Source organism: Bacteroides sp. (assembly GCF_030151085.1).
Lineage (GTDB): Bacteria > Bacteroidota > Bacteroidia > Bacteroidales > Bacteroidaceae > Bacteroides.
This window is the reverse complement of the sequence record NZ_JASLER010000056.1, coordinates 1-115,343: the sequence shown is the minus strand read 5'-3', so window position 1 is coordinate 115,343 and position 115,343 is coordinate 1. Positions and strand designations below refer to the sequence as shown.

The window sequence follows — 115,343 nt, the reverse complement described above, 5'->3', positions numbered from 1 at the left end:
CGCATTGCAGGCGGAACCAAGCGAGACCACCTGCTTTACCGATGTTGCCCTCCATCAGAATCTTGGGTTTCTTTACTTGAATGCGGCGCACGTAGTCTGCCACGTATGTGTTTCCGGTCAGGCGTGCCACTGCATCGGCATAACCTACTCTTACTCCGTGCGGAGATAGTTTCTCTTGGTGTGCGCTGCCGTTGCCTGCCGATTTGGAGAAAGGCGGTTGCTGGTAAATGACGTACATGGCATTGCCTTGATACCACGGATCGGAGAAGAAATCGAAACCACTGATACGGCTATAGAAGTAGGGCACTTCAATCAATGTACGGAAGTTGACTTGGAAGTAGGAGTCTCCGTTGTGCCACGCACCGTCCTTGTTCAGTCCGGGGAAGCGTGCCAGCCATACATTGTAGCAGTAATCCACCCAAGTATCCGCTTCGGGCACGTCGCCGTATGCGGTGAACGCTGCCATGGTGAGAATGCGTAAGGTCATCTGCCATACGTGATTGTCGGCAATATGGTTCTCCAGATGATTGTTGTAGCTTTGGTACATCTTGCCGGCGAACTTTTGAATATTTGCCAGCAGTTGTTTGCGGGTTGCGTCGTCCAGCAGGTCGTATAGGCAGTCGTAGCCGAGGGAACTGAGTGAAAGCAGCGTGGCGTCATTGAAGTCACCCACTACATTCTTGTTGTCTCCCCAGGTTGCCATTTCCTTGATACGCTTGATGGCTTCGTCGGCATAACGGCGGTCTTTGGTGAGCAGGTAGGCATGAATCAAAGCGTCTGCATTGGCTTCTTCGGCATCAATGATGCGGCGGCTCTCACGGGTGAGCATGGCGTTGCGCTTCATTTCGCTGTCCAGTTTGTCGGCCAGTTTGGTATTGATGTCGTTGACGGACTTCATCGGGGTTCTCAGCGTTTTGTTGGCGCGCTCGATGTAAGTCTTGCGGTCGGGGCTTGAGACGTTGCGGGTGATGAAACTGTCCCAGTCACTCTTATCAAAGAAAACGCGTGGATGGCTCTTCGGTAATTTGCCGAGTACCTCTTTTAAAGATGGCGGGCAGAATTTATTCGGGTTGGCTTCTACGGTGAACTGCTGGATGTTTTTCCATTCTGTCTTACCATTGATGACATAGGCGTACTGCCAGTGCCAAGTGCCGGGAGCCAGATCCTTTTCGGGATTGTAGAAGGGCCAGCGGGTTTCCACCTGCACGGTGCCTTTCTTGAAAGTAGGGTCCTGCGAGTAACGTAGTTGGTAACGCAGTTTGTCTTTATCTATCTTCTTGGCTGCTTTGCTTTCCATGCCGTCGAATCCGGTTTCTACAAGGTTGAGTTCGGTCGGGAGGGACCATTGGAAAGAAACAGCACGGTCACTGACCACGGCCTTGTCCAGTGGAGAAGGAGTGGCACGCATCTCGTGCATCAGTGTTACATCGGTCAACTTAATGGTGGCCGGATTCTGTGCCGACATTTGTGTGCCGATGGCAGACAAAAAAGTCAGTGCTGTAAAAAATAAGATTCGCTTCATAATATTTGTTTCAAAGTTCTCTGTTGGCAAAACTATGGGATTTGCCGCAGAGAGGGGTTCTTTATTGTTTTTCCTTTCTTCAATGTTGATGAATTGGCTTTAACTTATGTCCTAAACGGTTTAGAAAATGTTCAGAATCCAACCTTTTGCTTGGGAATGAACCGTGTAGGGGAGTTCTTTCCGGGAGTGGGATGCTTTTTCATCCATTCCAAAAGTAGGGCGCGATGCCGGTTCACGATTTCTTGGTATCGGTGTTCGATGGCAAGGTTACGCATTTCTCCACGGTCGTTTTGCATATCATAAAGCATTTCACGGTTCTTGCCTGTTTCGTACAACACATATTTATAATGGGGCGTGCGGACGAGCCATCCATGTGTGCCGCCTGTCTGGGCGAAAAGGGTTTCGGTGACTACGTAGGGCTGGTGCTCTTTTTGTGTGTCGCTGCTTTCTGCTATCGGGCGGAAGCTGATACCCTGACAATCGGCGGGGACATTGGCACCTGCCCAGTCGCAGATACTTGGCAGAAGGTCTACGCCATTGTTGATGAGTTGGGGCAATACTTTACCCGCATGCTTGCTCCGGGGCAGGCAAACGATGAAAGGAATATGGGCTACCTCTTCGTAGAGCACCGTCTTTTGGTTCCATTGGTGGGCACCGGAGCCGTCGCCGTGGTCGGAGGTGAAGATAATAACGGTGTTTTTCCAGAGATTCTGGCGGTCGAGTTCATCTACAATCTTGCCGATTTCGCGGTCAACGGTTTCCACAAGGCGGTAGTAGGCGTTGCGGTAGCGGCGCCAGTCATCGGGGGTATAGTTTTGTGTGGGGTAGATGCGGTAGCTCAGGCTTCTTTCGTAAGCCAATACATCGGCATCGTAAGGGGCTACAGAGAAGTTGTCGGGCAGGTTGGGACATTCTTCCAGCGCCGGCTCTTCAATAGTGGCGTATGGCAATTCCTGCCGACGGGCATATTCGCAGATGTTATGCGGATTGTCGAAGGAGGCGACTAAGAAGAAAGGCTTGTCGTGCTTGCGGCGCAGGAACCGGACGGCAGCATCGGCAAGTCCGAAGTCGTTGTGCGGGTGCAGGTTCTCGAAACCGAAAGCTTGTTTGCCGGGCAGAGAGTTGGTATGCACGTGCCATTTTCCGGCGTAAGCGGTGGTATAGCCCGCTTGCTCTACAAGTGTACCCAGTGTACGTGTACGCAAGGAGTCGGGCATAGGGGTACCGTTCTTCAACAGACCTACTTCGCCGGGCGTGTGTCCGGTGAACATGGCTGCACGGGAAGGTCCGCTCAGGGGCATGGCGCAGTAAGCGTTCTCGAACCGGACACCGTGGGCTGCCAGACGATCTATGTTCGGGGTATGTACATCGGCATTTCCGGCGCAGCTCATGGCGGTGGCGCTTTGTTGGTCGGTCATGATATAGATAATGTTCGGACGTTCTTGGGCGAACATGGCAGCCGGAAGGACGGCGCCAAAGAGTAAGGTTGATTTTACATGTTTCATATTCGGCATATTGTTTTATTCAATAGTAAAGAAGAAATGAAGTTATCAGTCATCCGGAAAGTTATCAGTAACCCGGATTGTTCTTGTTCTCCAGCTTGTAGTTGATTTGTAATTCATCCTCCGGTATGGGCAGCAATTCGTGCTTCCCTTTTTGGAAGTTATATCCCGCGGCATAGTATATCCCTGACGGGCCGTTTATGGCACTGTTGACCTTTGTACAGAAAAGCGTGAGCGCCTCTTTAAGTATTCCCCAACGGATAAGGTCGTACTTGCGCTGTCCCTCGAAAGCTAACTCGAAGCCACGTTCCCAGTAGAGGGCGGTGCGGAATCTTCCGGCTTCGTCCGCATCCTCTATAAAGTTGAGGTTATATACTTTCGGTGCTTTCAGCAAGGAGGTATAGTTGTTGGCGGTGATTTCCGTTGCTCCGGCACGCTTGCGCACGCTGTTGAGGAGGCTCCATGCTTCAGGAGTGTTGCCGGTTTCGTTATAAGCTTCCGCCGCCATCAGCACTACGTCGGCATAGCGCAACATGCAGAAGTTGACATCAGTCTGGTTGGGGTCTTCGTAACCGACGGGCATCCAGTCGCGGCGCCACTTGCCGGGGTACCAGTTGCGGACATTCTTTTGTTCCACCTTTTTATGATTGTAGAGTTTTGAGTCCCAGTCATATTTATAGGTACATATCATGATGTCCCTACGCACATCCGTTTCTTCAAAGAAGCCTTTCCATTCGGGAACCGCACGGAACGTTCCGTTGGCACGTCCCATAAATTTGTCGGCTTCGGCGGGAGAAATGTCCGGTGCTGTTACATTCGGACCGATATAAGTACCCCAATATCCTTTGTTGATGGAAGCGAGGAAAGCAACCTCGAACAAACTCTCCTCACTGTTGAGCGTGCCTGCCGAGAAACCTTTGAACAGTCCGTCGTAGCCGCCTGTATAGAATTGATGGTAACCATTCTTCTGAAACGCTTCCCATTCGTCGATTACCGCTTCAAAGTAACTCTTCCGAACTGATTCGCCAGGGCGGGTTATCTTTCCGTCCATCTGCAACGCATAACCTGCCCGTGTCAGCAATACGCGCATCAGCAATGCCCGTGCCGCCCCTTGCGTGGCGCGTTCGGGAGAGGAGGAAGCGTCTGCCCAGGGAAGATACTCTTTGGCGAAGTTCAGGTCTTGGATTACCTGATCGTAGATGACTTCCCGGTCAGTACGCGGCAGATAAGCGTCCTCGTAGCTATCGGAGTAAGTCGTTTTGAAAGGCACGTCTCCCCAGTAGCGTGCCAGGTCGAAAGCAGCTTGTGCACGCAGGAACCGGGCTTCGGCGGCAATCTTCTTTAACTCGTCGCTGTTTGGATAATCTTCCATTCCCTCGATGCCGCTGATGGTATAGTTGGCTCGGTTCAGACCTTCGTACTTTCCCTTCCATACTGTTTCTATCCAAGTGTTGGATGGTTTCAAGTCGTAACGCGTAACTCCTCGGCGGGTATTGTCAGTCTCCAGTCCTGAAACGAAATAAGTGTCGTCCGAGCAGGGTATCGCCATGCCGTCTTTGTCGCCATAGATGGTAGGCAGTACGTTGTATATGCCCGTTACGGCGAGTTGGGCATTGGATGTGTTCACAAAAAAGTCTTTCCGTTGGTAGTAGGAGTCGGGGTTTTCCGTCAGTGTATCTTCGCAGGAAGTGAGCAGTGCTGCTATCGTCAGGAAATATAGTATTCTCAGTTTCATGATTATGTGTTTTTTAGAAGGTGATATTTAATCCGAAAACAAAGGAACGGTTGCGGGGATAAGCACCGAAGTCCACACCAGGGGTCAAACTGCTGCCTTTGGTTGATACTTCCGGGTCGAAGCCGGAATAAGGAGTCCAGACAAAAAGATTGCTGCCTGTGGCGTAGAGGCGCAAATTCTGTATGCCTGTATTGCGCAGTTTCAATTTAGGGAAAGAGTAACCGATGCTGATGTTGCTCAACCGCAGGAAAGAGGCATCTTCTATCGCCCAAGAGTGAATATAGGTATCGCCGCTTTCCATATCCCAGATGCTTGCTACCGTTCTTCCGGCATTGAGCGCAGAGAGTTGTTCGGGGTCGGTTATGGCTTGTCCCGTTTCATCAATCGTCATCCAGCGTTTGGAGCTGTTGACTAAATCCAGTACATTGTAGTTGGCTTTTCCGGCTTTGGTGTTGGTCAGTTTGGTGGCGTTCATCACTTCACCGCCGTAACTGAAGCTGAAGAATACGCTCATGTCCCATTGCTTGTATTTGAAGGTATTGTTCAGACCGCCATAGAAATCGGGCATGGCATTGCCGATAATGGTCTTGTCGTTCTCGTCAATCACATCGTTGCCGTCGGTATTGGCAAACTTCCACGAACCCGGTTGCACGTTGGTATGGTTGGTGGGGACGGGTAAGCCTTCTTTTAATGTATAGGTCTTGGTGGCAGCATTGTAGTCGAAATCTTCTACTTGATAAAGACCGATGGTGCGGTAACCGTAGAACTGACCGATGGACTTGCCCACTTCAATCTTGTGGGTCTTTTCGTTATAACCGAAGCTGGCTTCTTCCAGGAAATACTGTTCTCCTGATAGGGCTTCGACCTTGTTCCGGTTGTGCGAGAGGTTGAAGTTGGTAGTCCAGCTGAAATCTTTCTTTTGCAGGTTGATGGAAGTGATTGAGAGATCAACGCCTACGTTCCTTGTCTTTCCGATGTTGCGCAGCATGTTGGTGAAGCCCGATGAACTGGGTACACGTGAATTCAGCAGCAGGTTCGAACTTTTGTTGATGTAGAACTCCGGTGAGATAATCAGCCGTTGTTCCAGAAAGCCCATGTCCAGACCGATGTTGAGGGTAGTGTTCGATTCCCATTTCAAGTTTCTGCTGGCAATGGCCGAAGGAGCGTAACCCGGTGCCGAAGTATCTCCGCTTGGATAGGTGGCGGAACCCAGCATGTCCAATGATTGATAGCTTGCCACGCGGTTGTTTCCCGCCATACCGTAACCAATGCGCAACTTCAGGTCGGAGAATAGTTCCAGCTTCTTGATGAACTTTTCTTCTCCCATTCGCCAGGCTGCCGACACGGAGGGGAAGAAACCCCATTTGTTGTTGTCGCTGAACTTGGAGGAGCCGTCGGCACGTATTGTAGCCGTCAGCAGGTATTTTTCTCCAAGATTATAGTTGGCACGTCCGAAGAAAGAGATGAGTTTGTCGTCATCATTCACACCTGATTGTATGCTGCTGGGTGTTCCCAAGCCCATATCGTCCAGACCGATGTCATTGTTCGGGAAGTTCTTGGCAGCGGAACGTACATATTGCGACCAGTTGGCTACCCATTCCTGACCGAGCATTACATTCAGTTTCTGCTTCTTATTCTTATAGTCATACGTCAATACGTTGGAAGTCTGGAAACTTCCGCCTTCATTATATTGTATGATGCCGTTGATGCTCGAACGACTTCCACTGATGGAGTTTTCACCATAGAAGGTATCTTGCCGCTGGCTTTGGTAACGCATACCTGTTGTGTTACGGAAATTCAACCGGTCGGTGAACTTGTAAGTGAAACCGCCGCTTACCTGTAAGACGCGTAGAACTCTGTCTTTGGTCTCCTCAGCAGCGGAGACAAGTGGACTTTGCATGGGGTTGGTCGTGTCTTCTTCCAATAGCGGGTCTTTTCCGGTCAGCAGAGTTTCGTCGTCACCATATATTCCTATTGTAGGGCGATATTGGATGATGTGCTCCATCTTGTTGAAGCGGGTACTTCCTTCGGAGGTTCCCATACCGTAAATATTCATTTGCGTATAGCTGAAACGTGCATTTGCCTGAAAGCGTTTGGAGGCGTTGTGACTGACGTTCAGTGATACATTGTGTTTGTCGGTTCCGCTGTAGAGCATGGCTCCCAGGTCTTTGAAGTAGCTATAAGAGAGACCGTATTTTAGTTCTTTTCCGCCGCCAGTCAGGTTGACGCGGTAGTTTTGCGAGGTGGTTACGCGTCCTAGAGCTTCCTCTTGCCAGTCGATGCCTTCGCGGTTGCCGTAATTGTCTTCAATGTCAAGGAACGAGCCATAATTTGACTGGAAGGATTTCACACCGCTCTCACCTTTCAATATCAGGCTGCGTTCATAGTCCAGTAATACAAACTCTTGGGTGGAGAGTACCGGCAACTTCTTTGCGATCTTCTTTATACCTATATAACTGTCGAAACTGACTTGCGTCTTGCTTCCGTCTTTACTGCCCTTTTTGGTAGTGATTACCACTACACCGTTGGCACCACGTGCACCATAGATGGCGGTGGAAGAGGCGTCTTTCAAGATGTCGATGGATTCAATCTCCGCAGGGTCGAGGCTGTTCATGCCGTCTTCACTGGGAAAGCCGTCGATGACATACAACGGTTCGTTGCTCTGGGTAATAGAGATACCGCCACGCACACGTATGGAGATGGAAGCTCCCGGTTCGCCTTCGCTCTGCATGATTTGCACACCGGCTACGCGCCCTGCAAGAGCCTGGGCTACATTGGAGGTGGGTGTCTGCATCAGGTCATCACTTTTTACGGAGACTACGGAACCGGTCAGGTCACCTCGTCGGGTACTGCCGTAACCTGTCACTACTACTTCATCCAATACAAGGTTGTCCGGTTGCAGGGTGATGTTAATCTGCTTTTGTCCTTTCACGGTTACTTCCTGTGTCCTGTAACCTATATAAGAGAAGACAAGTACATCTTTGGCGGGGTTATTCACTTTCAGAGTGTATTGTCCGTCGATGTTGGTAATGGTACCTACGCCCGCACTTCCTTTGATGGTCACGTTGGCTCCGATAACTTCCAAGCCTTCATTGTCCACCACTTTCCCGGTGACGGTAAAGTTTTGTGCATGGATGCCGAGCGTTGTAAGTAGGCAAACGGTCAGCAGAAGATTCTTTCGCATGTTTTTCATATTGAGTTTAATAGTATAATTACAGACTGATTTTCCTGCTGCTAAATTAGCCCTTTTCTTTATTCCCGACTTTCTCTTATGTTTCTGAGTGTTTGAGGAAAGTTGATTTGACTTTAGGTTTTGTGCAAGGAGCTTTTGTTTCTGTATAAACGAGGTGACTTGAAAAGAAAATGACGGCTGAAGGTGTCCTTGAACAGGAAAATTCACCTTCAGCCGTCGTTGCTGATAAATAGAACCTAAAAAACTAACCCTTGTATCTTATTTATTTATGTGCCGTTTGATACTGTTGCTTCAATACTTTCCCGGGCACATCGTGCAGCTTCGGACGTGTCGGTTTAATCTGATACGTATTCATCCACTTTTCCAGAATATCGCGGTGCATCTGCAATACCTTATTATAAGCATTCTCCATGACCAAGTTTCTCATTTCGCCCCGGTCGTTCTTCATGTCAAACAGTTGCTCGCGGTTTCTGCCTTTATCATACAATACATATTTATAGCCCTCGCTGCGCACCACCCAACCTCTGGTCTTGCTTCCATCGAAACGAGTCTCGGTGATGACATACTCCTGATGCGGACTTTGCGGGTTACCTTCTTCCACAATTTTTCGGAATGACTTTCCGGCAGTGCTCTGCGGCTTTTTAGCACCTGTCCAGTCGCATACGGAGGCAAAGAAATCTACCCCGTTGCTGATGAGTTGCGGCAGGTGTTTGCCTGCGTTCTTCTTTCCGGGCAGGGTCACGATGAAGGGGATGTTGACCACCTCTTCATATAAAGCCGATTTCTGATTCCAGTGGTGGGCGCCTATACCGTCGCCGTGGTCGCTGGAGAAAATAACTATTGTATTCTTCCACAGGTTGTTTTTGTCGATGGCATCCACAATCTTACCGATTTCGCTATCTACTTTTTCTACCAGACGATAGTAGGTGTAGCGATACATGCGCCAGTTTTCGGGGGTAAAGGTGGCACTTGGGTAGACGTTGAAGTTGGCAGCCCGTTCGTTTTCAATGACGTCGGCATCGTAAGGATTCTTGGCGAAGTTGGCAGGCAAGCCCGGACAGTTGCGCAGTTCGGGAATCTCCAGATTTCCGTATGGCAAGTTCTGGCTTCGTGCATATTCGCAGATGTTGTGCGGGTTATCATAGGAAGCTACCAGGAAGAAAGGCTTTTTATGTTCGCGCGAAAGATATTTTACGCAAGCCTCGGCCAGTCCGTCGTCGCTGTGGTGGTATATTTTGTCGAAGCCGAATTCTTTGTCGGGCAGATCATTGGTGGGCAGATGCCACTTGCCGCCGTAAGCACAGTCATAGCCTGCATTCTTTACCAATGTACCCAGTGTCTGCATCTGTAGCGAATCGGGCATTGGGGCACCATTGACCGATAGACCTACCGCATCGGGATAATGCCCGGTGAACATAGCTCCGCGTGAAGGACCACTGAGGGGAGCGGTGCAGTAAGCGTTGTTAAACAAGATGCCCGCAGCAGCCAGTCTGTCAATGTTGGGTGTGTGTACATCAGGATTTCCGGCACAACTCATGGCGCTGGCTGTATGTTGGTCGGTGAAGATGTAGATTATGTTAGGACGTTCGGCAGCAGAAGCCACAGAAGAACATAATAGGGAGAAGCATGCCAGATGCTTCATGGGGATTTGTTTTATCATATTATTATTGTTAAGTTGAAAGATGCTTTTTATTCGGTTGCTAAATTACTCCTTTTAGAGTTTAGGGGCTGATGTTAATGTTCTTTTTATAGGCTATATTGTTCATTTCGCTATCAATTTTGTGCAATCGGCTCTTTTATTTGTACACATAATCGATTATCCTGTTGGCTCTTCGCTACTTTACCGCCTTATGTCCCTGTCACATTGCTACATTTTTTGTACCTTTGCCCGACTAAAAATATATAAGAAACGAATGATAGTTTGTATTGCCGAAAAGCCCTCCGTGGCGCGTGACATAGCTGATATCTTAGGAGCGAGAGATAAACGTGACGGATACATCGAAGGAAACGGATACCAGGTGACTTGGACATTCGGTCACCTTTGTACCCTAAAAGAACCACACGAATATACTCCCAACTGGAAATCATGGAGTTTGGGAAGCCTCCCCATGATACCGCCTCGTTTTGGAATCAAACTGATTAGTAATCCCACCTACGAACGCCAGTTCGGTGTGATTGAGAAACTTATGCAGCAAGCCGACATGATCATTAATTGCGGTGATGCCGGACAAGAGGGAGAATTGATTCAGCGCTGGGTGATGCAGAAAGCTGGTGCTACTTGCCCCGTGAAACGTCTGTGGATATCTTCGCTGACCGAAGAGGCTATCCGCGAAGGCTTTTCTAAACTGAAAGATCAATCGGACTTCCAACCGTTGTATGAAGCAGGTATGAGTCGTGCCATCGGCGACTGGCTGCTGGGCATGAACGCCACCCGCCTCTACACCATCAAGTACGGGCAAAACCGTCAGGTGCTTTCAATAGGCCGTGTACAAACTCCCACGCTCGCATTGATTGTAAACCGCCAGCTCGAAATACAGAACTTCGTCCCCAAACAATCGTGGGAACTGAAAACCGTATATCGCGACACCACCTTCTCCGCTATCTTGAAGAAGAGCGAAGAAGAACTTGTACTCGAAGCCGAGAAGCAAAAAGATACAGCTTCCACCGAGAAAAAGGAAGAAGAAAACCGCGGCATAGAACCCATCACCGACTATGAGCGTGGACTTTCTCTGTTGGAACAAATCAAAAATTCACCTTTCACTATCACTGATGTCACCAAGAAGAATGGTAAAGAAGCCCCGCTTCGCCTCTTCGACTTGACCTCCTTGCAGGTAGAGTGTAACAAGAAGTTCGGTTATTCTGCCGACGAAACCTTGAAGCTCATCCAATCACTCTATGAGAAGAAAGTAGCTACCTATCCGCGTGTAGACACTACTTTCCTGAGTGATGACATCTACCCCAAATGTCCCGCCATACTGAAAGGATTGCGCGATTACGCTGCCTTTACCGCACCGCTTGAAGGCATTACTTTACTCAAATCCAAGAAGGTATTCGATAACTCGAAGGTAACCGATCACCATGCTATCATCCCCACCGGTCAACATCCGCAAGGGCTGACCAATATGGAGAGCAGCGTTTTCGACCTGATAGCCCGCCGCTTCATCGCCGTGTTCTATCCCGATTGCAAGTTTGCAACTACTACGGTATTCGGCGAAGTGGAAAGCATTGAATTCAAGACTACCGGCAAGCAGATCCTCGATCCGGGATGGCGTGTCATCTTCGCCTCTCCCTCTGCACAGGCGCAGGATGAGAAGGAGGATAAGGAAGAAGAAAGTACCCTTCCTGCATTCGTAAAAGGAGAAAGTGGTCCGCACCTGCCCAGCTTGAACGAGAAGTGGACACAACCCCCTCGTCCTTTTACCGAAGCTACCTTGCTGCGTGCCATGGAAACCGCCGGCAAACTGGTAGACAACGATGAACTTCGCGATGCATTGAAGGAGAATGGTATCGGTCGTCCTTCTACCCGTGCCGCCATCATTGAAACCCTCTTCAAGCGGAACTATATCCGTAAGGAAAAGAAGAACCTGATAGCCACGCCTACCGGGGTGGAACTGATACAGATTATTCATGAAGAACTCTTGAAGTCCGCCGAACTGACAGGTCTGTGGGAAAAGAAGCTGCGTGAGATAGAGAAGCGCACCTATAATGCCTCGCAATTCCTGGAAGAGCTGAAACAGATGGTATCGGAGGTAGTGATGAGTGTACTTTCGGACAACACCAACCGGCACATTACTATCCAAGAAACTGTACAGGAGAAAGCCGGAAAGTCTACTTCTTCCAAAGAAGCAGATGCTGATAAACCGAAGAAAGAACCCAAGAAGCGGGCACCAAGAAAAACTGCTGCCGAAAAGGCTGCGGAACAAGTCGTATTTGTTGGTCAGCCTTGCCCGCTCTGCGGAAAAGGTACGATTATAAAAGGAAAAACGGCTTACGGTTGTTCCGAATGGAAAAGCGGCTGTACGTTCCGCAAGCCGTTCGAGTAATTCTTTATAATCCGTTTTCGGCGATATATTTCCAAAGAGGGGCTGCCATGAGTGCTTGGCGGATGCTCCCTTGTAGCAAGAGGTCTTTGACTTCTTGTAAGGAAAGTAAGTGTACGGTCAGGTCTTCTGTATCTTCTAGATGTTGCTCAGACACTTTTTCTACATCCGTAGCCAGAAAGCAGTACGTAATGTTGGTATGCGTACTTGGGTTAGGGGAGAGTTGCATATATTCTTTCCACGTTCCGTTACCGTAACCGGTTTCTTCCAGAAGCTCCCGTTGGGCAGATATTAAAGGGGAAGCATCTTCTTCTTCGCATACACCTGCACAAAGTTCGTATGATGTTTCCTGTATTCCATGTCGATATTGACGGATAAAAACAAATTGTCCTTCATGGGTAATAGCAATCGTATTTACCCAATTGGGATATTCCAATATATAATAAGAAGGGATATGGTTACCATTGGGAAGCACCACATGATCTTTACGTACTGTAAGCCACGAGTCTTTGTACAGATATTCGCTGGATAGTATATCCCAGGCTTCTTTTGATTTCTTCATAACTGTAGAAATGATTGATTAGAACTGTTTTACCATTCAACGATTTATCTTAAACAACATGCCTCCTATATTATCAATCGGTGCTCCCGTTACAGAGGCGAGGCAACTGGGCATATCGGCCATATAGAGTGCTCCAAGAAAGGCAAAGATAAGTGCTTCTTTATATTCAATAATTTGTCGGTCGGGAATGATAATCTCGCATGGACAAAGCGCATCAATTCGTTCTATGAGAAATGTATTGAAAGCACCACCTCCCGTTATCAGTAGCTTACCGCTGCCATTAATGTGGGGATGGGCTTTAATAACACGTGATATCTGATAAGCGGCATGCTCGTAGAAAGTACGTAGTCTGTCTTCCATATTTAATCCATAGCGTTCCAGCATGGGATATACTAAGGTCTCCACCCACTCACGCCCCAATGACTTCGGTCCGGACTGGTGATAAAAGTCCATGTTGTTCAGTTCGTTGAAGAGTTCCTCACAGATAGTACCCCGTCGTGCTATTTCTCCATCTCGATCGAATTCCAAACCGATCTGGCGGCAATAATGATTGATTACATAATTAACAGGACTGATATCGAAAGCAATACGCTGCCCTTCTTGGGTTAAAGATATATTAGAGAAACCGCCGATATTCAAGCAATAATCATAATCGGCAAACAAGTATTTATCACCGATAGGAACGAGCGGAGCACCTTGACCGCCCAACATAATATCTAATCTTCTGAAGTCAGATACCGTAGGAATGCGTGTTTCAGCGGCAATGGCAGCGCCATCTCCTATCTGATACATGATCTTTTTTTGCGGTTCATGGAAGATGGTGTGTCCGTGAGAAGCAATAATATCCGGATGAACTCCAAACTCCTGCATAAATTCGTTTATCCGTTCACCCAGGAACTTGCCGTAAGCGCTATGGAAAGTAATGAATTCTAATGCATTCATCTTTTGCGCCCCCATGCCGAGTATCTGTTTCATGTCTTCGGGATAGGTATAGCCTTTGGCACAATCAATGCCGAAAGTCCATTTGCCCGATTGTTGACGAAAGGTACAGCAACAAATGTCCAAGCCGTCAAGAGAGGTACCGGACATCAGTCCGATTGCTTGAATCTGAAAGTCTTCCATTCTATTAGATATTTAGGTATTAAGTATGTCTTCACAATTACTTCTGATATAGAGTAATTCTGAAGACATAGCTCATTTGAAGTTTATTTGTAGTTCTGATAGAACTCCACTACCGCTTCAATCCCTTTGCGGAAAATGTCTAACGGTATGTTTTCATTGGGTGAGTGGATTGCATTAGATTCTAACCCAAATCCCATCAATACTGTTTTGATTCCCAATACTTGCTCGAAAGTAGAGATAATAGGAATACTTCCACCTCGTCGTACAGCCAATGGTTTCTTTCCGAATGCTTTCTCGAATCCTTTTTCCGCAGCCTGATAGGCGGGGAGCGTAATAGGGCATACATACCCTTGCCCACCATGCATAGGCGTCACTTTCACTTTCACCGTATCGGGTGCAATGCTTAGGATGTAATCGGCAAACAGTTGTGAAATCTTATGATGATCTTGGTGGGGTACTAATCGGCACGACACCTTTGCGGTAGCTTTCGATGGAAGTACCGTTTTTGAACCTTCACCCGTATACCCGCCCCAAATGCCACATACGTCAAAAGACGGACGGCAACTGTTGCGTTCCAACGTACTGTAATCTTTCTCCCCAAAGAGTGCTTTGACATCAATAGCTTTCTTGTATTTCTCCTCGTCGAATGGTATATGTGCTATCATGTCCCGTTCGGCTTGTGGCACATCTTCTACATCGTCGTAAAAGCCGGGTACAGTAATACGGCCGTCAGCATCCACCACTTGGCTAATCATCTGACAAAGCACATTGATAGGATTGGCTACAGCACCACCGAAGTGTCCGGAATGCAGGTCACGGTTGGGACCCGTTACTTCTATTTCCCAGTAAGCCAGTCCGCGTAGTCCGGTAGTCAGTGAAGGAAGATCGGCACCGAGCATACTTGTATCCGACACCAATATCACATCTGCTTTCAGCAATTCTTTGTGTTCTTGGCAGAAACCTTCGAGACTTGGAGAACCGATTTCTTCTTCACCTTCGAAGATGAATTTTACATTCGTATTCAATAGGTTATTCTTTACCAAGTATTCAAAAGCTTTCACTTGAATGAAAGATTGGCCTTTGTCATCGTCAGCTCCACGTGCCCAGATATGCCCGTCACGTACTTCCGGTTCGAACGGTTGGCTTTTCCATAACTCCAACGGTTCGGCAGGCATTACATCATAATGAGCATATACCAATACTGTTTTTGCCTTCGGATCAACTATCTTTTGTCCGAATACAATCGGGTTACCTGCCGACGGCATCACGAGTGCTTCATCTGCACCGGCTTCCAATAACAATTGCGCCCAACGCTGGGCACAGGCCAGCATGTCGTCGTGATGTTCGGGCTTTGCACTGATGCTAGGGATACGGATGAGGCTGAACAAGTCTTCCAATATCTTGGGCTCGTTCTCTGCGATATAATCTTTTATCATATAATATTAGATAAGTATATCATTATTAATTCTTTTCGTCTTTATATTCTATTCCTTCATTAGCGATAACGCCATTAACCAACTTTCTTAGTTCCTCTTTGTTGGGCAAATAGAGTTCGTATTTTGAAACAAATAGCTTGGAATCCATTCCATAGGTAGCATATTCAACCAATAATTCATCTTTAGTGTGGCTGAGAATGATACCAATAGGAGGGTTGTCATCAATAGTATTTTCCTCTTTTGCAAAATATCCCATATACATATTCATCTGCCCGATGTCCTTATGCTTAACTGCGTTTTTCTTCAAATCAATCAATACAAAGCATTTGAGAATTCGGTGGTAGAAAACTAAATCGATATGATAATGGCGATTGTTGATAGTCAACGGATATTGGCGACCAATAAAAGCAAATCCTTTTCCTAATTCCAATAAGAATACTTGCAGATTATCTATCAGCTTTTGTTCTAAATCGTGTTCACTATATCGTTTCTTTTCGGGTAAACCGAGAAACTCAAGAGTGTAAGTATCCTTAATAACATCTTCAGGTTGTTGGACTATGATACCTTTCTGTGATAATTGAAGTATACCTTCTTTATCTTTACTAGCTGCCAATCGCAAATATAGAGCACTATCCATTTGGCGGCGTAATGAACGTACATTCCATTTCGCTGCTATACACTCTCTTTCATAGAAACTGCGTTCCAGCTCATCATCTATTGTGATTAGTTCACAAATATGCGACCAACTTAATTTGTCAGACATTGTCTGACAAATTGGATAGAGTAGATAGAACTTTCTCATATTGTTTAAATTAGGGCGGCTGTAGCCTTTCCCTAATTTAATACGTAATAGTTTTGCTAAGGAAGAAAGCAGTGCTGTACCATATTTAGCCTTAATATTTCCTTGTTGTTCAAACTCTACAATGTATTTGCCTATATTCCAATAGGTAGAAACCAAAGTCGTATTAACAATTTGGACTAATTGATTCTTAGTGTCACTTACCAAATTGGTAATATTGTCTGCCAACTGATTTAATTCTTGTTCTGCCAATATTGGTGAGCCTACTATATTTTTGTTTTTATCCATAGCAGTAAAGCCTTTCTTTTATTGATAGGCATCAAAGCTGTGTTGTTCTATCTATCAGATAATAATCCAACAGAGTCAAAGCTGTCATCGCTTCTACAATGGGTACTGCACGTGGCAAAACACAAGGATCATGACGCCCGCGAGCTTTCAGCGTAGTGTCTATACCATCTACATTCACAGTATGCTGCTCCATCAGTACGGTGGCTACGGGTTTAAAGGCAACACGGAAATAAATATCCTGTCCGTTGCTGATGCCGCCTTGAATACCTCCGGAATGGTTGGTGCGGGTTTCGATACGTCCGTTGTTATTATAAAAGACGTCGTTCTGCTCTGATCCTTTCTGCTTCAGTCCTTTGAAACCGTCTCCGTATTCAAAGGCTTTGGCAGCATTGATACTGAGCATAGCTCCTCCGAGAGCGGAATGTAGTTTTCCATATACGGGTTGTCCCAATCCGATGGGGCATCCTTTTATAACGCAGGTAACAACACCTCCGATAGTATCTCCTTCACCTTTTATTTTGAAGATCAGGTCTTCCATCTCCTTCGCCTTCTCAAGATCGGGGCAACGTACGGGGTTGGTTTCAATAAGATCGAGATCGTATGCTGTATAATTCTCTTCCAAACGGATAGGACCTACTTGCGAAGTATATGCGGTAATTTTTATACCTAATTGATTCAATGCTATTTTTGCCAATGCTCCTGCCACAACGCGCGAAATTGTTTCGCGGGCAGAAGAGCGTCCTCCCCCCCGATGGTCGCGGATACCATATTTTACTTTATAGGTATAATCGGCATGCGAAGGGCGATAAATTTCTTTCAGGTTATTGTAATCGTCCGAATGCTGATTCTCGTTCCATACAATAAAACCGATAGGGCAGCCGGTGGACTTGCCCTCAAAAATACCTGAAAGGAATTCTACTTTATCCCCTTCTTTTCGTGAAGTGGTGATTCGTGATTGTCCGGGACGGCGGCGGTCCAGCTCTTTTTGCACAAAATCCATATCGATGGTTATTCCTGCCGGAAATCCATCTATCACGCCTCCTATGCCTTTACCATGTGATTCTCCAAAACTGGTAAGGCGAAGAATATTTCCAAATGAGTTGAACATATCAATTGCTTTAAAGGTTTAAATATGAAGCCAATGCGCTATTAATTTCTCGAAAATAGAAGCTTTTGGCACTATAAAGATAACAATTTCTTTTTAAAAACGTTTAATCCTTTATAATAAATATGCTTTTATCCCCACTTTAAATACTCTCTTTAGACGCTTCCACCAAGATGTTTTAGGTTGCATTGCTTTTAGAGCGTTTCCGAATATACAGCAAGTACATACTAAATTTCCTTTTGAAGCTTCATGCATATTATCTAATACGATGTCTATAGGGTAATGCTCGTCTAGAAAAGCGTATAGGTCGGTAGCTTTCTCCAATTCACGTAATAGGGGACAGGAACTATTAGAACAGTGGGAACAAGACTTCATGGTCTTAAATTTAAAGTTTATATTGGGTTCCTATCTGTCTATAAAAAAGACGTGGGAACTATTGTCGATATTATGCTGCAATAGGGAACCGGTAAGAACCTTCAAGGGCATAATAAGCAATAGCCCCACGCCAAGATGTATATAACAAAATTATATGCAACTTGAACGTGGAGACTTCCACTTATTATTTGCCCTTTATAAAAATTACCGGTTCTTATTACAGCAAATAATAAAATGATTTTCTCCAAATCAAAGTACGTGTCTTCCTCTACTTCAAGAAAAAGATGTTACAAAGATAGGCATTTTTCTGAATACCGCTGTCATAGTAGAGCTCTTTTTCTATTCACTGAATTTAGTTTTGCATGCATATTTGCTCTCATGCTCTCATAGATTCTCTATATGTCTCTGTTCATCGGTGTTTGAGGCATGAGAACAACTATGATAGTAGGTATGAGAGCAAGTGTTTGCTCTCATATAGATTGTTCTTGGTTGTAATTTAATTGTTTGATAACAAACTGTTAGCGTGTATGATGCAAAGAATGTATTTTGTGTCAACATGATACAAATATCGTGTCAACACGGAGTTTATATCGGGCAAACACGTTATTAACTTCCTGCAAGCTCTGCGTTGAGCGTGCGAAACGACTGTTATTGATACGACTTTCACCTATACTTGTTTTGTAAAAGCCATGTACTTTGTCCCGTTTATCTCTATTGTTTATTATCTATTCACATTTGTTAGCCTTTTTGTTTACATTTGTCAGCTTATAAGCCTACAATTGTCAGCAGATAAGCTGACTAATGTTAGCCCTTAATAAATAGCTATATTTAATCGCTCAAACATAGGTGCATAAGCAAAGAAACACCTATCTATTTACGAACAAACAACCGTCTGTACCCTATGAAATGCATGTGTTATTTAACGTGAAATATATATGCAATCAACTAAAATCAGGACGAGAAAACGGGTGGAGGCAAATTTTGCATACACCTTTTTAATTTGCTTACACTGCTCTTGTAATGCCGATGAATAGGGGAATGTATAAGTCGGGTGTAGGCGTGTAGGCAAAAATGCATAAACTTTGGGTTCTTCGTCACTTTTGGTGGTAAATTCCGTTAAAGTAGTCAGTGAAACCACTGATATTTAATCGCTAATCGGATAAATTGTAAGCACAAAAGATAAGCATGTGTATATCATTGATTATCAGCATAATTAATGATTATTACCACCAAATGTGACGAAGAACCAAACTTCGTTTTGTTTTATTTCATTTCAGTAGGCTTTATTTCTATTTTGAAGAACATAAAATAGATGTTAGATGTTGTAAAACCTAGCTTTGTTTGATTAGAAAACTACCTGTTTTGATGATAATACATGAAAAAAGGAACATTCTTTTTTTAGAAAAGACCTTGCATAGGATTCTTAAAAGGTGTTATTTTGCACTTTCAATATAAAAAGGGAATTTAATAGCTCTTTATGGAACTTTTTATTAACTAAACAATTACTTTTAACGTATGAAGAAGAATTTATTTTATTTATTCGCATTGATCTGTTCAATGAGTTTGTTTACCGCTTGTAGCGATGATGACGATAATACGAATTGGAAGAAGTTACCTAGCCAAGCAATTACAGCTGAAAATCTTTCACTGGAGACTAACATTCCAGCAAGTTCTGGTGCTAGTGTGAAATTGGCAATGGCTAATGCGCAGAATGGTGTTTTGACCTTAAATAAAGTAGTTAAAGGTACAGATGCGGTTGAAGTAGATGTTACTGTTACTGAACAGCCTGATGGTACTTTCAAATTCCAGGGTGAAAAAAGTATATCATCAACTACTAAAGCCGCTTGGCAATTGCTTAGTTCTACAAATGTACGGGTTTCTGGTACTATTACTTTGGAAGGTAAGGCTACTGTAACGGTTTCTACTGAAGCTTCAGGCGATATAGTAAAGAAATATTTGTTGTGCGATGCTATTCGTTATGAAGATTCAGAAGATAGAACCAATGTATATGCTCCGGGCAGATTAAGTTGGGTATCTCCTTATGGTGAAGGAGATAATGCCGGACTTGCAGCAGATAATATTGCAACAGTAGGTACTAATATTTTGTCTGCATTGATGATGCAACTTCTGAAAGATGTAGAGTTTAAGGCAGATGGCTCTATTGTTGCTAATTATGCAGAGGAAATAAATATCAGTATGGATCAAATGATTATGGCTGGTATGGGCACGCTTCCTTCAACAGATGGCATCTCATGGAAAACTTCTCCTGCTAATTTGGCCTATTGGTATGTTAAAGGTGAGCAAATTTATGTAGTACTGAATATTCCTGCTATTGTAACTGAGGCCATGAAAGACGCGGAAGGATCTAATTTGACTCCGGAGTCCATAATGGGGATAGTTGAAATGGTGAAAGGAATGAGCGGTGCCGACATAAAGAAATTGCTAGGTCAGGTATTGGCTGAATTTGGAAAGGACAATATGCTAAGCAAATTGGATTTGTCTAAGATTCCAGATAGTGATATTGAAAAATTGATTGGTTATTTGACTGAAGGTTTTCCCTTGAGTTATAAGACTTCACAGTTGGAGATAAAGAAGGGAGAGGAAGTAGTAAGGACAGTTAATAACCTCTCTATTTATCTTGATAAGAATTTGTTTGATATCTTTATGCCAGCTATTTATCCGATCTTGCCTGATCTTGATACATTGTTGAAGGGAATGGAGATTGAAATGTATGGCCAGAAAATGCCTCTTTGGAATATGATTCAGATGTTGACCGGTTTGAATTCAATAACTGAAGTTGAAGGGATCTGGAAGGCTACAACTAAATTTAATTTAGGTATTAATCTCGGTAATGGTTCTTATAAAGATGCAGAGTAATTTTGAACTTTAAAGAAATAAAAGAGGATTCCAGTAGTGGAATCCTCTTTTTTGTTAAGGCATCTCCTATTGATGTCTTTTACTTCCAGCGATCTCAAGCAATCTTTTCTTTTTTATTCTTTTTCTTCGTTCTGGGTTGAAGAAAATATACTACCTTTGTTACATAACAAATATATATTGGAAAACAAAATGACAGAAACAGAAAGACAAAAGATTATAGCCTTGGTAAAATGTGAGGTAATTCCTGCCATTGGTTGTACAGAGCCTATTGCTGTAGCGTTGTGTGTTGCAAAGGCTGCTGAAATATTAGGTAAGCGTCCGGAAAAAATAACGGTTCTTTTGAGTGCCAATATACTGAAAAATGCAATGGGAGTAGGAATTCCGGGTACAGGCATGATTGGATTGCCTATTGCCGTAGCACTGGGTGCTTTAATCGGTAAGTCGGAATATCAATTGGAAGTATTGAAAGACAGTACTCCCGTGGCTGTGGAAGAAGGCAAACGCTTCATCGATGAAAAGCGTATTCAAATATCGTTGAAAGATAATATTGAGGAGAAACTTTATATCGAAGTGTGTTGTGAGTCAGGCGAAGATAAGGCGACAGCTATTATTTCGGGCGGACATACTACCTTTATATATATAGCTTGCAATAACGAGATATTACTGAATAAGCAAGTTGCAACAAAAAATGAAGAGAAAGAAGAAACCTTGGAACTGACTTTGCGGAAAGTTTATGATTTTGCCCTGACTGCTCCATTGGATGAAATCAGCTTTATACTGGAAACAGCCCGCTTAAATAAAGCTGCGGCGGAACGCTCCTTTGAAGGTAATTATGGACATGGTCTAGGTAAGATTTTGCGCGGTGCATACGAACATAAAATATTGGGAGATAGTATATTCTCTCATATTCTTTCTTATACTTCCGGTGCTTGCGATGCCCGTATGGCAGGTGCAATGATTCCCGTAATGAGTAACTCGGGTAGTGGTAACCAAGGTATTTCCGCCACTTTGCCTGTACTGGTATACGCTGAAGAAAATAACAAGTCGGAAGAAGAGCTTATCCGTGCTTTGATGCTAAGTCATCTTACCGTTATTTATATCAAGCAAAGTTTGGGGAGGTTATCTGCTTTGTGCGGTTGCGTTGTAGCTGCTACAGGTTCCAGTTGTGGTATCACTTGGTTGATGGGAGGTACTTACGACCAAGTATCTTATGCCGTTCAAAATATGATTGCCAATCTTACCGGTATGATTTGTGACGGTGCCAAACCAAGTTGTGCATTGAAAGTGACTACCGGAGTATCTACCGCTGTTCTTTCAGCTATCATGGCTATGGAAAACCGTTGTGTCACTTCTGTAGAAGGTATTATTGACGAAGACGTAGATCAAAGTATCCGCAACTTAACTAAGATCGGTTCGAAAGGTATGAACGAAACAGATAAACTTGTTCTGGAAATAATGACTTCTAAATGAAGAATGAGAAATGAAGAATGAAGAATTTAGCTGCGCTATGTATGCTGCAAAGAAATTCTTCATTCTTCATTCTTCATTTCTTAGTGGCATCCGCCGCATCCACATCCATGATCATTGTCGTCGCATCCATCTCCACACCCATCACCGCAGCTATCGCAGCCACAACCACAGCCACCGCCGCTCATCATGCGTGCAACTTCTGCTAATTCTTCATTGGTTGCCGGACGGCTTTCTACAATTTCACCTACAAAGTTCAGGTCACAACCTGCCATTGGGTGATTCATGTCCATTACGACAACATCGTCTTTAATTTCTACTACACTACCGTTGACACGTTGACCTTCAGAAGTCATCAAAGGAATGATGGCTCCTTCTACAATATGCTCATTGTCAAATTTTCCTTCAACAATGAAAATTTCTTTAGGAAGATCAATGATGTTCTCATCGTCATATTCACCATGTGCATCTTCTGCTTTGATAGTAAAATCAAACTGGTCACCTTTCTTCAAATCTTTAATTTGCGCTTCGAATGCTTCTAAAGTCATTCCCAAGCCAGAAATGAATTGATACGGATTTTCTGCAGGAGCTTCTTCTATGAAATCTTTTTCTCCGTCTTCGATTGAGTACAACTTATATGCTAAGGTAATGTACTTGTTTTCTATTGTTTCCATTAAATCATTAATAAATTAGTAAATTCTTTTTTCATGCTGAAATTCAGCCTATCTTCGTATGGTGGGCAAAGATACGAATAATTTCGGGGTAACTGCTATAGCCTCTCCTAAGTTTAGTATCTTTCAATATACTTAAAAACTTATATCATACACTTTGGTAGCTCCGGCATATATACCGCTATCCTTGAAACTGCAACAGATAGTTTTTGCCTCTTTAGATTGGTCGGGTAACTGGATGCTGACTTGTATGTCCGATTCCGTCTGTCCGGGATCTGCAATGTGGAGGCGGGTTGTACGGGGACCTTCCTCTTTAATCATAAGCGCGCAGGCTTTGTCTACTGTTACGTGGATGTCCCGGTGATTAAACACTCCTGCATTATAGAAAACCATTTCCCATATCCCCAGTTTCTTGTTTCTAACAACTTGTAGATCTGCAGTATTTATTAAAATTTCTATCTCGTCTTGTTTTTTGTATTTCTCTATCTTTTCGGCTGTGTCTTTTCCGGGAACTACGATGTAGGCATAAGTTGCATCTGATGGCCGTTGCCCATGATCGAAGCCGAGACTGAAGATTTCCATCTGTTGTTGCTCCTTAGAAGCAGTATTATTAATATCATACCAGTTACCGCTTTGATTCTGTCTGGTTACGAATACATTTCCACCGTTTGGAAATAGATAGGCGATGTCATTATGCAATATCCATTTGGGTGAATTATAAACGAAGTTCCCATGCATTATTTCAGAGTACTTCTTGTTAGCGCTGACAAATATCTTTTTATCCGGAACAGATAGGCATTGGTTGATCGTGGTATTTATTTCATCCGTTGAAGTAGAGTGAATGCCCGCACCGAGGCAGACAATCTCGTTATCGAAGAAGAACCAAGCTTTTCGAGCACCGGTATTAACGTTTGCAAAAGTATCCATATAGGCATAGGCCGAAACACCATAGAGACTGTCCGACACGCCACCGGCAAAGGTAGATGTGCCCGGAGTCTTCCAGTCACTGGCGGCTTGAGGAATTTCTTGCACTTGGGGAGCAGTCACGCCTGGGATACGGGTCCAGTTCCATACGGGGAAGATATTGGCATATTCATTGCCTGTGGTTACAATGTTTGTGCAACCATCCGACATGAAATAGGTTTTCAGATTTTCCCCATTTCCGTATTCACAACGTAACGTACGGGATGAAACCATGCGTACATCAAATGTGTAACCGGGGCGTACATGCAGCGTGTAGTCTCCTCGGAAGTAGTGGGTGTGACCGGATTTCAGTGCGTATCCGGCAGGCTCTTTGCCTTCCAAGCGGGCGATGATAGCTTTGAATTCGGCGGCATGCTCTTTGTCCAGTTCAACCATACGCTTGGCAAATAGTGCTGTATGGGATTTGTCGGTGACATTGGGACGGCTTACACCTCTTCCCAAGACATCAAACAACATATATTGTCCGCGTATAGTAGCATAATAGGTTTCGCGCATGAATTTACTTACTAAATCCAGTTTCTCTTGGGGAATAGCGAAGCGGGTTCCTCTGGTGTATATGGCAACTTGTGTGATGCCTTTCAATATTTCGTCTCCATATCCGCCGATGTACAATTGCTGTCCGTGTTGGAAATAACTATTATCGTATTGGAAACCTTCTTCGGTGGTATAGACTATAGGGCTATACACGTTTTCGAGAGCAGTTTCCAAGTCTGATTCATTTTCAGATAGACAAGCGCGATATATCCAATGGAGGGCAATATCTGTGCGATTGGCTCCGGTCCATTTAGCCGGCTCGCCGCCATCCTTCTTTATGCGTTCCAAAAGTCTGCTTTCCAAGCTTGCCTGAAGTCGTTTCTTGCCTATGCGCATTTGTATAAGCAGGATACCCAGTCTTTGCGGTTCGGCTATCTGATTGTACCACCAGTTATGACACCATGGATTTCGCTCATGCCAGTATTCGAGCCCTTTTTCTATTTTGTTGAACAGGCTTTCGTCTTCATAGTATTTATTTTGAGGATTGGTATAGGCAAAGGCAAAATCGGAAAGGCGATCCACATGTGTGAGCGGAGGCCAGTTAGTGCGTTGTATGCTGGCATAGTCCACATCAGTGAATGAACCATCGGCATCGTTGTAGGTTTTCAGTTCTTCTTCTATTTTTTCTGATGTGGGGTTGTTGGCGAAGTCTTGCCTGATTTTCTCCATGAGTTGCTCAAATTCATTGCTTTTTGCTTGGTGCATGAAAGTAATGGATAAGTCTGCTTGGATAAAGTTGCACGTTGCAATCATAAAAATGATGAAGGTTAGAATACGGTTTTTCATTGGGTTGTTTTTATGGGTGTTTTATAATTTAAAATAAGAATATCTTTTTGTTGGGCGGGTATGAGAAGCATTGATTTCTGCAAAGGTATACTTTTTAATTTAATCTTTTGTAAAATAAAAAAGGGAATTTAGTGCTGAAAGGGTAAGCTTATCAGTATGTTTTATTTTTTAATTCGCTTATATATAGGTGTTTAAATGTATGCGTTGAATTAGAGTAAAAGAAAAGACTAAAATAGTAAAACGTAATATCTTTAATAGTCTAGTTTTGCAGCGTTAATTTTAATTTAAACATTATGAAAGATGCAAAAATGGTAATAATAAATAAGAGAGGACTTTTCTCAGTTCTATTTCTTACTTTGTTTATAGGGTTTGAGACTCTTCAAGCACAGCCATTGGTTCGTTCGGACATAAGACAATCTATGCGTAGGGTGGCCGACTGGCAGATAGCCCATATTAAAGAGGTACCTTATAGTGATGTAAACTGGGTTAACGCCACCTTCTATTTAGGATTGTATCGTTGGGCAGAGATTGCTGAAAAGGATAATCAGGATTCTTCCTATTTCAATTGGCTGATGCGTCTTGGTAGTCGTAACTATTGGCAAGTGGATAAGCGGATGTACCACGCAGATGATATTTGCGTGGCGCAAACGTATTTATTAATGTACGATAAGTATAAACGACCGGAAATGCTGATTCCTACAAAGGCGCGCACAGAGTGGGTGATGGCTAATCCTCCTCGCGGTTCATTTGAGTTAAGTTATGCCGATGCCTCTACGTTGGAACATTGGACTTGGTGTGATGCTTTGTTTATGGCACCGCCGGTTTATCTGCACATGTACGATATTACGGGTGATAAAAAATACATCCGTTTCATGGATAAAGAGTATAAGGCTACTTACAACTATTTGTTTGATAAAGAAGATAGTCTCTTTTATCGTGATTGGCGTTATTTTACCGAAAAAGAAATGAATGGTTCCAAGGTATTCTGGGGGCGTGGTAATGGCTGGGTACTTGGTGGCTTGGTAGAACTACTTCGTAGATTGCCGGAAGAAAGTAAATACCGTCCTTTCTATCAGAATTTGTTTGTCCGCATGGCAGAACGAATATTGCGCTGTCAAGGTAAAGATGGTTTTTGGCATGCTAGTCTATTGGATTTGGATTCTTACCCTTCACCCGAAACGAGTGCTTCCGGTTTCTTTGTATATGCCTTGGCTTATGGTATTAATGAAGGCTTGTTACCTTCCGATCGTTTCCTGCCAGTGGTGAAAAAAGGTTGGAATGCTCTGCTTTCTGCACTAGAAGAAAATGGAAGATTGGGCTATGTTCAGCCTATTGGAGCTGACCCAAAGAAGGTGACACGCCAAATGACCGAAGTATATGGACCTGGTGCCTTTCTGTTGGCTGGTACGGAAATGTATCGTTTAGCGCAGGAATCACCTGTGCAGACGGCCGGCTTATCGGTGGATCGAGTGCGCGAGATTGCCTCTTTTCTGCCTGTAGTTCCTCAAGGCATCGGCATCTCTTGTAAAGACCGCGATTTTTGGGATAAAATGAAGCAGGATGCTAATGCACAGCAATTGCTGAATGAAGCTCCTGCCTTGTTAAAGCAAGGAATGCCTCCTTTCGTCGATTCACTTTATCTGCATCTTAATAAGACGAATGTTCGTTTGCCGGGTGAACAAATGATGGATGCACGTTTTCAGTATCTTATCAAATTGACGTTGGCAGAGTGTTTGGAAAATAATCGACGTTATATACCGGCTATAGAAAAAGCACTGGTTTCTTTGTGCGAACAGAACCCATGGTCTATTCCGGCTCATGATCGTAATTTACAGAACTATAATGGTACTGATTACTATGTGGATCTTGTGGTGGCAACTTCAGGAAACAGCATTGCTCAGTGCGTTTCTTTGTTAGGTGATCGCCTTTCTCTGGAGGTAAGGGCACGTGTGCAATGTGCTTTCAGTGAAAAAGTTTTCCGCCCTATCCGTCGTTGTTTAGAGAAAAACAAACCTTTCTGGTGGTTTACTATGGCCAATAATTGGAATTCAGTATGTCTAGCTGGTGTTACTGGTGCCGCTCTTGCCCTGTTGCCCGATCGTGAAGAACGTGCGTTTTTTGTAGCTGTAGCCGAAAAGTATCATGTATATGGCATGAAAGGATATGCAGACGACGGGTATTGTAGTGAAGGTGTGGGATATTATAATTATGGCTTTCGCGCCTATATCTTGCTTCGTGAAGAGGTTTGTCGTGCCACACAAGGCAGGATCGACTTTTTCCGTACACCGAAGTTTGTGCGGATTGCCCGGTATGGAAAGAGAATACAGATGTTGAATGGCATTTGCCCGGCTTATTCTGATTGCCGGAGCGGTCTTTCTGTAGATGGGTTTATTAATAATTATTGTGATAATGTGTTGGGTACTGTTCCCTACTTTGAGAAGCTTGTATTTCCTTTTACCGGCCATAACAATAACTTCTCTCTTTACAGTATAGGACTCTTTCCTCAGCAGGCATGGAAAATGGATATGAACGAAGAGATGAAACAAGCCTTGCAGGAAGAATTCGATCCTCTTCATTCCTATTATGAGAAAGCAGGTATTTTGGTTGCTCGCCCAGGAGAAGAGAGTAGTTGTCGTCTTGCTATTTCAGCGAAAGGTGGACATAATGCCGAAAACCACAATCATAATGACATTGGTTCGTTTGCCGTATCGTTGGGAAAAGAGACAATGGCAGGCGATCAAGGAGGACCATTCTCATATCCCGGTGACTATTTCAGTGCAGATGCTCCTGAGAAGTACTTCATTAAAGGGTCTTACGGTCATCCAGTCCCTTTGGTAGATGGCGTACAGCAATCGACCGGTGCCGGGGCACGTGCCATTGTTTTAGAAAAAGAACTGACTGATATAGAAGCCCGGTTTTCCATTGACCTGACTCCGGCCTATCATACTCCGAAATTAGAGAAACTGATGCGCACCTTTACATACAATCGGAGCGGTAATGGAAGTTTCTGTGTGGAAGATAAGTTTGTAGCCAATGCACCTATTCGTTTTGCAACTGCTTTGACAACGGCAGCTGCATGGAAACAGATTGATTCCAATCATCTCTTATTGACCGTAAATGATGAAAAAATGATAGTGTCTGTAGAGGCTTCCGGAGCGGTGGAGTTTAAAGCCGAAACAATTGAACTGAATTGTCCTGCTTATATCCGTATTGGGATTACATTGAAGAAACCTTCAACGGACGGACATATTGCTTTGTCAATGACTCCCCAATATCAATAATTGGGGGAGGTTTTACTAAGGAGTGAGTTTAAGAATGTACGTTATCTTAATCTAATTAATAATTAATCTAATTAAAAATGAAAAAAAAAGCGTCTCTTGATTTCTCAAAAAGGATGCTCTTCTGTGCACTTTGTACATTGTCGAGTGCTGGCGTTGTAGCAAGTCCTATGAGTGGTGGAAACCTTTCCGATGCTGATGTTGTGCAAGTGGTGGCACAGAACGGTAAGACTGTAAAAGGTGTTGTAACGGACAATTATGGTCCGGTTCCGGGTGCTAATGTCCTTGTAAAGGGAACTACTAATGGTGTGATTACTGATATTGACGGTAAGTTTACACTTGCCAATGTGCCGGAGGGTGCAGTTCTACAAGTATCTTTTATCGGATACATTACGCAAGATATTAAAGTAGCGGGTCAAACTGACTTTACCATTCGGATGAGTGAAGATGCCAAAGCTTTGGAAGAAGTGGTGGTAGTGGGATACGGTTCTCAGAAGAAAGTGAATTTGACGGGTTCTATCGGACAAGTGGATTCTAAAGTGCTGGAATCCCGCCCTATTACTTCTCCTGCGAGTGCATTGCAGGGAACGATTCCTAACTTGCAGATTACGAACACAAGTGGTGAACCGGGACAAACTGCATCACTGAATATTCGCGGTACTACCTCTATCAATGGTGGTAGTCCATTGGTTCTGGTGGATGGTGTGGAGATGAGCCTCGATTTGGTGAATCCGAATGATATTGCTAACGTAACTGTATTGAAAGATGCTGCCGCATCTGCCATTTATGGTGTACGTGCAGCCTACGGCGTCGTATTGGTGACTACCAAAAGTGCAGGTAAAGATATGAAGACCATGATTTCTTATTCAGGTAACGTGTCTTTCTCCAAACCGACAGTCTTGCCTGAAATGTTGGATAAGTCTTCTGAATATGCCGAATTTATTAATACTGCCAATCTAGGTGGTAATAGAGCAGTTCGTTTTACAGAAGATTGGATTAATGGAATGAAAGCTTACGAGGCTGATCCCGTGAATAATCCTGCGTATGCAATCGTCAACGGATCCATGCGCTATTATGGAAATACTGACTGGGTTGACTTGATGCTGAAGAAACTAACACCTTCTCATCGCCATAACGTGAATATCTCAGGCGGTAATGAGAAAACTAAGTTTTACAGTTCGGTAGGTTACTACAAGCAAGATGGAATGTATAAATATGGAACGGATAGTTTCAAGCAGCTGAATACTCGTTTGAACGTAGAAAATCAGACTACATCATGGATGAAACTCGGTGCGAAGTTCTTGTATAATTACTCTGCTAAGGATGCGCCACATAAGTACAAAGACGATACTTGGCATGCTATGTGTTTCTCTGCACCTACACGTATGCCGTTCCAATGGCAAGGCGATCCTGATTATCCGCAATACGATCAATTTATCGGAAAGTATTTTCAAGATCAAAATCCTATTTCTTTGTTGGATCAAGGCGGTCGTAAAGAAACCAAAGTGCATGATATATGGGCTACCGCAAGTGCTGATTTTACCTTTACTGAACATTGGAAAGCACGCGTTGATTTTACTTATAACCTGAATTATAAGCGTGTCTCTGATCAGAGAAAGAGCATAGATATGATTAAGGATAATTTCACAGCAACTCAAGGTGATACGGCAGATGATTCTTATAGCTGGGATAATTATAATAAAGACTATTATTCTTTTAATGCTTTTACTGAATACGAACGTACTTTTGCTGAGAAACATTATCTGAAGGGTATGCTTGGATTCAATCAGGAATTGACTAAATACCACAATTTCTGGGGAAGCCGCAAGGGCATGTTGTTGCAGAATCTTCCTTCTTTGAGTTTGGGTACCGGTGCTCAAGAAGTTGGTGAAGATGGTTATGAATGGGCATTGAGAGGTGGCTTCTTCCGCTTGAATTACATTTATAATGACCGTTACTTACTTGAGGTGAACGGACGTTATGATGGAACTTCTCGTTTCCCTTCTGACAATCGTTTTGTGTTCCTTCCTTCTTTCTCTGCCGCATGGCGTATTAGTGAAGAACCTTTTATGAAGACTACACGTAGCTGGTTAGATAACCTGAAATTCCGTGCTTCTTATGGCGTATTGGGTAATCAGTTGTTGACAGCAGATACTTGGACGGGCAATACGAAGTACTATCCATACATTCCTTTTATGTCTTCGGATGTAGCTATTAACTGGCTGTTCAATGATAATACCCAATCTACGGTAATTAATCCGGCTGGTTTAGTCTCGGATGCTTTGACTTGGGAAAAAGCTTCTACTGTGAATGTAGGTGTGGATGTTACATTGTTTAATCAACGTTTTGATGCCTCTTTTGACTATTATCAGCGTACTACTTCTGACATGTTGGTGAAAGTATCATATCCGGAAGTGCTGGGTGCCACCGCACCTCCTGCTAATGATGCGGAACTTCGTACAAGAGGATGGGAGCTTTCTTTGGGTTGGAAAGATAAAATTGGTAAAAATATCAATTATAGTATCGGTCTTATTTTGTCCGACTCTCAGGCGGAGATTACTAAATATAGAAATGACAATAATTCATTATCAACCTATTATGTAGGTCAGAAGATAGGTGAAATCTGGGGATATGAAACCGAAGGAATTTTCCAGACGGAAGAAGACTTGAAGAATCATCCTAGCCAGTCGAAGATTAATTCGGGTAAATGGGAGATAGGTGATATTATGTACAAGAATCTGAATGATGACAACGAAATCAGTAATGGTAAGAATACGTTGGATGACCATGGTGATTTGAAGATTATCGGTAACACTACTCCACGCTATCAATATGGTATTAACGGTAGCTTCAGTTATAAGGATGTTTATTTGAGTTTCTTCTTCCAGGGTGTTGGCAAACGTGATTTCTGGCCTAGTGCACAAAACTTCTGGCCGGCAGCCACTACTTATTTCAATGTACAAAAATGGCATGTTGATGAATCTTGGTCTGAAGACAACCGTGATGCATACTTTGCTCGTCCTAGAGCTTATGTAACGAAGAATCAGCAGAAACAAACCCGTTATTTGCAAGATGCTTCCTACTGCCGTATGAAGAATCTGACGCTTGGATGGAATCTTCCGACATCATGGATTAGAAACGTCTTTCTGTCTAAAGCTACAGTCTATATAAGCGGTGAGAATTTATTTGAATTTACTAATATTAAAGGTCCGTATGATCCTGAAGCTGCTCGTGGAAACGGTTCAATGCTTTATCCTTTCCAACGTACGTACTCATTTGGTGTAAATCTAACATTCTAAAATCGAACAATAATGAAAAAACATATATATTATATTGCATCGTTGGCTATTGTTTCTGTATTGGGAACTTCGTGCAATGACTCTTTCCTTGACCGAACTCCGACTCATGACCTGAATGATAAGAGTTTCTGGAATACAGCCAACGATTTGGAAGTATATTGTAATGGAATTTACAATGAAGCTTCTAATGGGGACTATGACATCATGGTGGGCTTTGGTTCAAGAGGTACTTCTTCTACGACTTCTGCTGCATGGGGTAGCAGCTACAAGGCTATGCTTTGGAGAGACGTTCAAAGTGACAACTTAGCTTCGAAAGTAACCTCTCAAGCCAGTATGGCTGAGGTGGCTGCCGGATTGGAAGTAGTGCCTAACTCCGGTGGCGGTTGGGTATGGAGCTTGCTTCGCCGTATAAATGTATTTTTGGCTAATTATGATGCCGTAAAGGAACCTCAGTCTGTAAAAGATAAATATGCAGGTGAAGCCTATTTCTTCCGTGCATGGTTTTATTTAGACAAAGTGCAACGCTTCGGTGATGTGCCTTGGATAGATAAACCGTTGACAACTGAGTCTGAAGAGGTGTATGGACCTCGTGATCCACGTGCTACTGTAATGAGTCATGTGTTAGAAGATATAGACAAAGCTTGTAGTTATTTGCCGGAATCTTGGAATGGAACTCAGATGTGCCGGGCAACAAAAGGTGCTGCTTATGCCTTGAAATCACGCATCTGTCTATATGAAGGTACCTATCGTAAATATCATGGCTTGGGTAATGATTATAATGAATGGTTTACAGAGGCTGTAAATGCGGCTGAAGCATGTATGAAGCTGGGTTACAGCATTTATAATACAAATCATCCGGAAAGTGATTATGCTTCTCTGTTCAATAGCGAAGATTTAGAAGGTAATTCGGAAATTATACTCTACCAGAAATATGTTTCGGGTATACAACACCACCGTTTAAGCGGTTATATTGTTTCTAATGAGCAGTGGGGTGCTACTAAAGATTTTGTAGATGATTTCCTTTGCCTCGAAGATAATGGTAACGGTGGTAAGAGAGCTTTACCGAGAGAAGTTGCGATGGAACGTGGTACTTATAGTGAAGATACTTATGAAGATATACTAACAAATCGTGACCCACGTCTGACCCAGGTAATATTGGATCCCAAACAGGCTCACAGCATTCTTTACAACAAAGATAAATATGAGTTTCCTCGTATTGCCGGTATGACTAACATGGAATCTTGCTCAGGCTATCATGTAATTAAATATTATAATAAGGAAAATGATGCTAAAGGTAGCGGTAGTGGCAACGAAACGACAGATGCTCCTATAATACGTTATGCTGAGGTATTGCTGAATTTGGCTGAGGCTAAAGCTGAACTGGGTACTTTGACTCAGGATGATGTCGATAAAACCATTAACTTATTGCGTAAACGTGCAGGTATGCCGGATTTGGTTTTGAGCCAGATTGTAGTGGATCCTAAATATGCCAGTCTTGATCCTAAATTAGCTGAAATTCGTCGTGAGCGTCGTGTTGAACTCTGTTTTGAAAATACACGTTATCAGGATTTGATGCGTTGGAAAGAAGGAACAAAATTGTCCCAAAGAGTTTTAGGTATGCGTTTTGAACCCTCTTACTTCGACGCTCCTCACTTTAATCCAGCAGAAGGACATGTTGATCGCGAGTTAGTTCATCTCTATGTAGATACTAAAACAGGATACAGTTATCTGGATGTATATAAAGGAACCGATTACGAAACTCGTACTTTTGATGAGAAAAAGCATTATCTGCGTCCGATACCGAAAAATGTAAGAGGTCTGAATCCTGCAATTGAGCAAAACCCGTATTGGGAAGATTGATATTTTGGTAAACAACATGAATCGATTATAATATCTAACCAATTTGAATCTCTTTAAAGGGCTGTCTCAAAATTAAGATAAACCTATCATATTGTTATGTTGAGTGTACAACAGCAAGAAATGATAGCAAAATCTATTTTGAGACAGTTTTTTTATCGAAAGTCTGTTGAACTTCGAAGTTTCATTTGGTTACATAATAATCAAAACTGATTGATAATTGAATGTGAAAACATATATTTGCATCAATATACTATGACTTTGAAAGAGAAATAAACTTATGAATAAACATTTTTATTGGAGTACTTCATTGCTTACAGTTGCCGGAACAATAGCGGCAAATCAGCAATTACAGGCTCAACGACCGCATATCGTTCTCATTATTTCAGACCAACATCGGGGGGATGCAATGAACTGCATGGGAAATACTTCTGTAGTAACACCCAATATGGACGCTTTGGCTGCGGATGGTACCTTGTTTATGAATGGATATTCCTCAACACCGAGTAGTACCCCTGCTCGTTCGGGATTACTCACGGGACTTTCTCCGTGGCATCATGGTATGCTTGGATATGGAAGAGTCGGAAAACACTATCGCTATGAAATGCCGCAAATGTTACGTGACTTGAATTACTATACATTCGGTATAGGGAAAATGCATTGGTTTCCACAGAAGTCACTGCATGGCTTCCATGGTACATTAGTGGATGAAAGCGGCAGGGTAGAGAGCGAAGATTTTATAAGCGATTATCGCTTATGGTTCCAAATGCATGCGCCGGGGCTAAATCCGGATTCTACCGGTATCGGCTGGAATGCACACGGCGGCGGATTTTATAAACTGCCCGAAGATTTGCATCCTACGGCTTGGACTGGAAAAATGGCATGCGAAATGATTCGTAACTACGATCGAGGAAGTGGACAACCTTTGTTTCTGAAAGTATCTTTTGCTCGTCCGCATAGCCCTTATGATCCACCACAACGGTTGATGGAATACTACGAGGGCAAAGATGTACCTGCTCCTTGTATCGGAGAATGGTGTAAAGAGAAAGAGTATGCCGTTCCTTGTGAGGTGGAAATGGCAAAAAAAGATGCTGCATTTGGTAACTTTGGTGAGGAATATGCAAAAAAATCTCGTCGTTACTATTATGCTAATGTGACTTTTGTTGACGAGGAAATAGGTAAAGTGATACAGGCCTTGAAAGAGCAAGGTATGTATGATAACGCATTGATTTGTTATATTTCCGATCATGGCGATATGTTGGGTGATCATCACCATTGGCGTAAGACCTATCCTTACGAAGGATCGGTACACGTTCCTTATATAGTGAAATGGCCTTCGAAGTGTCATTTTGATAAAGGGACTAAAAATGAAGCTCCTGTGGAGTTGCGTGATTTACTACCTACTTTTATTGACCTTGCTGGAGGTGCTATTCCTCCGGATATGGATGGACAATCTCTGACGACTCTTATGAAAGGAAGTACAGGAAACTGGCGTAAATATATTGATTTGGAACATTCTACTTGCTATAGCCCTGATAATTATTGGTGTGCGTTGACTGATGGAAAGATCAAGTATGTATGGCGTTTTCACACAGGAGAGGAAGAGTTGTTTGATTTGTCGGGGGACCCCAATGAACTGAAAAATGTGGTGAAAGAAAAAAAGTATCATTCTCAACTTTTGAAATTACGTGAAGCAATGGTTCGCCATTTGTCTGAGAGAGGGGAAGAATTTGTAAAAGACGGCAAACTTCAAGTGTTGAAGCGTACTGTACTTTACAGTCCTCTTTTTCCTGATGAAAACCCTGTGGATACGGGTATCTGATGTGATGAAGTTTAATAATTAACTTATAGAAGTCTTATGAAAACCAGATATTTGCTGCTATTTTTGACTCTTTTTTATATCCTATCGGTATGCGCTGCCGCAGAAAACTATAAATTCAGGACTCTTTCGCCCGACGGGGGATTCTATTATGATGGGGTGAAAGCGATCGAACAGGATAAAGACGGCTTTATCTGGGCAATGATGGATTATGAACTCTATCGGTTTGACGGTTATCATTATAAGAAGTATTATCCTTACTTTGCATCGATGACACCGACAAAAAGGTGGATATTCAATAATATGGCATCCGATACTTCCGGTTATTTATATGTGAATACGAATAACGGACTATACCGTTATGATCGTATTTCGGACCGGTTCGAGAGAATCTTTGATGTTGTGACGCATGTCAAAGTGGATAAAGCGGATAATCTTTGGGTGAGATACCAAAACAGATGGAGCTTGCTGGATGCGAATACCGGTCAGCTCCATACTCCGGTTTACGATGGGGAAGTACCTGAATACAGCAATGTGACTTTTTGCTTACATAACAATGACTTATATACATTTATACATCGAAAGATTTATCGCTTTAATTATGCGGAAAAAAAGTTCGCACTTTGTTTGACGCTGCCTAATTGGGATGATAAGGGAATTCGCTTTGCGCAGACGTATATGGGAAAACTGTGGGTATTCATAGATAATGATAGGCTCTATAAGATTGATTTATCTTCTTACAAAATAGAAGAACATTATGCGCCTTTCTCGGAATATGACGGGAATACATTACGGGAATTCTATATAGACAAGAAAGGAATGCTATGGTTAGGAACGATAGGTGGATTGTACCTATTCAACCCTTCAACTAAAAAAATGACCCAATATAAGCATTCAGATACAGATCCCTTCAGTTTGCCCAACAATTCTGTGTGGAAAATCTATGGAGACAGGCAGGGGAATGTCTGGATTGGAACATATTCGGGTAAGTTATGTTACGTAAATATAGACGAGAATAATACTTTCAAGACTTACCACCCCCAAAACAGTGGATTGAATTATGCTCCGGTAAGTGCATTTGCCGAAGAGCAGGATTATCTCTGGATAGGTACGGAAGGGGGAGGCATAAACCGGATGAATAAAGCTACCGGAGAATTTACCTCCTTTACTGGTAAAAACAGTGTTACTTCCAATAATATAAAATCGCTGGTAATGGATGCCAATCATAATTTGTGGATTTCTACATTTAGGGGAGGCGTGGATGTTTACAATACTGAACACCATAAAGTAACCAATTACAGGCAAGTGAAAGGAGATTCAACTTCTTTGCTGGTGAATGATGTCCGGAAAACCATTCTCGAAGGGGATTCCGGCATGTGGGTGGCTTACCAATACCCTATGCCGAAGATTTCTTATTTCTCTTATCGTAGTAAATCGTTCACTCATTATAGTTTGGATAACACACAAGATTATGCTTACTTGTTTGATGTCTTGCGGCAAGGAGAAAAAACATTGTGGGCTATCAGTAATGAAGCACTCTATCGTATGGATATTCATACGCGTACCGTAGAAAAAATAGTTCCCAATGATTCAATCTATTTGGGTTTATTTACTTTCTGCTTGGATGACTCAGGTAATATTTGGATTGGTACCATCGGCAACGGGCTTATTAAATTTGATACTAATACTTCAAGTTTTATTTCTTTGAAAGACAAATTGCAGCGTGATATTTATTCTATTTATAGTATTTGTTATGATGATGGAAATGTTTGGATGGGGACTGATGATGGACTTTATTGTTATAATATAGCTGATAACCATCTGATGAAATTCGATAAAAAGGAGAATACACAGGGGCAGGTTTATTATCCATTGGCATCTATGAAGGGGATGGATGGATTATTGTATTTCGGAGGAACAAACGGCTTTACGGTTATTCACCCGAAAAAAATATCGTATAACAATTACAAGCCTAAAGCTATCATTTCTGATTTCTTCATTGACCATAAGTCAGTGCATCCTAACTATGTACCTGATGATTCGCTCAATATTATTAGTTTGGATTATGACCAAGTGAATTTTGGCTTCCAATTTTCTTCTGACAATTACCATATCCCTGAGAAGAATAGGTTCAAGTATCGACTAAAGGGATATAATGATTCTTGGATTACCACGAATGCACAGCAACGTATGGTGATGTACTCTAAAGTGCCTGCGGGTATATATTACTTTGAGGTTTATGCTGCCAACAATGACGGCGTTTGGAGTGATAAACCCACTATAATAAAAATAATAAGAAAGACTGCTCCTTGGTTCAGCTGGCCTGCTTACCTCTTTTATGCATTGATCATGATAGGAATTATTTATCTGATTTATCGTCACTTTGCTGAAAAGAAGAGGTTGAAGATGTTGCTTTATCAGGAAAATATAGAGAAAGATAAGAAAGAACAAATTCATCAGGCTCAGTTACGTTTCTTTACCAATATATCTCATGACTTCAGGACTCCGCTTTCTCTCATTCTTGCTGCTTTGGATAAGTTGAGGCGTGAGGGTTTGAAAGAGTATTATTACCGGATACTGAATGGCAATGTACAGCGTCTGCTGAATTTGGTGAACGAATTGATGGATTTCAGGACGATAGAGAATGGCAAGATGCGCTTGGAATTACAGCCACTGTGCATCAGTAGTTTAGCGGCAGAGATAGCCAATGACTTTATGGACTATGCGGGGCAACGAAAGATTGATTTCCAGATAAAATGTGATGAGACATTGCCGGCGGAAATATATGCCGACAAGAATATTGTTGAAAAAATAGTGATGAATCTGCTGAATAATGCCTTTAAATATACGCGGGATGGCGGAAAGATTCTTTTGGAAATTAGATGTGGAAAGGAATTTGTATCTCAGTATAAGAACGGTTATACGGTAGGCGAATGTATCAATGAGGTGTTCTCTATTATTGTTAGTGATACGGGTGTGGGTATATCCGGTGAGACGATAAACAGTGTTTTTGAGCGTTTTTATAAAGTGAACACAGTCAATGCTGATTCCCATTTGGGTACAGGCATAGGATTGGCACTTGTAAAGAGTTTGGTTTTGCTCCATAAAGGCGTTATTTCTATCTATAGCGAAAGAGAAAGAGGAACGGATATGATTGTGTGCCTGCCTCTTGACCGTAATGTCTTTGATGAGGCGGATTTCATGAAACAGAAAGAAATCATGCCGGAAATATCTGTGCAGCCTGCGGATGAAGAATCTGTATTTACTGGTGTAAAAGGTATGGAGGATGAGTTTATGCCATCCACTAAAAAGAAGATATTGATAACCGAAGATAATGATGATTTGAGAATCTTGATAGCAGAATCTCTTTCAGATGAATTTCAGATGATGCAGGCTGGAGACGGTATTGAAGCTTTAAAGTTGATAGAAGAGGTGGATTTTGACTTGATTATAAGTGACATCATGATGCCCAATAAAGATGGTGTTTCATTGTGCAATGATATTAAGAAAAACGTGAATACATCGCATATTCCCGTCATACTGCTCACTGCTAAGACTAGCCTTGAAAGCAAGATAGAAGGAGTTGACTCCGGAGCTGATCTTTATTTCGAGAAACCTATAGATTTGACTTATCTGAAATTGTCTATACAGAACATATTCAGAAACCAGCAGCAGCTAAAGGAACACTATGCCAAGAATTATTATGCGGACAGTAGCGAATTGTCTTCAAATGAGCAGGATAGCAAATTCTTGAAACAGCTTATCGCTTTTATAGAAACAAATATGGACCAGTCGGAAATGGATGTAAACTTGATAGCCGAAGAACTGTCGATGAGCAGAAGCAAACTTTATACGAAGGTCAAGAGTTTGACGGGAAAATCAGTCGTGGAATTTGTTTTGAACTGCCGTTTGCGTAAAGCTGCCAAATTAATTATCGAAGAAAATATGACGATGAGGGAAGTGATGATGCAGATCGGTATAGAGAGTCAAGCGTATTTTACCAATTCTTTTAAGAAGGTATTTGGCGAAACACCTACCGCCTTTGCTGCAAAGCATAAAAAGTTGGTCTAAGGACGATTTGGATAAAACAAAAAACGAATTGAGCAAGACGCTGAGTGTGGAATTGGCTTTCTTTGCCGAAACATTTAAATTTAATAGCATGAAACGAACCTTGCAGATAACAGTTTTACTTTCTTTATTGACTGTGGGCGCCTTTGCTCAAAAAGAACCTCAAGTTTTGCCTGCCGACCAGGAAGTTTCCTTAAAGTATGGTGCCGACCGTTTAGGAAAACGTACAGATGGTGCCATGCAGCAATTTCGCGACAATAGATTGGGAGCTTTCATACATTGGGGACTTTATGCCATTCCGGCAGGAGAATGGAATGGAAAAGTGTATAATGGAGCAGCTGAATGGCTGAAAGCATGGGCCAAAGTACCTGCTGACGAATGGCTGAAACTGATGGACCAGTGGAATCCTGAAAAATTTAATGCCAAAGCGTGGGCGAAGATGGCTAAGAAGATGGGAGTGAAGTATGTGAAAATTACGACTAAACATCATGAGGGTTTTTGCTTGTGGCCGAGTAGATACAGCAAATATACAGTAGCACAAACACCTTATAAGAAAGATATATTGGGCGAATTGGTAAAAGCCTATAACGAGGAAGGCATTGATGTTCATTTCTACTTCTCGGTGATGGATTGGAGCCATCCGGATTACAGGTATGACATCAAGTCGGAAGAAGATGAAACCGCTTTTACCCGCTTCCTTGAATTTACGGACAATCAGTTGAAAGAACTTGCCACCCGTTATCCTACCGTAAAAGACTTTTGGTTTGACGGTACTTGGGATGCCAGTATCAAGAAGAACGGTTGGTGGACAGCTCATGTGGAACGGATGTTGAAGGATATGTTGCCGGGTGTGACGATTAACAGCCGCTTGCGTGCCGATGATAATGGCAAGCGGCATTTCGACAGCAACGGTCACTTGATGGGCGACTATGAATCAGGCTACGAACGCCGCCTGCCCGATCCGGTAAAAGACTTGAAGGTGACCCGTTGGGATTGGGAAGCATGTATGACTGTTCCCGAAAATCAATGGGGGTATCACAAAGATTGGTCTATAAGTTATGTGAAGACTCCTCTGGAAGTGTTGGAACGCATTGTACATGCCGTTTCTATGGGAGGAAACATGGTTGTTAACTTCGGACCGCAAGCCGACGGTGACTTTCGTTCGGAAGAGAAGGAACTGGCTGATGTTATCGGTAAGTGGATGCAGGAAAATGGTAAGTGTATTTATGGCTGTGACTATGCTGGGTGGGACAAACAGTTCTGGGGGTATTACACCCGTAAAGGTAAAGAGGTATATATGGTTGTCTTCAATCCCCCTTACTCCAAACATTTGGTTGTAAAAACGCCGAAGGGTACCAAAATCACAAAGGCAATTGTATTGAACGGGAAAGAAGTGGCATTGAAAGAAATTGCCCGTAACGAATATAATGTGGATATGCCTGCAAAAGATCCGGGTGCTCCTTTCGTTATTACGTTACAGATAGAAGAAGATGCAAGTGTTTCAGATAAATACCGTGATGCACTGACTTGATTTTTAATTGATGTCGTTTTTGTCTCTAATCTTTAAATTGAAAATTCTAACCTTTTTAATTATATGTAATTGTTATGAAGAAGTTTTTCCTTTTTACTTCTTTCTTCTTACTAGCTGTAATGCAAATTGCTGCACAGCCACACTTTGATAAAGCTGCAATAAAATCAATTATGAAACGCGTGGCAGACTGGCAGATTGCCAATCCTAACAAGGGAGCCGAACACGACGATTTAGACTGGACACATGCCGCCTTGTATATGGGTATGCTGGATTGGGCGGAATTGACAGAGAAAGAAGACTGCGATGATTCCTATTGTCAGTGGTTGCTCCGTATTGGACGACGTAATCATTTCCAAGTAGGAAAGTGGATGTATCATGCCGATTTTATTGCCGTAGGACAGCCTTTTATCGACCTTTATCTTAAATATGGCAATAAGAAGATGATTGCTCCCGTGATGGCACGTGCCAACTGGGTGGTAGAAAATCCGGCTGAAACTACTTTGGAATTGGATTATGGTAAATTGGAGACTTTGGACCGTTGGTCTTGGTGTGACGCATTATTTATGGCTCCCCCTGTATATGCTAAACTCTATGCGCTGACCAAGGATAAGAAATACTTGGATTTTTTGGATAAAGAGTATAAGGTCACTTATGATTATTTGTACGATAAGAAAGAGCATCTGTTTTATCGCGATTGTCGGTATTTTGCCAAGCATGAAGCCAATGGGGAAAAAGTGTTTTGGGGGCGTGGCAACGGTTGGGTATTGGGAGGATTGGTAGAAATCCTACAGGCACTTCCCAAAGACGAACCTTCGCGTGCCTTTTATCAAGACTTGTTTGTTACATTAGTTACTCGCGTGGCCGGTCTGCAAAGCCCCGACGGATATTGGCATGCCAGTTTGCTGGATCCGGAATCTTATCTGTCGCCTGAAACAAGTGCCACCGGTTTTATAGTCTATGCCTTAACATACGGTGTGAATACGGGATTGCTCGACAAAACGAGGTTCATGCCGGTTATCGAGAAAGGTTGGAAAGCATTGGTGGATGCGGTGGATTCTGATGGTAAACTGGGTTATGTGCAGCCGATAGGCGCTGATCCACGTAAGGTGACGAGAGATATGACCGAGGTGTATGGAGTAGGTGCTTTTCTGTTATCCGGATGCCAAATTTATAAGATGCTTGATAAATAGTAGCTTGTCTATTGATAATTATTGAAGGAAATATGGATAAATCAATTATCTGAACATGAAAAATAATACAATCTTTATATTGGTTGTTCTGTGGATGTTAGTTATGCCCGTTAAGGTGGATGCACGTGAAGTGACCTCATTCAACAGTGGTTGGGAATTTAAGAAAGGTCCGTTCTCCAAAGATGCTATGCAGACCGCACAGAAGTGGAATGCCGATTGGCAGGAAGTGGCTATCCCTCATACTTGGAATGCGGATGATATGCAAAAGAAAGTATCTGCTTTCTATGAAGGCGTAGGCTACTATCGCAAGAAGTGTACTTTCTCTGAAAGCATGGCAGGTAAACGCGTCTTTCTTCGTTTCGAAGGTGTGGGCTCGTGTGCCGAAGTTTATGTCAATGGTTACTTGGTCGGAACGCATAAGGGAGCTTATTCTGCTTTCGTATGTGAGATTGGCTCGCAAGTGAAGTTCGGTAAGGAGAACGAAATTCTAGTGAAGGCTGATAATGCTTCACGACCGGATGTTATTCCTACTAATCATATCTTGTTTGGCGTTTATGGGGGAATTTATCGTCCTGTGTGGCTTGTAATAACAGAACCTTGTAATATCGTAGTGAACGACTATGCTTCTTCCGGCGTATATATCACTCAAAAGAATGTTTCAAAGAAATCTGCCGAAGTAACTGTAAAGGTGAAAGTAGATAATGCAACGCTGGTTCCTGCTTCGATGGAACTGGAGAATGCAGTATATGATAGGAATGGCAGATTGGTGAAAAAGCATAGCCAGTCCTTTGAACTTACTCCTCAAGGCGTACAAAACTATTCCTCGTGCTTCAAACTGAGCAATCCTCATTTATGGCAGGGACGTGAAGACCCTTATCTGTATAAAGTAGTGTCTCGCCTCGTGCAGAACGGACGCGTAATAGACGAAGTCGTCCAGCCTTTGGGACTTCGCAAATATGAAGCGGTGGCAGGTAAAGGTTTTTTCCTGAATGGAAAGAAATATCCTATGTATGGTGTAACCCGTCATCAGGACTGGTGGGAGTTGGGCAGTGCTCTTACCAACAAGGAACACGATTTTGACTTGGCACAGATTATGGACATCGGTGCAACTACCGTCCGTTTTGCCCATTATCAGCAGTCCGAATACCTCTATTCGCGTTGTGATACGTTGGGACTGGTTATTTGGGCAGAGATTCCTTTCGTGAACCGTGTCACCGGACAAGAGTGGGATAATACGCATCAACAGATGCGTGAACTCGTTCGCCAAAGTTTTAACCATCCCTCTATCTACGTGTGGGGAATTCATAACGAGGTGTATCATCCGCACGGATATACTGCGGCACTTACGCAGTCTATTCACGACCTTTGCAAACTGGAAGATCCTGACCGATATACAGTGTCAGTCAACGGTTACGGTCATGCAGACCACCCCGTTAATCAGAATGCAGATATACAAGGTATGAACCGTTATTTCGGTTGGTACGAGAAAAAGATAAAGGACATCAAGCCATGGATAGAGAAGATGGAAAAAGAATACCCTTGGCAGCGCTTGATGCTGACAGAATATGGTGCGGATGCCAATATTAACCATCAGACGGAAATCCTGGGGGATGCCTTGAATTGGACCAGTCCTTTTTATCCGGAAACTTTTCAGACTAAAACGCATGAATATCAGTGGAGTATTATCGCTCAACATCCTTATATCATTGCGTCTTATCTGTGGAACATGTTTGATTTTGCAGTACCGACATCAAAAAGAGGAAGTATGGCTGCCCGTAATATGAAGGGTATGATGACTTTCGACAGAAAAATCAAAAAAGATTCCTACTTTTGGTATAAAGCGAATTGGAGCAAGGAACCTGTTCTCTATTTGACACAACGCCGGAATGCGTTGCGCGAGAAGAAAGAAACCTCTGTTACCGTCTATTCCAATATAGGCACTCCGAAGGTATATCTCAACGGACAGGATCTAGCGGACGTTCGTAAAGGCTATACTGATGTGCACTATATCTTTGATAAGGTGGTGTTAAACGAAGGTAAGAATGTCCTGAAGACAGTCGTTTCCTACCAAGGAAAAGAGTATGAAGATGAAATTGAATGGAACTATAATGGTGAATGTAACCGTGAAGCCGATTTCTTTGAACATAAAACAGAGCATGGCAGTTGGTGATGCTCACATTCGAAAAGGCGAGACATTAAAGAATAAACCGAAGTAGAATGATAAATTCTTTCTAACCTGATTAATATATAAAGTTTAATTTTTTGTTTGTATAAGCTGAGGGAGCTATTAAATGAGTGGTATGAAGACCGCAATTTAATAATTCTCTTAGCTTATACTTTATTTTATTTCACAATCGTATGATTTGGATACATTTCGTATATATAAAGTGATAAAATAAGATTTTATAGCATGCTTTCCTTACGATTATTCATTTTTATCTCATTTTTTTCTTCAATTTGTTTGGAGTTTATAAAAAAGCCCTTACCTTTGCAGCACAATAATGATAGAAAAATTTAGTTATGAATCTACATACATCTATTAACCTAGCAGTTTTGCATATTATTCGCGTCGTGGTGCTATCATCAAGAGCGTGAGAAAGGTTATGTATGTATTCGTACGTTGAAAGATAATTTATGAAGCCTTTCTCACTATAGTGGGAGAGGCTTTTTTCATTAAAAGGAGAATTATAAGATGAAACATCAGTTACGCAGTTCGTTCAGTACACAAGGTCGCCGCATGGCAGGTGCCCGCGCATTATGGACGGCTAATGGTATGAAGAAGGAACAATTGGGCAAGCCCATTATTGCTATAGTAAACTCATTTACGCAATTTGTACCCGGCCATGTGCATCTGCATGAGATAGGTCAGTTTGTGAAAGAAGAAATTGAAAAGCAAGGATGCTTTGCCGCTGAGTTCAATACGATCGCTATTGATGATGGTATTGCTATGGGACATGATGGTATGCTTTATTCATTGCCTTCGCGTGATATTATTGCCGATAGCGTAGAGTATATGGTAAATGCGCATAAAGCGGATGCTATGGTTTGCATCAGCAACTGTGACAAAATTACTCCGGGTATGCTGATGGCTGCTATGCGACTGAATATTCCTACTGTATTTGTTTCCGGTGGACCTATGGAAGCAGGCAAGTGGAAAGGGCAGCAAATTGATTTGATTGATGCCATGATTAAATCGGCTGACGAAAGTGTAAGCGATGAAGATATAGCTGAAATAGAAAGCAGTGCTTGTCCGTCTTGTGGAAGCTGTTCCGGTATGTTTACAGCAAACTCAATGAATTGTCTGAACGAGGCTCTTGGTTTGGCTTTGCCTGGAAATGGCACGATTGTAGCTACGCATGCCAATCGTAAGCAACTTTTCAAAGATGCTGCCAAACTGATTGTTGAAAATGCATATAAATATTATCAGGATGGAGATGAGAGCGTATTGCCTCGCAGCATTGCAACCCGTCAGTCTTTCTTAAATGCAATGTCACTGGATATTGCGATGGGAGGGTCTACCAATACAGTACTCCACCTGTTGGCAATTGCCCACGAAGCTGAAGCCGATTTTACGATGGATGATATAGATATGCTTTCACGTAAGTGTCCCTGTCTTTGTAAAGTGGCACCGAATACGCAGAAATATCACATACAAGATGTAAACCGTGCCGGTGGTATCATGGCTATTATGGATGAACTGGCTAAAGCCGGATTGATAGATACCACAGTAAGTCGTGTGGATGGAATGACTTTAGCGGACGCCATTAACCGCAATAGCATCACCAGCCCGAATGTAATTGAAGAAGCCATCAAAAAATATAAGAGTGCCGCAGCTAACAAATTTAATCTGGTACTCGGTTCACAAGAGATGTATTATAAAGAATTGGATACAGACCGCACTGAGGGCTGTATTCGTGACCTGGAGCATGCCTATAGCAAAGACGGTGGACTTGCCGTACTGAAAGGCAACATTGCCCAGGATGGTTGTGTTGTAAAAACCGCAGGTGTGGATGAGAGCATTTGGAAATTCACCGGACCTGCCAAAGTGTTTGATTCGCAAGAAGCTGCCTGTGAAGGTATTCTCGGAGGACGAGTCGTCAGCGGAGACGTTGTCGTCATTACGCACGAGGGTCCTAAAGGCGGTCCCGGTATGCAGGAAATGCTTTACCCGACTTCATATATCAAGTCTCGCCATTTAGGAAAGGAGTGCGCACTAATAACGGACGGACGTTTCAGTGGTGGAACCTCGGGTTTGAGTATCGGACATGTATCTCCTGAAGCCGCTGCCGGTGGTAATATCGGTAAGATTAAGGATGGCGATATTATTGAAATCAATATACCGGAGCGTTCTATCAACGTCAAACTGACAGATGAAGAACTGGCTGCCCGCCCAATGACTCCCGTTACACGTAATCGGGAAGTCTCAAAGAGTCTGAAAGCATACGCCAGCATGGTAAGCTCGGCTGATAAAGGAGCTGTAAGACTCATTGATTAATAGAGAGTATTACTTGATTGTAATTCGTAAAATGATAATGAAATGAATGATATAATAACAGGCGCAGAGGCATTGATGCGTTCGCTGGAACATCAGGGAGTAAAGACCATCTTCGGTTATCCGGGTGGCAGCATCATGCCGGTTTACGATGCTTTATTTGACCACCGGGAGAATCTGAATCATATCTTGGTTCGCCATGAACAAGGAGCTACTCATGCAGCACAAGGCTTTGCACGTGTATCGGGTGAAGTAGGTGTTTGCTTGGTAACCAGTGGGCCGGGTGCTACCAATACTGTTACAGGTATTGCCGATGCTATGATTGATAGTACTCCTATCGTAGTGATAGCATCGGCAATACCTGTAACAGTATTGCCGATGCTATGATTGATAGTACTCCTATCGTAGTGATAGCCGGTCAGGTTGGTACGAACTTCTTAGGAACCGATGCTTTTCAAGAAGTTGATTTAGTGGGTATTACACAACCTATTACGAAGTGGAGTTACCAGATTCGTCGTGCCGAAGATGTAGCTTGGGCGGTGGCTCGTGCTTTTTATATTGCAAATAGTGGACGTCCCGGTCCGGTAGTATTGGACTTTGCCAAGAATGCTCAAGTAGAGAAGACAGAATATACTCCGACTAAAGTAGACTATGTGCGTAGTTATCTTCCGGTTCCCGATATGGACCCTGAAGCTATCCAGCAAGCTGCTGATTTGATAAATAGTGCGGAACGTCCTTTAGTACTGGTTGGACAAGGTGTAGAGTTGGGCAATGCTCAGCAGGAACTCCGTTCTTTCATAGAAAAGGCGGAAATGCCGGCAGGTTGTACTCTATTGGGACTTTCGGCTTTGCCTACTGATCATCCTCTAAATAAAGGTATGCTGGGTATGCATGGTAATCTTGGCCCTAATATCAATACCAATAAGTGTGATGTTCTTATTGCGGTAGGTATGCGCTTTGACGACCGTGTAACCGGTAAACTGGCTACATACGCAACTCAGGCAAAGGTTATTCACTTCGATATAGACCCTGCGGAAATTGATAAGAATGTAAAGGCAAATGTAGCTGTTCTGGGAGATTGTAAAGATACCCTCTCTGCTGTAACCAAATTATTGAAACCTGCCAAACATCAAGAGTGGTTGGATAGTTTCCTTGCGTATGAAGCAGTGGAAGATGAAAAAGTGATTCGTCCTGAATTACATCCGGCAGGAGATATTCTGAGTATGGGTGAGGTGGTGAGTGCAGTCAGTGAAGCTACTAATAATGAAGCAATTTTGGTAACAGATGTTGGTCAAAATCAGATGATAGCAGCCCGTTACTTTAAATATACAAAAAATCGCAGTATCGTTACTTCCGGTGGTTTGGGCACTATGGGGTTCAGCCTTCCGGCTGCTATAGGAGCTACATTCGGATGTCCTGACCGTACGGTTTGCTCCTTTATGGGAGATGGTGGCTTGCAGATGAATTTGCAAGAGTTGGGCACTATTATGGAACAGAAAGCTCCGGTAAAGATGATATTGCTGAATAATAACTTCTTGGGTAATGTTCGTCAATGGCAAGCAATGTTCTTTAATGGACATTATTCGTTCACGCCTATGATGAATCCGGATTATATGAAGATAGCATCTGCATACGATATTCCGTCGCGTCGGGTAACAACACGTGATGAATTGAAAAAGGCAATTGACGAAATGATCGCTACGGATGGACCGTTCTTACTCGAGGCATGTGTAATAGAGGAAGGTAACGTATTGCCGATGACACCTCCGGGTGGTTCGGTAAACCAAATGTTACTGGAATGCTAAAGATTTAGGATTCATAAATAAAGAAGATTATGAGTGACAAGACATTATATACCATTATAGTTCATTCGGAGAACTTTGCCGGTTTGCTGAATCAGGTTACAGCTGTATTTACCCGTCGGCAAATTAATATAGAGAGTTTGAATGTATCGGCATCTTCCATCAAAGGAGTACATAAATATACTATTACTGCTTGGACGGATAAAGATACTATTGAGAAAGTGACCAAACAGATCACCAAGAAAATAGATGTACTGCAAGCCCACTATTTCACGGATGATGAGATCTATCAGCATGAGATTGCTCTTTATAAGTTGACTACACCTACACTGGAAGAAAAACCTGAAATCTCCAAGATTATTCGTAGGTACAATGCACGTATTGTAGAGGTTAATGCCGTGTTTTCCATTGTAGAAAAGAACGGTATGAGCGAAGAAATAACCAACCTCTACGAAGAACTAAGTGCATTGGATTGTGTTCTTCAATTCGTTCGTTCGGGACGTGTGGCGATAACCACCAGTTGCTTCGAACGTGTTAATGAGTATTTGGCGGATCGTGAAGCTAAATATTGTCAAAGTAAACAGCAAGAATAATGAATGAAAATAATAGAATAGGTGCTTATAAGTTTATAGCCGAACCCTTTCATGTAGACTTTACGGGACGCCTGACAATGGGTGTTCTCGGTAACCATCTGCTGAATTGTGCCGGTTTCCATGCCAGTGACCGTGGCTTTGGTATTGCTACTTTGAATGAGGATAATTATACATGGGTATTATCTCGTTTAGCTATTGAACTGGATGAGATGCCCTATCAGTACGAAGACTTCTCTATTCAAACGTGGGTGGAAAATGTATATCGTCTGTTTACGGATCGTAATTTCGCCATTATTAATAAGGATGGTAAGAAAATAGGCTATGCCCGTTCTGTATGGGCAATGATTAGCATGAATACCCGTAAACCGGCAGATTTGCTAACTTTGCATAGCGGAAGCATCGTAGACTATGTATGCGATGAACCTTGTCCTATTGAAAAGCCGTCACGTATCAAAGTTACTTCAACGACACCCGCTTCTTCATTAGAGGCTAAATATAGCGATATTGATATAAACGGGCATGTGAACAGCATCCGCTATATTGAACATATCCTTGACCTCTTCCCGATAGAAACGTACAAAGAAAAACGCATCCGTCGTTTTGAAATGGCCTACGTAGCTGAGAGTTATTATGGAGATGAACTTACTTTTTATATGGATGATGCCGGAGAAGGTGTTTTTGATGTAGAAGTGAAGAAGAATGGTAACGAGGTTGTTTGCCGTTCTAAAGTGATATTTACAGAGAAATAATATATATTAATCAATGGCGTAAGCCACTAATAAAAACTAAAACAAAAAATGGCACAATTGAATTTTGGCGGTGTTACAGAAAATGTAATGACCCGCGAAGAATTTCCTTTGGAAAAAGCACGTGAGATTTTAAAAGATGAAACAATTGCTGTAATCGGTTATGGTGTACAAGGTCCTGGACAGGCTTGTAACTTGCGTGATAATGGTTTCAATGTAATTGTAGGACAACGTCCGGGCAAGACTTATGACAAAGCAGTAGCTGACGGATGGGTTCCAGGTGAAACTTTGTTTGGCATTGAAGAAGCTTGTGAAAAGGGTTCTATCATTATGTGTTTATTGTCCGATGCAGCAGTAATGTCTGTATGGCCCACAATTAAACCTTATCTGACTCCTGGAAAAGCACTTTACTTCTCTCATGGTTTCGCTATCACTTGGAGTGATCGTACAGGAGTAGTTCCTCAAAAAGATATTGATGTAATCATGGTTGCTCCTAAAGGTTCGGGTACTTCACTTCGTACCATGTTCCTCGAAGGTCGTGGCTTGAACTCATCTTACGCTATCTATCAGGATGCTACAGGTAAGGCATTTGATAAAACGATCGCTTTAGGTATCGGTGTCGGCTCTGGCTATCTGTTTGAAACAACTTTCCAACGTGAAGCAACTTCCGATTTAACCGGTGAACGCGGTTCTTTGATGGGTGCTATTCAAGGCTTGCTGTTGGCTCAATACGAAGTACTTCGTGAAAACGGTCATACTCCTTCTGAAGCATTCAATGAAACAGTTGAAGAGTTGACTCAGTCATTAATGCCATTGTTTGCAAAGAATGGTATGGACTGGATGTATGCTAACTGCTCTACTACTGCTCAACGTGGTGCTTTGGATTGGATGACTCCGTTCCATGATGCTGTTAAACCGGTTGTTGAGAAGCTGTATGCTAGTGTAAAATCGGGTAATGAAGCTCAGATCTCTATCGATAGCAATTCTAAACCTGATTATCGTGAGAAGCTGAATGCTGAATTGAAAGCATTGCGTGAAAGCGAAATGTGGCAGACTGCTGTTACTGTTCGTAAACTTCGTCCGGAAAATAACTAAATCCAGATGTTGATTGTCCGATAGAGACAAGAATCAATAAAGAATTATCCGAATCATTTGCTGTGATGCAATGGTTCGGATTTTTTGTTTTTAATCTGTAAGTAGTATAGAAAGGAATCTTGGTATATATATACGTGACTTTTCTTTCAGATATATCTGTTTAGAAGAGGATAGTTGAAAAGATTAAGTAGGCTATTCAATGCATTTTAGGGATTTATTACCCTTTGATTTATAGTAAATGATCAGGTCATATAAAGTGTCGTTGTATATTGAATGGTAGTATGGTGTAATATGCCCAAATTGGCTATATTTGCTTTTTATGACAAAAAGTTGTTTAATGGATTTGTATTAATGAGTCTAGATATGACTAAAAGGCGGTATTAACATTTGTTATCCGTATTATTTAATGGAAATTAGATTACATTTAATAAGTTTACATAATTTTAATTTTATAATTATTATTAAATTAGTGGTGACAATTTAATATACATAGAAAAAAATACATACGTTTGTAACAATTTCAATTTTATAACCTAGCATAATATGAAACAGATGAAAAAAAGCAGTTTAGTTACGTACCTATTTGCATTAATTTTGGTGGGTTTGGTAACAGGATGTGAGAAGGATATTTATAATCCTGACAACGACAAAGGTACACTTCCTCCTAAGGAAGACTATTTTGACTTTAGCTTGAAAGGCGATGTTGCGCTGAGCGTGAACTATGGAGTTCCTGGACTTCGAGCCTTAATTGAAGTATATGATGAAAATCCTATGCTAGATTATAAGACTAAAAAAGAGGGCATTTCTCCCAAGTATGCTGCTTACACGAATATTGATGGTAGCTTTTCTGGTAAAATCAATATTCCTACCGCAATGACTGAAGCCTATTTGTATACGAATACTTTTGGGTTACCGACTTGTGTGAAGATGGAAGCTTCTGCAGACGGATTTAGCTATAACTTGACGAAAGGTGGTGCTTCCACACGTGCCATACAAGGAGGTTTGTTAACAGATAAAGTTCCCTATAAGCTGGCAAGAGGAATCAACGGCTCTGATCGTGACGATAATACATTTTCACTAACAACTTGGGATGTAAATGGTGTTGCTAATTTGAATGGTTATATTACGACTCCTACTGAACAAATCGGGGCTGCCAATGAGAAAGTTGGAACTATTAGTACGCGTGTAAGAGCTTATCTGAATAATCAGAGAGATATTGACGGCAACAAATCATTGCTTCGTGAACCGCAGCAGGTAAATATAAAAATACCTGATACCGAAAAGGACGGAGTAGGTATAAATGTTACCTTTATGGGTGAGCAGGCTGCATATTATAATACATTTGGTTATTATTATTATAAAAGCTCTACTACATTAACTCCTGGAAGTTTCTTTAATATAAAGAAGTATGTTGTTTTTCCGAATGTTGATGTTGATGGTATTATTAAAGTAGGAGATACAGCTCAATTAAAGTACATTGATGAGCAAGGTAATGTGTTGGATAAGTTTCCGGCTGGATATACAATTGGTTGGTTTGTGATTAGTAATGGTTTTGGTTCAGGTAGCGTTGGTGGCGATTATGCAGGTGCAAGAAATGGATATGTCAAAACTATAGAATCAATAGGCTATACGGTGGCTGCCGATGCATATTCTAAATACCGTATGACATGTATGTCTGATGATACAGGCAGTGATCGTCGTTTTATTTCTGCTTATGATCAGAAATCGAAGTTATATGTTGTTGGTGTTGAAGATCAAGTTAGAAATACTACTCCTGATGATTATATGGACGTAATGTTCTTGGTTCAGACATCAAAGGATTTGGGAGCTGGTGACCTTGAACCAATACCTCCTACAGATCCTAAACCTGGACAGTCTGACTTGACTATTTCTGGTACGCTTGCTTTCGAGGACATTTGGCCTGCGGGAGGTGACTATGATTTGAATGATGTAATTGTAGAATATGAACGTAAGATTTCATTTGGCGAAGATAATAAAGCGACTAAGGTAGTTGAAACCTTTAAACCGGTTCATCCGAAAGGCAGTGCTTTGCAAAATAATTTCTTTGCTTGTCAATACAAAACTATCGGTACTGTAACATCATTACCAAGTGGAATAATCCAAGAACCGGGTACTAATTCGTTTGTAATTACTGAAAGTGCATTAAATATTTCGGGTAACACTTATGTAGTAGAACGGGATTTGACTAATAAGGGGTTATCTCAAGATGATGTAATTGCTGATTTCAACCCGTATATCATTACAAAAGAATATACTACAACAAACAGAATTGAAGTGCATCTCCCTTTAAAAGATATGACTTCTGCTGCTAATTCCTCCCTTATGAATGAGACGAATGCTTATTATGTAAGTGAAGATGGTAAATATCCTTTTGCTATAGATATTCCTATTACAGGTTTTAAACCTGCAACAGAGAGAGCCAGAATTGATGCTGCAGGAGAATATCCGAATTTCAAACTATGGACGGAAGATAGAGGTACCACAAATAAAGATTGGTATAATACAGGCAAAGGAGCGAAGTAAGAACTAAACAGACGTGAAAAATAGATGTAAACTCTAACAAGGCGCTAAGTACTTGCGCCGAGGTTTCTTAAATTAATAAGAGAGGTTATTTCAAAATGTTATTTTGAGATAACCTCTTTTTCAATATATTCTATCAACTTCCGATAGAAGGCATGTTTGGCTAGAGTAGTTTTTTCACCTAAGATGACCAGTTTCATTCTTGCTCTGGTTATGGCTACGTTCATTCTTCTCAAATCATTCAGAAATCCGATCTGTCCGTCTTCATTTGCGCGAACAAGACTGATAAAAATAACATCCCGTTCTTGCCCTTGAAATCCATCCACTGTGTTTACTGTAAATAAGCTACGGTAAGGGCGAAGAGCTGCATTTGTTCTTATTTTATTTCGGAGGTATTGCACTTGTGCCTTATAAGGTGATATCAATCCGAAATCGATTCGTTCTTCTAAGATTCGACTACCTCCTATTCTTTGGATATATTCTTCTAACTCTTTCAGTAGAAGATTGGCTTCTTCTTTGTTGATACGTCCGAAAGTTTCTCCTACGAACTCTTCTTTGAAATCCATTTCCGAAGTATCAATCCAGGAAATAGGAGTATCCCAGTCTAATATGCCTCGGTGACGGACTTCAGGAGCCGCTTGAAGTTCGCCATTATAAAACCAGTCGGAAGAAAATCGCATGATTTCTTCGTGCATGCGATATTGTATTTTTAATAAAGAAACGGCGGAAGGTTTGTTAGCTACAACTTTCTCCATGAGAGTGTGTTCTAATCCTGCACGGGCGGCTTCATGGCATTTGATAGTAGGCGGAAGTTGACAATGGTCGCCGGCCAATATAACTCTGTCCGCCTTGCGGATGGCTATCCAGCAGGCAGCTTCAAGAGCTTGGGCAGCTTCATCTATAAAGAGAGTTCCAAAGCGACGACCATTTAGTATGCGGTGATTACTGCTTACTAACGTTGAGGCTATGACATGGGCGCTATCAAAGAGATCGGCATTGATCTGTATCTCCAAAGCCGTAGCACGATCCCTCAAACGGCTCATACGACTACGGATTCCCTCCCGTTCATCATAGCTGCCACGACGTCCACGACCACCAAGCTGGCGAAGCTCTTTGCGTATATTCCATAACTCGGGATAGAGCGGGTGACCTTCAAATCTTCGCTCGTAAGTAAAAGATAGCATTTTATCATTAACACGAGTTGGGTTTCCTATGCGCAAAACATTGACACCCCGGTCCACTAACTTCTCTGAAATCCAGTCGACGGCTGTATTACTTTGAGCGCAAACCAATACTTGTGGTTCACGGTGTAGCGTTTCATAAATGGCTTCTACAAGAGTTGTGGTTTTTCCTGTACCTGGAGGGCCGTGCACTATGGCTACGTCACGTGTACATAATACTTTATTTACAGCTGACTCTTGCGTAGAGTTCAGCCAAGGGAAACGTACCGGGTATAACTCTCGAAATCCCGCTTTTACGGTTCCTAAAAGAATATCCCGAAGCTCACCGAGCCGATTCCCCTTTGCTCGTAGCACATCTTCCAGTGCCTCGAACATGGTACGATAAGAAGTCTCGTCGAAGTAAAGTTGCACACCAAGATTTTCGGTTTCTTGTACTTCCATGATTGCACTGGCACTGGGCATAACCACCGCCATACGAGCTTCGTCGGCATAACTGACGGTAGCTGTAAAATTCATGTAACTTATCTTTCCATCTGCCGATTGGCGGAAAAAACAGACGGGACGTCCGAACTCAAAATTATGTTCTATATCAGTATCTTCGGTGCGTGTAATTTCTATTACTAATTGATTCAGAGAATTATAGTAACTTCGTCCGGCAGTGGCAGGATACCAACAAAGTCCCCGTTTCACTTTTCGAGCGACACCCATATTTTCTGTTTGTCGTTTGAATTCCTCCTTTTCGTATTCATATTCCATACGTAACAGGAGTTGTTGCTGTTGGAGGTGCAGAATGGGGCTGTTTGAATCTTGTTCTTTCATGCTTACAAAGGTAGTTATTCTTCGCTTTTGCGGGAAGAAATAGTTTATTTTGTTAAACCTTTCTTCACTTTTATTTGTTCATAATATTAAATTGTAACGTTTACAACTTCAAAATTAAAAAAAATATAAGTGGCTATGGTGTATGATTTAACAATGCTCAAAGCATTCTATGCAGCTTATGCAGAGAAAATTAAGCATGTGCGGACTGTTTTACAACGCCCGTTGACATTAGCAGAGAAAATTTTGTATGCTCATTTGTATAATGAGAAAGAAGTGAAAAACTACAAGCGAGGAGAAGATTATGTAAACTTCCGTCCCGACCGTGTAGCTATGCAGGATGCCACTGCACAGATGGCATTACTTCAATTTATGAATGCAGGGCGTGAGAAAGTAGCAGTACCTTCTACCGTGCACTGCGACCATTTGATTCAAGCTTACAAAGGCGCATCGGAAGATATTGCTACGGCTAACAAAACCAATGAAGAGGTTTATAATTTTCTTCGCGACGTATCTTCTCGTTATGGTATTGGCTTTTGGCAACCCGGTGCAGGCATCATTCATCAGGTGGTTTTGGAAAACTACGCTTTCCCCGGTGGCATGATGGTAGGAACCGATTCGCATACGCCGAATGCTGGTGGACTGGGTATGGTTGCCATTGGTGTAGGTGGTGCCGATGCAGTAGATGTAATGACTGGCATGGAATGGGAATTGAAGATGCCCAAGCTGATTGGTGTCCGCCTTACAGGTAAGTTGAGTGGTTGGGCTGCTCCGAAAGATGTAATTTTGAAGCTTGCCGGTATCTTGACTGTAAAGGGTGGAACAAATGCTATTATTGAATATTTTGGACCGGGAACTGCTTCCTTGTCGGCAACGGGTAAAGCTACCATTTGTAATATGGGTGCGGAAGTAGGTGCAACCACCTCTTTATTCCCCTACGACGAGCGTATGGCTGTTTATCTGAAGTCTACAGGCAGAGAAGAAGTAGTGGCGATGGCCGATACTATTGCTGCTAATCTTTGTGCAGATGACGAAGTGGTAGCCGCCCCTGAGGAGTACTATGATAGAGTGATTGACATTGACCTCTCTTTGCTTGAACCTTATATTAATGGCCCGTTTACTCCAGATGCTGCCACACCGATCTCTAAATTTGCAGAGAAGGTAATTATGAATGGCTATCCTCGTAAAATGGAAGTTGGTTTGATAGGTTCTTGTACCAATTCTTCCTATCAAGACCTGAGTCGTGCCGCTTCTCTTGCCCGCCAGGTAAAGGAGAAAAAACTGTCTGTTTCCGGTGCATTGATTGTCAATCCGGGTTCGGAACAAATACGTGCAACCGCCGAACGTGATGGTATGATTGGAGCCTTCGAAGACATTGGAGCCACTATCATGGCAAATGCTTGTGGTCCTTGTATTGGTCAATGGAAACGTTGCATGGATAATCCGGAACGTAAAAACTCTATTGTTACTTCATTTAACCGTAATTTTGCCAAACGTGCGGACGGTAATCCCAATACATACGCATACGTAGCATCTCCTGAGTTGACAATGGCACTCACCATTGCCGGTGACCTTTGTTTTAATCCATTGAGAGATACCTTGATAAATCATAACGGTGAACGGGTGAAGCTTTCCGAACCGGTTGGTGAAGAATTGCCATCGCACGGATTTATTCATGGAAATATGGGCTACGTTGCTCCTGATGGTGCAAAAGCAGAAATTACGGTTAATCCGCATTCCGAACGTTTGCAACTTCTGGCTCCTTTCCCGGCTTGGGAAGGTACTGATTTGCTGAATATGCCTTTGTTGATTAAGACACAGGGCAAATGTACTACCGATCATATCTCGATGGCAGGTCCATGGCTTCGTTTCCGTGGACATCTGGAAAATATCTCAGATAATATGTTGATGGGTGCAGTGAATGCTTTTAATGGGGAGACCAATAAAGTATGGAACCGCTCCACTAATACCTACGGCACCGTTTCAGGTACTGCGAAATTGTATAAATCGGAAGGCGTACCTTCCATCGTAGTTGCCGAAGAGAATTATGGCGAAGGTTCCAGCCGTGAACATGCAGCTATGGAACCGCGATTCCTGAATGTACGAGTGATCTTGGCTAAAAGCTTTGCCCGTATTCATGAAACGAACCTGAAGAAACAAGGCATGTTGGCTCTTACCTTTATTAATAAGGAAGATTATGATAAGATACAGGAACACGATCTGCTTTCCGTTATCGGATTGATGAATTTTGTTCCTGGAAAAAATCTGGAAGTGGTGCTTCACCATGAAGACGGTACCAAAGAAAGCTTCCCGGTACAACATACTTATAACGAACAGCAGATAGGTTGGTTCCGTGCCGGCTCTGCACTTAATGCACGATAAAAATGGAAAAAATTACTGTACCTTTTATCACAGGCGATGGAGTAGGAGCTGAAGTAACTCCATCCATGCAGGCTGTTGTCAATGCAGCTCTCAAAAAAGCTTATAATGACAAACGTAGTATAGAATGGAAAGAAGTGCTCGCAGGAGAACGTGCTTTCAATGAAACTGGCTCTTGGCTTCCGGAAGAAACCATGGAAGCTTTCCGTACTTATAAAGTAGGTATCAAGGGTCCTTTGACAACTCCTATCGGAGGTGGTATCCGTTCTTTGAACGTGGCTCTGCGCCAGACTCTCGATTTGTATGTTTGTCAGCGTCCGGTGCGCTGGTATAAAGGCATCGTGTCTCCGATAAAAGAACCGCAGAAAGTGAATATGTGTGTATTTCGTGAGAATACAGAAGATATTTATGCCGGAATAGAATGGGAAGCAGGTACTCCGGAAGCTGAGAAGTTCTACCGCTTTCTGCATGATGAGATGGGAGTGACTAAAGTTCGTTTCCCAGAATCATCCTCCTTTGGTGTGAAGCCCGTCTCCCGGGAAGGAACAGAACGTCTGGTACGTTCCGCCTGTGAGTATGCGCTCGAACATAAATTGCCTTCCGTCACTTTAGTGCATAAAGGGAATATCATGAAGTTCACCGAAGGTGGTTTCAAGAAATGGGGTTATGAATTGGCCGAACGTGAGTTTGGCAAAGAAATAGCCGAAGGTCGTCTGGTCATCAAAGACTGCATTGCCGACGCTTTCTTGCAAAACACATTGCTCATCCCCGAAGACTACTCCGTAATCGCTACATTGAACCTGAATGGTGATTATATTTCCGACCAATTGGCGGCTATGGTAGGTGGTATCGGTATTGCTCCCGGTGCAAATATCAACTATAAAACAAGACATGCCATTTTTGAAGCGACTCATGGTACTGCACCTAACATTGCAGGGAAAAATATAGTGAATCCCTGTTCTATTATTCTTTCTGCCGTTATGATGTTGGAGTTCTTCGGTTGGAAAGAGGCTGCGTCGTTGATTGAAAACGCATTGGAACACAGCTTTATGGACGCTCGTGCTACAGCCGACTTGGCTCGTTTTATGCCTGGTGGCGTTTCTCTGTCCACTTCTGCTTTTACCCGCGAAATTGTGGAAAGAATTGAAAAGTAAAGAATAACGATTTAAACGAATTTATTATGAAGAAAGAGTATTTGATTTACAAGCTTTCTGAAGATTTGAAAGAAGCTTCCCGGATTGAAAATGAGCTGTTCAAGAAGTTTGATGTGAAGCGTGGTTTGCGCAATGAGGATGGAACAGGTGTATTGGTTGGACTGACAAAAGTTGGTAATGTAGTGGGCTATGAACGTATTCCCGGTGGAGGCTTGAAACCCATTCCCGGTAAGTTGTTCTATCGTAACTATGATTTGGAAGACTTGGTGCATGCCACCATTAAAGAAAAACGTTTCGGATTTGAAGAGGTAGCCTATCTTTTGCTTTCAGGCCGCTTACCCGATAAAGAAGAATTGTCTTCTTTCCTGGAACTGATAAACGACAATATGCCGTTGGAACAGAAGACAAAGATGAACATCATCGAACTCGAAGGAAACAATATCATGAACATTCTGGCACGCAGTGTACTCGAAATGTATCGCTTTGACTCGAATGCAGACGATACTTCCCGTGATAACCTGATGCGTCAAAGTATAGAGCTGATTTCAAAGTTCCCCACTATCATTGCATACGCTTATAATATGCTACGTCATGCTACTCATGGACGTTCGTTACATATCCGCCATCCACAGGAGAACCTCTCTATTGCCGAGAATTTCCTTTATATGTTGAAGAAGGATTTTACCGAACTGGATGCCCGTACACTTGATTTGCTATTAGTACTTCAGGCAGAACATGGTGGTGGTAATAACTCTACTTTTACCGTACGTGTAACTTCTTCTACCGGAACAGATACCTATTCTTCTATCGCAGCGGGTATCGGTTCATTGAAGGGCCCGCTTCATGGAGGTGCAAACATTCAGGTTGCTGATATGTTCCATCATTTGCAGGAGAATATTCAGGACTGGACGAGTGTGGAAGAAATTGATACTTATTTTACCCGCATGCTGAACAAGGAGGTTTATAACAAGACTGGATTGATTTATGGTATTGGGCATGCTGTTTATACAATTTCCGATCCGCGTGCTATCCTGTTGAAGGAATTGGCTCGTGATCTTGCTCGTGAAAAAGGTAAAGTACGTGAATTTGCCTTCCTCGAACTGCTGGAAGAACGTGCAATCGAAGTCTTCGGACGCGTAAAGAATAACGGAAAGACCGTATCTAGCAACGTTGATTTTTATTCAGGCTTTGTTTATGAAATGATTGGTCTGCCACAGGAAATTTTCACTCCGTTATTTGCCATGGCACGTATTGTAGGATGGTGTGCACATCGCAATGAAGAATTGACTTTCGAAGGCAAGCGTATTATTCGTCCGGCCTATAAGAACGTCTTGGAAGAGACCCCATACATACCTATCAAGAAGAGGTAATCATTAAGCTTTTAAGTAACTAAAGTTAAGAGGCATTGCTGCGATGGTTAAGTAACCGGAAGGCAATGCCTTATTCGTTCCATCATGGAGAAAGTTTCTTTCCACCACGGTGTACATTTCTTTCCACCACGGTGGAACGAAATGTACACCGTGGTGGAAAGAATAAATATTGGTACCCATCTTCCTTAATCTTCGTAGGCTTTTTTCTTAATTATCGCAGGGCGGCGGGTTAATATTCACAGGTTTTCCTTATATTTGTGGTACTTAAATAAAAAGCTATGAATCAAGAGTATTTTCATTTCTTATTATGGATAATGGGTGCAGTGGCATTCTTTGTATTTATTGCACTCTATTTTGTCAAAGCAGGCTATGGAATGTTCCGCACTTCTTCGTGGGGATTTTCTATTAATAATAAACTGGCTTGGATGCTCATGGAAGCTCCTGTATTTATTATCATGTTTTGGCTATGGGGGAAGAGTGGAGTAGGATTTTCTTTACCCGTATATTTCTTTTTCCTACTTTTCCAGTTGCATTATCTCCAGCGTGCGTTTATTTTCCCATTCATATTGAAGGGGAATAGCCGGATGCCGGTAGCGATTATGTCGATGGGGATTTTATTCAATGTATTGAATGGAATTATGCAAGCAGGCGGATTGTTCTATTTTGCTCCGGAAGGATTATACGCTGCCGGAGCTGCCTATCTGTTAAAACCTCATACATTAATAGGTGTATCCCTGTTTTTTCTCGGTATGGGTATAAATCTCCATTCCGACCACGTGATACGCCATCTTCGTAAACCGGGAGATACGAAACATTATTTGCCGGCAAGCGGATTATACCGATATGTCACTTCTGCCAACTATTTCGGTGAGTTGGTAGAGTGGACTGGTTTTGCTATTCTTACGTCTTCTACCGCAGCTTGGGTGTTTGTGTGGTGGACGTTTGCTAATCTTGTTCCCCGTGCCAATGCTATTTACCATCGTTATCGGGAAGAATTTGGGGCAGAAGCAGTAGGAAAACGTAAACGTATAATACCATTTATATATTAAAGAAGATAGGATGGAATCTAAATTATTTACACCGGTCACTCTGGGTCCATTGACTTTGCGGAATCGTACGATTCGTTCAGCAGCCTTTGAGAGCATGTGTCCGGGAAATGTACCTTCGGATATGCTACTCGACTATCACCGTTCGGTAGCGGCAGGAGGTGTGGGAATGACTACTATTGCATACGCAGCGGTTACACAAAGTGGATTATCTTTTGATCGTCAGTTGTGGATGCGTCCCGAAATCATACCGGGGCTGCGGCGTATAACGGATGCTGTACATGCCGAAGGTGCCGCTGCAGGTATTCAATTAGGCCATTGTGGTAATATGTCGCATAAAAGTATTTGCGGTTGTACACCAGTGGGAGCAAGTGGTGGCTTCAATCTTTATTCCCCGACGTTTGTCCGCGGGCTCCGTGCGGATGAACTACCGGGTTTGGCACGGGCATACGGAGATTCGGTAAATCTTGCCCGTGAAGCCGGCTTTGACTCTGTGGAAATACATGCAGGACATGGCTATCTTATCAGCCAGTTCCTTTCTCCATCCACCAATCATCGTAAAGATGAATTCGGTGGTTCTTTGGAAAACCGGATGCGCTTTATGGATATGGTAATGGATGAGGTGATGAAGGCTGCCGGAAGCGATATGGCTGTGTTAGTGAAGATGAATATGCGTGATGGTTTTCGTGGCGGTATGGAGATGGATGAGGCTATGCAGGTAGCGATGCGTTTGCAGCAATCCGGTGCCCATGCATTAGTGTTGAGCGGGGGTTTTGTAAGTAAAGCACCCATGTATGTAATGCGGGGAGAAATGCCTATTGCTTCCATGACTCACTATATGAAGTGCTGGTGGTTGAAGTATGGAGTACGCATGGTAGGAAAGTGGATGATACCCAGCGTACCTTTTAAGGAAGCCTATTTCTTGGAAGATGCGCTGAAATTTCGTGCTGCATTAAAAATGCCATTAGTTTATGTAGGCGGACTTGTTTCGCGTGAGAAGATCGACGAAGTGCTGGACGATGGCTTCGAAGCCGTACAGATGGCTCGTGCATTACTTAATGAACCTGGTTTTGTTAATCGTTTGCGTTTGGAAGAAGACGCTCGTTGTAATTGTAAACACAGTAATTATTGCATAGCCCGCATGTATTCTATAGAGATGGCTTGTCATCAGCATCTGAAAGAAGAATTGCCGGCGTGCTTGAGAAAAGAAGTGGAGAGGATTGAAGCCCAAGGCTGATATACTCTTATTTTTTAATTATTAATTTTGAATAAGTGAAACTTGCTATCATAACTGGTGCTGATGGGGGAATGGGCACGGAAATTACGCGTGCTGTGGCTATGGCCGGCTATCGGATTATAATGGCTTGCTATCGTCCTCAAAAGGCAGAGGCGGTAAGGCAAATGTTAATCCGTGAAACGGGTAACTCATCTTTGGAAGTTTTAGGAATAGATATGTCTTCATTATCTTCCGTTGCATCTTTTGCAGATACCATTATAAAGCGTGAGGAGCGGTTAGACCTGCTGATGAATAATGCAGGTACTATGGAAACCGAACGACGTGTGACTGAAGATGGACTGGAACGGACAGTTAGCGTAAATTATGTAGGTCCTTATTTGCTTACCCGTAAACTGCTGCCATTAATGGGTGTGGGAAGCCGTATTGTAAATATGGTATCGTGCACATACGCTGTGGGACGTATTGATTTACCTGATTTCTTTCTGTATGGAAAGAAAGGTCGTTTTTGGCGTATTCCAATTTACAGCAATACAAAATTGGCGTTGACTCTGTTTACCATTGATCTAGCGAATCGAACTCGAAATCAGGGAATTATTGTTAATGCGGCGGACCCGGGAATAGTATCAACTAATATCATCCGAATGAAGATGTGGTTTGATCCGTTGACGGATATTCTGTTCCGTCCGTTTATCCGTACTCCTCACCAAGGGGCGGAAACGGCAATTAGTTTACTATTGGATGAGGATGCAGGGAAGCGTACCGGAACCCTGAATGTAAGTTGCCGGGTTAAACGACTATCTGAGAAATACCTCCGGCATGTAAAGATGAAGGAGCTGTGGAATGAAACAGAGAGAATTGTAGCAAAATGGATGTAATAAAAGAAGGCGTGGATATTTGTGTATCCGCGCCTTTCTATTTATGTCGAATTGTTTGAGATTAAATGGAAAGTTCTCTCAATACATTCACCAAATCTTTTTTGATAGGCTTGGTATTCTTAATAGCCTTTGTGAAAGGTACGTAAACAACTTCGTCATGTTCTATACCGATCATTACATTGCGTTGTCCTTCCATGATGGCGTCGATAGCGGCTGCTCCCAGTCGGCTGGCGAGTATTCGGTCGTGTGCGGAAGGACTACCACCACGTTGCAGGTGACCCAAAATGGTTACACGTACATCATATTGAGGATATTCGTTCTTAACACGTTCGGCAAAGTGCATGGCACCTCCGGTTATTTCGCTTTCGGCAACTAATACGATACTACTGTTCTTTGATTTTCGGAAGCCACTCTTGATGAATTCTTCCAGTTGGTCTACCTCGGTGCTGAACTCCGGGATAATGGCAGCTTCTGCGCCCGAAGCAATGGCTCCGTTCAGTGCTAAGAAACCTGCGTCACGTCCCATTACTTCTACAAAGAACAAGCGTTCGTGAGAAGTTGCGGTATCACGGATTTTATCTACTGCATCCAGAATGGTGTTCAGAGCGGTATCGTAACCGATTGTTGAATCAGTTCCATATAAATCGTTATCAATAGTTCCTGGTAATCCTATACAAGGAACATCAAATTCCTGCGCGAAGATGCGGGCACCTGTTAAAGAACCGTCACCACCAATGACAACCAATGCGTCAATGCCTTCTTGCTTCATATTATCGTAGGCTATCTGACGACCTTCAGGAGTAGTGAACTCCTTACAACGAGCTGTTTTCAGAATAGTACCACCCAGTTGGATGATGTTACTTACATTCTGACTTTTGAATTCTTTGATTTCGCCGGTTACCAAACCTTTGTAACCTCTATATATACCCTTAACCTGAAGTCCGTTGTAAATGGCTGCACGTGTCACGGCACGAATAGCTGCGTTCATTCCCGGAGCATCACCTCCTGATGTTAAGATACCGATGCACTTAACTGTTCCCATAACAATCTTTTGTTTAGCGTTAATAATCGTTGCAAAAATAGTGCAAACCTTTTTTAGGCTTTGCAAAGATAGTGAAAAGCTGAGTGTGCGACTAATAAATTACGTTAATTCGCTGTTTCAGAAACGTGACATATTAGTTTTAAAGTTTCGATTTTATGGCTTCGGATATTTCTTCCATCAGCCATTTGGGAGTAGAGGTGGCACCACATATACCAATCAAGTTTGCTCCTGCCAATAGAGAATTGTCTATTTCTTCTATACTATCAATTAAATGTGAGTTCGGATTCACCTTTTTGCATTCACTGAATAGTATTTTTCCATTGGAACTTTTCTTGCCGCTGACAAAGAAAACCAAGTCGTGAGAAGCCGCAAACTTTCGGATATTAGGAATTCGGTTTGCTACCTGCCGGCAGATGGTATCGTAGTATTCAAATGTAACATCCGGCGAGATATGCTCTTTAATGTATTCTACTATATTCTGAAATTCATCCAAAGATTTAGTCGTTTGAGAATAAAGACGGATACTTCGGCTGAAGTCCAGCTTTTTGGCTTCTTCTAATTTTTCAATGACTATTGCTTGCCTCTCAGTTTGACCTACAAGGCCTAATACTTCTGCATGTCCATTCTGGCCATATATTACAATCTGCTTGTTTTCCTCGCTCTCTTGAGTGTATTCCTGCTTGATTTTCTTTTGCAGACGGAGCACAACCGGACAAGTTGCATCAATAATTTCAATATTATTTTGGCGGGCGATGGCGTATGTTTCAGGTGGCTCTCCATGAGCGCGTAACAATACTTTGGCATCGTGCAGGTGACTGAATTCTTCGTGATTAATGGTAATGAGGCCCATTGCTTTCAGGCGCTCTACTTCACGGCTATTGTGCACAATGTCACCCAGACAATACAAAGTACCGCCTTGCATCAACTCCTCTTCAGCTTTGTTTATCGCAGTTACTACTCCGAAACAAAAGCCCGATCCTTCATCTATTTCTACTTTTGCCATAGTTTAGGTTATTAATTGTTTAAAAGAATAGTACTTGTAAATGGTGTAGCTATTTATACTTTATTCTTTTATAATATTCATGAACTGCTCTGCCAGCCATGCTTTTTGTTGCGAAATAGTCATAAGACTGTTATCCAATAATAAAGCATCTTCTGCTTTGCGAAGTGGACTTACTTCACGGTTTTGGTCAATGTAATCCCGTTGCTTTACATTTTCAAGGATTTCATCAAAACTAACTTCCTCACCTTTGGCTTTTAATTCGTCATAACGGCGTTGTGCGCGTATTTCAGGAGAGGCAGTCACGAAGATTTTAAGTTCAGCATCCGGAAAAACGGTAGTACCTATATCCCGTCCGTCCATCACAATACCTTTGGCTTTTCCCATTTCTTGCTGTTGAGCTACCATTGCTTCTCGTACAAAACCTAATGCTGCAATGGGGCTTACATGAGAAGAAACCTCCATAGTACGAATTTTGTTTTCTACGTTGTTTCCGTTCAGATAAGTGTCCGGACGTCCGGTCTCAGGATTAAGACGGAATGAAATATGAATATCTTTAATCTGATTTTTTAGCTTTTCAGTATCAATCTTATCTCCCTGAAATATGCCGTTTTCAATACTGTACAGCGTCACTGCGCGATACATGGCACCACTATCTATATATATATAGCCTATTTCACGGGCAAGGTCTTTAGCCATTGTACTTTTTCCACAAGAGGAAAAACCATCAATTGCAATTGTTATCTTTTTCATTTGAATGAAGTTTTATGCTATTTTTCAACATTTCATTTAAAATTCTTGCCAAAGATACTGTATTTTTAAAATATCTCGTTACATTTGTAGCACAAAACCACAAGGGTGCTTTTGAAGAATTAAAAAAACGAAAATGTAGCGCTTATTGTGTAAAAAAAGGTGGCTAAGGGCGAACAATAATAGGAAAAGTACTATATTTGCCCCAAATGAGAAACACTAAAATTATATTATAGAATTATGGAAATTAAGAAATCACCTAAGGCAGACTTGGAGAACAAGAAGTCAACATGGCTGCTCATCGGTTATGTGATTGTGCTCGCATTCATGTTCGTCGCATTCGAATGGACAAAGCGTGATATCAAGATTGATACGAGCCAGGCCATTTCCGACCTTGTATTTGAAGAGGAAGTAATTCCTATTACTGAACAACCGGAAGTGGTTGCTCCTCCTCCTCCCGAGGCTCCTTCAATTGCCGAAACTTTGACAATTGTAGATGATGATGCAAACGTTGAGGAAACTGCAATTGCTTCAAGTGAAGAAACAGGTCAGAAAGTCGAAATCAAGTATGTACCTGTGGCTGTTGTTGAAGATGAACCGGAAGAACAAACAATCTTTGAGGTTGTAGAACAAATGCCGGAATTTCCGGATGGTGGTATGGCAGGTTTGATGCAATACCTGAGCAAAAATATTAAATATCCTACAATTGCACAGGAAAATGGTACACAAGGCCGTGTAACTGTACAGTTTGTGGTTAATAAAGATGGTAGTATCGTTGATGCTAAGGTTTTAAGAGGTGTTGACCCATATTTGGATAAAGAAGCTATCCGTGTGATTAATACCATGCCGAAGTGGAAACCAGGTATGCAACGTGGTAAACCAGTACGTGTTAAATACACAGTGCCTGTAATGTTTAGATTGCAGTAATGAAATACTAAAATAAGAGAGAGGCTGCCGAAGAAGCAGCCTCTTTTCATTCCCAGCTATTCTTAAATTCAATAACTATGTTTACAGTTCCTGAACTTCTCGAAAAAATAAATATTCATATTACTAATTTGAAGTTTGACCGTACTTCGCAAGGTTTATACGATCCGGTGACTTATGTGTTGTCAATGGGTGGTAAGAGAATCCGCCCTGTGCTGATGTTGATGGCATATAATCTGTATAAAGAAGATGTGACTCATATCTTTGGTCCGGCGACCGGAATCGAAGTATATCACAATTATACTCTTTTACATGATGATTTAATGGATCGTGCAGATCGTCGGCGTGGCAAGGAAACCGTACATAAAGTTTGGAATGATAATACAGCTATCTTATCTGGTGATGCCATGTTGGTATTGGCATATCAGTTTATGGCTCAATGTCCTGTTGAACATTTAAAAGATGTAATGGATTTATTTAGCTTGACGGCTTTGGAAATTTGCGAAGGTCAACAGTTGGACATGGATTTTGAACAGCGAAAAGATGTGACGGAAGAAGAGTATTTGGAGATGATTCGACTGAAAACTTCTGTATTGCTGGCAGTTAGTTTGAAAATCGGTGCGTTATTAGGAGGTGCTTCTTCCGAAGATGCCGAACGATTGTATGATTTTGGAATGAATATGGGAGTAGCATTCCAGCTAAAAGACGATTTGCTGGATGTTTATGGTGATGCTGCTGTCTTTGGAAAAAATATCGGTGGTGATATTCTTTGTAATAAGAAAACCTATATGCTGATAAAAGCTTTCGAGCATGCAAATGATGAACAATTACACCAATTGACTACGTGGATTGATGCTGAATCTTTCGATCCAGCCGAGAAAATAGCAGCAGTCACCCAACTATATAATCAGATAGGGATAAAAGAACTTTGTGATAATAAGATCACTGAATATAGTGAAAGAGCAATGGAAAGTCTTATTGCTGTAAAAGTAGCTGCTGAAAAGAAGAATGAATTGGAAAAATTGATGAAAGATTTGATGCACAGAGAAGTGTAGTGATTTATATCTGAAAGCATGCCATATCGAAGATTACCAAATACGGATCAAGCCAGAATACGAGCATTGAAAGCAGTGGTTGTAAAGTCTGATGTGTCTAATATGTATGATTTGGCGGTCACTTTAAAGACTATAACGGACTCTAGAAATTTCCTTATGAAATTTGAGGCAGCTCAAAATTATTATGTTGAATGTTTCGAACGGCAGTCAAAAGCAGGACGAAAACATCAGGCTAATGTTAAAATGGCTCGTCTGTATATTTCTCATTTTATCCAAGTACTGAATTTGGCTGTTATACGTACTGAAGTCAGGGTTTCTCACAAAGAATATTATGGTCTGGATGTAAAAAATAATAGTGTGCCGGATTTGTCAGCAGAATCAGCGTTAGTGGAATGGGGACGTAGAATTATCGACGGAGAGAATAAGCGTATATCCCAGGGAGGAATTCCTATTTATAATCCAACTATTGCCAAAGTACGGGTTCATTATGATATCTTTATGGATAGTTATGAGAAGCAAAAAAACTTTCAGGTATTGACTATGCGTAGTTTGGAAACATTAGCATCTATGCGTGCTAAAGCTGATGAACTGATATTGGACATTTGGAATCAAGTGGAGAAAAAGTTTGAGGATATAATCCCGAACGAGAAGCGATTGGATTTATGCCGTGAATATGGATTAGTATACTATTACCGTACCGGCGAAAAACATAATGATGAAATCTAAGAATGAAATTAGTTGATTCGCATTCCCATCTTTTTTTAGAAGAGTTCACTGACGATTTAACGCAGGTGATAGCACGGGCACGAGAAGCTGGGGTTACTCACATTTTCATGCCAAATATAGATAGTACAACAATCGAATCCATGCTTCGCGTTTGTTCGGAATACAAGGATTATTGTTTTCCGATGATAGGATTGCATCCAACCTCGGTAAATGCCGATTATGAAAAAGAATTGGATGTTGTAGTAAAAGAATTAGCATCGGCTAATGAGTATGTGGCTATTGGGGAAATCGGCATGGATTTATATTGGGATAAGACATTTTTGAAAGAGCAACAAATTGCTTTAGATAGGCAGATAAAATGGGCTTTGGAGTACGATCTGCCTATTGTAATCCATTGTCGGGAGGCTTTTGATTATATATATAAGGTATTGGAACCATATAAATCTACTACATTGCGAGGCATTTTCCATAGTTTTACTGGAACCTCAAAAGAGGCGGATTCTATCATGGAGTTTTCTAATTTCCTAATCGGTATTAATGGAGTAGTTACTTTTAAAAAATCCACTTTGCCGGAAGTATTGAAATGCATTCCGTTAGATCGTATTGTGCTTGAAACAGACTCTCCTTATCTTACTCCGGTTCCTAACAGAGGCAAAAGAAATGAGAGTGCTAATGTAAAAGATACCTTAATAAAAGTTTCTGAAGTATACGGTAAATCCCCTGAAATGGTGGCACAGACGACATCAGAAAACGCATTAAAAGTGTTTGGAATACTCAAATAAGGACTTGCAGATTTTAAAGTTTATTAATTTTGAGATTTTATTCAAGATAAAACGGGGAGAAAGAAGCGGAAGAACAAAAAAAAGAATACATTTGTAGCTGAAAACGCTTGTGGTTCGCATTTTTTTTGTAATTTGCACCCGATTTCAGAGGAGGCGTCTATTGGAGAGATGCTCGAGTGGTTGAAGAGGCACGCCTGGAAAGCGTGTATACTCCTAAAGGGTATCCGGGGTTCGAATCCCCGTCTCTCCGCAGGAGAATATAGAAAGAAAAAACAATAAATAAATATAATAAGTAATTTAATTAATTAATCTTAAAAATTAGACACACAATGAAAAAGTTATTTGCAATTGTTGCTGTGATGGGAGTCTTAACATTTGGCTCAACTCAACTTGCTCAGGCTCAAGATGCTCCTGCAGCTGAACAAACAGAACAAGCTGCTCCTGCAGCTCAAGCAGCTCCAGCTGATGATGCTACTGCAACAGTAGGCGCTGAAGAGGGTGGTATTCACAAAGAAATGAAGATCAAGTTTATTGAAGGTTCTGCGTTCTTTATGAGTTTCGTAGCCATCGCATTGGTTATCGGTCTTGCATTCTGCATCGAACGTATTATTTACTTAAGCTTAGCTGAAATCAACACTAAGAAGTTTATGGCATCTATTGAAGCTGCTTTGGAAAAAGGCGACATTGAAGCTGCTAAAGACATCGCACGTAACACAAGAGGTCCTATTGCTTCTATCTACTACCAAGGTTTGATGAGAATTGACCAAGGTATTGACGTAGTAGAAAAGTCAGTAGTATCTTACGGTGGTGTACAAGCTGGTTACCTGGAAAAAGGTTGCTCTTGGATCACACTGTTTATCGCGATGGCTCCGTCTTTAGGATTCTTGGGAACTGTAATCGGTATGGTGCAGGCATTTGACAAGATCCAACAAGTAGGTGATATCTCTCCGACGGTTGTAGCAGGCGGTATGAAAGTGGCTTTGATTACTACTATCTTCGGTTTGATCGTTGCATTGATTCTTCAGGTATTTTATAATTATATCTTAGGTAAGATTGAAGCTCTGACAAGCGAAATGGAAGATTCTTCTATCTCATTGTTGGATATGGTTATCAAATATGATTTGAAATATAAAAAATAATTTATCTGCGATATGAAAGTTAGAATTCAAAAAGTTTCAAGTACTGCACTGTATGTGATGCTTGCCATTACATTGGTCATACTGGGCGTATTCTTCTTTGGCGGAGAAACTCCACTTGATCAACGTATGGTCGCAGATCCATCTTTGTCAGAACCTGCTCAGACAGATGCCTTGATATACTGGATGTATATCTTGTTAGCTGTAACTGTTATAGTAACTGTTGCTGCTGCTATATTCCAATTTGTTTCGGGATTTATTGAGTCTCCGAAAAATGCTATTAAATCTTTGATTGGTCTTATTTTGATTGTTGTGGTATTAATTATATCATGGTCAGCAGGTAGCGATCAAACATTGGTAATCCAGGGCTATAGCGGTACTGAAAATGTTCCGTTCTGGTTGAAATTGACAGATATGTTCTTGTACACCATTTATATTTTAATGGGTGTTATGATTCTGTTGATTTTTGGTTTCGGTATTGCAAAAAAGTTTAAATAACTAAGAGAACTTAAAATGGCAAAAGGTAAAAGAAAAGTACCTGAAATCAACTCCAGTTCAACAGCGGATATTGCTTTCTTGTTGCTTATCTTCTTCTTGATTACAACATCTATGGATACTGACCGCGGTTTGGCAAGACGTTTGCCGGAACCTCCGCAGAAAGACCAACCAAAAGAAGATATCAAGTTGAAAGAGCGCAATGTATTGACAGTATTCTTGAACTTGAACGACCAGTTGATGTGCGGTAATGAATATATCAGCGTAGACCAACTGCGCGCAAAAGCCAAAGAATTTATTGCCAATCCGTATAATGACGATAGTAAACCTGAGAAGCATGCGAAAGAAATTCCTTTCTTCGGTACTATGCAGGTTACGGATAAGCACGTAGTTTCTTTGCGTTGTGACCGTGGTTCTTCTTATAAGGCATATATTTCTGTACAGAATGAGTTGGTAGCTGCTTATAATGAGTTGCGTGATGAACTGGCTCAGGAAAAGTGGCAGAAGACATATGCTGAACTGAATGAGGACCAGCAAGATGCAATTCGTAAAATTTATCCTCAGATGATTTCTGAGGCAGAACCTAAAAAGTACGGAGAAAAGAAGTAATGGGAAAATTTAACAAAACTGGTAAACGTGAAATACCGGCGTTGAACACTTCTTCTCTACCTGACCTTATCTTCACGTTGTTGTTCTTCTTTATGATTGTAACAACTATGCGTGAGGTAACATTGAAGGTTGAGTTTAAGGTTCCGCAAGCTACAGAATTGGAAAAACTTGAGAAGAAGTCTTTGGTTACGTTTATCTATGTAGGAAAACCTACTGCTGAGTTTCGTAAGAAATTAGGTAGTGAAAGTCGTATCCAATTGAATGATAGTTATGCTGAGGTTTCTGAAATTCAAGACTATATTATTGGTGAACGTTCCAGTATGAAGGAAGAAGATCAGCCGCAGATGACAGTATCTTTGAAAGTTGACCAAGAGACTAAAATGGGTATCGTAACTGATATCAAAGAAGCTCTTCGTAATGCTTATGCATTGAAAATTAACTATTCTGCGCAACCGCGTCAGTAATAAGTTAGTAAACTATATGAATAAAGGTCGCTTGTTTTGCAAGCGACCTTTATTTTTTATGTTATTTAGTTCTATGCTATTTCACATTGTATACTTCCCGATATATATGCTCTTTTACAGTATTGAAGTCTTTCTCGCATTTTAGATCTCCATAAGCCATGAGTAACATAGGTAGATAGCCATCTCCTGATTTATAAGGAGGCTGTTGGTAAGGCTTTTCCCAGAGCGTAAAGCCGTGGCGTTGATAGAAGTTAATACGACGTTGAGCCATTTCTTCTGTAGGTTCTTCAACTTCCAGGATAATGGGATGTTTTAAAAGCTGGCATAAGTGACTTAATACATTCTTTCCATGTCCACCGTTACGTTGTGCAGGGTCAATGGCAAAATGTTCTACGTAATAGAAGTGTCCGAAATCCCAGTATGTGATTAGTCCGACGGGGGTATCGTTATGGAAAATGACGTTATTATGAAAATGATTTTTTGAATCTGTATATCTACGTAACTCATCCAATGACCTGTACTCTTCTGAAGGAAAAGAAGCGGTCATTAAATTTTCCATAAAGCTGTACAAGGCTGTATCAGCTGTAGTAATGCGTTGAAGTCTGATCATAAGCTGTTGAGTCTGGATTATTATAATTATTATTCTGTATAAAATTCGATAATACGTTGTAAAGAGCGCTGGCAAACGGGGCAGAAAGTTGGATATTCGTTGGTACGCATGCGACAGTCGTCAGCCGGGCGATATATGCCTTTGGCAGAATAACCTCCCCCTTCATAGACTCCTACAGGAAATTTTTTACTTTGATTAGTTGGAGTTGGGATAGGAGTACCTTGGGCAAGCATATCTTCCCATTTAGATGTGAAGTTTACTTTAGTACTTATATTTTGCTCCCAAGGTTCTACATCCAACGGGTATGTATCAGTCATGACATCGTTATCATAAAAATACTCATCGGCAAGTCCGCCGAAACTATGCCCGAATTCATGTACGACTACAGGACGGAACTTAGAATGATGGGCAGTAGTCAATGTATACGAGTTGTATATACCTCCTCCACCATATTCTTCCGTATTAGCTAAGATAATGATATGTTCATAGGGGATTCCTGCTAATGCGTCGTGTATTGCTTTAACATGGCTCGTTGTCAGATACCGGTCTGAATAGAAAGTACTGAAATGAGAGCCGAGTGCTGTTTGCTTCCATTCGCCTATGCGCGGAATGCTGACTCCACTATCTTCGGAAGGACTGGCTACCGCAACAATATTAAAGCAGTTTTTCATGGATTTGAAAGGTTCATGAGAGAACAAACTTTCGCAGGCAATGGCGGCATCTTTATAGAATAACTCCATTTCCTTTTGCGTATATCCTTCGGCAAGAATGGCTACGTCAATGCATTTATCCGTATTCCCACTTTGCAAGAGATATTTATGGGGTGTAATATGAGTATTTCCTTTTTTATGGATTAATATATCATCAGGATTCACAATATGCTTCATGCTGGTGCGTACATTTCTACGGGGATCTAGTAGGGTGATTTCTATTTCCGCAGGATGCAGAGGGTAGGGAACTAGAAAAGTGTTCTCAAAACCTTTGGTTACGTTTTGGGCCTCGTCAGTTTCCAGCCACTCTTGGAAAAGTGATGAAAAAGATGTCTTATAAATAATCTTACCACTGGATACATCTTTCATAAGGATTTGTCCGTTACCTTGCAAAGGAAGTTCGGATAAATGGTGTTTTCTTCCGGCCCAATGAGGTAAAGAAGACAACCCGTCCAGACAAATCTCCTGTTTAGTGGCATTACCATTAAAAATATAGTCAATACGTAGACTTTTATCCGTGAAATAATCGGTAAATACTTGCGCATGTAAAGAGAACATAACCAATGCGCATAACAAGAATAGTGAGATCTTTTTCATAACTGACTATTATTTAATCTTTTTGTTCCTACAAAGATACTATCTTTAGGGCTCATCTGCAATTTTTATTGAAAAGTGGAAAAGTTTTTTCTATTCTCACGTATATGTCTTAGTAATAGTATTATTCTTTTTTTAGTAAGAAAAGTTATAAACCGTATTTTTATTGGCAAAAAATTATCTAACTTTGCGTATTATTGTATGTGAATACAAGAAACTGTAGTATTTATTAATCATTTAAAATTGAAATGGGACATCATCAATTGGATAATTTAGACGAGCAAATATTGAAGCTTATAGCTGATAATGCACGTATTCCCTTTCTGGAAGTGGCCAGAGCTTGTAATGTATCAGGAGCAGCCATTCATCAGCGTATTCAAAAGCTGACGAATTTAGGCATATTGAAAGGATCTGAATATGTTATTGATCCGGAAAAAATAGGATATGAAACGTGTGCATATATCGGTATCTATTTAAAAGATCCTGAATCATTTGACGCTGTTACAAAAGCCTTGGAGGCTATTCCCGAAATCGTTGAGTGTCATTTTACAACAGGTAAATACGATATGTTTGTGAAGCTTTATGCCCGCAATAATCACCATTTGTTGAGCATAATCCACGATAAATTACAGCCGTTGGGGTTATCCCGTACGGAAACCTTGATATCTTTCCACGAAGCCATTAAGCGGCAAATGCCGATAATGATAGAAGATGAAGAAGATTGATTCTTATCGGCGAATGTAATCAACAAAGGCATAAGGGCAGGGATGCTTCTCATCTACAGGATGAGATTCCCTGCTTTTTTCTTGCCATACACTCAAGTCCACATTGGGGAAATAGACATCTGCCTGAGTTGCTTCGGCATCTACTTCTGTCAGGCAGAGTTCGTCAGCAAAGGAGAGCGCCTGACTGTACACACTTGCCCCACCGATAATAAAGACATGCTCGTCCGGACGGCAGCTTTTTAAAGCATCTTCAAGCGAAGGAAATACCTCTGCTCCGGGAAAAGACAAATCTCCCCGAGATGATAAAACTACATTTCGACGATTGGGGAGAGCACCTTTGGGCAGTGATTCAAAGGTCTTTCTGCCCATAATGATTGTATTTCCGGTGGTTAATGCTTTGAAGCGTTTCAAATCATTAGGAAGCCAGAACAATAGTTTATTTTGGTAACCGATCCCTCTTTGGCGATCAACTGCGGCGATGATGCTTATCATATTGAATTGAAAATTGAAAATTATAAAATAAAAGAGCTATACGGCTACCTTTCCAGCAATATGTGGATGAGGATTGTAATCAACCAATTCAAAGTCCTCAAATTTAAAATCGAAGATACTTTTCACATCCGGGTTGATTTTCATTTGCGGTAAAGCGCGTGGCTCACGCGAAAGCTGAAGTTTTACTTGATCCAAATGATTCAGGTAAATGTGGGCATCTCCTAAAGTATGAACAAAGTCTCCGGCTTTCAATCCGGTTACTTGTGCCATCATTTGCAGTAGTAACGCGTATGAGGCAATATTGAAAGGAACACCCAGAAAAATGTCCGCACTACGTTGATACAATTGGAGGCTTAATCTTCCATCGGCTACATAAAACTGGAAAAATGCATGGCAGGGAGGTAAGTTCATATTATCCAGGTCTCCTACATTCCATGCACTTACTATGATGCGGCGGGAATCAGGATTATGTTTGATGGTCTCAACAACTTCACTGATTTGGTCTATATATTCACCTTTATAATTGGGCCATGAACGCCATTGGTAACCATAAATATGTCCCAAATCTCCATTCTCATCTGCCCATTCATTCCAGATACGTACACCATTGTCCTGAAGATACTTCACGTTGGTATCTCCCTTGAGAAACCATAATAGTTCGTATATAATTGATTTCAGGTGAAGTTTTTTGGTGGTCAGGCAAGGAAAGCCTTCGTCCATATTGAAGCGCATCTGATGTCCAAATACACTGATGGTACCTGTACCGGTGCGGTCGCTTTTCTCTGCGCCTTCAGCCAATACCCGGTTGAGTAAATCTAAATATTGTTTCATAATGGTAGTGCTTTTTTATCTGAACGCAAAGGTAGAGGATTTAATCAATAATCAATAATTAATAAATAATAATTAGAGGAAAGGAGTCATCAGATTGCCTACCCAACCTACAAACTTTTTCCATCCTGAACGTTCCTTCCAGACTTCAGGAGTCAGTAAAGTACTGTTTTGCTTATCCCTTTCGAACATTGCATTCAGTTGGTGTGTAAGATCAGGATCAAAGATAAAAGCATTTGTTTCGTAGTCATATCGCAAACTGCGACTGTTGAGGTTGGCTGTGCCGACGGTACAGAAAGTACTATCCACCATCATTACTTTAGAGTGATGAAAACCTCCATTGAATAGATAAATTTTTGCTCCTTGCTTCATTAGTTTGTGTACTATGTAGAATGAAGCTTCAGGTGTAAAAGGTATATCTGAAATGGCAGGTATCATGATTTCCACTTCTGTTCCTTTCTTTAAAGCCTTTTTGATTGCCTTACGGATTGATTTCGTAGGTACAAAATAGGGGTTGACAATCTGGATATTTTTTTGTGCAGCCTGAATTGAAGCTGCGTATGCATGACTGATGGAGCGTGGCGTTTCGCGTGGAGTGCGATCTACAATGGCTATCTCTTCGGCTATGCTATCCGGAAACAGTGGAATGTCAGGGAAGTAAACGGGACCACCGATATGCTGTCCTGTTTCTTGGTTCCACATGGTGAGGAAGATACCTTGAAGGTAACGTACGGCATCCCCTTCGAGGTGAATGTGCATATCATGCCATTTACCGATTTTAGGTAACCCGTTGATGTAATAGTCGGCAATGTTCATACCACCGGTATAACCTATCTTTCCATCGATAACCACGATTTTACGATGATCACGGTGTGCAGCATGATTGATATACGGAAAAGTGAACGGATCGAATTTCACGATTTCAATGCCACGGTCACGGATGGATTTCAGGTGACGTTTCTTCAGAGGCTTGTTGTTAGACCAGTTGCCGAAAGCATCGAACATGGCACGCACTTCCACCCCCTCTTTGGCTTTTTCTGCCAGAAGGTCGAATAAGGCATTAGCTATTGAGTCATTCCGGAAATTGAAATATTCCAAATGAATGTGATGCTTCGCTTGGCGAATCGTTTCGAAGAGATCGATGAATTTATCACGTCCGGTCATTAATAATTTGACTTTATTGTTGTTAGTGACCGGAGCTCCCATTTGTTGCAAGTAATTCATCACAATGGAGTCGCTTGTTACTTGTCCACGAAGGTGCCCTATAGAAAAAATGAATAATATGATAAATAGAAACTGTCTCAAAACCGTCTTTTCTTATTTCGTTTTTAGAATCGGCAAAGATACAATTTATCATTGAGTATTGTTCGCTGGTTTAAAAAAAATTAGCCCTTTCGTTCATCTGATAACGAAAGGGCTAATGATAATTTTTCAGGGCAAAGTGTCTTATGCCAGCGTGGAAATCTTGCGGTAACCTAAGTACAGCAATACTATGCCTGCCACTATTAAGGACTTGGGATCTAATTGTGTGGCACCGTTTTCGACGGCAGAGGTAAAGGTTTCGCGTAAAGTCCCCAGTATCAATTGTAGTCCATTGAAGGCAACGAACAACACCAGTGCCAGTGTAAAACAGAAGATTGTCAATATCTGTGACAAACGCCGACTGTGGCTGGGTAAACGATGCATCACACGGCGTGTAAATCCGTTATCAGCAATTTCCTTCCGATTGTCGGCAAAGAACTGTTCAAGGAGTTTATCATTATTTTCCATCATAACCATTTTGTTTTAAATAGGTAGCCATTTTTTCTTTCGCCCGCGAGAGATGGCTTTTTACGGTTCCCGCCGGGCATCCAGTGATACCTGCAATCTTTTCGATGCTTTGATCTTCCATAAAGAAGAGCGTGATGCAGATACGTTCCATTTCTTTCAAGGTAGCCAATGCATGATAAATATCCATACGCTGGCCCACATCATTTTGCAGTGAGCTACACTGAGCATCCACTTGGTAAGTATCTAAATCGTCCGTCTCTTTTCGGCTGCGAATATAATCATAAAATACATTATAAGCAATACGATAGAGCCAAGTTGAGAAGCTGGACAGATTTTTAAATGAAGCAATATTGGTATATGCTTTGATGAAAGTATCTTGTGCCAAGTCGTCACTCAATTCGCTGTCGCCGCAGGTCTGGTGCAGAAAGAACCGTCGTACGGGCGACTGGTACTTCTTTACCAACTGGTCGAAGGCCCTGGTGTTGTGAAACACCACGACCTGTGCGACTAACGATATGTCATTGAGTTGACTCATTTTTCTTCGTTATTCTTCTGTTGGCTATAGTGGATGACCAATTGCCCAAAGCCTGTGAACATGATGAGCAAACCTATACATCCCAGGCTGAATTCTCCGGTGATAGCCCAAAGGAAGATAAACAACCCGATTCCGGTAAAAATGTTCTTTATACCTTTATTGTAGGAGCTACTATCAATATCTGTCTGCTTAAAGAAATTCTCAGGCAACGGCTGCCCGCTTGCTAATGCTTGTTCGGCTAAACGATATTTAGCTTTGCGATTCTTATAGCGGAAGAAGAAGATGAGGAATATAATCACTAACGGTAACCCAAATATAAATACGATAGCTGTAACGGCGACAACCATTCCTGCGGTGACGCTGTCACCTAAATCGAAACCAGGAAAATCCCAACCAAGGTTACTTTGGTGATGTTTCCAATTACCGGAGTTGTCATTGTTGTCGTTGGAGCTTACGCTATTTTCGTAGGTCATGACACTCAGTGTGTCGGTTACAGCTTTCCCGTTAATAACGGTGTCTCTCAGTTCAATAACTCTTTTCTTATTTCCCAGACTGTCGTTTTCAGTAACAGTTCTGTCTTTTCCTTGTGCCAGTGTGCAAAACAACATGGCAACCATAAATGCAAAAATGATCCGTTTCATAATCTATATATTTTAAATTTGTTTCTTTATGAGTTAGACGTAACGTAGCCCTTATAAAGTTGCAAAGAGAATACTTTTTTTCAGAAATAAGTCTCCAATGGGTAAAAGGTTACCCATTTTTTTATATTACCTTTGCTTCACAAAAAACGTTATTGACGCAGCTATGGAACTACCCGTACCCTTTATTAACTATACCCGCAGACTTCTTAGCGAGACAGAATTGGAGAAACTTACTGCCATATTGCAACAAGAACAGCCTGTTAGTATTCGTATAAACGAGTCAAAGCTCAACGACTTTCACATTACTACGGAATGGGTGCCATGGTGTTCGACAGGATATTATCTTGCCAATAGACTGACGTTTACATTCGATCCTCTTTTTCATGCCGGTTGTTATTACGTGCAAGAAGCCTCTTCTATGTTTGTGGAGCAAGCGTTGAAGCAGTATGTTTCGGAAGAATCGGTGACGATGCTCGACTTATGTGCAGCTCCCGGAGGCAAATCGACGCATGTTCGCAGTGTTCTTCCGGAAGGCAGTCTGCTGGTTGCCAATGAAGTAATTCGGAACCGTTCACAGATATTAGCGGAGAATCTGACTAAATGGGGGCATCCCGGCGTGGTAGTTACCAATAATGATCCGGCAGATTTTTCTTCTTTGGAAGATTTTTTTGATGTGATTCTGACGGATGTACCTTGTTCCGGCGAAGGTATGTTTCGCAAAGATCCCGTTGCCGTGAGCGAATGGAGTCCGGAAAACGTAGAGATATGTTGGCAGCGTCAACGGCGTATAATTGCAGACATCTGGTCCTGCTTGAAGCCGGGTGGCATCCTTATATATAGTACTTGCACCTATAATACGAAAGAAGACGAGGAAAATATCCGTTGGATGCGTGATGAATTTGGGGCGGAGATACTTTCTTTGGATATTCAGGAAGATTGGAAAATCACAGGAAACCTGTTAGTTGGCGAAGACTTTCCGGTTTATCGCTTCCTTCCTCATAAGACGCGGGGCGAAGGCTTCTTTCTTGCTGTTGTCCGCAAGCCGGGGATGAGCGTCCGAAACTCCAGGGCTGAGCAATCATTTCCCCAAGGAAAAGCTTTTGAAATGCCTGGGAAAAGGAATGAAAACTCCAGGGAAAAAGGACGAAAACCTCAGGGAAAAGGGACGAAAACTCCGGGAGTTTCTAAAGAGCAACTCTCCCTACTGCGTGAGTGGCTTCTTACTCCTGATAATTACGAACTTATATTGAATGGAAATAGTGTCAGCGCTTTTCCGAAGTCTCATCTTTCGGAGCTGACTGCTTTGCAATCATCACTCCGTATTGTACAGGCAGGAGTAAATCTGGCAGAACTTAAAGGAAAAGATTGGCTGCCTGATCATGCTCTTTCCATGAGCCGGATATTGAATCCGGATACCTTTGCCCGTGAAGAAGTAGATTACAATCAAGCTATTGCTTATTTGCGGAAAGAAGCGATCACTTTGTCTGAGGATGCCCCTCGTGGAATAGTATTGCTTACTTATAAGCATACACCTCTCGGTTTTGTCAAGAACATTGGTAACCGTGCCAATAATCTGTATCCGCAAGAGTGGCGCATTCGTAGCGGGTACCTGCCGGAAGAAATTTTAGAACTTTGTCCATAAAAGCATGCAGTATTTTGTAAGTATAAGCATTTCTGTTATATAACCATAATATAAACTAATACAATTGCTTATGCTAAAGAAAACGATTGCTGCTTTAAGCCTACTTAGTATTCTTGCAGCTTGCCAAAGCGACGGAGATTCCCAGGAGCCTAAACCTCGTAAAGACATTATTCTTACACGTACAGAACAGCAGATCACAAATTCGGGAACGGATTTTGCCTTCCGCTTCTTCACTCAGGTCTGTACATCTGAAACTGCGAAACCAAATTTGTTTGTGTCTCCGTTGAGCGCATCGTTCTGTCTGTCTATGATTGCTAATGGAGCCTCCGGAAATACCTTAGCCGAGATGAAAACAGCTTTGGGCTTCTCCGATTATTCATTGGAAGATATGAATAACTATAATCAAAAGCTTGCAACTGCTTTGCTGGATTTGGATAATACTACCCGGATAGGAATAGCTAATTCTATTTGGTTAAAGCAAGGTTTCAGTGTATATGATGACTTCCTGAATGTGAATAAGCAGATGTATGATGCCCGTGTAGAAGAGTTGGACTTTACCTCTCCAAAGGCAAAAGATATAATTAATCAGTGGTGTGCCGAGAAAACTAACAATTGCATTAAAGAAGTGATTCAGGAGATTCCGGATGTAGTTCAAATGTACCTGTTAAATGCTCTTTATTTTAAAGGTATCTGGAAGACTCAATTCCAAAAAACAGATACGAAACAAGAAGTCTTCAATAATGCAGATGGCAGTAAGTCTGAAGTGTCTATGATGAACTTATCAACGAAGCCTTTTAATTATATTCAAAATGATTATTTCTCGATAGCGGAGCTTCCTTACGGAAATGAAGCATTTAGTATGGTAGTCTTTCTAACTGCTGAGGGCAAGACTTTGGATGAAAGCTTGCCAAAGCTGACTTCTGATAATTGGAATGAGTGGAATGGAAAGCTATCCTCAAATACACTGAATGTGAAGTTGCCTCGCTTTGAATTACGTTATGATAAGGATTTAATAGCTGATATGAAAGCATTAGGAATGAAAGATGCTTTTGATGGTAAAGCTGACTTCTCAAAAATGTCTACGTTTGACTTAGCTGTAGGAAAATTGGATCAATTTACTTATGTGAATGTGAATGAAGAGGGTACAGAAGCCGCAGCTGTTACAGTTGGCGAAATGGTGCTAACGGGTGCCGCACCTCCCAGTGTTTATAATTTCTATGTTGATCGTCCATTTGCGTTTATGATAAAAGAAAAAAGTACAGGAGCCATCTTGTTTATGGGTAAAGTGACGAAGCTGTAGACTATGGGTGTAAAGTAAAAGAAGTAAGGGGCTGTTTGCTAAAATGCGAACAACCCCTTATTCTATTTCTTATAATCTACTTTTGTATATCTGCGCCATTGCTTTCTGGTATTGGTTTTCCAATTGCAGCAGATTTGCTTTGCTTTGATAAACCACTGATACCTCCACAAAATACTCAATCATACTGATTTGTCCTCCAACCAGAGCCTGCTTCAGTAGGGCAAGATCTTGCTGTTGTTGGAAGGTACGGGCATATTCTTCCATAGATGTATGCAGATTGCGGGCTTCTTCATAAAGTTGCCACAAGCCGGAACTGGCTTGTAATGCAGCATTCTCTTTCTGATAATCTATGTTGAGTGCTTGCGATTTGGCTATTTTTACTTTATTACGGTTCTCGAATATCGGGAAAGAAAAGCCCACTACAACACCGTTCAATGGATGTCCGCTTTCTGTGTTGCGGCGGTAACCTAACTCCAGTTTGGGTAACCAGCCCTGTTTGCTTGCAGAAATTTGCCTGCGGGCAGCTTCGCTTTCGCTGCTGAATGATTGCAAAGTAGCATCGGCAGCCAGCAATTCGTCACTGACTTGTTGGAAATCCGTAGGCAACGGAACAACCGGATAATCCATCGAGCCGATTGCTTCGGCAGTAGGACGGTTGCCGATGGATAAAGGCTGATTGCCATTCAAGGCCGTGAGTTCCTTCAGTTTATTGTTCAAAGCCGTTTCGTTCATGCGGGCTTCGGTACGTACATTCAGTAACTCTAAATTGATTTTATTGGTTTCCAAAACATTGGCATCACCTGTAGCTAGACGTTTGGCATACATGGCAGAGAGCTCTTCGGCATTCTTCAAACGCTCACTGAGTAATGTTTGCTGGCGTTGCAACATAATGATGTCCAGGCAGATTTCTTTGGCTTGAAGTAGAATCTGCTGACGAAAAGCAGTGGCTTGTGCATCGAGTGCACCCGTCTTAAAACGGTTCATCTTTCCACGAGTTGCATAAATGGTGGGGAACTCGAAACTTTGCGAAACAACCAATTCACCTACGGTTTCACTACTGTTTTTTGAATCCCAAAGGTGGGCGTAGGATAGAGTAGGGTCCGGCAGATTATTCACTGTTTTGTTTTCCAACTTCTGTGATGAGATGAGTTGGGAATTGGCTTTCAACTCTTTATTATTCATCTCTATTTGCTGAAGTACGGCATCAATAGCCTCGTCCCGCCCCTCTCCAAAGGAGAGGGAAAAAGGAAGGATACAGGCTGTAAATGTGACTATTATAATCTTTTTCATATATAAATATTCTGAATTAGTGAGTAAATTTACTCCTTCTCCTCCGTAGAGGGTTTGGGAGAGGCTTTCATCATCAGATAAACAATCGGGATGATAAAACCGTTCAGGAACGTAGATGTTAAAAGTCCACCCAGAATAACCTTTGCCATAGGGCTTTGGATTTCATTACCGGGTAAGGTGCCACTCAAAGCAAGAGGGATTAGCGCAAGTGCCGATGATAAAGCAGTCATCAGGATAGGGTTCAGACGATCCATCGAACCGCGGATTACACTATCGTAAACACCATAACCTTCCTCTTGTTGCAGATGGTTGTAATGGCTGATGAGCAACATACCGTTTCGAGTAGCTATACCGAATAATGATATGAAACCGATAATAGCCGGAATACTGACTTCGCCGGTAGTGATAAGCAGTGCAAATACACCACCAATCAATGCCAACGGCAGGTTGATGAGGATGATAGCGCTTTCTTTCACACTGCGGAACTCGTGGTAGAGCAGCAGGAAGATAATTACAATAGACATGAACGAAGTCAATGCCAACGTACGACTGGCTGCCTGCTCGCTTTCAAACTGACCGCCATATTCGATGTGATAACCTTCCGGTAACTTGATCTGCTGATCCACCCGGTCTTGAATATCGTTGACTACACTTCGCAAGTCGCGGTCTGCTACGTTGGCAGAAATCACAATCTTACGTTTTACATTCTCGCGGCTGATGGTATTCGGTCCCATTGCCGAGCGAATTTCTGCTACATAGTTTAACGGAACTTTCTGCCCATCGTTCGTATCAATCATCAAGTTGCGTATCTTCTCCATTTCATCACGAAGATCATCTTTCACACGTACAGTCAGGTCAAAACTCTTACCTTTCTCATAAACCTGTGAAACAGCTTCGCCTGCCAGGCAGATATTGACGAACTCGGAAAATTCAGGCAATGAGATACCATACTTGGCAAGCATCTCACGTTTGGGAGATATAATAAGTTGCGGACGCTCTATCTGCTGCTCTACATTCAGGTCGGCAATGCCGGGAATATCCTGGATGGCGCCTTTTATTTCATTGCCTAATGTAAACATGCGGTTCAAGTCATCGCCAAACAACTTAATAGCGATGTTTGCTTTCGTTCCGGATAGCATGGCATCGATACGGTGGCTGATAGGTTGCCCTATTTCAATATTGGCCCCGATAATTGTACCTAACTTCTCACGTACCTCAGCTAACATCTCGCTGCGTGAACGATCTTTCAATTCAAACGGAGCCTCGATTTCAGATACATTCACACCCAATGCATGTTCGTCCAGTTCGGCACGTCCCGTTTTACGGGCAACGGTTTGTATTTCAGGAATAGATAGGAGCAGTTCCTCGGCACGATGTCCCATCTTATCACTTTCTTCCAAAGAAATACCGGGAAGTGAAGAGATATTAATAGTAAACGACCCTTCGTTGAATGGCGGAAGGAAAGAACGTCCCAGCGTAAAGAAGCAAATAAGTGCTACGACAAACAAACCGATGGTACCTCCCAATACGCTTTTCTTATGCCCCAGTACAAAAGTCAGTGCAGTGGAATACCATTCTTTCATCTTGCGGGCTACCACGGAGTCACCGTTCGAGTTCTTTTCTTTAATCTTTTCCTTTCCTAATAAGTAGGAGCAAAGCACAGGAGTTACCGTCAATGCAACGATAGTCGAAGCTGCTAATGCTACAATAAAGGCAATACCCAGCGGCACCAGCATTCTACCCTCCATACCGCTCAGGAAGAACAGTGGAACAAAGCTTACTATAATAATCAGTGTGGAGTTCAGGATAGGCATACGTACTTCTTTCGAAGCATTAAATACTACATCCAATACCTTGAGCCGTTCTTCGGCTGGTTTCAGACGATTCTCTCGTAAGCGTTTATAAACATTCTCAACGTCTACAATGGCATCATCTACCAATGAGCCGATAGCAATCGCCATACCTCCAAGACTCATTGTATTGATGGTAAAGCCCATATAATGGAGCGCCAGCAATGAGGCGATCAGCGACAAGGGTAAAGTCACCAATGAAATCACAGTAGTACGTACATTGGCAAGGAACAGGAAGAGTACGATAACTACAAAGATACCTCCTTCAAAAAGCGACTTCTGAACATTTCCGATAGAACTTTCAATAAACCGGCTTTGGCGGAAGATGTCGGTCGATATTTTCACATCGGGCGGCAAATTCTTTTGTAAGTCTTTTAAAGAAGCTTCCAGTTTATCTGTCAGTTCCAGGGTACTTGTAGAAGGTTGCTTAGTCACTGTCATTAGTACGGCCGCTTTTCCTCGTACCGAGGCTGTACCCAACTTAGGCAGTTTGGCACCTATTTGAACGTCTGCAATGTCTTCTAGAAGTATGGGAGCACCCGATGCACCGTTACCCCGTATCACAGCTTTAGCTATCTGATCTATTTTATCGGTAGATAGCACTCCACGTACAATATACTCGTTGCCATATTCATATAATACACCACCATTGGCGTTCAGATTCATTTCGCGGGTAACATTCATTACTTCGTCCAATGTAATTCCGTAATGGCGCATACGCTCCGGGTCTAATTGCACTTGATATTCCTTGATATCTCCACCCAACACGGCAACCTGTGCCACACCACCTGTAGAGAGCAGTCGGGGGCGTATGGTCCAATCGGCGAGAGTACGTAGGTCCAACATAGAAGTAGAGTCTGCCGTTAACCCCACGATCAACATTTCGCCGAGGATGGAAGACTGTGGCCCTAAGGTAGGCTTGCCCACGTTGGCAGGTAATGATTCGCCTACAACCGCCAGCTTCTCACTCACAATCTGACGAGCCAGATAAATATCCGTGTCCCAGTCAAACTCTACCCATACTACCGAAAAACCGTTAGTCGAAGAGGAGCGTACCCGACGCACACCCGTTGCACCGTTTACAGCTGTTTCTACCGGAAAAGTAACTAATTGTTCCACCTCTTCTGCTGCCATACCATTTGCTTCGGTCATAATAACTACCGTTGGCGCATTGAGATCGGGGAACACATCCACTTCCGTATGCATGGCGATGTAAGTACCGCCAATTAATAACAGCACCGATGCTACCAGCACCAGGATGCGGTTATGAAGGGAAAAATGTATTATCTTGTTTAACATGATTTTATTTACTATTTACGATTTACAATGTACAATTTAGCTGCGCAATGGCTACGTTTACAATTCACAATATACCGCATGGCAAATCGTACCTCGTAAATCGTCTAATTGTACATTTAAATTAGTGTTCATGACTATGTGCCGGTATCGCATTCGTTGCAGATGCCAGTTTCACTTGATAGGCTCCTTTGATTACAACGCGATCGCCTGCCTTTACACCGGAAAGTATTTGTACACTCTCGCCATTGTCCGCACCGAGCGTAACCAGTTGCTTCTTGTAACCTTCTTCGTCCAGTTGAAGATAGATGAAGAAGCTGCCTTGCTCTTCGGTCAGTGCACTATGTGGAACAGAGAGAATATTTTCCATAGGCGAGGAGAGTAAGAATACTTCTACGAATGAACCGGGAATAATATCTCCTTTGTTGTCGAATTCAAAAGTGACCGGTACATAATAGCCATTCTCCCCCGAGGCTTTGCCGTATGAAAGCATTCGTCCATCTAAGTCTTTAAGTGTATATACCTTATTATTATAAGGTGTACAAAAGTTAGCTGAACCAATTGTCTTTAAATAAGGGTAGTATTTTTCGGATACATCGGCGCGGAGGAATAACTTCCGGTTCTGAGTGACGCTGACCAGGGGTTGTCCTACTTGCACGTAATCACCTTCCTTTATCAAAAGACTCTTCACATATCCGCTGATGGGAGAAGTTACTGCTTGGCCGCTTGCCGAATGGTTTTTGGCAACAGCTTCATAACTGATACGCGCATTTTCATACGCTTGCTCAGCTTGTGCAAAGTCCTTTTCAGATACAATCTTGTTGCCAACAAGCGCTTTCATACGTTCATATTCTTTCTTGGAAACTTCGTAGGCTATCCGTGCTCTTTGTACCGGATCACCATCCGCCATATTCTTGGAAGACAAGATGACAAGCGGAGTACCTTTGTTGACACTCATACCTTCAATAACTTTTCCTCTGAATGAAACAACACCTGCTACTGTAGCTACGGCAACGCTCTCGTCACCTTGCGCAGCCATTACCTGACCGCTTGTTTTTATAACTTGATTAAAGGTACCCGGTTCAATAGTGCTGACTTCTACACCAGCTGCTTGTGCTTTTGCCGGTGGCAATATGATTTCGTCACTACCGCCGGCATGACTGCTTTCAGCTTCATGATCGTGGTCGGCTCCTTCAGCCTCGTGATTATGTCCTTCGCTTTCATGGTCATGATCGCCTGAGCAACTCTCTTCTGTTTCGTGATTATGTCCTTCGTGACTTTCTCCGGACTTACTGTTACAGGAGCCTAAAAGGAATAATCCAATGACTCCCATGAAAATAACTTTTTTCATGATGATATTTTTGTTCTTACTTATTAATTTGAATACAAAATTACGGTATGGAATGCGCAACTAAGTTGCAATTATTTCCGTACCGAATAGAAACTTGTCTCCGGCGGTATGCCGGTGCTGGTTAAGCAAGAACAGAAGGGGGCGCACGAAGTCCAGTGGCATGTGTGATAAACATGCCATGAAGGGATTCTAAATAGACATTATCTTGTCTTTTTAGGTTGATTTCCGGTACGACCAGTAACCTGAGAAGAGGTTCGAAGTAAAAGGTAGCTACCCATAAAGCGTCCGGATTTACCCATGATGCATCATTGTCTGTGCTGGGTGAACGCTGGAAGAAATGTGTTGTGACACATCCTGTATCGCTACAGCAGTGGTCATTTTCGGGATTATGATTGTGTTTACAACAATCGGTTGAAATATCGTTTTTCATGCAAATCAGTCCGTTTGCATGGTGATGATGAGGAATAACAGGTACCACCAGCATAACTATGCTGATGAATAGCAAGAAGTAAGTAATATACCATTTTTTTTTCATTCCTCTATCTTTGGGCGGAACAAAGATAGAGGTTAATGGATTAATTACCAAATACAAAATGCTAAAAAGCCTTGAATAAATCATTTAGTCCTTCATTCATACTGGGATGTGTGAAAATAAAATCGCGCAGATAGTTGTAAGTCTGCCCCGTTTTCATGGCCAATGCAACCGTATTGATTACTTCAGGCGCTTCGATACAAAACAAAGTACAACCTATTATTTTACCGGTATGAGGATTGATGACAGCTTTAAGCATACCATCTATATTTTGCAAAGTGCGTGCACGTGGCACCTGGGATGCAGGAAGCCGTGATACCTGAATTGGAAAACCTCGTTTGGCGGCTTCTTCCTCTGTTAATCCGATATGTGCTAACGGAGGATCAGTAAAGATGGCGTATGGAATGGGAAAGCGATCTTTATGACTTCTCTTCTTATCTCCGAACAACTTGTTACGGATGATACGGAAATCGTCAATTGATAAGTAGTCGTAGAATTCATCCCCTTTGACGTCGCCTAAAGCCCAAATATGGGGAGCAGTGGTCTGAAGTTGTTCATTAACGATTATGGCTCCGCGTTCATTAATTTCTACACCTGCTTTTTGCAGATTCAGTTCATCTACTAAAGGCTTACGTCCTGTAGCCAGTAATAAAGCATCTCCTTTTAGAAAATAAGGTGTACCATCCGAACCGTCTGTATAAGTCAGAGTAATGCCGTCTGCTGTATCATAGAGGGATTGGGTACGGACATTCAATCGTATACTAATGCCTTTACGTTTTAAAGATTCCAACATGGAAGTTGCAATATCCCGGTCAAGTTTAGGCATGAAGCGACTGCTGGCTTCCAACATGGTAACATGGCTTCCGAATCCTGCATACATTGTTGCAAACTCTAACCCTATAGGGCCGCTTCCTACGATGAGCAGGCGGGCTGGGAGGGTATCTAACTGGAGTAGTGATTCACTGGTATACACATGTTTGCTCTCATTAATTCCTTCAATGTCAGGAATAATCGGAGTAGAACCGGTATTGATGAATATCTCTTTTCCCCTGAGTACAGATTCCTTTTTATCGTAGGTGACAAGGACTGAATTTTCCGATAAGAAAGAAGCAGTTCCGGTATATAATGTAATGTTGGGATTATTCTTCACATTCTCATAATTCTTTTCACGCAAGAAGTACACGAGTTTGTTTTTCCGTGCAATGGCATGTGAATAGAATTTAGATTGATTCTTATAGTCCTCGTGAAATTGCTGTTCGGCATAATCCGACTCATGGATGAGGGTTTTGGTGGGAATACACCCCACATTGACACACGTACCTCCATACATTAGAGGAGAGCGCTCTATAATGGCAACTTTCCAGTTGCGCTCGGCTAGTTCGGCAGCTAACATTTTTCCGCCTTTGCCGAATCCTATTATAATGGCATCATACTGTTTCATTTTATTTTCTCTTAGTTAAGGGGTTACTAAAATGAAACAATATGGCTAACCATTTGTTCTGCAAAAATGTTAATGATAGTTACCGTTCTAGTTCGCGAAGAGAATCCATTTTCTTCTTCTCCAGGAACTCATAAATACCGCTCAAATGTTCTTTTACTTGTTTGTTTCCAAACTCATAGACTTTACTTACCAAACCGTCAAGGAAGTCACGATCATGGCTTACAACGATTAGTGTTCCGTCAAAATCCATGAGTGCTTGTTTTAGGATATCCTTGGTCTTCATGTCGAGGTGATTGGTAGGCTCATCCAATATCAGAAGGTTCACCGGTTCCAGCAATAGCTTTATCATGGCAAGGCGTGTACGCTCTCCACCGGACAAAACTTTTACTTTCTTCATAGACTCTTCGGGACCACCAAACATGAAGGCACCTAGTAAATCACGAATCTTATTGCGGATTTCTCCTTTGGCAACATCATCAATAGTCTGGAATACCGTGAGGTTTTCATCCAGCATGGAGGCTTGATTCTGTGCAAAATATCCTATTTGTACATTGTGTCCTAAAGTGAGGGTTCCTTCATGTTCTATTTCTCTCATGATGCACTTTACCAACGTAGACTTACCTTCACCGTTTTTTCCTACAAAAGCAACTTTGTCGCCTCTTTCAATAGTTAGATTGGCATTCTTGAATACTACTTTGTCGCCATAGGTTTTTCCTACGCTTTCCATAATGACGGGATAATTGCCCGAACGAGGAGAAGGTGGGAACTTCAGACGAAGTGCTGAAGTGTCTTCCTCGTCCACTTCCAGTATTTCAAGCTTTTCAAGCATCTTGACGCGGCTCTGCACTTGCAAGGTTTTAGAATAAGTACCCTTAAAGCGTTCAATAAACTCTTTGGTTTCGGCTATAAACTTTTGCTGCTCATCGTATGCTTTTTGTTGTTGTTCACGACGTTCTTTGCGTAGCTCCAGATATTTGGAGTAATTTACTTTATAATCATAAATCCGTCCCATCGTTACTTCGAGGGTACGGGTTGTAATATTATCCACGAATTTGCGGTCATGGCTGATGACAATAACGGCTTTCCCATTGTTAATAAGGAAATCTTCCAGCCATTGAATAGATTCTATGTCGAGGTGATTGGTGGGCTCGTCCAGTAAGAGTACGTCCGGTTTTTGAAGTAATAATTTGGCGAGTTCTATACGCATGCGCCAGCCACCGCTGAAATCACAAGTCTGCCGATTAAAGTCTTCACGGCTGAAGCCTAGTCCGAGTAGTGCTTTCTCTACATCTTCCTCATAGTTAGTTGAATCGATGGAATAGAACTTCTCGCTAAGTGAGGACACTTTTTCAATCAATTCCATGTAGCTATCGCTTTCATAATCGGTACGCGTTTCAAGTTCTTTATTGAGGCTTTCTATTTCCGCTTCCATTTCGTGCAGATGGGCAAAGGCTTGTGCGGTTTCCTGAAATACGGTACGTCCGTCTTCTGTCATCAAGTGCTGGGGAAGATAAGCAATCACACTTTCTTTGGGGGCAGAAATTTTGCCCCGAGTCGGTTGCCTAGCACCGGCAAGTATCTTTAATAATGTACTTTTGCCTGCGCCATTTTTCCCCATTAAGGCAATGCGGTCTTTCTCGTTGATGACGAAGGAAATATCACTAAATAAGGTGGTGCCGCCAAATTCTACGGCTAGTCCGTCTATAGAAATCATTATGTGTTCTTTAAAATGAGGTGCAAAGATAAAGTAAAATTCCGATTAAGTGAGTTAAGAGGAAGCTTGTTTCCTCTTATGAGTGTGAGGAATTTATTTAAATTGAGAGCAGAATAAAATGAACTCGTTCATTTTATTCTGCCGAAATGCAGCTTATCTTATCGAAAGATAATGCATTTATATTATTTTTTATATCTTTGGTGCCATCTAAACACAGAAGTAATAAATCATGGAAAGAATGAGTATAGCAGAAGAATATCGTCCACTCATATTGGTAGCGGAAGATGACGAAAGTAATTTTAAACTGATAAAAGCCATTATTGGCAGGAAGTGTGATATCATCTGGGCGAAGAATGGAGAAGAGATGGTGAATAACTATCGGGAAAATAAAGATCACGTAGCGGCTATGTTGATGGATATAAAGATGCCTATCATGAATGGCTTGGATGCTACCAAAATAATTCGTGAAGAGGGATGTACTCTTCCTATTATAATGCAGACTGCTTATGCTTTTTCATCAGATAGGGAGAATGCAATGAAATGCGGTGCAAGTGAAGTGTTGGTAAAGCCGATTACACTGGCAACGTTACGTGGTGGCTTGAGCCGTTTCCTGCCTCAGTTAGTTTGGTAGATATTAGAAGTTAATATATAAAAAAGGATGTCCTCGAGACATCCTTTTTGCTTTATAGCTACCGTTTATTTCACCGGTAATCCTTTCTCCCAATTACTATTTTGTTGCGTACAGAAACCAGCGTTTATTTCATCAGCTGGGATGGGGAACACGAACTTGGCTATGTCGAAGGGCTTGAACCCTGTCATCTGGATAGTTAACCCCATGCGGCGTGCGTCATAAAATCGGTGTCCTTCACCTGCAAATTCACGAATGCGTTCTTTGGCTATGAATGCCAGTATCTCGTCACGTGTTGCCGGAAGTTGATCGGATGATGTGATGCTAAGGTCACGTTTAGCGGTATAGTACAGATAGTTCTGTGCTTCAGGAATATTATTGTTTCGTGCCTCCACTTCGGCGATGATGAGACTCATCTCTGACTTGCGGAAAACCGGAATATTGCTTGTTGCAGCTGAAGTAGGCAGACCTATATATTTGCTGGTTGTCATTCCGCCACCGTTCTGAGGTACTATTAGTCCGAGACGTATGTCTTCGGCATTATATAAAGCAGTAGTTGAGTTGGCAATGGTTGCACGGTACGAACCATATAATGTATTCAGCGAATTGGCTGAAAGATTATCGGCTTCTGTCTTGGCAATAGTGAACATATCTTCGTCATTGATGGCGAGAGAGGACCACATGGAAAGATAGATTTCGTTGGAAGGAACTTTGTCGGAACCTGTTCCGTTTCCCTTGCCTTTGAGGGCGATGGCTTGCTTGGCAGCAGCTTCTGCTGTGGCATAATCACCCATAGACATTGCTACACGTGCTTTTAATGCCTGTATACCCATGGCACCCATATAGAAGGCATTGGGTGCACTGATGTTACCATCTGCTAATGCTTCATTCAAGATGGTTTCAGCATTGGTCACATCAGAAAGAATCAATTCGTATGTCTGTCCTACTGTAGAACGGTCTATCTTCTCAAATTCTTTGATAGGTGTATCTTTTACCAATGGTAAACCGAGGTTGTCCACTCCTTCCTGATACGGATAAGCAAAGAGGTTTACCAGATAATAATTAGCCAAGGCTTTTAAAGCATGGCATTGTGCCATATAAGATTTTATTTTCGCCACATCTTCTTCTGTGAGATGTAAAGCTGTATTTGCCAAAACTTCTTTGGCTCCTTGAATGGTACGCGTACAACGGTCTATCACCTTGAAACCATAATTCCAAGCGTCATCTAATTCGGCGTCAGTATCCGAAACGATCCAAGCACTTTGGTTGTAAAAGTGTCCTGTACTTCGGTTGCCTACGCTCACTCCGGCGGAAAAGTCACCGTATGCTATTGCGTAATTACCTAGGAAACGGTAGGTTCCGGCTGCATAGTAGGCACCGTTCAAACCATTTTCAACATCCTGAACCGATTTGTAGGCTTCATCTGTCGGTATCTGTTGGTAGTTCTCGGTATCAAAGTCGCAAGAGGCTAAGCCGAGCGTTAAAACCGAGAGCAGGAATAGTTTATATATCTTTTTCATATTCTTCAATGTTTAATCTGTAAATGTTTAGAATCCTAAAGTTACACCGAACATAACACTCATAGGGAGCGGGTAGTTCCACCATTGTACACCGTTAGCGCCGATGCCAGATGGATCAAAACCACGATAGTTGCTGGCACAGAATGTGTACACGTTTTCTGCATTGGCGAATATGCGACAATTGCGGATGAAACTCTTGCCCAGCAATGATTGGGGCAATGTATAGCCTAAGCTCAAGGAACGTATTTTCAGGTAATCGCCGTCCATGAGGAAGCGGGAGGACGCACTATTCTCATAACCGCCATCGGTAGTAAGGCGAGGAACATCGGTGATGTCTCCCGGTTTCTGCCAACGGTTGTCGTAGACGTATTGCGTGAAGTTCTGATAGAAAGAGCCGCCGACTTGTTCGTCATAACGCAAGTTGCTTCCATATATTTTAGCCCCCAGTGAATAGTTCAATTGAATAGCTAAATCAATTCCTTTCCATTTCAATGTGGTGCTTAACGAACCGGCGAAGTCCGGGTTAGGACTGCCCAAGTAACGCTTGGCCGCACTTCCATAACTTTTCGTGGTTTCATCTCCGGTAGCATTCAAATACCACATTGCTTCGCCAGTTTGAGGATCAACGCCTGCGTATTCTTTCATGTAATACTGGTAGATAGGGTATCCTACTTCGGTAGTCTGAATACTACCTTCGATGGGATTATCGGTACTCAGCTTCACCACCTTATTCTTATTATATGAACCGGTAAGAGTTACGTCCCATTGCCAATCCTGGCTTTGTATTACCTGAGCTGTGATGGCTGCTTCGAAACCTTGATTAGAGAGTTGACCGATATTCTTGTAATACGAAGTCAAACCGGTTGTCATTGATATGGGCACGGCAAATACCATGTCTCGTGTCTGATGATTGTAATAGTCTACTTCGATACCGATACGGTCGAATAAACGGATATCAAGGCCTACATTGAATTTATCAGTCTGCTCCCATTTCAAGTCGGGATTACCGAACTGTTCATGTGCACTGCCCGGCAGGTTGTTATAATTATGACCGAAACCAAACATGTTGCGTGAAGCATACCATGAGTTGCCTACTTCCTGATTACCTGAAGTACCATAACTGGCCCGAACCGTAAGATTAGTGAGCCAACCGTGTGTACCTTCCATAAATTTTTCTGCTGAAAGACGATACTTGGCACCTACCGACCAGAAGGGAGCCCAACGATGATTGCTTCCGAAACGTGAAGAACCGTCGTAGCGGAAACTTGCCGAAGCATAGTATTTGCTTTCATAATCGTATTGCGCATTGGCAAAGAAAGAAGCTAATACCAAGTCATATTTGGAAGTTGAGGCACTTCCCGGCACAGCTGCGTTGCTTACTTCGTTCAAGTAGTCTACCGGGTAGTTGGAGGCTGCTAGGTAGGCTTCTTTCTTATGAGTCTTCTGTCCTTCCTGCCCGATAAGGAAGTTCACATTATGCTTGTCATTGAATGTATTGATATAATTCAACGTATTGGTGATACTTAGCTGGAGATTGGTAGTATAGCTATCTTCACCCATACCACGCATTTCCTTTCCTTGTGGTTGAAGGAATGACCAGTAACCGAATTCATCTACCATCAGGAAATCTATGCTGGCACGTGTTAACCAGAAAAGTTTCTTGGTAAAGTTCAGTTGAACGAATGGGGATAATGAACCACGATATTGTTTGGCGGTACTCTTGTCACCATTTTTACTGCGTTGCGCTACCGGGTTGTAACCGGCATAGCTGGTATCCCAGTTCCAATCACCATTTTGGTCACGAACGGGTGTCAAAGGGTTCATCATGTATGCCATAGTCACGGGATCGGAAAAGTAACCACCGCCGGCACCCATATTCGTTTTGATATAAGCAAGATTAGTATTGAATCCATACTTTACAAAACTAGTAGGTGCATGTTCCAAATTAAAGCGGAACGTATAGCGATCCAAGTCTTTACCTATAACGATAGCATCTTCACTCATATAGTTCAGTGACAAATAGTACTTAGGTGAATTTTCGGTTGCACCGCCGGCGCTGATATCGAAACCATATTCTTGCATGAGTCCCGTACGGGTTACTTCTTTCAACCAATTGGTATCATAACCGTATTTCTCGGCATTGGTGATCCACCCACCGGTATACCAGTCGTAAAAATCTTTAGCACCTTCCAAGGTATAGGGAAGTCCCAGTCCATTGGCTTCATTGTAATAACCGAATGTAGAACCATCTCCATAATCATCATATGCATTCAATAATGCCTCTGTGGCAAGTTCTATGTTCTTTGATGCATCCAATAATTTATAGCTTTTTGGAAATGCCGGCATAGTCTCGAAGCCTAATTTTGCAGTGAAATTAATTTGAGGTTTGCCACTTTTACCTTTCTTGGTTGTGATTACGATAACTCCATTGGCAGCACGAGCACCGTAGATAGAGGTAGCTGTAGCGTCTTTTAATACCGTTATGCTTTCGATATCATTGGCATTGAGTGAGGCGAGGGGAGACACTTCCTGTCCTTCGTCAGAGCGTATACCTATGGCATCGGCAAAGTAGGGTACACCATCTACAACGTAGAGCGGTTGTGTACCCGAATTTAATGAGTTACGTCCACGTACAAAGATGTTTGCGGGTGCTCCGGGTTGTCCCGAACTGATGTTCATTTGTAAACCCGGCACAGCACCTTCCAGCGATTTGATAGGGTTAGCGTCGTTTTTTGTATCTATCTGGCTGCTGCTGATGGTAGTGGCAGCACCTGTAAAAGCAGCTTTCTTGGTAACTCCGTAGCCCGTAATCACAACTTCATCTAAAAGTTCTGAGTCTGGCTGCAATGATATATGCATCGTACCGGGCTTAATTGCCATTTTAATACTCTGCATACCAATATAGGAAATTTGCAGGGTTTTTGCTGTGGAAGGTAAGTGCTGGATTGTAAACTTACCATCTATATCGGTAATTGTACCTTGTGAAGTACCTTCAACTAATACCGATGCTCCTACTACAGGCTCACCGTCTTCGGCGGAAGTCACCACTCCCGTCACCGAGGCCGTTTGAGCTGTTACAAGACCGATGCTCACGTAGAGCCAAGTCAGGAATAACATTAATTTTCTTTTCATAATCAGGTCTCTCTTAAAATTAAACTAATTGCATATAAATTTGATCTATTATAACAGACGTGTTGTGAAAATGTTTTCGTTTGTGAAAGGGATTTATAGGTTAAATGTAATTTTGTCACTGTAATAAGCGACATTTAGTTAAAAATGAAATCATCATCGATAATTCGTGTCATTATGTAAACCTTTCGATAAGTGGATTGTTAATGGCGCATACAATAATTAACTCTAAAGTTGACTTTACATAAATGGTTTCTTTATTCTTTTAAATGAAGAAACATAATGGGGCACCTTCGTGAGAAGTTGCCCCATTGCTAACTAACTGGCACTAGGCGGTCTATCTTAGGAAGCTGGACATTCTACCGGTTATGATACATTATGGCTTTTTTTTTACATATAGTTTTTAACTATATTATCATCTTCTGCTTCAATTATCAATTTTATTTCATATCTTTGCCTCGTATAACAAAAAGCATTGGTCATGGAAACTGAAAAAATGTCAGAGGATTACCGTCCGCTTATTCTTGTAGCGGAAGATGATGAAAGTAATTTTAAGTTGATAAAAGCTATCATTGGTAAGAAATGCGAGATATTGTGGGCTAAGAATGGTGAAGAAATAGTCACTTTGTTCAAGGAAAACCGTGGAAAGGCGGAAGCTATCCTGATGGATATAAAGATGCCTATAATGAATGGACTTGATGCTACAGTACTAATTCGAAAAGAAGAAAAAAAACTGCCTATTATAATGCAGACCGCTTATGCTTTTACTGCTGATCGCGAAAAAGCTATGGAGTGTGGAGCTAGTGAAGTGTTAGTGAAACCTATTACGTTGACTGCTTTGCGTACTTGTTTAAGTCGTTATTTGCCAAATTTAGTTTGGTAACAAACAAAACATCAATAAATAAAAAAAATGTAGGGCAGTCTCTCATGAGGCTGCCCTACATTTATCTCTTTGATCTTTCTACTAAGTAATCTTGGGTTTTTGCCATCGCATTGGCAAAGTCTTGCCATCCAGTTGGCAAAGGTTTGCCACTTCGATGGCAAAGAGTGTGCATTTAATAACCGTTATGAACCAGATGTGTCGGCTGATCCCATTTTCTTCTTTACGAATTCAATCTTTAAATTGGCTTCTTCTATATTCTTATTAATTTCTGTTATTGATGAAAGTAATTGTGCCAGTTCGTAGACGCTTGCCAATGCTTGGCGGTCAGCTGGTGTCATGGTCGTAGAATAGGGATGTTCGCCAAGATAGTTTACTTTAATATTTTTATCCTTATTCAGATTGATGAATGCCATTACATTACCATCTTCCCCTAATTTAAAATCGGCTTTTTCTATTTTCTCGCCAAGGTCGGTGGTTTCATAGCTGTCTTTAGATGCGGGAGTTTCTGCAAAACTGCCATCGGGAGCAATTACTTTAACGGCTATATGATGGATGTTACGGGGACCGCAATAAATGGAAGTCATACTCATTTCACCTTTTTCATTTACCTGAAAACGAAGGAAAGAGCGATGCAGGTTCTTTTCTATTACTTGAGAAGGATGTAGATAATTGCCTATTTTTTGATACTCAGCATCTTTTTCGAAAGTGAACTTGTTTTTGATGGCATCGAACTCCTTCTGCTTGGTTTGAAGCATACTGTCAAGGTAAACCAAGCTTTTTTCCTGTTCCTGTAACTCCACTTCCTGCATCAAGCCAATTCCTGCACGACGGGTTTCGAATGCCTTGGGATATAGTATTTTGATACTGTCTATCAGTATCTTTGCTTCATTGTAATTACCCTGTTCAAAAGCAATACGGGCGGCCTGGAGCTTCTCCCCAGCTTTCTTCTCTACGTCTTCGCAAGAAAAGAGCATGCAACTTATGCATGCAAAGATTATCAGCTTCTTCATATTTATTGTTCTATTGTTAGTGTGGACAAAGATAGTATAAACCGAGAGTAAAATAAAAAATAATATCTGTATCTTTGCACGCTCAAAATGATTTATTGACAAATGATAGAGTTGACGGTAGAAGAACTGAAAGAACGATTTAGTGATGACATATTCAAACGAATATCTGAAACGGCGGATGATTTAGGATTAGAATGTTATGTGGTCGGAGGCTATGTACGCGATATTTTCCTTCAGCGCCCTTCCAAGGATATTGATGTAGTAGTGGTGGGCAGCGGTATTGCAATGGCTGAAGCATTGGGTAAACGTTTGGGACGTGGTGCACATGTTTCTGTTTTTAAGAATTTCGGTACAGCACAATTGAAGTATCGCGGTACGGAAGTGGAATTTGTAGGTGCCCGAAAAGAATCATATACGCACGATTCCCGCAAACCAATTGTGGAAGATGGAACTTTGGAAGACGATCAGAATCGTCGTGACTTTACCATTAATGCTTTGGCAGTTTGTCTGAATCAATCCCGTTATGGCGAACTGGTCGATCCGTTTGGTGGGATGGAAGATATGAAAGAAAAGACGATTCGTACTCCACTTGATCCGGATATCACTTTTAGTGACGATCCGCTACGCATGATGCGTTGTATACGTTTTGCTACCCAATTGAACTTTTATATAGATGATACCACTTTTGAGTCTTTGTGTCGCAATCGTGAACGTATCTCCATAATATCTAAGGAACGCATAGCAGATGAATTGAATAAGATTCTTCTATCACCAGTTCCTTCCAAAGGATTTATAGATTTGGATCGTAGTGGTTTGCTGGAGCTTATTTTTCCCGAATTGATAGCTTTGCAGGGAGTGGAAACACGTAACGGGCGGGCACATAAGGATAATTTTTATCATACGCTTCAAGTACTTGATAATATCAGCAAAATGACTGACAACGTTTGGTTACGTTGGTCGGCACTTCTGCATGACATTGCCAAACCGGTGACAAAGCGTTGGGAACCTCGTGCCGGATGGACCTTCCATAATCATAACTTTATCGGTGAGAAGATGATACCGGATATTTTCCGCAGGATGAAGCTGCCTATGAATGAGAAGATGAAGTATGTGCAAAAGATGGTGAGTCTGCACATGCGTCCTATTGTGATTGCCGATGATGTAGTGACTGACTCAGCAGTTCGTCGTTTGCTTTTCGAGGCCGGTGATGACATAGACGACCTTATGACTTTGTGCGAGGCTGATATCACTTCCAAGAATATGGAACGTAAAAAACGTTTTCTGAATAACTTCCAACTAGTGCGTCAGAAGTTGAAAGACTTGGAGGAACGCGACCGTGTACGTAACTTCCAACCTCCTGTAAGCGGAGAAGAAATTATGAAAACATTTGGTTTGAGTCCGTGCCAACAGGTTGGTGCATTGAAGAGTGCTATAAAAGACGCTATTTTGGACGGCATAATCCCTAATGAATACGAGGCAGCACGTACCTTTATGTTACAACGAGCTGAAAAAATGGGACTGGAAGTGATATAATATTTGTCACTGAAAACCGTGAACGCCCTTTTTACTTCTTATCTATCTTTTTGAACGTCTTGATCTTTGATTTTATCTCCTTAGTGCAAGAAATGCTATTTCTGATAAAAAAATAGGAAATAGTTGCTGATGAGGTAGAAAATAAATGTTTATATTTGCAAATACTTAATAACATGTACAAATATAAACATTACTGGTTATGAATGAGATGAGATTGTGGACCGGTCCGGTTAAGGGCACCGCTTTGTTCTTTGCAGCGGCTTTTTTCTGTAGTCAGGCAATGGCGCAGATAGAAGTAAAAAGAAGTTTCCCTTCTGAAAAGCGTATTACAGCTTTTGATAACACTACGTTTTGTACAGCATTTCTGTCAAATGGCTCTTTGTTTACTTTGCGTGATATCCCTGTCGCAGATTTGCGTGATATCGACCAAATTGTGTTTAATCCTACAGGCAGTTCACTGGCTTTGTTGCGGGGAAAGAAAGAAATTTGTATCTATTCTTTCCGCGACCGTAACAAGAAAATGTTTGAGCTGAAGGAGAAACGTAAAGGATTGAAAGCAAGAAAAAATTTGAGTTTTGTATTGCCGGGTGAATCTGGAGCTGAACTGATGAAAGATGCCTCAAAGGGAGATCTTGTTTCCCTTGCCATGTGCTATGCTGCCGATGCACGTAATTTTATTGTATCCAATTCTCTAGGAGAAATCATTATTTATGATACTAAGGAATATATGCCGCAAGCATACATTCAAGGAAAGTCTCCGGCTACGAAGTTAGCTATGAGTCCGAACAACTATTTTATAGCTGCCGGAACGGGAAAGAATATCGATATCTGGAATTTCCAGACTAAGGAGTTGCGTAAAGCTATTCCTATGACTGGTAATGTGACCGGTATGGATTTCTCTGCCGATGCATCCTTACTAGCTGTGGTGACCGATGATGATCGGCTTACGATTCTTGATACAAAGAACTGGGAAAAAATAGATATTTTCGACAAGATTGGAAATAATTTATCTGCCCCCTCTTTCCATCCGGAAGGCAAATATGTAAGTGTAGTGAAAGATGGCAATGCTATTGTCGTTATGAACTTAAAAAATAGTGTGGTAGAACAAACATTGGATGAATCGACAGGCAGTGTAACAGGTAACCGCTTTTTCATGAACAAGCAGAATGGCGATGTCTTTATGCTTTCTAATCGTGCAAAAGGGCTGGTGTTTTGGGATGCAAATGGTTTGAACCCTTTCTTTGGTAAAATGATGAGCAAGGAAGTAGATGCTAAGATGAACGAATGGGTAAAGATGATGCAGGGTGAATCGATGGAAGACTATGCGATTCGTGTAAACGACGAAACTCGTTCGAAGCAGCAACAATTATTTGCTCAGGAAGTAGCTACAGCATTGGCTGGTGATCGTGTTTCTATTGACAATCCGTTTGTTGGTGATTACGATACTTCTAAGAATATGTTGAATATCGGCTTTGACAAATTGGGTAGTATTGCTTTGGAAGTGCCTGCTGGTGAAGTTGGAGATTTCAAGGATGGCAAGAATTTGAAATTCGCTAATGCTGTTTACGTATTGAATGACAAAGACGAATTTGAATTGGCTTACGTGGAGGTTCGTAATGAAACTACTAATAAGGTATATATCTACGATAACATCGGACGTACCAAACTGACTGCATTGGAAAATGATGCCAACTTTGTGCCATTGGAAGTAATGCAGCAAGCTAGTCGTGAAGAAGTTCAGTTGAAAGAAATCAAAGAAGCGGTTATCGAAGAGAAGAAGCAAGATAAGCTGATTACCGAGAATACCCAGATTGATGTGAAAACTGAAGTCGTTCCGGGAGTAGATGCTAATGGTAATAAAATTCTGAACTATAAGGTAGGCTATCAATACGAAGTTATAAACAAGGAATTTTCGGCTAAGGAAGACTTTCCATCAGGTGGCTATAACATAGAACGTTCTAATGCGGCCATGTCTTTGATGAAGATCATTAAGAATGCTTTTGAAGGTGATTTCTCTAAATATCTGTCTGAAGGCAAACAAGTAAAAGTGATAATTACCGGTTCGGCTGACGCCAGTCCTATTCGTGGAACTATTGCATACAACGGACAATATGGTGAATTTACCGATGAACCTTATTATAAAGATGGCAATCTGGACAATATCACGGTAACAAAAGCTTCCGGGATTACCAGCAACGAGCAATTGGCTTTGATGCGTGCCGCAGGTGTAAAAGATTATATTGCGAAGAGTGTCAATACGTTGGCTAATACGAAGAATGATTATGAATATCATGTGGAAGTAGCTAAAGAACGTGGTGGTGAGTTCCGTAAAATTAATGTAGAATTTGTAATCATGGATGCATTCCCGGTAAAATAACGATTACCGGATCATTGAAAAAACAGACTGGATATGAAGAAAATTTTCATACTGACAACCATTCTTTTGTTGGGAGTATTTGGAAAGGTGGCGGCACAAGATGCTGCCTCCGCTTCCAATCGTGCTAACCAGCAATATGTGCTTTTTGAAAGTGAACGTGACAAAGGAACGAATGTAAATGGCATGTATACTTACCTGCTGGATAGTTACACGCAGTTCATGAAGGTAGTAGAAGCATCGGATAACGGTCAGTATTTGAGTGGCGCCAAGAACCGTTTGCGTGCCATGTACCCTTATTTATTGAATGGTGCCGTGTACTATTCGGAACAGAAACAACCAGCTAAGGCACTTGATTTTGCTGCTGCCTATATTGAAATGCCGCAGTTGAAAATCTTCCGTAGTGAGCTGCTGCCTAAGGATAGCCGCTATGCCTCTGTGGTATATTATGCTGCTGTGTCTGCCTATAATCTGCAGAAGTATTCTCAGGCATTGAAGTATTTTGAAGAATACCTGAATACGGGTACGGATGCGCAGGAAAAGGATTGTTACGTGTATATGAATATGATTTATCAGGCACAGAAAAACTATGCCGAGCAAGAGAAGATACTGGAGAAGGCTTTTGCTAAATATCCGGTTTCCCTCGATTTCCTCTATAACTTGGTAAACGTACACATTGCTACGAATAATATGCCCAAGCTATTGAGTGCCATAGATCGTATTCTGGTGGTCGATCCCAATAATGATAAAGTGTTGCCCATCAAGGCACGCATCCTTGAACGCCAAGGTAAGAATGCGGAAGCGCTCGATATTTACAAACGCCTGTATGCCTTGTACCCTAATAACTTTGAATTGCTGACTGGTGTGGCACGTGCTAACTTTAATGTGGCAACGGAGATTGTGAACAATGGTGCCACGATAGCTAATGATACTGAGTATGCATTGGTACGTCAACGTGCTTCCGGTTATTTGTTGGATGCAAAAGATCTGTTCATGAAGATTTTGGAGAAAGAACCTGCTTCCAAAATGTATATGCAAGGATTAGCGGGAGTTTATCAGTATATGGATATGAAATCCGAATATGAAGTTTTGACGAAGATTATCTCTGACGGTGCCTCTTATACATCCTTCCCGTCCCGCCTGATGGCATATAACGATGCTTTGAAGAAGTCGCAAAACGTAACTCAGCAGCAAGAATCGGCTCCGGTGCCGGTAGAACCTGCACAGTTGGTAATTCAAGTGGATGAGTTTACAGATGGCAATTCCAATAAGGTGATTGATGCAGGCGAAAGCTTTGCTATACAATTCACCATTCAGAACAAGGGACAAGGAGATGCTTATAATCTTCGTCTCCGCCTATCCGAACAACAAGGGTATGATGAATACTTTGACGGCCCTCGTGAATTGGACGGTGGAAATATTCCGGCTGGAACATCCAAGAAATATACGTTCCGTTATCTGGTGAAAAAGGAAATGCCGACTGCTTTGGCAAAGATCAATATCTATGCTTTCGAAGCGAACGGTTTTGATGCAGATCCGGCTGAGTTGATTGTTAACACACAAGAATACGCTATGCCTCGCCTGCGGGTGGCAGACCATCAGTTCTTTGCTTCGGAGGGTTCTTCCATTACTTTGGGGAAGAATGGTAAGTTGACGGTTGCTTTACAGAATTTCGGTTCAAAGACTGCACGTAAGGTGAAGCTGAACTTTAAATTGCCGAACAATGTCTTTACTACCGATAGTCCTGAAATGACGATAGATAGTATTGCTCCGGGCGATGTAGCTACACTGGACTACGGCTTCTTGGTGAATAAACGTTTCGATGGTGACTCTATTGCTGTGATGGTAAACGTCAGTGAAGATAGTCATTCTACTTATTTGAGTGAAGCCTATAAGGTAAAGTTAGGTGATTATCTAACTTCCTCCAGTTCCATCCAGATTAATGGAAATCTGGCTGCACGTAAGGTAGCTGCCAAGGACTTCCAGATTGGCTTTAAGAGTGAGCTGATGGAAGATATTCCGGTGGGAGGAGTCAATCGCCATCGCTATGCTTTGGTGATAGGCAATGAAGATTATAGTATGACGGGTGCCAATGCCGAGATAAATGTACCGTATGCGGTGAACGACGCAATGGTATTCCGTGAATATTGCATACGTACATTCGGTGTGCCCGACGGGCAGATTAAGATAGTGCCCAATGCCACTGCCGGTATGATGCACGAGCAGCTCGATTGGTTGGTAAATATGGCGAGCACCGATCCGGAAGCTGAATTGATATTCTACTATTCCGGTCATGGTAATAATGATGAGGGTACCAAAGAACCTTATCTGCTTCCGGTAGATATCACAGGTAAGAATATCCGTTTAGGAATCTCGCTTGCCGATTTGTATAAGCGACTGGCAACTTATCCCATTAAAGGTGCATACGTATTCCTGGATGCTTGCTTTAGTGGTGGTTATAAGAGTGCGGCTCCTCTGCTTGCTCAGAAAGGAGTACGTGTGGTACCGAAGGTCGGTTTGCCTCAGGGACATACATTGAGTTTCTCGTCCAGTAGTGGTGACCAGACATCCAGTGTATATCATGACAAGAAGCAAGGTTACTATACTTACTTCCTGATTAAGGCAATTAAAGACGCCAAGGGTGATCTCACCATGAAGCAATTGTTTGAAAAGACCAATGCTGAGGTGAAGAAAGCTACAGCATTGATCGGCAAGATGCAAGAACCTCAATATATGGCTTCGCCTGTGTGGACGGAGTGGGAGGAGATTAAACTGAAAGCGCCGGTTGTACAGAAGAAGTAAGTTACAGAGTATATAATAAAAGAAGGGCAAGAACGGATTGAACTATCCGGCTTGCCCTTTTTTATTTGAGATGATATTACTTAATTTATTCTTCTGCCTGGAATTTGCGGCTCACTTTCATCAAGTTAGTAGTGTAAGTTACTACATTTTGTGCTTCCTGTATCATTGTCAGGTATACCATACTGACTTTTATGCTACCATTTTGAGTCTGTATGCGTTGCAACTCTTCGCGTTTCAGGTGGGCGAGTTGTCCGTTAAGTTCATTGGCTTTTCGTATTTCGGTTTCTAATCCTTCGTAATCGTTGTTCTCCAACTTACGGCGGCAAACCTGAAGCAGATACGAGATATCTTCTGTTACATCGGCAAATTCACCTTTCTGAATGGTATCGAGTGGTTTGAAGTTATTATCGATATGTTCCAGACATGGTTCACAAAGGCGTCCGACACTATATACCAATTCACTGGCAAAGTCATTACCCTGATAGTAATAAAGACCTTTCTCCAAAACTGTATTATTGTCGAGGCGACACATGGCAAGTGTTCCGGTGCGCTTCATCTGTTTGATGAGTTGCTTTTCGAATTTCACCGAACCCATGGCACGACGTAATCCACGAAGATTCTCATGCAAGAAGGAAGTGATGGTACGCTCGAAGTTTTCTTCCGTGAATTCCAGTACCTTCGTCAGTTCTTCACGTGTATGCTTGCGCAATAACTCTAGGACTTCATCATTATCGTTACTCAGCATCAGTTGCTTCAAAGTTTCATTACCTTTCTCTTTTTCTTTACGCTTCTTGTACATAACCTGGCTGCGTATCAGCATGAATATAGCCAAACCTATTAAGGCGATGATAGCAACTGTGCCTCCGAAGTGAATCAGCATAGCTACAAAGAAACAGATGGTGAAAGCGGCTCCGGCAGTGATAAACCAGCCACCGATAACACTGAGTACGCCGGTTATACGGAATACGGCAGAGTCACGTCCCCAGGCGCGGTCGGCAAGTGAGGTACCCATGGCAACCATGAAAGTGACGTATGTAGTTGAAAGAGGAAGTTTTAAAGAGGTACCTAATGCAATGAGCAAACCTGCTAGAACCAGGTTGACCGATGCACGAACCAAGTCGAAGGCTGCACCATCGGCAATGATAGCTTCATCTTTCTGGAAACGTTGGTTGATCCAGTGCTTGGTACGTTCGGGCGTTGCTTTGGAAATTCCGTTAGCCATGGTCATGCTAATACGTACGAGAGTACGAGCTATAGGGGTACTTCCGAAAGTCTCTTCACCTTCATCCTGACGGGAGAGATCAACAGAAGTTTTGATAACATTGTGTGCTTTTTTCGAAGTACAGAGGGCGTATACCATGATGGCACCCGCTCCGAACAAGAAATACCAAGGTGTTTTGGCAGGACCGAGCAGCGAATTCATCAGGAATCCATCGGCTCCGGCTGACATTCCGTTGGTGGTGTAATCTATGAAAGAAGAATATCCGGCGAGGGGTATACCGATGAAGTTCACCAAGTCATTGCCGGCAAAGGCAAGGGCAAGGGCAAAAGTACCCATAAGTACAACTACCTTAAAGATATTTATCTTCAGCCAATGTAGAATTTGCATCAATATGGTGAAGAATACAAAGAAACAAAGAATTAGTAATCCGGTATTGTCCTGAATCCAATGCTTGTTATCGGCGGTCATGAATGAACTATCCTTCAAGCCTTTTATCAACATAAAGTAGATGATAGAAGTAGCGGCGATACCACCAAAAAGTGCGATACTGTATTTCATCTTCTTTTTATAGTTGAAGGTGAATACGATACGAGCCAGCCATTGTACCAGCATACCGAAGAAGAATGCGATAGCTACGGAAACAAAGATTGCCATAATGACAGAAAGTGCTTTGTCTGTATTGATAAGGTCGCCGAGTCCTAATGCGTCGTTGTTATATACCTTAATGAGTGACAATGCGAAAGTACCACCCAACAGCTCGAATACCATTGAGACGGTGGTAGAGGTTGGCATACCCATTGTGTTAAATACATCCAGTAATACGACATCCGTCAACATCACAGCCAACAAGATGCACATAATTTCGGCGAAATAGAAATGTTCCGGCTGATAGATGCCGTGTCGTGCAATGTCCATCATACCGTTACTGAGAGCGGCACCTATAAAGATTCCGATACCTGCAATGAACAGGATGGTTTTAAAAGAAGCTGCCTTTGCTCCGACAGCCGATTGAAGAAAGTTCACCGCATCATTACTGACTCCTACCATGAGGTCGAACACCGCAAGTACGAACAGGAAGATTACGATTCCTAAGTAGATTGTTTCCATAAATATGTATTTTATTTCTGACTGCAAAGGAACGAAATGCGTATTGCAGGGAAGTGTCATACATATTACAGAAGTGTTACAATGTAGTTGAAAGTTGAAAGGGGAAAGTTGAAAGTTACTATGTAGCATAATAGCGCAGCCAACTTTCAACTTTCAACTTTCAACTCTCAACTTTTTTACGAGGTACTCGTAAAAACTATATTGTGAACGTACTTTTTCTTTTTGTGGTCGTGAGGATTTCCAACGGTTACGCAGATGATCGTCTACGAAACAAGCTTTCCGTTTATCGGATAGCTGGATAGATAGCATATCCGTCAGTTCTCCTTTTAGATCAGGATCTAATATAGGAGTGACCGCTTCGATACGACGGTATAGGTTACGGCGCATCCAGTCCGGTGAACCGAGAAATATCTTAGGATCACCATCATTACCGAAATACCATACGCGGGCATGTTCTAAGAATGTATCTACTATGCGGGTAATACGGATATTCTTGCTGTATGCTTGTCCGGGAATAAGGCAACAAATGCCACGGACAATCAAGTCTATTTCTACACCTGCCTGAGATGCTTCATAGAGGCGGTTTATCATAGCAGGATCTTGTAAAGCATTCATTTTTAAGATAATTCTACCACGTTTGCCTTTTTGTGCAAGCTCTATCTCATGATCTATAAGGCGGTTTAATTCCGGTATCAGATTGAAACGCGCTACTAACAAACGGTGGAACACCGGATTCTCTTTCCCTTGCAAGGTGCGGAATAGATTATGCAAATCATTAACAATAACAGGGTTGCAGGTGAATAGCCCACAATCTGCATAGAGAGTAGCTGTTTTTTCATTGAAGTTACCCGTACTGATGTACGCATAACTGGTCAGCTTATGTCCTTCTTTGTCACGGCGCAGGATAAGAGCTACTTTGGCATGAACTTTCAGCCCCGGTATACTATATATAATATTGATACCGGCTGCCTTCATCATTTCGGCAGTAGCAAGGTTGTTTTCTTCATCAAAGCGGGCTTTTAGTTCAACGAATACAGTGACCTTCTTCCCATTTTGGGCAGCAGCTATCAAAGTATTGATAACGGTTGAGTTTTCAGCTACTCGATATTGGGTTACCATGATTTCACGTACCGTAGGTTCGTGTACCGCTTCGTACAGAAAATGTATGAAGTGATCGAAGGAATGATAAGGATAATGCAGTAGTAAGTCTTTCTTCTCTACATAGCGGAAGATCGATTCGCGCTCATCCAGACACGTCAGTTTCATGGGCTGAGGTTTCTTGATGGGGCGTACTGTATGGTTAGGGTTAGGCAGATGACGCAAATCTTCCATATTGAGATGTTTGTCACCCGGCACTAACTCACGGCGGTCTATACGATAAGCATCTACCAGAAAATCAAGGAAGTCCTGAGGCATGGCACGGTCATATACAAAGCGGCAGACTGCACCGATCTTACGTTTCTTTACCTTCGTCTTCACCTGCTCAATTATTTCAGAAGTATTTGCGGCGTCATCTATAAGAATATCCGCGTCGCGTGAAATCTTGATGCAATAACTGCTATCCACCTCATAGCCAGGGAAGATGGTATCGATGTTGGCCTTGATGATATCTTCGATAAACATCAGATAATAATTCTTACCCATCTTAGGCAATGTGATAAATCGGGGTACTTTGCTATAAGGTAACTTCATCACAAAGTATTGGATACGGTTAGGAGAATCTGCCGGTACATCCTTTAAATACAGGCGTACGGCAAGGTATAGCCGATTGTCACGCAGAAATGAAATGACCTTATCTTTACTAACAGGCACAGGAGACAGATAGGGGAAGATTTCTTCTCTAAAGAAATTACGTAGGAACTCTTTGTGAAAAGGCTCCACATTGCGGCTTTGATAAAAGATGATATGATGTTTCCGCAATGCCGGTAATATCTTTTGTTCATAGATACGAATACGGTCTTCCATTTGGCGGTTGACTTCTTTATTGATGGCATCAACCAATTCGATGGCAGATTGTACAGACTCTTCATCACTCTGGGCAGCGCCGGTTGCAACTGCTTTATGGTCTGCTACTCTAATCTTGTAGAATTCTTCTAAATTAGATGAATATATAGAAATGAAGTTGATTCGTTCATAGAGTGGTAGCGTGTCGTCTTCTGCTTCCAACAGAACCCGGTAATTGAACGACAACCAACTGATATCACGTTTGAAATATCTGTTTTCCATATTGCTAAGGCTAATGATTTCCCAAATATAGTTACCTTTGCAGATATAAACAATAGAAAGATGACAAAAGTTGGTTTATTATCGGATACGCACGCTTATTGGGACGAGAAGTACCTGCAATATTTTGAATCGTGCGATGAAATCTGGCATGCCGGAGATATCGGTTCATTGGAAGTGGCGCAGAAGTTAGCGGTATTCCGTCCTTTTCGTGCGGTATATGGTAATATTGACGGACAAGATATTCGCCAACTTTATCCGCAGACTCTGCGCTTCACAGTAGATGGGGCAGAAGTATTGATGAAGCATATCGGTGGTTATCCGGGTAAATATGATCCCTCTATTCAAGGCAGCATTCTGGTACATCCACCCAAATTGTTTATCAGCGGACATTCTCATATATTAAAGGTGAAATATGATAAGACGCTGGATATGCTCCATATCAATCCCGGAGCAGCAGGCATCTCCGGATTCCATCAGGTGCGCACAATGGTTCGCTTTGTTATTGAAGATGGAGCATTCAAAGATCTTGAAGTGATAGAATTAGCCGGATAATTTTGTCAAGTCTCTTTTTTTTCTGATATTTGCACTTTGAATAGCAACGAGAGCCGTGGGGCGTGGTCCTCCTTCTTATTTTATTCTCTATTTGTATAACGAAAAAAGAACTGAATATGAAAGGAATTATTTTGGCTGGTGGCAGCGCCACTCGTCTCTATCCGTTGTCTAAGGCTATCTCTAAGCAGATAATGCCTGTTTATGACAAACCCATGATTTACTACCCGCTCTCTACTCTGATGCTGGCGGGAATCCGTGAAGTACTAATCATTTCTACCCCTCGTGATTTACCTATGTTCCGCGAATTATTGGGAACCGGTGAAGAACTTGGAATGTCTTTCTCCTATAAAATACAAGAGAATCCTAACGGACTGGCGCAAGCATTTGTGTTGGGAGCTGAGTTCTTGGAAGGCGGACCGGGTTGCCTTATCTTAGGTGACAATATGTTCTATGGTCAAGGCTTTTCTGCCATGTTGAAGCGTGCAGCTTCGATAGATAAAGGCGCTTGCATCTTTGGCTACTATGTAAAAGATCCCCGTGCCTACGGTGTAGTAGAGTTTGACGATAATGGAAAAGCCATTTCTCTCGAAGAAAAACCGATACAACCCAAAAGCAACTATGCGGTACCCGGCCTTTATTTTTACGACTCTACCGTAACTGCCAAAGCTGCTGCCTTGAAGCCTTCTGCTCGTGGTGAATATGAGATTACCGACCTCAACCGTCTCTATCTGGATGAAGATACGCTGAAAGTTGAAATCTTCGGTCGTGGTTTTGCATGGCTTGATACCGGTAACTGTGATAGTCTGCTCGAAGCCAGCAACTTCGTAGCTACCATACAAAACCGTCAAGGTTTCCGTGTAAGCTGCATCGAAGAAATAGCTTGGCGCAAAGGTTGGATCGACATAGACCAACTCTATCATCTCGGCGAACAACTCGGCAAAACCGAGTACGGCAAATATCTGATGGAACTTGCCGACTCTCGTCGCTAATCCGAATATAAAACAATTAACTTATAACTTATGAAGACTTATCTTGTGACTGGTGCTGCCGGTTTTATCGGTGCCAATTATATAAAGTATATTCTTGCTAAGCACGCTGATATCAAAGTGGTGGTATTGGATGCTTTGACATATGCCGGAAATTTAGGAACGATTGCCAAAGACATTGACAATGAACGTTGTTTCTTTGTGAAAGGTGACATTTGCGACCGTGAGCTTGCCGATGAATTATTCGCTAAATACAAATTTGACTATGTAGTGAACTTCGCTGCCGAGAGCCATGTGGACCGTAGTATTGAGAATCCGCAACTATTCTTGGTTACGAATATTCTTGGTACTCAGAACCTGCTGGATGCCGCTCGTCGTGCGTGGGTTACGGGTAAGGATGAAAATGGTTATCCTACTTGGCGTGCAGGTGTGCGCTATCATCAAGTATCCACCGATGAAGTATATGGTTCATTGGGAGCCGAAGGCTATTTCACCGAACAAACTCCACTTTGTCCGCATAGCCCTTATAGCGCTTCCAAGACAAGTGCCGATATGGTGGTAATGGCTTATCACGATACCTACAAGATGCCGGTAACCCTTACCCGTTGTTCCAACAATTACGGGCCTTTCCATTTTCCCGAGAAACTGATTCCACTTATTATCAAGAATATCCTCGAAGGAAAGAATCTTCCTGTTTATGGTGACGGAAGCAACGTGCGCGACTGGTTGTACGTGGAAGATCATTGCAAAGCCATTGACTTGGTAGTTCGCAAAGGTACCGAAGGTGAAGTGTATAATGTGGGCGGCCATAATGAAAAGACTAATCTCGAAATTGTAAAGCTGACTATCGCTACTATTCGCCGTTTGATGGAGGAACAACCCCAATATCGCCAAGTACTGAAAAAGCAAATGAAAGGTGCTGACGGGCAAATAGCCATTGACTGGATAAACGAAGACTTGATTACCTTTGTGAAAGACCGTTTGGGACATGACCAACGTTATGCCATCGACCCCGCTAAGATAACCGAGGCTTTAGGCTGGTATCCCGAAACCAAGTTCGAGGTAGGTATCGTCAAGACTATCGAGTGGTATCTGAATAATCAAAACTGGGTAGAAGATGTAACCAGCGGTGATTATCAGAAGTACTACGAGAAGATGTATGGAGTGAAGAATTAAGCATGAAGAATTAAAGAATGAAAAGCTCTGTGTGCGGCTTCTATAGAATAATAGCCGCACTCAATAATAATCCCATAAGCAGCATATTGCGCGAAGTTTCGCCTAATATGCTGTTTAATTTTTTACCACTTTGTATTTTGCACATCCTTCGCCAGGTGCGCACATGGGCAAAGAGATAGAAGAAGGGGAGTAGAATGGTGGTTATATTCCAGTCCTTTACAAACCAAAGGCAGAGTAGGGTAGCAATAATGCCTAGTCCTAGATATAAATATCTTCCGAAAGGTTCACCAAAACGGACAATCAATGTATGTTTTCCGCTGAGGGTATCCTGCTCACGGTCACGGTAATTGTTCACTACCAATAAGGTATCAATTACCAATCCGCTGATAAGCGAAGCGATGATGACATCCGATGTGAGCGTGTAAGCTTGTACATAATAGGTGCCGCATACAGGAACGAAACCGAAGAATATCAGAACCAATAAATCTCCCCAACCTTGATAGGAGAGTATTGTGGTGTAGAGAAAGGCGAATATAACGCATGTAGCTCCTAATACAATTAACTCCCATCCTCCGTAAGGCAAGTCTCCCCAACATGCGTAAAGCAATCCGCAACCGATAACGCAGGAGAACAGTACTGTAATGCCGATACCCCATTTCATGGCTCCCGGAGTAATCCAGCCTTGTGCACAGGCACGTTCGGGACCAAGACGATCTTCGCGGTCGGTTCCTTTCAGATAATCATATAAATCATTTATGAAGTTAGCGGCAATCTGCATACCACATGCAAAGAGGAAGCAAAGCAAGGCAGGAACGACTTTGAACTCTTTGTCGGCAAGTGTCAGGGAAGTACCTATTAACACAGGTATAATAGCTCCGGTCAATGTCTTGGGACGTGCGGCAAGCAACCATGCATAGAGTGAATTTTGCTTAATCTCGTTCATATCTGTTTTAATAAGTATCAATAACTGACGGCAAAGATACTGAAAAATGCCTATCTTTGCACTTGCTTATGATAAAGAAGTTACTATACATATCTGTTCTTTTCCTGCTGCTCTTTTCTTCATGTAAGTCGAAGAGAAACCTCGTTTCGTCTATACCGCAGCTGGTTATGAAGTCAGATAGCACCTTGTTGGCAGATACCATCGGTTTGTCTTCCTCCCTTTCTCCTCTTCTCACTTTCGATCAGTCAGACTTGCGTAATATCAATCGTCGTCCGGTAAAACGTCAGCAGGCTAAGAAGCCGGAGCAGAAAATAGCGGTAAAACCTCCTAAAAAGATTGTACAGCGTGGAACGAAGATCAGTTCGCGTACAATTGATGTTTCTTCGGTTTATAAAGGTGTAGACCGTGTAAAGGTGTACGACTTCACCCATCGCGATGTGCCCGCTTCCTTTGAAGGATTCCGTATTGCCTTTGTTTCCGATCTTCATTATCAAAGTTTGCTGAAGGAGAAAGGTTTGAACGATCTTGTCCGTCTGCTCATAGCCCAACGTGCCGATGTTTTGTTGATAGGCGGCGATTTCCACGAAGGCTGCCAGTATGTGCCGCCTGTTATGGCTGCTCTTGCCAAAGTTAAAACACCGATGGGTACGTATGCCGTACTTGGAAACAATGATTATGAAGCTTGTTATGATGATATTGTGAAAGAGATGAACCGCTACGGCATGCATCTCCTGGAACATAAAGTAGATACTTTGAAGCGGGGTGGTGAGGAAATCCTGATAGCAGGAGTGCGTAATCCTTTTGATTTGGCAAAGAATGGCAAGTCGCCAACACTTGGTTTGTCGCCCGACGATTTTGTGATCCTCCTGACGCATACTCCCGATTATGCCGAAGATGTTCCTATTACTAATACCGACTTGGTACTTGCCGGTCATACTCATGGCGGGCAGGTTACGTTATTCGGACTGTACGCTCCTATCGTTCCTTCACACTACGGGCAACGGTTTCTGAGAGGACTGAAATATAACTCGAAATATACGCCTATGATCATTACAAATGGTATAGGTACATCCAATAAGAACATCCGTTTGTTTGCTCCTGCCGAAGTGGTGGTGATTGTACTGCATCAGTTGAAAGACTGATTGCTGTGAACTTTCCTCTGATTTTGTTGTAATAGTTACTATTCAGGTGTTATATTTTCTTTTTCATGAATTATCCAAATAAGTAAGTTTTTATTTGGCTAATTGAATGTATATTCGTATTTTGTCTTCGTATAAAGATAGCGTATGCAAGACGTCACTGATATCCACTCCATGCTTTCCTTCTTATTAAAGAAGGTCGAGGAGCAGTCTTCAGTCATTGATAGATTAGAAGCGGAGAATAAAGAGCTTCGCGACCGTCTTTCCCGCCTGAATCCTCCCCGCAAGGATAGTCACAACAGTAATCTTCCTCCTTCCAAAGAACTTCCATCGAGCGAATTCATCCGTAAGACCAAAAGTTTACGTAAGTCCTCTTCTTCCCGTGGTGGTCAGCAAGGACATGAGGGATACAATCTTGACTTCCTTGCTCCCGATGCCATAG

The 115,343-nt window shown here is 42.2% G+C and carries 79 protein-coding genes, 1 tRNA gene and 2 pseudogenes (1 of these 82 running past the window's edge); 45 read left to right on the top strand and 37 right to left on the bottom strand.

From position 1 onward, the window contains the following. From Q1W14_RS11315 to Q1W14_RS11295, 5 genes are all read right to left on the bottom strand, one after another. A protein-coding gene (locus Q1W14_RS11315) for a DUF4962 domain-containing protein (RefSeq protein ID WP_300701528.1) crosses the window boundary here: on the bottom strand, positions 1 to 1,522 show its 5' portion. 1,106 nt of this gene lie to the left of the window's left edge; 1,522 of the gene's 2,628 nt are visible here — the first part of the coding sequence; it begins with the start codon at positions 1,520 to 1,522; the stop codon falls past the left edge of the window. A gap of 131 nt (positions 1,523 to 1,653) precedes the next feature. Beyond that, positions 1,654 to 3,027 carry a sulfatase-like hydrolase/transferase gene (locus tag Q1W14_RS11310; protein ID WP_300701526.1) on the bottom strand — a complete coding sequence of 458 codons (1,374 nt, stop codon included), beginning with the start codon at positions 3,025 to 3,027 and terminating at the stop codon, positions 1,654 to 1,656. A 64-nt stretch (positions 3,028 to 3,091) separates the two neighbouring features. Beyond that, positions 3,092 to 4,759 (bottom strand): RagB/SusD family nutrient uptake outer membrane protein, encoded by a 1,668-nt coding sequence (locus Q1W14_RS11305; protein ID WP_300701524.1) that lies wholly within the window; start codon positions 4,757 to 4,759, stop codon positions 3,092 to 3,094. 13 nt (positions 4,760 to 4,772) lie between these two features. Continuing rightward, entirely contained in the window at positions 4,773 to 7,952 is a 3,180-nt protein-coding gene (locus Q1W14_RS11300) for a TonB-dependent receptor (protein ID WP_300701522.1), read from the bottom strand. A 262-nt stretch (positions 7,953 to 8,214) separates the two neighbouring features. Beyond that, entirely contained in the window at positions 8,215 to 9,612 is a 1,398-nt protein-coding gene (locus tag Q1W14_RS11295) for a sulfatase-like hydrolase/transferase (protein ID WP_300701521.1), read from the bottom strand. A 253-nt stretch (positions 9,613 to 9,865) separates the two neighbouring features. On the opposite strand from Q1W14_RS11295, the gene Q1W14_RS11290 reads away from it, so the two are divergent. Next, the gene (locus Q1W14_RS11290; protein WP_300701519.1) at positions 9,866 to 11,995 is read left to right on the top strand and encodes a DNA topoisomerase 3; all 2,130 of its coding nucleotides are present in this window, start codon (positions 9,866 to 9,868) and stop codon (positions 11,993 to 11,995) included. A gap of 4 nt (positions 11,996 to 11,999) precedes the next feature. Here the strand turns inward: Q1W14_RS11290 and Q1W14_RS11285 are convergent, their stop codons facing one another. From Q1W14_RS11285 to aroC, 5 genes are all read right to left on the bottom strand, one after another. Continuing rightward, a complete protein-coding gene (locus tag Q1W14_RS11285; RefSeq protein ID WP_300701518.1) occupies positions 12,000 to 12,554 on the bottom strand; it encodes an NUDIX hydrolase in 555 nt (184 codons plus the stop codon). A 36-nt stretch (positions 12,555 to 12,590) separates the two neighbouring features. Then, the gene (locus Q1W14_RS11280; protein WP_300701516.1) at positions 12,591 to 13,676 is read right to left on the bottom strand and encodes an anhydro-N-acetylmuramic acid kinase; all 1,086 of its coding nucleotides are present in this window, start codon (positions 13,674 to 13,676) and stop codon (positions 12,591 to 12,593) included. Between the two features lie 83 nt (positions 13,677 to 13,759). Beyond that, on the bottom strand, positions 13,760 to 15,112 hold the full coding sequence (locus tag Q1W14_RS11275; protein ID WP_300701514.1) for a dipeptidase: 1,353 nt from the start codon (positions 15,110 to 15,112) through the stop codon (positions 13,760 to 13,762). A gap of 25 nt (positions 15,113 to 15,137) precedes the next feature. After that, on the bottom strand, positions 15,138 to 16,199 hold the full coding sequence (locus Q1W14_RS11270) for a PDDEXK nuclease domain-containing protein (RefSeq protein ID WP_300701513.1): 1,062 nt from the start codon (positions 16,197 to 16,199) through the stop codon (positions 15,138 to 15,140). Positions 16,200 to 16,230: 31 nt separating this feature from the next. Further along, positions 16,231 to 17,307, bottom strand: a complete 1,077-nt coding sequence (gene aroC, locus Q1W14_RS11265; protein WP_300701511.1) for a chorismate synthase — start codon at positions 17,305 to 17,307, stop codon at positions 16,231 to 16,233. A gap of 1,929 nt (positions 17,308 to 19,236) precedes the next feature. Between aroC and Q1W14_RS11260 the strand changes: the two genes are divergently transcribed. Both Q1W14_RS11260 and Q1W14_RS11255 read left to right on the top strand, forming a co-directional pair. Next, positions 19,237 to 20,556 (top strand): DUF4925 domain-containing protein, encoded by a 1,320-nt coding sequence (locus Q1W14_RS11260; RefSeq protein WP_300701509.1) that lies wholly within the window; start codon positions 19,237 to 19,239, stop codon positions 20,554 to 20,556. A gap of 189 nt (positions 20,557 to 20,745) precedes the next feature. Beyond that, a complete protein-coding gene (locus Q1W14_RS11255) occupies positions 20,746 to 22,026 on the top strand; it encodes a serine dehydratase subunit alpha family protein (protein WP_300701507.1) in 1,281 nt (426 codons plus the stop codon). A gap of 80 nt (positions 22,027 to 22,106) precedes the next feature. On the opposite strand, the gene Q1W14_RS11250 is transcribed toward Q1W14_RS11255, so the two are convergent. Next, positions 22,107 to 22,697 carry an FKBP-type peptidyl-prolyl cis-trans isomerase gene (locus Q1W14_RS11250; protein ID WP_300701506.1) on the bottom strand — a complete coding sequence of 197 codons (591 nt, stop codon included), beginning with the start codon at positions 22,695 to 22,697 and terminating at the stop codon, positions 22,107 to 22,109. Positions 22,698 to 22,829: 132 nt separating this feature from the next. Then, on the bottom strand, positions 22,830 to 24,965 hold the full coding sequence (locus tag Q1W14_RS11245) for a polysaccharide lyase 8 family protein (protein WP_300701760.1): 2,136 nt from the start codon (positions 24,963 to 24,965) through the stop codon (positions 22,830 to 22,832). Positions 24,966 to 25,291: 326 nt separating this feature from the next. Here Q1W14_RS11245 and Q1W14_RS11240 point away from each other — a divergent pair, with 326 nt between their 5' ends. From Q1W14_RS11240 to Q1W14_RS11175, 14 genes and pseudogenes are all read left to right on the top strand, one after another. Beyond that, positions 25,292 to 28,279, top strand: coding sequence for a glycoside hydrolase family 88 protein (locus Q1W14_RS11240; protein WP_300701504.1), 2,988 nt, complete (start codon positions 25,292 to 25,294; stop codon positions 28,277 to 28,279). Positions 28,280 to 28,356: 77 nt separating this feature from the next. Next, complete coding sequence (locus Q1W14_RS11235) at positions 28,357 to 31,575, top strand: TonB-dependent receptor (protein ID WP_300701502.1); 3,219 nt, start codon at positions 28,357 to 28,359, stop codon at positions 31,573 to 31,575. 12 nt (positions 31,576 to 31,587) lie between these two features. Continuing rightward, on the top strand, positions 31,588 to 33,435 hold the full coding sequence (locus Q1W14_RS11230; protein ID WP_300701500.1) for a RagB/SusD family nutrient uptake outer membrane protein: 1,848 nt from the start codon (positions 31,588 to 31,590) through the stop codon (positions 33,433 to 33,435). A gap of 277 nt (positions 33,436 to 33,712) precedes the next feature. Next, on the top strand, positions 33,713 to 35,254 hold the full coding sequence (locus tag Q1W14_RS11225; protein ID WP_300701498.1) for an arylsulfatase: 1,542 nt from the start codon (positions 33,713 to 33,715) through the stop codon (positions 35,252 to 35,254). Positions 35,255 to 35,290: 36 nt separating this feature from the next. Beyond that, the gene (locus Q1W14_RS11220) at positions 35,291 to 39,322 is read left to right on the top strand and encodes a hybrid sensor histidine kinase/response regulator transcription factor (protein ID WP_300701496.1); all 4,032 of its coding nucleotides are present in this window, start codon (positions 35,291 to 35,293) and stop codon (positions 39,320 to 39,322) included. Between the two features lie 88 nt (positions 39,323 to 39,410). After that, entirely contained in the window at positions 39,411 to 40,850 is a 1,440-nt protein-coding gene (locus Q1W14_RS11215; RefSeq protein WP_300701759.1) for an alpha-L-fucosidase, read from the top strand. A gap of 74 nt (positions 40,851 to 40,924) precedes the next feature. Next, positions 40,925 to 42,040, top strand: a complete 1,116-nt coding sequence (locus Q1W14_RS11210; RefSeq protein ID WP_300701494.1) for a glycoside hydrolase family 88 protein — start codon at positions 40,925 to 40,927, stop codon at positions 42,038 to 42,040. Positions 42,041 to 42,095: 55 nt separating this feature from the next. Next, on the top strand, positions 42,096 to 44,210 hold the full coding sequence (locus tag Q1W14_RS11205; protein ID WP_300701492.1) for a glycoside hydrolase family 2 TIM barrel-domain containing protein: 2,115 nt from the start codon (positions 42,096 to 42,098) through the stop codon (positions 44,208 to 44,210). A 522-nt stretch (positions 44,211 to 44,732) separates the two neighbouring features. Beyond that, on the top strand, positions 44,733 to 46,535 hold the full coding sequence (gene ilvD / locus Q1W14_RS11200) for a dihydroxy-acid dehydratase (RefSeq protein ID WP_300701491.1): 1,803 nt from the start codon (positions 44,733 to 44,735) through the stop codon (positions 46,533 to 46,535). Positions 46,536 to 46,577: 42 nt separating this feature from the next. Further along, positions 46,578 to 48,337, top strand: a pseudogene (locus tag Q1W14_RS11195) (thiamine pyrophosphate-dependent enzyme). 29 nt (positions 48,338 to 48,366) lie between these two features. Then, positions 48,367 to 48,927, top strand: a complete 561-nt coding sequence (ilvN, locus tag Q1W14_RS11190; RefSeq protein ID WP_300701489.1) for an acetolactate synthase small subunit — start codon at positions 48,367 to 48,369, stop codon at positions 48,925 to 48,927. Further along, positions 48,927 to 49,676 carry an acyl-ACP thioesterase domain-containing protein gene (locus Q1W14_RS11185; RefSeq protein ID WP_300701487.1) on the top strand — a complete coding sequence of 250 codons (750 nt, stop codon included), beginning with the start codon at positions 48,927 to 48,929 and terminating at the stop codon, positions 49,674 to 49,676. Before ilvN ends, Q1W14_RS11185 begins: the two co-directional genes overlap by 1 nt. A 48-nt stretch (positions 49,677 to 49,724) precedes the next feature. After that, positions 49,725 to 50,768, top strand: a complete 1,044-nt coding sequence (gene ilvC, locus Q1W14_RS11180) for a ketol-acid reductoisomerase (RefSeq protein WP_300701485.1) — start codon at positions 49,725 to 49,727, stop codon at positions 50,766 to 50,768. 543 nt (positions 50,769 to 51,311) lie between these two features. Continuing rightward, positions 51,312 to 53,312, top strand: coding sequence for an LruC domain-containing protein (locus Q1W14_RS11175; RefSeq protein ID WP_300701483.1), 2,001 nt, complete (start codon positions 51,312 to 51,314; stop codon positions 53,310 to 53,312). Between the two features lie 98 nt (positions 53,313 to 53,410). Here the strand turns inward: Q1W14_RS11175 and Q1W14_RS11170 are convergent, their stop codons facing one another. Continuing rightward, a complete protein-coding gene (locus Q1W14_RS11170) occupies positions 53,411 to 55,309 on the bottom strand; it encodes an AAA domain-containing protein (RefSeq protein ID WP_300701481.1) in 1,899 nt (632 codons plus the stop codon). A gap of 135 nt (positions 55,310 to 55,444) precedes the next feature. Here Q1W14_RS11170 and Q1W14_RS11165 point away from each other — a divergent pair, with 135 nt between their 5' ends. The 3 genes from Q1W14_RS11165 to Q1W14_RS11155 are packed head-to-tail and all read left to right on the top strand — an operon-like array spanning position 55,445 to position 60,209. Continuing rightward, complete coding sequence (locus Q1W14_RS11165) at positions 55,445 to 57,688, top strand: aconitate hydratase (protein WP_300701480.1); 2,244 nt, start codon at positions 55,445 to 55,447, stop codon at positions 57,686 to 57,688. A gap of 2 nt (positions 57,689 to 57,690) precedes the next feature. Further along, positions 57,691 to 58,839, top strand: a complete 1,149-nt coding sequence (gene icd, locus Q1W14_RS11160) for an NADP-dependent isocitrate dehydrogenase (protein WP_300701479.1) — start codon at positions 57,691 to 57,693, stop codon at positions 58,837 to 58,839. Between the two features lie 26 nt (positions 58,840 to 58,865). Then, complete coding sequence (locus tag Q1W14_RS11155; RefSeq protein WP_300701478.1) at positions 58,866 to 60,209, top strand: citrate/2-methylcitrate synthase; 1,344 nt, start codon at positions 58,866 to 58,868, stop codon at positions 60,207 to 60,209. Between the two features lie 3 nt (positions 60,210 to 60,212). Here the strand turns inward: Q1W14_RS11155 and Q1W14_RS11150 are convergent, their stop codons facing one another. After that, positions 60,213 to 60,389 carry a hypothetical protein gene (locus Q1W14_RS11150; RefSeq protein WP_300701477.1) on the bottom strand — a complete coding sequence of 59 codons (177 nt, stop codon included), beginning with the start codon at positions 60,387 to 60,389 and terminating at the stop codon, positions 60,213 to 60,215. A gap of 98 nt (positions 60,390 to 60,487) precedes the next feature. Between Q1W14_RS11150 and Q1W14_RS11145 the strand changes: the two genes are divergently transcribed. The 3 genes from Q1W14_RS11145 to Q1W14_RS11135 are packed head-to-tail and all read left to right on the top strand — an operon-like array spanning position 60,488 to position 63,367. After that, positions 60,488 to 61,258: a DUF1295 domain-containing protein gene (locus Q1W14_RS11145; protein WP_300701476.1), complete on the top strand. Its 771-nt coding sequence runs from the start codon at positions 60,488 to 60,490 to the stop codon at positions 61,256 to 61,258. Between the two features lie 10 nt (positions 61,259 to 61,268). Further along, on the top strand, positions 61,269 to 62,492 hold the full coding sequence (locus tag Q1W14_RS11140) for an NADH:flavin oxidoreductase (RefSeq protein WP_300701475.1): 1,224 nt from the start codon (positions 61,269 to 61,271) through the stop codon (positions 62,490 to 62,492). 35 nt (positions 62,493 to 62,527) lie between these two features. Beyond that, complete coding sequence (locus tag Q1W14_RS11135) at positions 62,528 to 63,367, top strand: SDR family oxidoreductase (RefSeq protein WP_300701474.1); 840 nt, start codon at positions 62,528 to 62,530, stop codon at positions 63,365 to 63,367. A 61-nt stretch (positions 63,368 to 63,428) separates the two neighbouring features. Here Q1W14_RS11135 and pfkA read toward each other — a convergent pair whose 3' ends face one another. The 3 genes from pfkA to cmk form a co-directional block, all read right to left on the bottom strand. Beyond that, positions 63,429 to 64,409 carry a 6-phosphofructokinase gene (pfkA, locus tag Q1W14_RS11130; protein ID WP_300701473.1) on the bottom strand — a complete coding sequence of 327 codons (981 nt, stop codon included), beginning with the start codon at positions 64,407 to 64,409 and terminating at the stop codon, positions 63,429 to 63,431. Positions 64,410 to 64,548: 139 nt separating this feature from the next. Continuing rightward, the gene (locus tag Q1W14_RS11125) at positions 64,549 to 65,412 is read right to left on the bottom strand and encodes a 4-hydroxy-3-methylbut-2-enyl diphosphate reductase (protein WP_300701472.1); all 864 of its coding nucleotides are present in this window, start codon (positions 65,410 to 65,412) and stop codon (positions 64,549 to 64,551) included. A gap of 60 nt (positions 65,413 to 65,472) precedes the next feature. After that, the gene (gene cmk, locus Q1W14_RS11120; RefSeq protein WP_300701471.1) at positions 65,473 to 66,162 is read right to left on the bottom strand and encodes a (d)CMP kinase; all 690 of its coding nucleotides are present in this window, start codon (positions 66,160 to 66,162) and stop codon (positions 65,473 to 65,475) included. 237 nt (positions 66,163 to 66,399) lie between these two features. Here cmk and Q1W14_RS11115 point away from each other — a divergent pair, with 237 nt between their 5' ends. The 9 genes from Q1W14_RS11115 to Q1W14_RS11075 all read left to right on the top strand — a co-directional run bounded on the left by Q1W14_RS11115 (position 66,400) and on the right by Q1W14_RS11075 (position 72,350). Next, a complete protein-coding gene (locus Q1W14_RS11115; RefSeq protein ID WP_300701470.1) occupies positions 66,400 to 67,086 on the top strand; it encodes an energy transducer TonB in 687 nt (228 codons plus the stop codon). A 77-nt stretch (positions 67,087 to 67,163) separates the two neighbouring features. Next, positions 67,164 to 68,138, top strand: a complete 975-nt coding sequence (locus Q1W14_RS11110; protein WP_300701469.1) for a polyprenyl synthetase family protein — start codon at positions 67,164 to 67,166, stop codon at positions 68,136 to 68,138. Between the two features lie 18 nt (positions 68,139 to 68,156). Next, positions 68,157 to 68,864 (top strand): hypothetical protein, encoded by a 708-nt coding sequence (locus Q1W14_RS11105; protein ID WP_300701468.1) that lies wholly within the window; start codon positions 68,157 to 68,159, stop codon positions 68,862 to 68,864. A 2-nt stretch (positions 68,865 to 68,866) separates the two neighbouring features. After that, on the top strand, positions 68,867 to 69,646 hold the full coding sequence (locus Q1W14_RS11100; RefSeq protein ID WP_300701467.1) for a TatD family hydrolase: 780 nt from the start codon (positions 68,867 to 68,869) through the stop codon (positions 69,644 to 69,646). Between the two features lie 162 nt (positions 69,647 to 69,808). Continuing rightward, a tRNA-Ser gene (locus Q1W14_RS11095) sits at positions 69,809 to 69,896 on the top strand. Positions 69,897 to 69,975: 79 nt separating this feature from the next. After that, positions 69,976 to 70,785: a MotA/TolQ/ExbB proton channel family protein gene (locus tag Q1W14_RS11090; protein ID WP_300701466.1), complete on the top strand. Its 810-nt coding sequence runs from the start codon at positions 69,976 to 69,978 to the stop codon at positions 70,783 to 70,785. A gap of 12 nt (positions 70,786 to 70,797) precedes the next feature. Then, positions 70,798 to 71,280 (top strand): hypothetical protein, encoded by a 483-nt coding sequence (locus tag Q1W14_RS11085; protein WP_300701465.1) that lies wholly within the window; start codon positions 70,798 to 70,800, stop codon positions 71,278 to 71,280. A gap of 15 nt (positions 71,281 to 71,295) precedes the next feature. Beyond that, positions 71,296 to 71,886 carry a biopolymer transporter ExbD gene (locus Q1W14_RS11080; protein ID WP_300701464.1) on the top strand — a complete coding sequence of 197 codons (591 nt, stop codon included), beginning with the start codon at positions 71,296 to 71,298 and terminating at the stop codon, positions 71,884 to 71,886. Next, entirely contained in the window at positions 71,886 to 72,350 is a 465-nt protein-coding gene (locus Q1W14_RS11075) for a biopolymer transporter ExbD (RefSeq protein ID WP_300701463.1), read from the top strand. The genes Q1W14_RS11080 and Q1W14_RS11075 overlap by 1 nt, the downstream gene beginning before the upstream one ends. Positions 72,351 to 72,426: 76 nt before the next feature. Here Q1W14_RS11075 and Q1W14_RS11070 read toward each other — a convergent pair whose 3' ends face one another. Continuing rightward, a complete protein-coding gene (locus Q1W14_RS11070) occupies positions 72,427 to 72,960 on the bottom strand; it encodes a GNAT family N-acetyltransferase (protein WP_300701462.1) in 534 nt (177 codons plus the stop codon). A 29-nt stretch (positions 72,961 to 72,989) separates the two neighbouring features. Next, complete coding sequence (locus tag Q1W14_RS11065) at positions 72,990 to 74,267, bottom strand: IgA Peptidase M64 (RefSeq protein ID WP_300701461.1); 1,278 nt, start codon at positions 74,265 to 74,267, stop codon at positions 72,990 to 72,992. Positions 74,268 to 74,512: 245 nt separating this feature from the next. On the opposite strand from Q1W14_RS11065, the gene Q1W14_RS11060 reads away from it, so the two are divergent. Then, the gene (locus Q1W14_RS11060) at positions 74,513 to 74,989 is read left to right on the top strand and encodes an Lrp/AsnC ligand binding domain-containing protein (protein WP_300701460.1); all 477 of its coding nucleotides are present in this window, start codon (positions 74,513 to 74,515) and stop codon (positions 74,987 to 74,989) included. 3 nt (positions 74,990 to 74,992) lie between these two features. On the opposite strand, the gene Q1W14_RS11055 is transcribed toward Q1W14_RS11060, so the two are convergent. From Q1W14_RS11055 to Q1W14_RS11030, 6 genes are all read right to left on the bottom strand, one after another. Further along, positions 74,993 to 75,481, bottom strand: coding sequence for a dihydrofolate reductase (locus Q1W14_RS11055; RefSeq protein WP_300701459.1), 489 nt, complete (start codon positions 75,479 to 75,481; stop codon positions 74,993 to 74,995). Positions 75,482 to 75,517: 36 nt separating this feature from the next. After that, entirely contained in the window at positions 75,518 to 76,312 is a 795-nt protein-coding gene (locus Q1W14_RS11050) for a thymidylate synthase (protein ID WP_300701458.1), read from the bottom strand. Between the two features lie 72 nt (positions 76,313 to 76,384). Further along, the gene (gene cls, locus Q1W14_RS11045; RefSeq protein WP_300701758.1) at positions 76,385 to 77,533 is read right to left on the bottom strand and encodes a cardiolipin synthase; all 1,149 of its coding nucleotides are present in this window, start codon (positions 77,531 to 77,533) and stop codon (positions 76,385 to 76,387) included. 222 nt (positions 77,534 to 77,755) lie between these two features. Beyond that, the gene (locus tag Q1W14_RS11040) at positions 77,756 to 78,082 is read right to left on the bottom strand and encodes a DUF5056 domain-containing protein (RefSeq protein ID WP_300701457.1); all 327 of its coding nucleotides are present in this window, start codon (positions 78,080 to 78,082) and stop codon (positions 77,756 to 77,758) included. Then, positions 78,069 to 78,614: a sigma-70 family RNA polymerase sigma factor gene (locus tag Q1W14_RS11035; protein ID WP_300701456.1), complete on the bottom strand. Its 546-nt coding sequence runs from the start codon at positions 78,612 to 78,614 to the stop codon at positions 78,069 to 78,071. The genes Q1W14_RS11040 and Q1W14_RS11035 overlap by 14 nt, the downstream gene beginning before the upstream one ends. Beyond that, positions 78,611 to 79,255, bottom strand: a complete 645-nt coding sequence (locus tag Q1W14_RS11030; RefSeq protein ID WP_300701455.1) for a DUF6249 domain-containing protein — start codon at positions 79,253 to 79,255, stop codon at positions 78,611 to 78,613. Before Q1W14_RS11030 ends, Q1W14_RS11035 begins: the two co-directional genes overlap by 4 nt. Before the next feature lie 163 nt (positions 79,256 to 79,418). Between Q1W14_RS11030 and Q1W14_RS11025 the strand changes: the two genes are divergently transcribed. After that, a complete protein-coding gene (locus Q1W14_RS11025) occupies positions 79,419 to 80,897 on the top strand; it encodes an rRNA cytosine-C5-methyltransferase (protein ID WP_300701454.1) in 1,479 nt (492 codons plus the stop codon). A gap of 70 nt (positions 80,898 to 80,967) precedes the next feature. Next, complete coding sequence (locus Q1W14_RS11020; RefSeq protein ID WP_300701453.1) at positions 80,968 to 82,197, top strand: serpin family protein; 1,230 nt, start codon at positions 80,968 to 80,970, stop codon at positions 82,195 to 82,197. Between the two features lie 69 nt (positions 82,198 to 82,266). Here Q1W14_RS11020 and Q1W14_RS11015 read toward each other — a convergent pair whose 3' ends face one another. From Q1W14_RS11015 to Q1W14_RS10990, 6 genes are all read right to left on the bottom strand, one after another. After that, positions 82,267 to 83,487 carry a TolC family protein gene (locus tag Q1W14_RS11015; RefSeq protein WP_300701452.1) on the bottom strand — a complete coding sequence of 407 codons (1,221 nt, stop codon included), beginning with the start codon at positions 83,485 to 83,487 and terminating at the stop codon, positions 82,267 to 82,269. Positions 83,488 to 83,516: 29 nt separating this feature from the next. Next, positions 83,517 to 86,636, bottom strand: a complete 3,120-nt coding sequence (locus Q1W14_RS11010) for an efflux RND transporter permease subunit (protein ID WP_300701451.1) — start codon at positions 86,634 to 86,636, stop codon at positions 83,517 to 83,519. A 121-nt stretch (positions 86,637 to 86,757) separates the two neighbouring features. Then, on the bottom strand, positions 86,758 to 87,984 hold the full coding sequence (locus Q1W14_RS11005; protein ID WP_300701450.1) for an efflux RND transporter periplasmic adaptor subunit: 1,227 nt from the start codon (positions 87,982 to 87,984) through the stop codon (positions 86,758 to 86,760). A gap of 121 nt (positions 87,985 to 88,105) precedes the next feature. Then, positions 88,106 to 88,519: a DUF6769 family protein gene (locus Q1W14_RS11000; protein ID WP_300701449.1), complete on the bottom strand. Its 414-nt coding sequence runs from the start codon at positions 88,517 to 88,519 to the stop codon at positions 88,106 to 88,108. Positions 88,520 to 88,580: 61 nt separating this feature from the next. Then, positions 88,581 to 89,957: an FAD-dependent oxidoreductase gene (locus Q1W14_RS10995; RefSeq protein WP_300701448.1), complete on the bottom strand. Its 1,377-nt coding sequence runs from the start codon at positions 89,955 to 89,957 to the stop codon at positions 88,581 to 88,583. A 79-nt stretch (positions 89,958 to 90,036) separates the two neighbouring features. Beyond that, the gene (locus tag Q1W14_RS10990; protein WP_300701447.1) at positions 90,037 to 91,671 is read right to left on the bottom strand and encodes an ABC-F family ATP-binding cassette domain-containing protein; all 1,635 of its coding nucleotides are present in this window, start codon (positions 91,669 to 91,671) and stop codon (positions 90,037 to 90,039) included. Positions 91,672 to 91,909: 238 nt separating this feature from the next. Between Q1W14_RS10990 and Q1W14_RS10985 the strand changes: the two genes are divergently transcribed. Beyond that, complete coding sequence (locus Q1W14_RS10985) at positions 91,910 to 92,302, top strand: response regulator (RefSeq protein WP_300701446.1); 393 nt, start codon at positions 91,910 to 91,912, stop codon at positions 92,300 to 92,302. Between the two features lie 65 nt (positions 92,303 to 92,367). Here Q1W14_RS10985 and Q1W14_RS10980 read toward each other — a convergent pair whose 3' ends face one another. Both Q1W14_RS10980 and Q1W14_RS10975 read right to left on the bottom strand, forming a co-directional pair. Next, positions 92,368 to 93,819: a RagB/SusD family nutrient uptake outer membrane protein gene (locus tag Q1W14_RS10980; protein WP_300701445.1), complete on the bottom strand. Its 1,452-nt coding sequence runs from the start codon at positions 93,817 to 93,819 to the stop codon at positions 92,368 to 92,370. Positions 93,820 to 93,846: 27 nt separating this feature from the next. After that, positions 93,847 to 96,951 carry a TonB-dependent receptor gene (locus tag Q1W14_RS10975; RefSeq protein WP_300701444.1) on the bottom strand — a complete coding sequence of 1,035 codons (3,105 nt, stop codon included), beginning with the start codon at positions 96,949 to 96,951 and terminating at the stop codon, positions 93,847 to 93,849. Between the two features lie 478 nt (positions 96,952 to 97,429). On the opposite strand from Q1W14_RS10975, the gene Q1W14_RS10970 reads away from it, so the two are divergent. Next, the gene (locus Q1W14_RS10970; RefSeq protein WP_300701443.1) at positions 97,430 to 97,831 is read left to right on the top strand and encodes a response regulator; all 402 of its coding nucleotides are present in this window, start codon (positions 97,430 to 97,432) and stop codon (positions 97,829 to 97,831) included. A 182-nt stretch (positions 97,832 to 98,013) separates the two neighbouring features. On the opposite strand, the gene Q1W14_RS10965 is transcribed toward Q1W14_RS10970, so the two are convergent. Next, complete coding sequence (locus Q1W14_RS10965) at positions 98,014 to 98,841, bottom strand: hypothetical protein (RefSeq protein WP_300701442.1); 828 nt, start codon at positions 98,839 to 98,841, stop codon at positions 98,014 to 98,016. 102 nt (positions 98,842 to 98,943) lie between these two features. Here Q1W14_RS10965 and Q1W14_RS10960 point away from each other — a divergent pair, with 102 nt between their 5' ends. The 3 genes from Q1W14_RS10960 (at position 98,944) to Q1W14_RS10950 (ending at position 105,550) form a co-directional block, all read left to right on the top strand. Then, the gene (locus tag Q1W14_RS10960; protein WP_300701441.1) at positions 98,944 to 100,374 is read left to right on the top strand and encodes an HD domain-containing protein; all 1,431 of its coding nucleotides are present in this window, start codon (positions 98,944 to 98,946) and stop codon (positions 100,372 to 100,374) included. Between the two features lie 199 nt (positions 100,375 to 100,573). Continuing rightward, the gene (locus tag Q1W14_RS10955) at positions 100,574 to 102,751 is read left to right on the top strand and encodes a WD40 repeat domain-containing protein (protein ID WP_300701440.1); all 2,178 of its coding nucleotides are present in this window, start codon (positions 100,574 to 100,576) and stop codon (positions 102,749 to 102,751) included. A 33-nt stretch (positions 102,752 to 102,784) separates the two neighbouring features. Then, positions 102,785 to 105,550: a caspase family protein gene (locus tag Q1W14_RS10950; protein ID WP_300701439.1), complete on the top strand. Its 2,766-nt coding sequence runs from the start codon at positions 102,785 to 102,787 to the stop codon at positions 105,548 to 105,550. Between the two features lie 85 nt (positions 105,551 to 105,635). Here the strand turns inward: Q1W14_RS10950 and Q1W14_RS10945 are convergent, their stop codons facing one another. Next, on the bottom strand, positions 105,636 to 107,879 hold the full coding sequence (locus tag Q1W14_RS10945; RefSeq protein WP_300701438.1) for an inorganic phosphate transporter: 2,244 nt from the start codon (positions 107,877 to 107,879) through the stop codon (positions 105,636 to 105,638). A gap of 153 nt (positions 107,880 to 108,032) precedes the next feature. After that, positions 108,033 to 110,105: an RNA degradosome polyphosphate kinase gene (locus tag Q1W14_RS10940; RefSeq protein ID WP_300701437.1), complete on the bottom strand. Its 2,073-nt coding sequence runs from the start codon at positions 110,103 to 110,105 to the stop codon at positions 108,033 to 108,035. Between the two features lie 60 nt (positions 110,106 to 110,165). On the opposite strand from Q1W14_RS10940, the gene Q1W14_RS10935 reads away from it, so the two are divergent. From Q1W14_RS10935 to rfbB, 3 genes are all read left to right on the top strand, one after another. Then, complete coding sequence (locus Q1W14_RS10935; protein ID WP_300701436.1) at positions 110,166 to 110,657, top strand: metallophosphoesterase family protein; 492 nt, start codon at positions 110,166 to 110,168, stop codon at positions 110,655 to 110,657. A 116-nt stretch (positions 110,658 to 110,773) separates the two neighbouring features. Continuing rightward, positions 110,774 to 111,646 carry a glucose-1-phosphate thymidylyltransferase RfbA gene (gene rfbA / locus Q1W14_RS10930; RefSeq protein ID WP_300701435.1) on the top strand — a complete coding sequence of 291 codons (873 nt, stop codon included), beginning with the start codon at positions 110,774 to 110,776 and terminating at the stop codon, positions 111,644 to 111,646. 30 nt (positions 111,647 to 111,676) lie between these two features. Beyond that, on the top strand, positions 111,677 to 112,819 hold the full coding sequence (gene rfbB / locus Q1W14_RS10925) for a dTDP-glucose 4,6-dehydratase (protein WP_300701434.1): 1,143 nt from the start codon (positions 111,677 to 111,679) through the stop codon (positions 112,817 to 112,819). 40 nt (positions 112,820 to 112,859) lie between these two features. Here rfbB and menA read toward each other — a convergent pair whose 3' ends face one another. Then, positions 112,860 to 113,762: a 1,4-dihydroxy-2-naphthoate octaprenyltransferase gene (menA, locus tag Q1W14_RS10920; RefSeq protein WP_300701433.1), complete on the bottom strand. Its 903-nt coding sequence runs from the start codon at positions 113,760 to 113,762 to the stop codon at positions 112,860 to 112,862. A 71-nt stretch (positions 113,763 to 113,833) separates the two neighbouring features. Here menA and Q1W14_RS10915 point away from each other — a divergent pair, with 71 nt between their 5' ends. After that, a complete protein-coding gene (locus Q1W14_RS10915; RefSeq protein ID WP_300701757.1) occupies positions 113,834 to 114,904 on the top strand; it encodes a metallophosphoesterase in 1,071 nt (356 codons plus the stop codon). 144 nt (positions 114,905 to 115,048) lie between these two features. Beyond that, positions 115,049 to 115,343: pseudogene (locus Q1W14_RS10910) on the top strand (DUF6444 domain-containing protein); the annotation flags it as partial.

What these genes read in the sequence shown, in the direction of transcription:
- Q1W14_RS11240 (WP_300701504.1), top strand. Translation starts at nt 25,292, where the DNA reads ATGAAAGATGCAAAAATGGTAATAATAAATAAGAGAGGACTTTTCTCA.
- Q1W14_RS10945 (WP_300701438.1), bottom strand. Translation starts at nt 107,879, where the DNA reads ATGGAAACAATCTACTTAGGAATCGTAATCTTCCTGTTCGTACTTGCG.
- Q1W14_RS11250 (WP_300701506.1), bottom strand. Translation starts at nt 22,697, where the DNA reads ATGGAAACAATAGAAAACAAGTACATTACCTTAGCATATAAGTTGTAC.
- Q1W14_RS11185 (WP_300701487.1), top strand. Translation starts at nt 48,927, where the DNA reads ATGAATGAAAATAATAGAATAGGTGCTTATAAGTTTATAGCCGAACCC.
- Q1W14_RS11225 (WP_300701498.1), top strand. Translation starts at nt 33,713, where the DNA reads ATGAATAAACATTTTTATTGGAGTACTTCATTGCTTACAGTTGCCGGA.
- pfkA (WP_300701473.1), bottom strand. Translation starts at nt 64,409, where the DNA reads ATGGGAACAGTTAAGTGCATCGGTATCTTAACATCAGGAGGTGATGCT.
- rfbA (WP_300701435.1), top strand. Translation starts at nt 110,774, where the DNA reads ATGAAAGGAATTATTTTGGCTGGTGGCAGCGCCACTCGTCTCTATCCG.
- Q1W14_RS11055 (WP_300701459.1), bottom strand. Translation starts at nt 75,481, where the DNA reads ATGATAAGCATCATCGCCGCAGTTGATCGCCAAAGAGGGATCGGTTAC.
- Q1W14_RS11165 (WP_300701480.1), top strand. Translation starts at nt 55,445, where the DNA reads ATGGTGTATGATTTAACAATGCTCAAAGCATTCTATGCAGCTTATGCA.
- Q1W14_RS11310 (WP_300701526.1), bottom strand. Translation starts at nt 3,027, where the DNA reads ATGAAACATGTAAAATCAACCTTACTCTTTGGCGCCGTCCTTCCGGCT.
- Q1W14_RS11210 (WP_300701494.1), top strand. Translation starts at nt 40,925, where the DNA reads ATGAAGAAGTTTTTCCTTTTTACTTCTTTCTTCTTACTAGCTGTAATG.
- Q1W14_RS10980 (WP_300701445.1), bottom strand. Translation starts at nt 93,819, where the DNA reads ATGAAAAAGATATATAAACTATTCCTGCTCTCGGTTTTAACGCTCGGC.
- Q1W14_RS11150 (WP_300701477.1), bottom strand. Translation starts at nt 60,389, where the DNA reads ATGGGTACCAATATTTATTCTTTCCACCACGGTGTACATTTCGTTCCA.
- Q1W14_RS11085 (WP_300701465.1), top strand. Translation starts at nt 70,798, where the DNA reads ATGAAAGTTAGAATTCAAAAAGTTTCAAGTACTGCACTGTATGTGATG.
- Q1W14_RS10935 (WP_300701436.1), top strand. Translation starts at nt 110,166, where the DNA reads ATGACAAAAGTTGGTTTATTATCGGATACGCACGCTTATTGGGACGAG.
- aroC (WP_300701511.1), bottom strand. Translation starts at nt 17,307, where the DNA reads ATGTTCAACTCATTTGGAAATATTCTTCGCCTTACCAGTTTTGGAGAA.
- cmk (WP_300701471.1), bottom strand. Translation starts at nt 66,162, where the DNA reads ATGAAAAAGATAACAATTGCAATTGATGGTTTTTCCTCTTGTGGAAAA.
- Q1W14_RS10995 (WP_300701448.1), bottom strand. Translation starts at nt 89,957, where the DNA reads ATGAAACAGTATGATGCCATTATAATAGGATTCGGCAAAGGCGGAAAA.
- Q1W14_RS11125 (WP_300701472.1), bottom strand. Translation starts at nt 65,412, where the DNA reads ATGGCAAAAGTAGAAATAGATGAAGGATCGGGCTTTTGTTTCGGAGTA.
- Q1W14_RS11140 (WP_300701475.1), top strand. Translation starts at nt 61,269, where the DNA reads ATGGAATCTAAATTATTTACACCGGTCACTCTGGGTCCATTGACTTTG.
- Q1W14_RS11105 (WP_300701468.1), top strand. Translation starts at nt 68,157, where the DNA reads ATGCCATATCGAAGATTACCAAATACGGATCAAGCCAGAATACGAGCA.
- Q1W14_RS11155 (WP_300701478.1), top strand. Translation starts at nt 58,866, where the DNA reads ATGAAGAAAGAGTATTTGATTTACAAGCTTTCTGAAGATTTGAAAGAA.
- Q1W14_RS11295 (WP_300701521.1), bottom strand. Translation starts at nt 9,612, where the DNA reads ATGATAAAACAAATCCCCATGAAGCATCTGGCATGCTTCTCCCTATTA.
- Q1W14_RS11275 (WP_300701514.1), bottom strand. Translation starts at nt 15,112, where the DNA reads ATGATAAAAGATTATATCGCAGAGAACGAGCCCAAGATATTGGAAGAC.
- Q1W14_RS10975 (WP_300701444.1), bottom strand. Translation starts at nt 96,951, where the DNA reads ATGAAAAGAAAATTAATGTTATTCCTGACTTGGCTCTACGTGAGCATC.
- Q1W14_RS10955 (WP_300701440.1), top strand. Translation starts at nt 100,574, where the DNA reads ATGAATGAGATGAGATTGTGGACCGGTCCGGTTAAGGGCACCGCTTTG.
- Q1W14_RS11065 (WP_300701461.1), bottom strand. Translation starts at nt 74,267, where the DNA reads ATGAAAAAGATCTCACTATTCTTGTTATGCGCATTGGTTATGTTCTCT.
- cls (WP_300701758.1), bottom strand. Translation starts at nt 77,533, where the DNA reads ATGAATTACTTGCAACAAATGGGAGCTCCGGTCACTAACAACAATAAA.
- Q1W14_RS11245 (WP_300701760.1), bottom strand. Translation starts at nt 24,965, where the DNA reads ATGATTGCAACGTGCAACTTTATCCAAGCAGACTTATCCATTACTTTC.
- Q1W14_RS11075 (WP_300701463.1), top strand. Translation starts at nt 71,886, where the DNA reads ATGGGAAAATTTAACAAAACTGGTAAACGTGAAATACCGGCGTTGAAC.
- Q1W14_RS11000 (WP_300701449.1), bottom strand. Translation starts at nt 88,519, where the DNA reads ATGAAAAAAAAATGGTATATTACTTACTTCTTGCTATTCATCAGCATA.
- Q1W14_RS11020 (WP_300701453.1), top strand. Translation starts at nt 80,968, where the DNA reads ATGCTAAAGAAAACGATTGCTGCTTTAAGCCTACTTAGTATTCTTGCA.
- Q1W14_RS11060 (WP_300701460.1), top strand. Translation starts at nt 74,513, where the DNA reads ATGGGACATCATCAATTGGATAATTTAGACGAGCAAATATTGAAGCTT.
- Q1W14_RS11015 (WP_300701452.1), bottom strand. Translation starts at nt 83,487, where the DNA reads ATGAAAAAGATTATAATAGTCACATTTACAGCCTGTATCCTTCCTTTT.
- Q1W14_RS11030 (WP_300701455.1), bottom strand. Translation starts at nt 79,255, where the DNA reads ATGAAACGGATCATTTTTGCATTTATGGTTGCCATGTTGTTTTGCACA.
- ilvC (WP_300701485.1), top strand. Translation starts at nt 49,725, where the DNA reads ATGGCACAATTGAATTTTGGCGGTGTTACAGAAAATGTAATGACCCGC.
- icd (WP_300701479.1), top strand. Translation starts at nt 57,691, where the DNA reads ATGGAAAAAATTACTGTACCTTTTATCACAGGCGATGGAGTAGGAGCT.
- Q1W14_RS11010 (WP_300701451.1), bottom strand. Translation starts at nt 86,636, where the DNA reads ATGTTAAACAAGATAATACATTTTTCCCTTCATAACCGCATCCTGGTG.
- Q1W14_RS11305 (WP_300701524.1), bottom strand. Translation starts at nt 4,759, where the DNA reads ATGAAACTGAGAATACTATATTTCCTGACGATAGCAGCACTGCTCACT.
- Q1W14_RS10950 (WP_300701439.1), top strand. Translation starts at nt 102,785, where the DNA reads ATGAAGAAAATTTTCATACTGACAACCATTCTTTTGTTGGGAGTATTT.
- Q1W14_RS11110 (WP_300701469.1), top strand. Translation starts at nt 67,164, where the DNA reads ATGTTTACAGTTCCTGAACTTCTCGAAAAAATAAATATTCATATTACT.
- Q1W14_RS10965 (WP_300701442.1), bottom strand. Translation starts at nt 98,841, where the DNA reads ATGAAGAAGCTGATAATCTTTGCATGCATAAGTTGCATGCTCTTTTCT.
- ilvN (WP_300701489.1), top strand. Translation starts at nt 48,367, where the DNA reads ATGAGTGACAAGACATTATATACCATTATAGTTCATTCGGAGAACTTT.
- Q1W14_RS11235 (WP_300701502.1), top strand. Translation starts at nt 28,357, where the DNA reads ATGAAAAAAAAAGCGTCTCTTGATTTCTCAAAAAGGATGCTCTTCTGT.
- Q1W14_RS11175 (WP_300701483.1), top strand. Translation starts at nt 51,312, where the DNA reads ATGAAACAGATGAAAAAAAGCAGTTTAGTTACGTACCTATTTGCATTA.
- Q1W14_RS11230 (WP_300701500.1), top strand. Translation starts at nt 31,588, where the DNA reads ATGAAAAAACATATATATTATATTGCATCGTTGGCTATTGTTTCTGTA.
- Q1W14_RS11290 (WP_300701519.1), top strand. Translation starts at nt 9,866, where the DNA reads ATGATAGTTTGTATTGCCGAAAAGCCCTCCGTGGCGCGTGACATAGCT.
- Q1W14_RS11300 (WP_300701522.1), bottom strand. Translation starts at nt 7,952, where the DNA reads ATGAAAAACATGCGAAAGAATCTTCTGCTGACCGTTTGCCTACTTACA.
- Q1W14_RS11035 (WP_300701456.1), bottom strand. Translation starts at nt 78,614, where the DNA reads ATGAGTCAACTCAATGACATATCGTTAGTCGCACAGGTCGTGGTGTTT.
- Q1W14_RS11215 (WP_300701759.1), top strand. Translation starts at nt 39,411, where the DNA reads ATGAAACGAACCTTGCAGATAACAGTTTTACTTTCTTTATTGACTGTG.
- Q1W14_RS11280 (WP_300701516.1), bottom strand. Translation starts at nt 13,676, where the DNA reads ATGGAAGACTTTCAGATTCAAGCAATCGGACTGATGTCCGGTACCTCT.
- Q1W14_RS11205 (WP_300701492.1), top strand. Translation starts at nt 42,096, where the DNA reads ATGAAAAATAATACAATCTTTATATTGGTTGTTCTGTGGATGTTAGTT.
- Q1W14_RS11170 (WP_300701481.1), bottom strand. Translation starts at nt 55,309, where the DNA reads ATGAAAGAACAAGATTCAAACAGCCCCATTCTGCACCTCCAACAGCAA.
- Q1W14_RS11285 (WP_300701518.1), bottom strand. Translation starts at nt 12,554, where the DNA reads ATGAAGAAATCAAAAGAAGCCTGGGATATACTATCCAGCGAATATCTG.
- Q1W14_RS11080 (WP_300701464.1), top strand. Translation starts at nt 71,296, where the DNA reads ATGGCAAAAGGTAAAAGAAAAGTACCTGAAATCAACTCCAGTTCAACA.
- Q1W14_RS11050 (WP_300701458.1), bottom strand. Translation starts at nt 76,312, where the DNA reads ATGAAACAATATTTAGATTTACTCAACCGGGTATTGGCTGAAGGCGCA.
- Q1W14_RS11040 (WP_300701457.1), bottom strand. Translation starts at nt 78,082, where the DNA reads ATGATGGAAAATAATGATAAACTCCTTGAACAGTTCTTTGCCGACAAT.
- rfbB (WP_300701434.1), top strand. Translation starts at nt 111,677, where the DNA reads ATGAAGACTTATCTTGTGACTGGTGCTGCCGGTTTTATCGGTGCCAAT.
- Q1W14_RS11070 (WP_300701462.1), bottom strand. Translation starts at nt 72,960, where the DNA reads ATGATCAGACTTCAACGCATTACTACAGCTGATACAGCCTTGTACAGC.
- Q1W14_RS10940 (WP_300701437.1), bottom strand. Translation starts at nt 110,105, where the DNA reads ATGGAAAACAGATATTTCAAACGTGATATCAGTTGGTTGTCGTTCAAT.
- Q1W14_RS10990 (WP_300701447.1), bottom strand. Translation starts at nt 91,671, where the DNA reads ATGATTTCTATAGACGGACTAGCCGTAGAATTTGGCGGCACCACCTTA.
- Q1W14_RS10985 (WP_300701446.1), top strand. Translation starts at nt 91,910, where the DNA reads ATGAGTATAGCAGAAGAATATCGTCCACTCATATTGGTAGCGGAAGAT.
- Q1W14_RS11145 (WP_300701476.1), top strand. Translation starts at nt 60,488, where the DNA reads ATGAATCAAGAGTATTTTCATTTCTTATTATGGATAATGGGTGCAGTG.
- Q1W14_RS10970 (WP_300701443.1), top strand. Translation starts at nt 97,430, where the DNA reads ATGGAAACTGAAAAAATGTCAGAGGATTACCGTCCGCTTATTCTTGTA.
- menA (WP_300701433.1), bottom strand. Translation starts at nt 113,762, where the DNA reads ATGAACGAGATTAAGCAAAATTCACTCTATGCATGGTTGCTTGCCGCA.
- Q1W14_RS11090 (WP_300701466.1), top strand. Translation starts at nt 69,976, where the DNA reads ATGAAAAAGTTATTTGCAATTGTTGCTGTGATGGGAGTCTTAACATTT.
- Q1W14_RS11005 (WP_300701450.1), bottom strand. Translation starts at nt 87,984, where the DNA reads ATGAAAAAAGTTATTTTCATGGGAGTCATTGGATTATTCCTTTTAGGC.
- Q1W14_RS11100 (WP_300701467.1), top strand. Translation starts at nt 68,867, where the DNA reads ATGAAATTAGTTGATTCGCATTCCCATCTTTTTTTAGAAGAGTTCACT.
- Q1W14_RS11025 (WP_300701454.1), top strand. Translation starts at nt 79,419, where the DNA reads ATGGAACTACCCGTACCCTTTATTAACTATACCCGCAGACTTCTTAGC.
- Q1W14_RS11255 (WP_300701507.1), top strand. Translation starts at nt 20,746, where the DNA reads ATGACAGAAACAGAAAGACAAAAGATTATAGCCTTGGTAAAATGTGAG.
- Q1W14_RS11260 (WP_300701509.1), top strand. Translation starts at nt 19,237, where the DNA reads ATGAGTTTGTTTACCGCTTGTAGCGATGATGACGATAATACGAATTGG.
- Q1W14_RS10960 (WP_300701441.1), top strand. Translation starts at nt 98,944, where the DNA reads ATGATAGAGTTGACGGTAGAAGAACTGAAAGAACGATTTAGTGATGAC.
- Q1W14_RS11220 (WP_300701496.1), top strand. Translation starts at nt 35,291, where the DNA reads ATGAAAACCAGATATTTGCTGCTATTTTTGACTCTTTTTTATATCCTA.
- ilvD (WP_300701491.1), top strand. Translation starts at nt 44,733, where the DNA reads ATGAAACATCAGTTACGCAGTTCGTTCAGTACACAAGGTCGCCGCATG.
- Q1W14_RS11115 (WP_300701470.1), top strand. Translation starts at nt 66,400, where the DNA reads ATGGAAATTAAGAAATCACCTAAGGCAGACTTGGAGAACAAGAAGTCA.
- Q1W14_RS11270 (WP_300701513.1), bottom strand. Translation starts at nt 16,199, where the DNA reads ATGGATAAAAACAAAAATATAGTAGGCTCACCAATATTGGCAGAACAA.